General features: G+C 72.6%; 87 protein-coding genes, 2 tRNA genes and 1 pseudogene. 42 read left to right on the top strand and 48 right to left on the bottom strand.

Going from position 1 to position 106191, the window contains the following annotated elements; all coding sequences use genetic code 11:
• Window positions 1-3234, bottom strand: a 3234-nt coding sequence (locus tag C3489_RS15740) for an FtsX-like permease family protein (protein ID WP_103782445.1), incomplete at its 3' end; no start/stop codon positions are given.
• 147 nt (window positions 3235-3381) lie between these two features.
• Window positions 3382-3795, bottom strand: coding sequence for a globin (locus C3489_RS15735; RefSeq protein WP_103782444.1), 414 nt, complete (start codon window positions 3793-3795; stop codon window positions 3382-3384).
• Window positions 3796-3897: 102 nt separating this feature from the next.
• On the opposite strand from C3489_RS15735, the gene C3489_RS15730 reads away from it, so the two are divergent.
• On the top strand, window positions 3898-4887 hold the full coding sequence (locus tag C3489_RS15730) for a methyltransferase domain-containing protein (RefSeq protein ID WP_103782443.1): 990 nt from the start codon (window positions 3898-3900) through the stop codon (window positions 4885-4887).
• Here the strand turns inward: C3489_RS15730 and C3489_RS15725 are convergent.
• The 14 genes from C3489_RS15725 to C3489_RS15660 all read right to left on the bottom strand — a co-directional run bounded on the left by C3489_RS15725 (window position 4884) and on the right by C3489_RS15660 (window position 24234).
• Window positions 4884-6542 (bottom strand): FHA domain-containing protein, encoded by a 1659-nt coding sequence (locus C3489_RS15725; RefSeq protein WP_103782442.1) that lies wholly within the window; start codon window positions 6540-6542, stop codon window positions 4884-4886. The genes C3489_RS15730 and C3489_RS15725 overlap by 4 nt on opposite strands.
• Window positions 6543-6627: 85 nt before the next feature.
• Complete coding sequence (locus C3489_RS15720; RefSeq protein ID WP_103782441.1) at window positions 6628-7974, bottom strand: VWA domain-containing protein; 1347 nt, start codon at window positions 7972-7974, stop codon at window positions 6628-6630.
• A gap of 116 nt (window positions 7975-8090) precedes the next feature.
• On the bottom strand, window positions 8091-9500 hold the full coding sequence (locus C3489_RS15715) for a PP2C family serine/threonine-protein phosphatase (protein WP_103782450.1): 1410 nt from the start codon (window positions 9498-9500) through the stop codon (window positions 8091-8093).
• 3 nt (window positions 9501-9503) lie between these two features.
• On the bottom strand, window positions 9504-11981 hold the full coding sequence (locus C3489_RS15710; RefSeq protein WP_103782440.1) for a tetratricopeptide repeat protein: 2478 nt from the start codon (window positions 11979-11981) through the stop codon (window positions 9504-9506).
• Window positions 11978-13312: a hypothetical protein gene (locus C3489_RS15705; RefSeq protein ID WP_103782439.1), complete on the bottom strand. Its 1335-nt coding sequence runs from the start codon at window positions 13310-13312 to the stop codon at window positions 11978-11980. Before C3489_RS15705 ends, C3489_RS15710 begins: the two co-directional genes overlap by 4 nt.
• 57 nt (window positions 13313-13369) lie before the next feature.
• Entirely contained in the window at window positions 13370-14389 is a 1020-nt protein-coding gene (locus tag C3489_RS15700) for a glutamate ABC transporter substrate-binding protein (protein ID WP_103782449.1), read from the bottom strand.
• A gap of 29 nt (window positions 14390-14418) precedes the next feature.
• Entirely contained in the window at window positions 14419-15807 is a 1389-nt protein-coding gene (locus tag C3489_RS15695) for a hypothetical protein (protein ID WP_103782438.1), read from the bottom strand.
• 297 nt (window positions 15808-16104) lie between these two features.
• A complete protein-coding gene (locus tag C3489_RS15690; protein WP_258054710.1) occupies window positions 16105-17085 on the bottom strand; it encodes an N-acetylglucosamine kinase in 981 nt (326 codons plus the stop codon).
• Complete coding sequence (locus tag C3489_RS15685) at window positions 17076-18341, bottom strand: 6-phospho-beta-glucosidase (protein WP_103782437.1); 1266 nt, start codon at window positions 18339-18341, stop codon at window positions 17076-17078. Before C3489_RS15685 ends, C3489_RS15690 begins: the two co-directional genes overlap by 10 nt.
• A gap of 6 nt (window positions 18342-18347) precedes the next feature.
• Window positions 18348-19238 (bottom strand): carbohydrate ABC transporter permease, encoded by an 891-nt coding sequence (locus tag C3489_RS15680; RefSeq protein WP_103782436.1) that lies wholly within the window; start codon window positions 19236-19238, stop codon window positions 18348-18350.
• A gap of 3 nt (window positions 19239-19241) precedes the next feature.
• Window positions 19242-20183, bottom strand: a complete 942-nt coding sequence (locus C3489_RS15675; protein ID WP_103782435.1) for a carbohydrate ABC transporter permease — start codon at window positions 20181-20183, stop codon at window positions 19242-19244.
• 2 nt (window positions 20184-20185) lie between these two features.
• Window positions 20186-21529 carry an ABC transporter substrate-binding protein gene (locus tag C3489_RS15670; RefSeq protein ID WP_103782434.1) on the bottom strand — a complete coding sequence of 448 codons (1344 nt, stop codon included), beginning with the start codon at window positions 21527-21529 and terminating at the stop codon, window positions 20186-20188.
• Between the two features lie 109 nt (window positions 21530-21638).
• Window positions 21639-22850: an ROK family transcriptional regulator gene (locus C3489_RS15665; protein ID WP_103782433.1), complete on the bottom strand. Its 1212-nt coding sequence runs from the start codon at window positions 22848-22850 to the stop codon at window positions 21639-21641.
• 286 nt (window positions 22851-23136) lie between these two features.
• A complete protein-coding gene (locus C3489_RS15660) occupies window positions 23137-24234 on the bottom strand; it encodes a mechanosensitive ion channel family protein (RefSeq protein ID WP_103782432.1) in 1098 nt (365 codons plus the stop codon).
• Window positions 24235-24552: 318 nt separating this feature from the next.
• Here C3489_RS15660 and C3489_RS15655 point away from each other — a divergent pair, with 318 nt between their 5' ends.
• Entirely contained in the window at window positions 24553-25089 is a 537-nt protein-coding gene (locus C3489_RS15655) for an HNH endonuclease (protein WP_103782431.1), read from the top strand.
• A gap of 95 nt (window positions 25090-25184) precedes the next feature.
• On the opposite strand, the gene C3489_RS15650 is transcribed toward C3489_RS15655, so the two are convergent.
• The 7 genes from C3489_RS15650 to C3489_RS15620 all read right to left on the bottom strand — a co-directional run bounded on the left by C3489_RS15650 (window position 25185) and on the right by C3489_RS15620 (window position 31461).
• Complete coding sequence (locus C3489_RS15650; RefSeq protein ID WP_258054709.1) at window positions 25185-26579, bottom strand: ABC transporter permease; 1395 nt, start codon at window positions 26577-26579, stop codon at window positions 25185-25187.
• The gene (locus tag C3489_RS15645; protein ID WP_103782429.1) at window positions 26576-27274 is read right to left on the bottom strand and encodes an ABC transporter ATP-binding protein; all 699 of its coding nucleotides are present in this window, start codon (window positions 27272-27274) and stop codon (window positions 26576-26578) included. The genes C3489_RS15650 and C3489_RS15645 overlap by 4 nt, the downstream gene beginning before the upstream one ends.
• The gene (locus C3489_RS15640) at window positions 27271-27804 is read right to left on the bottom strand and encodes a PadR family transcriptional regulator (protein WP_103782428.1); all 534 of its coding nucleotides are present in this window, start codon (window positions 27802-27804) and stop codon (window positions 27271-27273) included. The genes C3489_RS15645 and C3489_RS15640 overlap by 4 nt, the downstream gene beginning before the upstream one ends.
• A 133-nt stretch (window positions 27805-27937) precedes the next feature.
• Window positions 27938-28192 (bottom strand): hypothetical protein, encoded by a 255-nt coding sequence (locus tag C3489_RS15635; RefSeq protein WP_103782427.1) that lies wholly within the window; start codon window positions 28190-28192, stop codon window positions 27938-27940.
• A 56-nt stretch (window positions 28193-28248) separates the two neighbouring features.
• A complete protein-coding gene (gene malQ, locus C3489_RS15630; protein WP_103782426.1) occupies window positions 28249-30330 on the bottom strand; it encodes a 4-alpha-glucanotransferase in 2082 nt (693 codons plus the stop codon).
• The gene (locus C3489_RS15625; RefSeq protein WP_103782425.1) at window positions 30331-30603 is read right to left on the bottom strand and encodes a hypothetical protein; all 273 of its coding nucleotides are present in this window, start codon (window positions 30601-30603) and stop codon (window positions 30331-30333) included.
• A 183-nt stretch (window positions 30604-30786) separates the two neighbouring features.
• A complete protein-coding gene (locus tag C3489_RS15620) occupies window positions 30787-31461 on the bottom strand; it encodes a TetR family transcriptional regulator (RefSeq protein WP_103782424.1) in 675 nt (224 codons plus the stop codon).
• Window positions 31462-31617: 156 nt separating this feature from the next.
• Between C3489_RS15620 and C3489_RS15615 the strand changes: the two genes are divergently transcribed.
• A complete protein-coding gene (locus C3489_RS15615; RefSeq protein WP_103782423.1) occupies window positions 31618-33057 on the top strand; it encodes an FAD-dependent monooxygenase in 1440 nt (479 codons plus the stop codon).
• Between the two features lie 13 nt (window positions 33058-33070).
• Here the strand turns inward: C3489_RS15615 and C3489_RS15610 are convergent, their stop codons facing one another.
• Window positions 33071-33598: a MarR family winged helix-turn-helix transcriptional regulator gene (locus tag C3489_RS15610; RefSeq protein WP_103782422.1), complete on the bottom strand. Its 528-nt coding sequence runs from the start codon at window positions 33596-33598 to the stop codon at window positions 33071-33073.
• Between the two features lie 108 nt (window positions 33599-33706).
• On the opposite strand from C3489_RS15610, the gene C3489_RS15605 reads away from it, so the two are divergent.
• Genes C3489_RS15605 through C3489_RS15590 form a run of 4 tightly spaced genes read left to right on the top strand, consistent with a single transcriptional unit; the run spans window position 33707 to window position 37811 of the window.
• Window positions 33707-34972 (top strand): MFS transporter, encoded by a 1266-nt coding sequence (locus tag C3489_RS15605; protein ID WP_258054708.1) that lies wholly within the window; start codon window positions 33707-33709, stop codon window positions 34970-34972.
• Window positions 34973-34989: 17 nt separating this feature from the next.
• On the top strand, window positions 34990-35937 hold the full coding sequence (locus tag C3489_RS15600; protein WP_103782421.1) for an EamA family transporter: 948 nt from the start codon (window positions 34990-34992) through the stop codon (window positions 35935-35937).
• A gap of 27 nt (window positions 35938-35964) precedes the next feature.
• On the top strand, window positions 35965-36888 hold the full coding sequence (locus tag C3489_RS15595) for a DMT family transporter (RefSeq protein WP_103782420.1): 924 nt from the start codon (window positions 35965-35967) through the stop codon (window positions 36886-36888).
• 26 nt (window positions 36889-36914) lie between these two features.
• Window positions 36915-37811: a LysR family transcriptional regulator gene (locus C3489_RS15590; protein WP_103782419.1), complete on the top strand. Its 897-nt coding sequence runs from the start codon at window positions 36915-36917 to the stop codon at window positions 37809-37811.
• Between the two features lie 196 nt (window positions 37812-38007).
• Here the strand turns inward: C3489_RS15590 and pepN (C3489_RS15585) are convergent, their stop codons facing one another.
• Complete coding sequence (gene pepN / locus C3489_RS15585; RefSeq protein ID WP_103782418.1) at window positions 38008-40584, bottom strand: aminopeptidase N; 2577 nt, start codon at window positions 40582-40584, stop codon at window positions 38008-38010.
• 134 nt (window positions 40585-40718) lie between these two features.
• Between pepN (C3489_RS15585) and C3489_RS15580 the strand changes: the two genes are divergently transcribed.
• The gene (locus C3489_RS15580; protein ID WP_103782417.1) at window positions 40719-41192 is read left to right on the top strand and encodes a DUF1203 domain-containing protein; all 474 of its coding nucleotides are present in this window, start codon (window positions 40719-40721) and stop codon (window positions 41190-41192) included.
• A gap of 196 nt (window positions 41193-41388) precedes the next feature.
• On the opposite strand, the gene C3489_RS15575 is transcribed toward C3489_RS15580, so the two are convergent.
• On the bottom strand, window positions 41389-42405 hold the full coding sequence (locus tag C3489_RS15575; RefSeq protein WP_103782416.1) for an aspartate-semialdehyde dehydrogenase: 1017 nt from the start codon (window positions 42403-42405) through the stop codon (window positions 41389-41391).
• Window positions 42406-42736: 331 nt separating this feature from the next.
• Here C3489_RS15575 and C3489_RS15570 point away from each other — a divergent pair, with 331 nt between their 5' ends.
• Window positions 42737-43294 (top strand): sigma-70 family RNA polymerase sigma factor, encoded by a 558-nt coding sequence (locus C3489_RS15570; protein WP_374936748.1) that lies wholly within the window; start codon window positions 42737-42739, stop codon window positions 43292-43294.
• 1 nt (window position 43295) lies between these two features.
• Window positions 43296-44045, top strand: coding sequence for a hypothetical protein (locus C3489_RS15565; protein ID WP_103782415.1), 750 nt, complete (start codon window positions 43296-43298; stop codon window positions 44043-44045).
• Between the two features lie 94 nt (window positions 44046-44139).
• On the opposite strand, the gene C3489_RS15560 is transcribed toward C3489_RS15565, so the two are convergent.
• Window positions 44140-47433 (bottom strand): S8 family serine peptidase, encoded by a 3294-nt coding sequence (locus C3489_RS15560; protein ID WP_103782414.1) that lies wholly within the window; start codon window positions 47431-47433, stop codon window positions 44140-44142.
• A gap of 180 nt (window positions 47434-47613) precedes the next feature.
• Here C3489_RS15560 and C3489_RS15555 point away from each other — a divergent pair, with 180 nt between their 5' ends.
• On the top strand, window positions 47614-48126 hold the full coding sequence (locus C3489_RS15555) for an NUDIX hydrolase (RefSeq protein WP_258054707.1): 513 nt from the start codon (window positions 47614-47616) through the stop codon (window positions 48124-48126).
• Between the two features lie 109 nt (window positions 48127-48235).
• Entirely contained in the window at window positions 48236-49375 is a 1140-nt protein-coding gene (locus tag C3489_RS15550) for a serine hydrolase (protein ID WP_103782412.1), read from the top strand.
• A 98-nt stretch (window positions 49376-49473) separates the two neighbouring features.
• On the opposite strand, the gene C3489_RS15545 is transcribed toward C3489_RS15550, so the two are convergent.
• Window positions 49474-50532 carry a hypothetical protein gene (locus tag C3489_RS15545; RefSeq protein WP_103782411.1) on the bottom strand — a complete coding sequence of 353 codons (1059 nt, stop codon included), beginning with the start codon at window positions 50530-50532 and terminating at the stop codon, window positions 49474-49476.
• A gap of 708 nt (window positions 50533-51240) precedes the next feature.
• Window positions 51241-53814, bottom strand: a complete 2574-nt coding sequence (gene pepN / locus C3489_RS15540; protein WP_103782410.1) for an aminopeptidase N — start codon at window positions 53812-53814, stop codon at window positions 51241-51243.
• Window positions 53815-53952: 138 nt separating this feature from the next.
• Here pepN (C3489_RS15540) and C3489_RS15535 point away from each other — a divergent pair, with 138 nt between their 5' ends.
• Entirely contained in the window at window positions 53953-54597 is a 645-nt protein-coding gene (locus tag C3489_RS15535) for a DsbA family protein (protein WP_103782409.1), read from the top strand.
• On the opposite strand, the gene C3489_RS15530 is transcribed toward C3489_RS15535, so the two are convergent.
• Window positions 54584-54850: a hypothetical protein gene (locus C3489_RS15530; RefSeq protein ID WP_103782408.1), complete on the bottom strand. Its 267-nt coding sequence runs from the start codon at window positions 54848-54850 to the stop codon at window positions 54584-54586. The genes C3489_RS15535 and C3489_RS15530 overlap by 14 nt on opposite strands.
• A gap of 117 nt (window positions 54851-54967) precedes the next feature.
• Here C3489_RS15530 and C3489_RS15525 point away from each other — a divergent pair, with 117 nt between their 5' ends.
• Window positions 54968-55744, top strand: a complete 777-nt coding sequence (locus C3489_RS15525) for an SAM-dependent methyltransferase (protein ID WP_103782407.1) — start codon at window positions 54968-54970, stop codon at window positions 55742-55744.
• Between the two features lie 130 nt (window positions 55745-55874).
• On the opposite strand, the gene C3489_RS15520 is transcribed toward C3489_RS15525, so the two are convergent.
• The 9 genes from C3489_RS15520 to C3489_RS15480 all read right to left on the bottom strand — a co-directional run bounded on the left by C3489_RS15520 (window position 55875) and on the right by C3489_RS15480 (window position 64646).
• Window positions 55875-56522 (bottom strand): superoxide dismutase, encoded by a 648-nt coding sequence (locus tag C3489_RS15520; protein ID WP_103782406.1) that lies wholly within the window; start codon window positions 56520-56522, stop codon window positions 55875-55877.
• A 107-nt stretch (window positions 56523-56629) separates the two neighbouring features.
• A complete protein-coding gene (locus C3489_RS15515; RefSeq protein ID WP_103782405.1) occupies window positions 56630-58018 on the bottom strand; it encodes an amino acid permease in 1389 nt (462 codons plus the stop codon).
• Between the two features lie 120 nt (window positions 58019-58138).
• Window positions 58139-59029 carry a TauD/TfdA family dioxygenase gene (locus C3489_RS15510; protein WP_103782404.1) on the bottom strand — a complete coding sequence of 297 codons (891 nt, stop codon included), beginning with the start codon at window positions 59027-59029 and terminating at the stop codon, window positions 58139-58141.
• 12 nt (window positions 59030-59041) lie between these two features.
• Window positions 59042-60385, bottom strand: a complete 1344-nt coding sequence (locus C3489_RS15505; RefSeq protein WP_103782403.1) for an LLM class flavin-dependent oxidoreductase — start codon at window positions 60383-60385, stop codon at window positions 59042-59044.
• Complete coding sequence (locus C3489_RS15500) at window positions 60382-60639, bottom strand: hypothetical protein (protein ID WP_103782402.1); 258 nt, start codon at window positions 60637-60639, stop codon at window positions 60382-60384. Before C3489_RS15500 ends, C3489_RS15505 begins: the two co-directional genes overlap by 4 nt.
• Entirely contained in the window at window positions 60636-61370 is a 735-nt protein-coding gene (locus tag C3489_RS15495) for an ABC transporter ATP-binding protein (RefSeq protein ID WP_103782401.1), read from the bottom strand. The genes C3489_RS15500 and C3489_RS15495 overlap by 4 nt, the downstream gene beginning before the upstream one ends.
• Window positions 61346-62197 (bottom strand): ABC transporter permease, encoded by an 852-nt coding sequence (locus tag C3489_RS15490; protein ID WP_103782400.1) that lies wholly within the window; start codon window positions 62195-62197, stop codon window positions 61346-61348. The genes C3489_RS15495 and C3489_RS15490 overlap by 25 nt, the downstream gene beginning before the upstream one ends.
• On the bottom strand, window positions 62194-63237 hold the full coding sequence (locus C3489_RS15485; RefSeq protein ID WP_103782399.1) for an ABC transporter substrate-binding protein: 1044 nt from the start codon (window positions 63235-63237) through the stop codon (window positions 62194-62196). Before C3489_RS15485 ends, C3489_RS15490 begins: the two co-directional genes overlap by 4 nt.
• Window positions 63238-63434: 197 nt before the next feature.
• A complete protein-coding gene (locus tag C3489_RS15480; RefSeq protein ID WP_103782398.1) occupies window positions 63435-64646 on the bottom strand; it encodes an ROK family protein in 1212 nt (403 codons plus the stop codon).
• Between the two features lie 438 nt (window positions 64647-65084).
• On the opposite strand from C3489_RS15480, the gene C3489_RS15475 reads away from it, so the two are divergent.
• The gene (locus C3489_RS15475; RefSeq protein ID WP_103782397.1) at window positions 65085-65669 is read left to right on the top strand and encodes a biotin transporter BioY; all 585 of its coding nucleotides are present in this window, start codon (window positions 65085-65087) and stop codon (window positions 65667-65669) included.
• Window positions 65670-65676: 7 nt separating this feature from the next.
• Here the strand turns inward: C3489_RS15475 and C3489_RS15470 are convergent, their stop codons facing one another.
• On the bottom strand, window positions 65677-66981 hold the full coding sequence (locus tag C3489_RS15470) for an FAD-binding oxidoreductase (protein WP_103782396.1): 1305 nt from the start codon (window positions 66979-66981) through the stop codon (window positions 65677-65679).
• A 41-nt stretch (window positions 66982-67022) separates the two neighbouring features.
• Complete coding sequence (locus C3489_RS15465) at window positions 67023-68516, bottom strand: amino acid permease (protein ID WP_103782395.1); 1494 nt, start codon at window positions 68514-68516, stop codon at window positions 67023-67025.
• Window positions 68517-68780: 264 nt separating this feature from the next.
• Here C3489_RS15465 and C3489_RS15460 point away from each other — a divergent pair, with 264 nt between their 5' ends.
• On the top strand, window positions 68781-69269 hold the full coding sequence (locus C3489_RS15460) for a ribose-5-phosphate isomerase (protein ID WP_103782394.1): 489 nt from the start codon (window positions 68781-68783) through the stop codon (window positions 69267-69269).
• A gap of 34 nt (window positions 69270-69303) precedes the next feature.
• Window positions 69304-70113, top strand: a complete 810-nt coding sequence (locus tag C3489_RS15455; protein WP_103782393.1) for an Fpg/Nei family DNA glycosylase — start codon at window positions 69304-69306, stop codon at window positions 70111-70113.
• Window positions 70114-70165: 52 nt separating this feature from the next.
• On the opposite strand, the gene C3489_RS15450 is transcribed toward C3489_RS15455, so the two are convergent.
• Entirely contained in the window at window positions 70166-71428 is a 1263-nt protein-coding gene (locus C3489_RS15450) for a GNAT family N-acetyltransferase (RefSeq protein ID WP_103782392.1), read from the bottom strand.
• A gap of 174 nt (window positions 71429-71602) precedes the next feature.
• On the opposite strand from C3489_RS15450, the gene C3489_RS15445 reads away from it, so the two are divergent.
• Both C3489_RS15445 and C3489_RS15440 read left to right on the top strand, forming a co-directional pair.
• Window positions 71603-72781 carry a PP2C family protein-serine/threonine phosphatase gene (locus tag C3489_RS15445; RefSeq protein WP_103782391.1) on the top strand — a complete coding sequence of 393 codons (1179 nt, stop codon included), beginning with the start codon at window positions 71603-71605 and terminating at the stop codon, window positions 72779-72781.
• A 16-nt stretch (window positions 72782-72797) separates the two neighbouring features.
• The gene (locus C3489_RS15440) at window positions 72798-73244 is read left to right on the top strand and encodes an HD domain-containing protein (protein WP_103782390.1); all 447 of its coding nucleotides are present in this window, start codon (window positions 72798-72800) and stop codon (window positions 73242-73244) included.
• Here the strand turns inward: C3489_RS15440 and C3489_RS15435 are convergent.
• Entirely contained in the window at window positions 73241-74305 is a 1065-nt protein-coding gene (locus tag C3489_RS15435; RefSeq protein WP_103782389.1) for an acyltransferase family protein, read from the bottom strand. The two genes, C3489_RS15440 and C3489_RS15435, sit on opposite strands and share 4 nt — an antisense overlap.
• 242 nt (window positions 74306-74547) lie before the next feature.
• Between C3489_RS15435 and C3489_RS15430 the strand changes: the two genes are divergently transcribed.
• Both C3489_RS15430 and C3489_RS15425 read left to right on the top strand, forming a co-directional pair.
• Window positions 74548-74742: a hypothetical protein gene (locus C3489_RS15430; RefSeq protein WP_026178055.1), complete on the top strand. Its 195-nt coding sequence runs from the start codon at window positions 74548-74550 to the stop codon at window positions 74740-74742.
• Window positions 74743-74845: 103 nt separating this feature from the next.
• Window positions 74846-75478 (top strand): RraA family protein, encoded by a 633-nt coding sequence (locus C3489_RS15425; RefSeq protein ID WP_103782388.1) that lies wholly within the window; start codon window positions 74846-74848, stop codon window positions 75476-75478.
• Window positions 75479-75545: 67 nt separating this feature from the next.
• Here C3489_RS15425 and C3489_RS15420 read toward each other — a convergent pair.
• A tRNA-Gly gene (locus C3489_RS15420) sits at window positions 75546-75616 on the bottom strand.
• A 205-nt stretch (window positions 75617-75821) separates the two neighbouring features.
• Here C3489_RS15420 and C3489_RS15415 point away from each other — a divergent pair.
• From C3489_RS15415 to clpX, 5 genes are all read left to right on the top strand, one after another.
• Window positions 75822-75898: transfer RNA gene (locus C3489_RS15415), tRNA-Pro, on the top strand.
• 238 nt (window positions 75899-76136) lie between these two features.
• Entirely contained in the window at window positions 76137-77522 is a 1386-nt protein-coding gene (gene tig, locus C3489_RS15410; RefSeq protein WP_181139681.1) for a trigger factor, read from the top strand.
• 368 nt (window positions 77523-77890) lie between these two features.
• Complete coding sequence (locus tag C3489_RS15405; protein ID WP_181139682.1) at window positions 77891-78499, top strand: ATP-dependent Clp protease proteolytic subunit; 609 nt, start codon at window positions 77891-77893, stop codon at window positions 78497-78499.
• A gap of 109 nt (window positions 78500-78608) precedes the next feature.
• Window positions 78609-79289, top strand: a complete 681-nt coding sequence (locus C3489_RS15400) for an ATP-dependent Clp protease proteolytic subunit (protein WP_103782385.1) — start codon at window positions 78609-78611, stop codon at window positions 79287-79289.
• A gap of 191 nt (window positions 79290-79480) precedes the next feature.
• Window positions 79481-80764 carry an ATP-dependent Clp protease ATP-binding subunit ClpX gene (gene clpX / locus C3489_RS15395; protein ID WP_103782384.1) on the top strand — a complete coding sequence of 428 codons (1284 nt, stop codon included), beginning with the start codon at window positions 79481-79483 and terminating at the stop codon, window positions 80762-80764.
• A gap of 105 nt (window positions 80765-80869) precedes the next feature.
• Here the strand turns inward: clpX and C3489_RS38360 are convergent, their stop codons facing one another.
• Window positions 80870-81184 carry a hypothetical protein gene (locus tag C3489_RS38360; protein WP_146075321.1) on the bottom strand — a complete coding sequence of 105 codons (315 nt, stop codon included), beginning with the start codon at window positions 81182-81184 and terminating at the stop codon, window positions 80870-80872.
• Window positions 81185-81298: 114 nt separating this feature from the next.
• Window positions 81299-82300 carry a hypothetical protein gene (locus tag C3489_RS15385; RefSeq protein ID WP_103782382.1) on the bottom strand — a complete coding sequence of 334 codons (1002 nt, stop codon included), beginning with the start codon at window positions 82298-82300 and terminating at the stop codon, window positions 81299-81301.
• A 137-nt stretch (window positions 82301-82437) separates the two neighbouring features.
• Here C3489_RS15385 and C3489_RS15380 point away from each other — a divergent pair, with 137 nt between their 5' ends.
• The 12 genes from C3489_RS15380 (at window position 82438) to C3489_RS15320 (ending at window position 99415) form a co-directional block, all read left to right on the top strand.
• A complete protein-coding gene (locus C3489_RS15380) occupies window positions 82438-85062 on the top strand; it encodes a valine--tRNA ligase (RefSeq protein WP_103782381.1) in 2625 nt (874 codons plus the stop codon).
• Window positions 85063-85249: 187 nt separating this feature from the next.
• Complete coding sequence (locus C3489_RS15375) at window positions 85250-86764, top strand: folylpolyglutamate synthase/dihydrofolate synthase family protein (RefSeq protein ID WP_103782380.1); 1515 nt, start codon at window positions 85250-85252, stop codon at window positions 86762-86764.
• Window positions 86765-86767: 3 nt separating this feature from the next.
• Window positions 86768-87133 (top strand): DUF4233 domain-containing protein, encoded by a 366-nt coding sequence (locus C3489_RS15370; RefSeq protein ID WP_103782379.1) that lies wholly within the window; start codon window positions 86768-86770, stop codon window positions 87131-87133.
• A 66-nt stretch (window positions 87134-87199) separates the two neighbouring features.
• Window positions 87200-87613 (top strand): nucleoside-diphosphate kinase, encoded by a 414-nt coding sequence (ndk, locus tag C3489_RS15365; RefSeq protein WP_103782378.1) that lies wholly within the window; start codon window positions 87200-87202, stop codon window positions 87611-87613.
• Between the two features lie 317 nt (window positions 87614-87930).
• Window positions 87931-88950, top strand: coding sequence for a rod shape-determining protein (locus C3489_RS15360; RefSeq protein ID WP_103782377.1), 1020 nt, complete (start codon window positions 87931-87933; stop codon window positions 88948-88950).
• A gap of 163 nt (window positions 88951-89113) precedes the next feature.
• Window positions 89114-90163, top strand: a complete 1050-nt coding sequence (mreC, locus tag C3489_RS15355; RefSeq protein ID WP_103782376.1) for a rod shape-determining protein MreC — start codon at window positions 89114-89116, stop codon at window positions 90161-90163.
• A 13-nt stretch (window positions 90164-90176) separates the two neighbouring features.
• The gene (mreD, locus tag C3489_RS15350; protein WP_103782375.1) at window positions 90177-90848 is read left to right on the top strand and encodes a rod shape-determining protein MreD; all 672 of its coding nucleotides are present in this window, start codon (window positions 90177-90179) and stop codon (window positions 90846-90848) included.
• A 143-nt stretch (window positions 90849-90991) separates the two neighbouring features.
• Window positions 90992-93253 (top strand): penicillin-binding protein 2, encoded by a 2262-nt coding sequence (gene mrdA, locus C3489_RS15345; RefSeq protein ID WP_103782374.1) that lies wholly within the window; start codon window positions 90992-90994, stop codon window positions 93251-93253.
• Window positions 93250-94446: a rod shape-determining protein RodA gene (gene rodA, locus C3489_RS15340; protein ID WP_103782373.1), complete on the top strand. Its 1197-nt coding sequence runs from the start codon at window positions 93250-93252 to the stop codon at window positions 94444-94446. The genes mrdA and rodA overlap by 4 nt, the downstream gene beginning before the upstream one ends.
• Before the next feature lie 99 nt (window positions 94447-94545).
• Window positions 94546-96045 carry a CYTH and CHAD domain-containing protein gene (locus C3489_RS15335; protein WP_103782372.1) on the top strand — a complete coding sequence of 500 codons (1500 nt, stop codon included), beginning with the start codon at window positions 94546-94548 and terminating at the stop codon, window positions 96043-96045.
• Window positions 96046-96116: 71 nt separating this feature from the next.
• Entirely contained in the window at window positions 96117-98078 is a 1962-nt protein-coding gene (locus C3489_RS15325) for a TIGR03960 family B12-binding radical SAM protein (RefSeq protein WP_103782370.1), read from the top strand.
• A gap of 119 nt (window positions 98079-98197) precedes the next feature.
• Window positions 98198-99415, top strand: a complete 1218-nt coding sequence (locus tag C3489_RS15320; RefSeq protein WP_103782369.1) for an MFS transporter — start codon at window positions 98198-98200, stop codon at window positions 99413-99415.
• Here C3489_RS15320 and C3489_RS15315 read toward each other — a convergent pair whose 3' ends face one another.
• Window positions 99416-100576 (bottom strand): glycosyltransferase, encoded by a 1161-nt coding sequence (locus tag C3489_RS15315; protein WP_103782368.1) that lies wholly within the window; start codon window positions 100574-100576, stop codon window positions 99416-99418. It abuts the gene before it with no gap.
• A gap of 161 nt (window positions 100577-100737) precedes the next feature.
• Here C3489_RS15315 and C3489_RS15310 point away from each other — a divergent pair, with 161 nt between their 5' ends.
• Window positions 100738-102234: a glycosyltransferase family 39 protein gene (locus tag C3489_RS15310; RefSeq protein WP_103782367.1), complete on the top strand. Its 1497-nt coding sequence runs from the start codon at window positions 100738-100740 to the stop codon at window positions 102232-102234.
• 70 nt (window positions 102235-102304) lie between these two features.
• On the opposite strand, the gene C3489_RS38685 is transcribed toward C3489_RS15310, so the two are convergent.
• Window positions 102305-103180 (bottom strand): hypothetical protein, encoded by an 876-nt coding sequence (locus C3489_RS38685; protein ID WP_181139680.1) that lies wholly within the window; start codon window positions 103178-103180, stop codon window positions 102305-102307.
• A gap of 189 nt (window positions 103181-103369) precedes the next feature.
• On the opposite strand from C3489_RS38685, the gene C3489_RS15300 reads away from it, so the two are divergent.
• The 3 genes and pseudogenes from C3489_RS15300 to C3489_RS15290 all read left to right on the top strand — a co-directional run.
• Window positions 103370-104515, top strand: a complete 1146-nt coding sequence (locus C3489_RS15300; RefSeq protein WP_103782366.1) for a hypothetical protein — start codon at window positions 103370-103372, stop codon at window positions 104513-104515.
• A gap of 46 nt (window positions 104516-104561) precedes the next feature.
• A complete protein-coding gene (locus C3489_RS15295) occupies window positions 104562-105350 on the top strand; it encodes a TIGR03936 family radical SAM-associated protein (RefSeq protein WP_103782365.1) in 789 nt (262 codons plus the stop codon).
• Window positions 105351-105615: 265 nt separating this feature from the next.
• Window positions 105616-106191 (top strand): annotated as a pseudogene (locus tag C3489_RS15290) (ribonuclease E/G); the annotation flags it as partial.

Below are 106191 nucleotides of genomic sequence, written 5' to 3'. Positions count from 1 at the left end.
TCCCTGTTCCCGCAGCGCGGACGCCGGGTCGGCACGGCGCAGCGACAGGACGGCGGAGACGGCCAGCGGGACGACGGCGACGGCCGCGAGGAGGACGGCGATCCGCCCGGCGGGCAGCTGGACCAGGACCTTTGGCAGCGGCCGGGTGGCCTCGGCGGTCAGCAGGATCAGCGGGATCACCGCCCGGGTCAGCACCGCGCCCAGCGCCGCTCCGACGGCCAGCGCCAGCACCACCAGCACCCCGTGCTCGGCGGCGATCATGCGGGCCAGGCGGCGGCGCGGGGCGCCCAGCGCGCGCAGCACCGCGAACTCCGCGTCCCGCTCGCGCAGCGCCCCGGCCGCGCTGACCGCGAAGCCGACCGCGGCGAGCAGCGCCGCCACGACGGCCGCCGCGGCGAACGCGGCCTGCGGCCCGGCGCCGAACGGGTCGTCGCGCAGCTCCTCGGCGATCTCGGCGCGCACCACCACCTGGGAGGGGTCGATGTCGGGCCAGGCGCGGACGGCGGCGGCCACCTGGGCCGGGTCCCGGGTGCCCAGCCACCACTCGGTGGGTGTGACGCTCGTGCCGTGGCGGGCCTGCAGCACCCGCTCGACCGCGCGCAGGTCCACCAGCAGGGCACCGCCGCCCTCGGCGTCCTGGGTGGTGGGCAGCTCCCGCACCGTGCGCACGATCCGCACCGGCACGCTCGCCCCGCCGAGGACGGCGTCCACCCGCTGCCCGGTGCGCGCGCCGGTGGCGGCCAGGAAGCGGTCGGTGGCCACGCCCGTGACCTCGGCGGCGGGCGGTTGCGCAACCCGCAGCACGACCGTGACCGCGGCCGACAGCCAGCGGTCGCCGGCCGGCAGATGGCCGGTGGAGTAGGCGATCGTGGGGGGCGCGGTGGCCACCAGGCGAGGCCGGCTCGGGATGGCGTCGCCGTCGGGTCCGGTGACGGCGCCGTCTGCGCGGGAGGTGGCCGTCCACGCGGTGGGCAGCGGCAGCCGCCGGGGTGTGCCGTCGTCGGCCGTGGCCGTCAGCGCGTCCAGGGACAGCCGGTGCTGCTCGGCACGCCCGCTGGGCTGTGCGAGGACGAGCTGGACGCCGGTGAGGGTGAGCGGGCCGCGGGCGCCGCCCAGGTCCGGGGTGAGCGGATGCGGGCGGCCGTCGGCGGGCAGCCGGCCCGACGGCAGCTGGTAGGGCACGCCCCAGCGGTCCTCCAGGGTCAGCGTCACGTCGGCAGCGCCTTCCGGGTCGGAGCTGTGCAGCGTCGCGGTGAGCCGCAGCCGGGCGGTGCCGGCGGGGACGCTCGCCCCGGCCGACGGCTTCGCCGGGGCGAGGCCCGCGAGCAGGGGGCGTACCGGGCGGTCGGCCAGGTCGGGGCGCAGGAGCAGGGTGCCGGCGGTGTGCGCGGTGTCCAGGGCGAGCACGGTCGCGGTGCGGTCGTCCGACAGCGGCAGCGCGGTGCGCACGGCGGGGGCGACCGCGCTGACCTGCCCGACGGACGCCAGCCGCTCGGTGCGGGCCGGGCCGGCGTCTCCGGCGGCCGTCACCCGCACCGGCGCCCCGGCCCGGAAGTCGGCCTGGTCCTGCTGCGAGCGGTTCCAGGAGGCGCCCTGGCCGATGGCCAGCATGCCGAGCGCGACGGCGAGCACCAGCAGCAGCATGGGCCCGGCCCCGCGCATCGGGCGGCGGCTGAACTGCCAGCCCGCCAGCGCCGCCGTCAGCCCCCGCCCGCCGGTGGCCCGGCGCTCGGCGAGCCGGGCCACCGGCGGCAGCAGCCGCAGGGTGAGCACGGTCCCGGCGAGCAGGGCCAGCGCGGGCGCGGCGACCAGCAGCGGGTCGATGCCGAGGGCGCCGGAGCGGTCGCCGCTGACCGTGCCGCGCGCGGCCAGCTGCCAGTAGGCGACGCCCGCCACCGCCAGCAGTCCCAGGTCGGCGCCGGCCCGGACCGCGCCGGGCAGCGCGCGGGCCCGGCCCGCCCGCCGTCCGCTCGCGGCCAGTTCGGGCACGGTCACGGCCAGCGCGCACCCGAGGGCGACGCCCGCGGCGACCAGCCACACCTGCGGCCGGCCGGCGGCGGGCACGTCCAGGCGCAGCCCGATCCGGGCCAGCGGGCCCTGGCCGGCGAGCAGCCGGGTCAGCGGCCCGGCGAGCAGCGGCGCGCACAGGGCCGACGGCACGGCCGGCAGCAGCGCCTCCAGCGCGGCCAGGCCCGCGAGCCGGGCGCGGGAGGCGCCACGCGCCAGCAGCAGCCGGGTCTCGGCGGCGCGCTCGGCGCTCAGCAGCCGGGCCACCAGCAGCAGCGCGCACGCCGCGAGCAGGGCGAGCAGCAGGGCGACGATCAGCAGGGTGGAGCGGGAGACCAGCAGCGAGCGCTCGATGCCGTCCAGGAGGCCGGGCAGCGAGGTGGTGGCGGTCGTCGCACCGCCGAGGGCCGGGGCCGCGCGGACGGCGGCGCCGGCGTGCGCGGCGGAGGAGCGCAGGGCGTCGACGCGGGCGGTCGTCAGCGTCGCGAAGTCCGCCGAGACCATCCAGGCGGACGGCCCGGCGCTCAGCCCGCCGCCGGACAGCACGCGGGGATCGGCCAGGAGGGGGCCGTAGGTGGTGAAGTCGCTCTTCTTCACGCCGCGGCCGCCGACGTCGTCCAGCCGCCAGTACGGCGCGCTCGCGTCGGCGGGCCGGTACACGCCGGTGATCGTCACCGTCAGCGGCCGGCCGCCGAACCGGTCGGCGAGGGTGAGCCGGGCGCCCGGTCGCAGGCCCAGCAGCCGGGCGGCCGCCCGGGGCAGCGCCGCCTCGACGTCCGGGGTGCCCGCGCGGGGCGGCCGGCCGTCGGTGAAGCGCACCTGGGAGGCGTCCAGGGCGGCGAAGAAGGTCAGATCGGGGTCGCCGGACCGTTCGGCCGGCGGCTGCACGGAGCGGGGGAGCGCGTACGGCCCCGACCGCACCAGCGTCCGCACGGTCACCGGCAGCCCGTCGAACGCGGTGCGGGCCGCCTGGCGTACGGCGGTGTCGGCGGCCGTACGGCGCTCGGCGGGCACGTCGGCCTTGACGACCAGGGCGGCGTCGGCGGCGTTGCCGGGCTCGGCGAGCGCGTGGCGCAGGGCGGCGTCGCCGATCGCGCCCGCGTAGGCGGTCAGACCGGCCAGTACGGACGTGGTGAGCAGGACGGTGAGCAGCGCGGCGGCGAGCAGCGGACGGTGTGCGCGGGCCCGCAGCAGCACGAAACCCGCAAGCCCCCCGAACCCCGCCACTGCGGCCCCCCGCCGTTGTTGTCCAGACCTGTCGGCGATGCTGTCAGAGCGCGCGGGCCGGGGTAAGCGGTTGTGAACGCAGCTTGACCGGATCGTGACCGGAATCCGGCGATGTACGACCGGAATGCGGGAGGAAGGGCGTTCGGGTCAGCCCGCGGTGTTCACCATCGAGGCCGCCGCGTACGTGAGGTAGTTCCACAGCGTCTGCTCGTGCTCTTCGGACAGGCCGAGCTCCTCGACGGCGACCCGCATGTGCTTCAGCCAGGCGTCGTGGGCCGCCCGGTCGACGGTGAACGGGACGTGCCGCATCCGCAGCCGCGGATGACCGCGCCGCTCGCTGTACGTCGTGGGACCGCCCCAGTACTGCATGAGGAACAGCGCCAGGCGCTCCTCGGCCGGGCCCAGGTCCTCCTCCGGGTACATCGGACGGAGCAGCGGGTCCTCGGCCACCCCCTGGTAGAAACGGTGGACCAGCCGGCGGAAGGTCTCCTCCCCGCCGACCTGCTCGTAGAACGTCTGCTCCTGAAGCGTGCCGCGCCGAATCTCTGTCACGCCTCCCATGGTCTCAGACGTGCCGACCGAGGCCGGAAGTCTTAGGACCACCCCGCACGGAAGGCGGCCGGGACACTCGCCCCGGGGCGCCCGGCGCCGCACAGTGGAGGCATGGGTGTGCACGCCGCCGACCGCCACCTGCGGGACGTCGCCGAGGAGGCGCGGGCCGCGCTGGTGGACGAGATCGTGGCCTCCGGGGCCTTCGCCGCCGACCCCGCCTGGCGGGAGGCGTTCGCGGCCGTCCCGCGCCACCTGTTCGTGCCGTCCTACTACGTCGGCGTGCTCGGCGGCTACGAGCGCCGCTGGGGCGAGCACCCCGACCCGGCCGCCCGCGAACGCTGGCTGCGCGGCGCCTACGCCGACGCCCCGCTCGCCACCCGGCTGCGCGACGGGGAACTGCTGTCCTCCAGCAGCCAGCCGTCCCTGATGGCGCTCATGCTGGCCGCGCTGCGCCCGGCGGACGGCGACCGGGTGCTGGAGATCGGCGCCGGCAGCGGCTACAACGCGGCGCTGCTGTCGTACCGGCTCGGCGAGGAGAACGTCGTCACCATCGACCTCGACCCGGACATCACCGAGTCCGCGCGCCGGCACCTCGACGCCGCCGGGTACCACCCGGCCGTGGTCACCGGTGACGGGGCGCGCGGGGTACCCGAGCACGCCCCCTACGACCGGATCATCGCCACCTGCGCGCTGCCGGTGATCCCGCGCGCCTGGCTCACCCAGTGCCGCCCCGGCGGCCGGATCGTCACCCCGTTCGCCACGGGCGTGGCCGCGCTGGACGTGCGGGACTCCGGGCACGCCGAGGGACGGTTCCTGGACACGCCCGCCTACTTCGTGCCGCTGCGCGGCACACCCCGGCCCACGGCGCAGCCGCCGCAGCTGGCGGGACTGCCGCGCCGGGCCCGGGAGAGCGAACTGTTCCGCTTCCTGCTCGCGCTCACCCGGGGCAGCCTCGACCCCGAGGAGGCCTGCGCCCTGTGGGAGCGCGAGGGCATGCCGACCCGCGAGCGGTACGGCGTCACGGTCGGCGGCGAGCGCGAGTGGGCGTGGCTGGACGACCCGGAGGGGCCGTATGTGTGGCCCCTCCCGGAGGCTTCCTAGCCGCGCCGGACGGTGATCGTCGTCCAGGCGCCCACGTGCACGCGGTCGCCGTCCTGGAGCGGGACCGGCACGAACGGCTGGATCGGCTCCTCCGAGCCGTTCACGGTCGTGCCGTTCGTCGAGTTCTGGTCGACCACCGCCCAGCTGCCGTCGGGCTGCTGCACCAGCACCGCGTGCTGGTGCGAGACGCCCGGGTCCTCCGGCGGCACCGACAGATCGATGTCGGGCGTCTCGCCGGTGGAGTGGCGACGGCGGCCGATGGTCACCTGGTTGCCGGTGAGGGGGCGCTGCTGCTCCGGCGAGTACGCGGGCAGGTTCAGCCCCGCGGCCTCGGGGCCGGAGCGCTGCATCATCGCCATGAAGTACTCGCGGTCCGGGCCGATGGTCGCCGTCCAGGTGGCCGGGCCCTGCGGCTGCTGCGGGAAGCCGGGGGCCGGCGGGGCCTGGGTGGCACCGGGCTGCGGGTAGCCGTAGCCGCCGGGGCGGGCGCCGTTCGGGCCGCCGGGACCTGCGGGGCCGCCCGGACCGCCCGGGCCCGTGGCGGGGCCCGACGGCGGGGAGATCACCCAGTCGTCCTCACCGCCGCCGAACGACGGCCCGGACGGGGCCGGCGGAGCCGACGGGCCGGGGCCCTGCGGGAACGCGGGGGGCTGGAAGCCCTGCGGGGCGCCGAGCGCCCCCGGGCCGCCAGGTCCGCCCGGAGCCGCTCCGGGGCCGGCGGGAGGCGTCGGGCCGGGAGGCGGCGGGACCGGGCGGGAGGGGTCGTTGCCGAAGGGGGAGGGGCCACCGTGGCCGTTCGGGCCACCGGGCATGCCGGGACCGCCGGGACCGCCGGGGCCACCGGGGCCGGAGGGACCACCGGGTCCGCCGGGGTTGCCGAATCCGCCGGGGCTGCCGGGACCGCCGTGCGTGACCGGGCCACCGGGGCCGGCCGGGCCCCCGGGGCCGCCCGCGCCGAAGGGACCGCCGGGAGCACCCGGGCCGCCGGGACCACCCGGACCGCCGGGGCCGCCCCCGCCGAACGGGCCGCCCGGCGCACCCGGACCACCGGGCGTGCCGGGGCCACCCGGGCCACCGGGCCCACCGGCCCCGAACGGCGCACCCGGACCAGCGGGACCACCGGGACCACCCGGGCCCGGCATACCGCCGGGGCCGCCGGAACCACCGGGGCCGCCAGGGCCACCGGGACCGCCCGGCTCGCCGCCGAACGGCGAGGACGGCGGGATCGGCTCGGCGGGCCGGTTCATCTGCGACGGCCGCGAGCTCTGGTAGTCGAAGGAGTCACCGCCGCCGAACGACGGCCCGGGCCCCTGCGGGAAGCGCGGGGCGCCCGGCGCCGGCTGGCGCGGCGGCGCGGCCGGGGTGTACGTGGTGGCCGTGTTGGTCAGGAAGTTCCACCGGCACTCCTCGCAGAACGGCGCCCCGCCCTCGCGCGGCGTACGGCACTGCGGGCACAGCTCCGGCTCCGCGTCCGGCACGGCGGACAGATGGCGTCCGCCCTGCTGGCCGCCCGGCGGGGGCGGCGGGAAGCCGTAGCCGCCGCCGGCCGGGGGCGGCGGCGGGGGAGGCGGAGGTACGGCACCGGCCATGCGGTGACCGCAGACCTCGCACCAGTCGTCGGAACCCGACTGGTGTCCGTTCGGGCAGGTCGGCATGTCGGTGCGTCCCTTCGTTCCTGCTAGGTCACTTCTTCAGTGGACTTCAATGGTCTGCAGTGCGGCTTCAGTGGTCTTCAGCGCTTCACTTCTTTACACGAACAGTCTTTGTCGACCGGGTTTCGAGCGTCATCTCGTCGGCCTCCGCGACCTTCGCCTTCAGTCGCACAGTACCTGTCGCCGCATCGACCACGTCCACCACCTTCGCAAGCAGTTTCGCAGTATCCGCGTTCCCGGAGGCACTCGCGAGCTGAACGGCCCGGCCCAGTTTGGCCGTTGCTCCATCGAAATCGCCCGCTTTGCGAAGGTCCAGCCCCTGCTGGATGGCCTGGGCCAGTTCCGCCTGCCCGGTGTAGTGGGCCACCTGCGGATTGATCGACGTGGAGGCCACCATGTCGTCGGTCCACACCGCCCGCACCAGACCCTGCGCGCCCAGGGTCTGCGCGCTGCCGTCCGGTTGCGGGATCACCAGGGACACCCGGGCGGCCAGCATCTCCTGCCCGATGTGCGCGGCCGGGACCTCGACGCACAGGTGGTAGTCACGGGACTCGTCGCCCCAGCTCCCGGTGGGGTAGTCCCCGGCGCGCGGGCCCGCCTCGGTGCGCCGCCCGGTCAACTCCTCGACCGTCGGCGCGACTTGCTTGACGAACTTGATGGTGGTGCCCACCGGGGTCCACACCCGCAGGGCGACGTCGGCGACCTCCTTGCCCATCGCCGTCTCCATCATCCGCGTGAAGTCGGCGGCCAGCCCCGCCGGATCGGCGACGATGTCGGCCGTGCCGAGCAGGGCGGAGGCGATCCCTGTGACTTCTTTCACTTCCCAGTCGGTGCCCACGCCCCGGGCGTCACAGGTGAACCGGCCGGCGCACGCGTCCAGGGCCTGCCGCAGCTCCTCGGGCGACTCGTGCTCGTTGCGGCCGTCGGTGAGCAGGATGCCGTGGCGGATGGCGACGTCCGCCGAGGACAGCAGCTTCTCGGTGAGCCGCAGCCAGGTGCCGATCGCGGTGCCGCCGCCCGCGCTCAGCCGGCGCAGCGCCTGCTTGGCCTGCTCGCGGGTGGTGGGGTCGGCGACCGCGAGCCGCCCGCCGCCCGGGTAGACCTCCTTGGCGACGTGCGTGCCGCCGACCACCGCGAAGTGCACGCCGTCGCGCAGGGTGTCGACGGCGGCGGCCGTCGCGTCCCGGGCGTTGCGCATCTTGGTGGGCGGGTAGTCCATCGACCCGGAGCAGTCCACCATGATCACCACGGCGGCGGACGGGCCCTGCCCGGCCGTGTACAGGTGCGGGGCGGTCACCGCGGTGCCGACCGTGCCGCCGCCGGTCGCGGTGACCGTGACGATGGCGTTGACCTCGCGGCCGCCCTCCGGCAGGTACTCGTTCTGGTACACGTCCACCGAGAACTGCGGCACGGTGGGTTTCGAGAAAATGGCCATGCCTGTTCGCATCCCCCTTTGACACCCGTCGGGTGTGGACCGGACGCGGACCGGTCCCCTCCGGTCCGCGGGCTTCCCCGTGCGAGGCCGGCCCGGGTGGTCCGGTATGCGGCCTCTCAGGCCGATCCTGCCCCCTGCGGCGGCGCGGGGAACGGCAGGACGGCCACTGTTACGTTGTCGTGGCCCCCGCCGTCCAGCGCGTGGCCGACCAGGACCTGGGCGCTGTGCAGCGGACGCTCGGCGGCGTCCAGGGGGACCACCTCGGCCATCTCCTCGGCCGCCTCGGCGTAGTTCCACAGTCCGTCGGTGCAGACGACGACCACACCCGGGCGGTCCGGCTTGTACCCGGCGGTGTGCGGCTCCAGTTCGTAGGCGTCGGCGCCGAGCCAGCCCGTGATCGCGTGGGCGCGCTCGTCGGCGTACGCCTCCGCCTCGCTCATCAGGCCTGCGGCGACCATCTGAGCGGCCCAGGAGTCGTCCTCGGTGAGCCGGGCCGGGGGCGCGCTGCGGTCGGCCGGCACCCAGTAGACGCGGCTGTCGCCGACCCAGCCGACGACCAGCAGGCCGTCGGTGACCACGGCGCCGACCAGGGTGCAGGCGGGGGCGTTCTGGTGCGGGGCGTGCTCGCGGGCCGTCTGCGGCTCCTCGGCCAGCGCGTTGACGGCGTGCGAGGCCGCGACGATCGCCTCGTGCATCGCCTGCTGCGGGTGCGTGCCGCGCTCCAGGGCGGCCAGCAGCGACTCACCGGCCGCGCGGGACGCGGCGAGCGAGGCGTCGTCGGGGCGGGTCGCGGAGGACACGCCGTCGCAGACGATCGCCAGCGCGGCGGGGGAGCCGTCGGGCAGCGCGGTGTGGCCGACGGTGAAGGCGTCCTCGTTGCGGTGGTGGCGCAGCCCGCGGTCGCTGACGGCGGCGACGGGGCCGCACTCCTGCTCCATGTGGTCGCGTTCGCGGGGCTGGGCGTGGCCGCAGTTCTCGCAGTAGCCGTCGCTGTCCACCCGGCCCGCGCGGCAGGCCACGCACACGGAGGCGTCCGGCGCGGCCGCGGCGGCCTGCGCGGCCACCCTCGGGTCGGGCGCCTGCAGCGCGTACTCGTCGGGCTCGTCGGGCCGGTCGAACCGAACCCCGGCGGCGGGCGCCGGCACGGCGGGTCCGGGCTGCGGGACGGCGGCAGCGGCGCTCGGGGCGTGCGGCGCCGGTGGTGGTACGGCGGGTCCGGGCGGCGGTACGGCGGGCCCGGGTTGCGGTGCGGCGGCAGCGGCGCTCGGGGCGTGCGGCGCCGGTGGTGGTACGGCGGGTCCGGGCGGCGGCACCGCGGGGCCGGGCTGCGGCACCCCGGGTGGCGGTACGGCGGAGCCGGCCGGTGGCGCAGCGCCGTTCATCGCGATCGTCGGGTGGTCCAGCGGTGGCGCCGGCACGGCGGACAGGTCGTATCCGCACGCACCGCAGAACCGGTCACCCGACTCCAGCGGCTCCGCGCAGCTCGGGCAGTTCGACAGGGCTGCCTGCCGGGGCATCTGCGACATCAACTACACCCACGTCCGGGGGCGGTAACGGTTGGCACGTTCCACCAGGTCGATCCTCTCCTCGCCGCCGGTCGCGAGCCGGGCCAGCGTGCGGTACGAGCGCTCCAGACCGAAGCGCAGCCCGCGTTCGTCCAGTTCGCTGCCGAGCAGCCGCCGGGCGGCCGGCGTGCCGCCCTGGCCCCCGGAGAGTATCCAGTCCAGGGCGCAGCCGAGCACTTCGGTGGCCAACTGCTCACGCCGCCCCGGGTCCAGACCGTACGCGTCCAGCGCCTCGACCTGCGCCGCGGCGGCGGTCAGGTCGTCCACGAACGTCCCGTCGCCGGCCACCGCGGTGCGCTGCCGCAGCCTGGCCCGTACGGCGGCCACGCGGGCGGCCGTGTAGTGGATGGACGCCTCCGGCACCGACTCCAGCGTGCGCACGGCACCGCCGCGGTCGCCGGCCGCGAGCTGCACCCGGGCCAGCCCGAACGCGGCGCTGACATGGCTGGGATCGGTCGCCCACACCAGCCGGTAGTACTCGGCGGCGTTGTCCAGCTGGCCCAGCACCTCCGCGCACAGGCCGAGCGCCAGCTTGGGCGCGATCTCGCCGGGGAAGGCGTCGTAGACGGCGTCGAAGGCGAGCGCGGCGTGCGCGAAGTCGCCGGTGACCAGAGCGCCCACGCCCCGGTACCACACCACCCGCCAGTCGTCGGGCCGTTCGTCCTCCAGCTTGGCCAGCGCCATCGCCGCCGCGTCGTGGTCGCCGTTCTCCAGCCAGGCCCGCACCTGCCGCAGCCGGGTCTCCACCGAGGGCGCCGGGGCGGCGGCGAGCGCGTTGAGCAGCTCGGCCGGCGCGGACGTCATCAGACCCGCCAGGAAACCGGCGTTGGGGTCACCGGGGTCGACGTGCGGTACGGGCAGGGCCAGCGCGGCGGCCGGCGTGGGCACCGGCTTGACCAGGGCCGGGGCGGCACTCGCCGCGGGGGCCTGCGGAGCGCGCCGGCCGCGCACCTGCCGCGCCCCCAGCAGCGACACCTCCCCGTCCTGACGCGGGAACAACTCCGTGTCGGTGACCTTCACTTCCGGTCCGAACAGCGTCGACAGCGCGGGCCGGGCCCGGCCCGTCTGGACGGACACCACCTCGCGCAGCACACCGGTGAGCTGCTCGGCCATGTCCTGCGCGGAGGCGAACCGGCGGGCCGGGTCGGGGTCGGTGGCGCGCACCAGCAGGCGGTAGAAGGACTCGTACTGGCGGAAGACCTCGATGGTGTCGGGATCGGGCAGCGAGTCGGCGTAGACGGTGGTGTAGCCCTGGAAGTCGAAGGTGAGCACCGCCAGCGTCCGCCCGACCGTGTACAGGTCGCTGGCCACCGACGGGCCGACCTCGGCGACCTCCGGCGCCTGGTAGCCGACCGTGCCGTAGATCGCCGACTCGTCGTCGTCCATGCGGCGCACCGCGCCCATGTCGATCAGCTTCAGCTGGTCCTCGGTCTGGATGGCGTTGTCGACCTTGAAGTCGCAGTACAGCAGGTTGCGGCTGTGCAGATGGCCGAGCGCCTCCAGCGCCTCGATGCCGTACGCGCAGGCCTGCTCCACGGGCAGCGGGTCGCGGCGGCCGTCGGGCGTGCGGCGGGCGTTGGCGATCTCCTTGAGGGACTTGCCGCCGACGTACTCCATGACGATGTAGCCGTCGAGGGAGCCGGTGCGCTGGTCGAGGTGCTCGACGAAGTTGTAGATCCGTACGATGTTGGCGTGCTCGATCTCCGCGAGGAAGCGCCGCTCGGAGATCGCGGCGGCCATCGCGTCCTGGTCACCGGTGTCCAGCAGGCCCTTGAGCACCACCCACCGGTCGGAGACGGCCCGGTCCACGGCGAGGTAGATCCAGCCCAGACCGCCGTGCGCCAGGCAGCCCACGACCTCGTACTGGCCGTGCACCACGTCCCCGGCCTTCAGCTTCGGCACGAAGGAGTACGGGTGCCCGCACTTGGTGCAGAAGCCCTCGGTGCGGCCCGGCCGCTCCCCGCGCGAGCGGCCCACCGGTGCGCCGCAGTCGGAGCGGGAGCAGAACCGCTTGCGCTCGGGCACCTCCGGGTTGTCCAGCACCATCGCGCGCGGGTCGGGCCGGGGGATCGGCGGGACCTGCACCAGGCCCGCGCCGAGCCGGGAACGGCCCGAGGAGGCCGCGTTCGCACCCGAGCTGCGCACCGACACCGAGCGGCCGGTCGACGTCCCCGACAGCGAGCGCGACAGCCGCCCGGACACCGAGCGCCGCGACTTCGACGACTGCGAGGACGTACGCGAACTGCGGGCGCTGCCGCTGCTCGACGAGCCCTTGGAACCCCGGCCGCCCGCGGTGAGCCCGGTCGGCACCGAGCCGACCATGCCGCTCGTGGAGACCACCGGCGCCAGCCCGCAGGTGTCGCAGTACAGCTCGCCGCCGCCGACGTCCTCGTACGACCCGTCGCAGCCCGGCCGCTGACAGCTCTGCCCCGCACGGCTCATGACGACTCCCCCCTGACATCCTGCGACCCGCTCTGCTGCTCCGGCACGCGCGGCGCGGCGAGCGCCTCGGCGGCCGCCTGCTGGTAGCGCAGCACGGCCTGCTCGGCGACCCGCAGGTCGCAGGGCGCGCTCCACAGCATGCGGCGGGCCTTCTCGTACCGCTCGACCAGCAGCGGGTCCTCGGCCAGCCCGTGCCGGGCCACCTTCGCCTTGTACGCGTCCAGCCGGCCGCGCAGCTCGGCCCGCACCGCGAGCGGCGCGGTGACCGCGGTCAGCGACTCGCGGGCGCGCAGCAGTTCGTCCTCGGCCCGCTGCTCCAGCGACTCCAGCAGCGGCGACAGCCGGTGCCACTGGGCCTGCCTGCGGTACTCGGCGGCCGTGGCCAGCTGCTCCTGCAGCACGGTCGGCGGGCCGCTGACCACCGGCACCTCGGTGGCCGCGATCTTCGCCAGCACCTCGCCGCGCGCGGTGCGGGCCTCGGCCAGGGTGCGGTCCGCGCGGGAGAGCACGTCCCGCAGCCGCACCAGCCGCTTCTCGGCGTCCTGCCGCACGGTGAGCACGGCCTCGATCTCCCGGCGCACCTCCTCCAGGGCGCGCGCCTCACGGTCGTAGACCGTGGTGTCCGGGCGGCCGCCGCCGGGCGCCGAACTGCCCTGCGCCGGCACCCAGTAGGCCAGCGGGTCGCTGACCACCTCCTCGCGCAGCTTCGTCAGGGTGCGGGTGATGCGCTCCAGGTCGTCGCCGGCCGGGTGCTCGCCGGGGCGCACCCCGACGGAGTGGGCCAGCTGCCGGGTGCGCTGGAGTTCGGCGGCCAGTAAATCGATACGGGCGGGCAGCGCCGACCACACCGCGTCGGCGGCGACCACCATGTCCAGGCCGGCCGCGTACAGCTCGTTCATCCGGTCCACCAGCGCGCTCAGCGAGAACCGCTCGCTGAGCTTGCCGGAAACGCCGTTCAGGGTGGGCGCGTTGGCGGTGGCAGCGGCCGAGCCGGCGACCGTCACGGACTCGCCGCGCAGCAGCTCGGTCAGCTCCACCAGGTCCTCGCGGCTGGACCAGCGGCGCCGGGAGCGGATCTCACGGGCGGTGCGCAGCGCGTCCGTGTAGGCGTCGAAGTACGTCCACAGCAGCGTGATCGACGCCTCCGTGGCGATCCAGCGCTCCTTGGTGACGCCGGTCAGTTCGGCGCCCTCCAGGAGCCTGCGGCCCGCGTGGTCCTGCAGGGCCAGCAGCGACGTCTCGATCGCCTCGTGCTCCTGGCCGAGCCGCGCCAGCGCACGGTCCACCTCGTCCCGGTCCATCACCGGCCCGGCGGGGTCCGTGACGCCCATCGATCACCTCTCGCTGCTGTGTGGGTCGTTGCTCTTCGCTCGTGCCTGCCGCGCCTGTCAGCTCGTCCGCAGGTACTGCGGCGCCGGCGGCCTGGACGTCGCCGAGTCCGCCCCCAGTGTCGCCGACAGCCAGTCGCCGTACGACCTCTGCCAGCCGCTCGCGCTGTAGCCGACCAGGATGTGGTTGACCCGGCGTACCAGATCGTCCGCGTCCTTCTTCATCGCCACGCCGTAGTACTCGGTGGTGAAGGCCCTGCCCTTCAGTTCGACCGTCGGGTCCTGCGCGGCCTGGCTCGCGGCGAGCGCGCCGTCGGTGACCACCGCGTCGACCTCGCCGAGCTGCAGCCGGACCAGGCAGTCCAGCTGGTTGGGGACGGTGGTGGAGATGTCCGCGGAGGCCGGCAGCCGCCCGCTCTTCTTGTCGTCCTCCAGCGTGGTGTACGCCGTCGAACCGGCCGCCGTGCAGATCCTCTTGCCGGCCAGGGACGTGTCGTAGCCGGTGACCGGCGAGTCCTTGGGGGCGAGGACCTGCTGGCCGGTGCGGAAGTAGGGCGCGGAGAAGGCGACGTCCTTCAGCCGCTTGCAGGTGATCGTCATCGTGCGCACGACCATGTCGACGACGCCGTTCTGGATCGCCGGGACGCGCTGGTTGGTGGGGATCGCCTTGAACTGGACCGCGTCGGGGTCGCCCAGGACGTCCCGGGCTATGGCGTGCACCAGGTCGATGTCGAAGCCCTCCAGCTGGGCGCCCTTCTTGTTCGGGTCGCGGTAGCCCCAGCGATAGCTGTTCTGGTCGACGCCGACGACGAGCTTCCCCTTGGCCCTGATCCGGGCGATGGTGGGCCCGTCGGCCGCCGAGGGGGCCAGGGTCTGCTTCTCGGGGGCCGTGCAGCTGTCGGCGCGCGCCTGGGTGCCGACGGCGACCCGGGAGGAGCCGCCCGCCGCCGCCCGGCCGTCGGGGCCGCGCTGGGTCAGCGGCAGCAGCAGCGCGCACGCCAGCGCCAGGGCGCACACGGCCGCCATCGCGCCGACCCCGCCCCAGCCCCGCAGAGCCGCCCGCAGGTGCCGCAGTCTCATCGTCACGCCCCCTTCCACCGGTGCGCCCCTCATCGGTACTCCGAAAGCCTGCGGCCGATGCCGATCAGCGCCGTCGCCGCGGCCAGCACGGCGAGGGCCGCGGCGCCCCAGGGCAGGCCGCCCATCGCCGCCAGTCCATCGCCGGCCGCCTGCCGGAACTCCTTCTCCTCGTGCGCCAGCGCCGCGGCGAGGTTGGCGTCGACGCTGTCGAAGCACTCGCCGGTGGCGCCCTTGGCGCCGATCACGCCGTCCAGCGCCTTCTGGTACTCACCGGACTCGTCCTGGCCGCGGGCCGCGTCGTGGCGCCGGTTCCACTCCGTCATGTTGCCGACGGCCGCGACGACCGGCTTCGCGCCGGCCTGGTCGTCGGCGAGCCCGCGGGCCTGCGCGAGGCTGCGGTCCAGGGCGGCCATGTCCGTGCGGAACGAGGAGTCGTAGAGGTCCTTGCCGTCCTTGGTGGTCTCCGCTCCGCGCGCCACCAGGGTGAGGTTCTCGTTGGAGCGCGCCTTGAGGGAGGCGATGCGGGCGTCCTGCAGGACGTTCAGCGAGCGCACCCCGTTCTCGCGCGAGTCGTCGAGGTCCGCGCGGGCGACGCTGTGGCCGACGACCAGCCACAGCAGCACCACCGTGGCCGCCGTGGTGGCCGCGACCAGGCCGTGGTTGAGGACGCGGTGGGTGCGCCGGTAGTGCCGGTGCTGGGCCCAGCCCAGCGCGGCCAGCGCCACAACGCCGAGCGCGATCGCCGCCCACGGGTAGGGCGTGGCGTCCGCGTAGTCGGCGGCCAGCCGTTCGTTCTCCTTCGTGTACAGGTCCTCGGCCGCCGGGAGCATCTGCTGCTGCATCTTCTCGTTGGCGTACCGGAGATAGGCGCCGCCCACCGGGAAGCCCTGCCGGTTGTAGGTGCGGGCCCGCTCCACCAGGCCCTTGTACTCGGGCAGCAGCCGGTTCAGCCGGGTGATGGTGGCGGCGGCCGGGGAGCCGGGGTCGGAGCTGCCGGCCGCCGTGACCAGGCCGGCGGCGGCGGTGCGGATGTCCAGTTCGTAGCGGTCGCGGGAGGCCTTGGTCTCCTGCCCGCCGGCCAGGAAGCCGCTGGAGGCGGCGGTGTTGGCGTCGGCGAGCGCGCGGTAGACGTCGGCCGCGGCGGCGCTGAGCGGGCGGCTCTTGTGCAGCACGTCGTCGGCGGCGGCCGCCCGCTGGGACGTCTGCCAGGCGGTGACCGCGCCGAACGCGACCACGAGCAGGGCCAGCACGGCGCCGATGGTGCGCAGCCGGCCCGGTTCGGTGACGGCGGCGGCGCGCAGCCGCTCCACGCCCTCGGCGAACGCCGTACGGCGCGGGGGGCGGCCCGGCGCGGGGGAGCCGGGTCGTGCGGCGGTCGCGGGCGGGTGCGAGCCCGGCTGCGGCGGGATCGCGGGCATCGTGGGCGTGCCGGAACCCGGTGGTGGCGCCGCGCTGCTTCGCTGCGGTGGTGTCACTGCTGACCTCCCCCATGGTCATCCGTCGCCGCAAGTATCGCTGCCGGGGCCGGTATCCGCACCGGCCGTCACCCGATCTTGATCGGATCGCAGTGCCGTGCCCGGCCCGTTCGGATCCGCCGCCCCTGCCCGTCCTGAAACTGCCCCTGCCCATGAATACGCCGGGGGAACCGGATCGGTTCCCCCGGCGTCACTCTCGGGTGACGGCTCGTCACCGTGCCGTGGGTTCTTCGGCGCCGCTCAGTCCTCGCCGGGCGCGAAGTGCGCCCGCAGCCGCTGCTGCGCCCCCGCGCCCGCCCCGAGCCGGTCCAGGCCCAGCAGCGCGGCCCCCAGCACCGGCCGCTCCCGCACCACCCGCGCCACGGCCTTGGGCGCGCGCTCGGCCAGCAGCTGCCGCACCCCGTCGTCGAGCCGGGCGTGCCCGGCGGTCAGCACCCCGCCGCCGAGCAGCACAGGGGTCTCCTCCGCCAGCAGGTCGAGGCGGGTCAGCGCGACCACCGCCATGGTGGTGATCTCGTCGGCGAGCCGGTCGACGATCGCCCCGGCCACCGGGTCGCCGGCGGCGGCCGTGGCGAACAGCACCGGCGTCAGCTCGTGCCGCCGCGTGCGCTCCACCCGCTCCAGGTGCAGGGCCTCGATCAGCGCGTACATCGACTCCAGCCCGAAGTGCGCGGGCAGGGTGCGGGCCAGCTCGGTGGGGCCGCCGCGGCCGTCCTCCGCGCGGGCCGCGTGCCACAGCGCCTCCTCGGCCAGCCCCCAGCCGCCGCCCCAGTCGCCGGAGATGCGGCCGATCGCCGGGAAGCGGGCGGTGCGGCCGTCGGGGCGCATCCCGACGCAGTTGATGCCGGCCCCGCACACCACGGCCACCCCGCGCGGCTCGCCGACGCCGGCCCGCAGGATCGCGAAGGTGTCGTTGCGCACCTCGACGGTGGCGCCCCACGCGCGCGCGTGCAGGGCCGCCGCCAACTGCTCCTCCTCCACCGGCAGGTCGGCGTTGGCCAGACAGGCGGAGACGTGTCCGACGGCCGTCACGCCGGCCTGCGCGTACGCCTGGCCGACCGCTTCCGCGAGCGTGTCCACCGCCCGCTCGACGCCCACCGCGGGCGGCCGGAACCCGCCGCCGCGCGCCGTGGCGAGGACGGTGCCGTCCACGGCCACGACCGCCACGTCCGTCTTGCTGTTGCCGGCGTCGATGGCGAGGACGCCCCCCATCAGGCCCACGAAAGGTGCTCCCGGTTGTGCGCGATCAGTCGGTCGGTGAGGGTCTCGGCGTACGCGTACTGCCCGATCAGGGGATGGGCGAGCAGGGCGCGGAAGACGCGGTCGCGGCCGCCCTCCAGAGCCGCCCGCAGGGCCAGGCCCTCGTAGGCGGTGACGTTCGCGACCAGACCGGCGTACAGCGGGTCCAGGCGCGGTACGGGCAGCGGGGCGGGGCCCTTGGCCCCGACCGCGGCCTGCACCTCGACCACCGCGTCGTCGGGCAGGAAGGGCAGCGTGCCGTTGTTGAGGGTGTTGACCACCTGGTAGGGGCTGCCGCCCCCGCCGAGCAGTGCCGCCGCGAGGTCGACGGCCGCCTCCGAGTAGAAGGCGCCGCCCCGCTTGGCGAGCAGCTCCGGCTTGGTGTCCAGCGCGGGATCGCCGTACATCTCCAGGAGCTGCCGCTCCATCGCGGCGACCTCGGCCGCCCGGGACGGCTTGGTGCGCAGCTCGTCGACGACCTCGTCGTGGGCGTAGTAGTAGCGCAGGTAGTACGACGGGACGACGCCGAGGCGGTCCAGCAGCGGGCGGGGCAGGCGCAGGTCGGCGGCGACGGCGTCACCGTGCTCGGCGAGCAGCCGGGGCAGCACGTCCTCGCCCTCGGGGCCGCCCAGGCGCACCCCGGTCTCCCAGGTGAGGTGGTTCAGGCCCACATGGTCCAGATGGACCTCGGCGGGTGTGACGCCCAGGTGGGCGGCGAACTTGCGCTGCAGGCCGATCGCCACGTTGCACAGCCCGACCGCCTTGTGGCCGGCCTGCAGCAGGGCGCGCGTGACGATGCCGACCGGGTTGGTGAAGTCGATGATCCAGGCCCGCGGGTTGGTGCGGCGGACCCGCTCGGCGATGTCGAGGACGACGGGCACGGTGCGCAGCGCCTTGGCGAGGCCGCCCGCGCCAGTGGTCTCCTGGCCGACGCAGCCGCACTCCAGCGGCCAGGTCTCGTCCCGCTCGCGGGCCGCCTGACCGCCCACGCGCAGTTGCAGCAGCACCGCGTCCGCGCCGTCCACACCGGCGTCGAGGTCGGCGGTGGTGACGACACGGCCCGGATGGCCCTGCCGGGCGAAGATCCGGCGGGCGAGCCCGCCCACCAGCTCCAGCCGCTCGGCGGCCGGGTCGACGAGGACCAGCTCCTCGATCGGCAGGGTGTCCCGCAGGCGCGCGAAGCCGTCGACGAGTTCGGGCGTGTAGGTCGAGCCGCCCCCGACCACGGTGAGTTTCATGCTTGCTTAACCCTTCACTCCGGTGAGCGTGACGCCCTCGACGAACGCCTTCTGCGCGAAGAAGAACACGAGGATCACGGGGGCCATCACCAGAACGGTGGCGGCCATGGTGAGGTTCCAGTCGGTGTGGTGCGCGCCCTTGAAGGACTCCAGGCCGTAACTCAGCGTCCAGGCACCGGGGTTCTCGGAGGCGTAGATCTGCGGGCCGAAGTAGTCGTTCCAGGCGTAGAAGAACTGGAACAGGGCGACCGCGGCGATGCCCGGCTTCGCCATGGGCAGGACGACCCGCAGCAGGGTCCTGACCTCCCCGCAGCCGTCGACCCTCGCCGCGTCCAGGTACTCGTTCGGGATGGTCGTCAGGAACTGCCGCAGCAGGAAGACGGAGAACGCGTCCCCGAACGCCATCGGGACGATCAGCGGCCACAGCGAGCCGGACAGGTCCAGCTGCCTGGCCCAGAACAGGTACATCGGGATGACGACGACCTGCGGCGGCAGCATCATCATCGAGATCACCAGCATCAGCGCCAGATTGCGCCCGCGGAAGCGGAACTTGGCCAGCGCGTACGCCACGGGGATCGAGGAGACGACGGTGAGGAAGGTTCCCAGTCCGGCGTACAGCAGTGTGTTCTTCCACCAGGTGAGGAAGCCGGGGGTGTCGAAGACCTTCCGGTAGTTGCCCCACTCCCAGGTGTGCGGGATCAGGTCGCGGCTGAGGGCCTGACTGTCGCTCATCAGGGAGGTGAGGAGGACGAACACGAACGGCAGGACGAAGAACAGGGCCGCGGCGACGCCCAGGGAGTGCACCGCGATCCACCGCAGCAGGGCCCGGCGGCGGGCGGTGCGCTCGTCCGCGGGGCGCACGGCGACCTGCACCGGCTTGTCCAGTACTTGGGTCATGGGTCAGTCACCTGCCTGGATCAGACCGCCCCGGCGCCGCATCAGGAACGCGGTGAACACCATGGACAGGGCGAACAGCACCAGGGCGACGACACAGGCGGAGCCGTAGTCGAAGCGCTGGAAGCCGAGGTTGTAGACGAGTTGGGGGAGGGTGAGCGTGGACTTGTCCGGGTAGCCCGGCTCGAACTGGGTGCCCGCGCCCTGGATCACACCCGAGGCGACCTTCCCGGCGATCAGCGGCTGCGTGTAGCACTGCATCGTCTGGATCACGCCGGTGACCACGGCGAACATCACGATGGGGGAGATGTTCGGCAGCGTGACGTACCGGAACCGCTGCCAGGCCGACGCCCCGTCCAGCTCCGCCGCCTCGTACTGCTCGGTGGGCACGTCGAGCAGCGCCGCCATGAAGACGACCATGAGGTCGCCGATGCCCCACAGCGCGAGCAGGGTGAGCGCCGGCTTGGACCAGGCGGGGTCGTTGAACCAGCCGGGCGCCGGCAGTCCGGTCTTCTCCAGGAGGGAGTTCACCGGCCCGGTGCCGGGGTTGAGCAGGAACGCGAACGCCATGGTGGCCGCCACCGGCGGGGCCAGGTAGGGCAGGTAGAACAGGGTGCGGAAGACGCCCGCACCGGTCTTGATCTTCGTGATGAGCAGGCCGACGCCCAGTCCGAAGACCACCCGCAGGCTCACCATGACCAGGACCAGCCACAGCGTGTTGCGCAGCGCGGGCCAGAACAGCGGGTAGTGCGCGAAGACGTAGGACCAGTTCTTCGTCCCGCTCCACGTCGGCGGCCGGAAGCCGTCGTAGTGCATGAACGAGAAGTAGACCGTGGAGAGCAGCGGGTAGGCGAAGAACACCGCGAACCCGATCAGCCAGGGCGACAGGAAGGCCAGATTGCGCAGCGCCGCGCGGCGGCGTTTGGCGGCCAGGGTGATCGTGCTCATCGCTACTTCGCCTGCGCGATGTCCGTGTCGATCTGCGCCGCCGCCTTCTTCAGGCCGGCCTTGAGGTCGGTGACCTTGCCGCTCTCGTAGTCGTAGCCGAGCTGCTGGATGGTCACCAGGTACTGGCCGCCGTTGACGGACGCGGGCGTGGACGTCGAGTCGGGGTTCGCCGCGATGTCCAGGAACGTCCTGAAGCGCGGGTCGTACTTCAGCTTCGGCGACTTCAGCGCGGCCAGGGTGGAGGGGACGTTGTGGATCGCGTTGGAGAAGCCCACCACCGCGTCGGTGTCGGTGGTCATGTACTTCACCAGTTCCCAGGCGGCGTTCTGCTTGGTGCTGGTGGCGGCGATGCCGGTGATGGTGCCGGTGATGTAGCCCTTGCCGTACTGGCTCACATGGTCGTCCGGGACGGGCAGCGGCGCGACGCCGATCTCGAAGCCGGGCTTGGCGTTCAGGGCCATGCCCAGACGCCACTCGCCGTCGAGCTGCATGGCGACCTGACCGGTGTGGAAGGGGTGCTTGGGCCCCCACTCGTCGCCCAGTCCGGCCCGGTAGCGCTCCAGCTTCTCGAAGCCGCCGAGTTCGTCGACCAGCCGCTTCTGCAGCGTGAAGCCCTTCTCGAACGCCGGGTCCTCGGCGAGGTTCGACTTGCCGCCCTGGTCGAAGTAGGTGGGGGAGAACTGGCCGAGGTAGTGCTCGGTGGTCGACTCCCAGCCGTGGTAGTCCGGCATGAAGCCGAGCTGCTTGAACGAGTCGCCGTCGGGGACGGTCAGTTTCTTTGCGTCGGCCTCGAACTCCGACCAGGTCTTCGGCGGGGCGGTGATGCCGGCCTTCGCGAAGGCGGTCTTGTTGTAGTACAGGCCGTAGGCGTCGCCGAGCAGCGGGGCCGTGCAGCGGTCGCCCTCGAACTGCGTGTACTCGTTCATCGCCTTCGGGAAGGTCTGGCGCGGGTCGATCCCCGCCTTCTCGAAGAAGGGGTCGAGGTCGACCAGGGCACCGGAGGAGCAGAACTTGCCCACGTTGTTCGTGGTGAACGAGGAGATCACGTCGGGCGCCTTGGTGCCGCCCGCTCGCAGCGCCTGGTTGATCTTGTCGTCGGTCATGTTGCCGACGACGTCCACGTGGATGTTCGGGTGCGCCTTCTCGAAGCCGGCGACCAGCTCGTTGACGGCCTTGACCTCGTTCGGCGCGCTCCAGGCGTGCCAGAAGGTGATCGTCGTCTCCTTCGACGGATCGTCCGAGGCGCCGGAGCCGGACTGTCCGGTACAGGCGGTCGCGAGCAGAGCCAGCGACGCGGTCAGGGCAAAGGCCGCTTTTCGGGCGAGCGACGGTATGGCTTCGGGCATGGCGAGGTCTCCCAGGGACGGGTGGGGCGGGGAAAGGGGGAGGGGTGGAGCGAGAGGGGTCGTACGAGGGGGGTGGTGCGAGAGGAGTGGTACGAGGGGCGGTGCGGGATCAGCGCGAGGTGTCGAAGACCTCGTCGCGGGTGACCGTCAGCGCGCGCTCCAGCGCGCCGCGCAGAACGGGGTGTTCGACGACCTCGCCGACGACGAGCCGGGGCCGGGCGGCGGCCAGCTCCTCCAGCTCGGCCTGGACCAGGGCGCGCAGCACCTCGCCGCCGCTGGTGAGCGAGGCCCCGGACAGCACGACCAGCTCGGGGTCGAGGACGGAGACGAGCGAGGCGAGACCGGTGGCGAGCCGCGTGGCGTACGTCTGCAGCAGCAGCCGGCCCAGCACGGTGTCCTCGGCGGCGGCCCGGGCGAGCAGCGCCGCCGCGGCCTCGGCGTACGGCCCGGAGGGGATGTCGTTCATGCCGAGCTCGCGGGCGAGCTGCGGGACGGCCTGGGAGCCGGCCAGCTCCTGGTAGCCGCCACTGTTGGCTTTCCTCACCTGGCGCACCAGCGGGGTGCCGGGGACCGGAAGGAAACCCACCTCTCCCGCGCCGCCGGTGAAGCCCCGGTGCAGCCGGCCGCCCAGGACCAGGGCGGCGCCCAGACCCTCCTGGTTCCACAGCAGCACGAAGTCCTCGTGCCCGCGGGCGGCGCCGAGGCGCTGCTCGGCGAGTGCGACGAGGTTGACGTCGTTCTCGTACTCCACGGGCATGGGCAGCGCGGCGGCGAGTTCGTCGAGCAGGGCCGGGGAGTGCCAGCCCGGCAGATGGGAGGCGTAGCGCAGCCGGCCCGTGCCCGGGTCGAAGGCGCCCGGCGTGCCGATGACGAGCCGGTGCACGTCGGAGCGGGCCAGTCCGGCCGCCTTCACCGCGCCGTCGAGGGCGTCGGTGACCTGCTGGGCGACGGGCTGCGCGGGGCGCCGGCCGGGTGTGGGCAGCTCGAACCGCCCGACCGTGCGCCCGGTGATGTCGGCGACGGCGGCCAGGATGCGGCCCGGGGTGACATCCAGGCCGGCGGCGTACGCGGCGGCCGGGTTGACCTCGTACAGCTGGGCGTTGGGGCCCGGCCGGCCCTCGGCCGTGCCGGTGGCCAGCACCAGGCCGGCCGCCTCCAGACGGGCCAGCAGCTGCGAGGCGGTGGGCTTGGACAGGCCGGTGAGCTTGCCGATCCGGGTGCGGGAGAGCGGGCCGTGCTCCAGCAGCAGGTCCAGCGCGGCGCGGTCGTTCATGGCGCGCAGCACGCGTGGGGTGCCCGGCGTACCGGCGGTTCCTGCCATGGGGTCTGCACACCTGCCTTTCCAGCGGGACAGCTTTTCAGCGAGCGGGGAGGGCTGTCCACCCGAGGCTGCCCGCCCTGCTCGGAGATTGTTAGGAAAGTTTCCTGTCGCTGCGAGGAACGTAGGCGGCCACGGCAGGGGCGTCAAGAGCGGACGCCCCCGCGGCAACGGAGTCGTTACCTGCGGGGGCGTCAGGAGGCGTGCGCGCGGGCGCGGGCGCGCGAGGAAGAGGTGCGCGCGGGCGCGAAGGGGCGTACGCGCGGGGCGCGAGAAGGTGCGCGCGGAGCTACTTGCTGGTGCTCTGCGGCGGGACCAGCGGGGTCGTCGCCTGGGCCTGCGGGGACGTGGAGTTGGCGAAGGCGGAGGGGGCCGCCACCGAGGCCGACGGGTCCGCCGCCGCGCCCTCCTCCGCGGGAGCCGTCGCGCCGCCGACGATGCGGATGTCGGCCGCGTCGAAGGCGCGCTTGACGCGCCAGCGCAGCTCACGCTCGACGGCGACGGACTTGCCCGGCATGGTCTTGGCGGACAGGCGCACCACCATCGAGTCGAGCAGCACGCTGTCCAGGCCGAGCACCTGGACCGGGCTCCACAGGAGTTCGTTCCACGGCTCCTCCTTGCCCATCGTCTCGGCGACCTCGTCGAGGGTGGCCTTCACCCGGTCCAGGTCCTCCGACGCCTTCACGGTGACGTCGACGCCGGCCGTCGCCCAGCCCTGCGAGAGGTTGCCGATGCGCTTGACCTCGCCGTTGCGGACGTACCAGATCTCGCCGTTGTCGCCGCGCAGCTTCGTCACGCGCAGGCCGACCTCGATCACCTCGCCGGAGGCGACACCGGCGTCGATCGAGTCGCCGACGCCGTACTGGTCCTCCAGGATCATGAACACGCCGGACAGGAAGTCGGTGACCAGGTTGCGGGCGCCGAAACCGATCGCCACGCCCGCGACACCGGCGGAGGCCAGCAGCGGCGCCAGGTTGATGTCGAAGGTGGCCAGCACCATCAGCGCGGCCGTGCCCAGGATGAGGAACGACGCCACCGACCGGAGCACCGAGCCGATCGCCTGCGAGCGCTGGCGGCGCCGCTCGGCGTTCACCAGCAGGCCGCCGAGCGCGGTGCCGTCCACCGCCTGGACCGTGCGGTTCATCCGGTCTATCAGCTTGGTGATCGCCCGCCGCACCGCCACCCGCAGCACGGCCGCGATCACCAGGATCAGCAGCACGCGCAGACCGATCGCCAGCCACGTCGACCAGTTCTGCTCGATCCAGCTCGCCGCGTTCGTCGCGCTCTCCTGGGCGTCCTGGAGCGTGGGCACGGTCACGGACGGCGTCCCGGCGGGAGACGGCGACGGCGAGGGACCGGCGGCCAGTAGGACGGCGGGCAAGGACACGGCGGATACCTCCAGGTGCAGCGGTCTGCCCCCGGGCGCGGGACGGCGGTCCCGGTCGTCAAGGTCACGGAAAGGTCACCGGAAGGCAGGGGCACCACACTAACGGGGCACAGTGTGTGCCCCTGCCGGATGCGCCGAGGAGAGACCGTGCTCACCTGGGCTTGAACCGGTCGCCGGTCTGGGGATGATTCAGATGTGGTCGAAAACACTCCCAGCCCGTTACCGGGACATGGTGGCGCTGCCACCAGGCATGAGGGGAGACTGACTGCAGATCGTCCCGGCGCGAGCCACGCGCCGCCGACGCCCAAGGAGGCACCCGTGCCGCATGTCCTGGTCCTCAACGCGTCGTACGAGCCACTCGGCGTCGTACCGCTCCGCCGCGCGCTCGTCCTCGTCCTGGAGAACAAGGCTGTCTGCCTGGAGGAGTCCGGCGCCTTTCTGCACAGCGCAACCGTCACCGTCCCCGCACCCAGCGTGGTCCGGCTCAAGCGATTCGTGCGGGTTCCCTACCGGGGGCCCGTTCCTCTGACCCGCCGGGCGCTGTTCGCCCGGGACGGGGGCCGGTGCATGTACTGCGGTGGCGTCGCAACCAGCGTCGACCACGTCATCCCGCGCTCACGCGGGGGCAAGCACGTCTGGGACAACGTGGTGGCCTCCTGCCGCCGCTGCAACCACGTCAAGGCCGACCGCCACCTGTTCGAGCTGGGCTGGCGGCTGCGGCACAAACCCGCTCCGCCCACCGGTCTGGCCTGGCGCATCATCGGCACCGGCCACCGGGACCCGCGCTGGCTGCCCTATCTGCAGCCGTTCGGCGCGGACGACGCACTGGCCCGGATCGACGGCATCTCCGCCTGACCGTCGCTCCGGGCCGCCGGCCCGAGTACGCCCGCCCGGAGGACCCCCGTGCCCCCGGGCGGGCGGTCAGTGGTGGCCGGCGTGCGCGGCCGGGGTCACGTGTACCTCAGCTCCGCCGGGCCCGTGGTGCGGCGCAGCAGGGGCAGTGCCGTGGCCGCCGCCAGCAGGCACACGGCGAACACCGCCACCGGTACCAGCAGGGCCGCGTACGGCACGACCGGTGTGCCCCGGCCGGCGGTGACGGTGCCGTACCAGGTGCCGACCGCCATGCCGCCGACGCCCGCCAAGGTCAGCGCCGGGGCCAGCGGCAGCGCCGTCTCCAGCAGCAGGGCCCGTCCGAGCACCGTGCGCGGCACCCCGGCGGCGGCCTGTGCGGCCAGGCCCCGGCGCCGGGTGGCCACCGACTCGGCCGTCCCGACGGCCAGCCCGGACAGGGTGATCGCGAGGGCGACGGCCAGCGCTGCCGCGGTGAGGTTCAGGCCGCCGGTGTAGTAGCCCATGTCCGAGCCCAGGGTGCCCTCCCGGCTCATCCGGTGCAGATCGTCCAGCATGGCCTGCCGGATGCCGACGAAGCCGGTGCCGGCCACCGTCACCAGCAGGACCGCCGCATGGGTGCGGGCCGCCGCCCACGGGTCGTCCCGCAGTCGCTCCGCCGCGATCAGCGTCGCCGCCGAGCCGGCCCGGGGCGCGAGGAGCCGGCCGGTGAGCCGGGCCGTGACCCCGCTGAGCCACACCGCTCCCGCCCCCACGGCCAGGAGCAGGCCGAACACCAGCAGCGGCCCCTCGGCGTACGCGGGCCGGGGTGACGAGCCGCCGGTACCCGCCACGACGGCGAACGCCATCACCGCCACCAGCGCGAGCCCGGCCAGGAACGCCAGGACCGGCCCGCGCCCGGTGCGCGGCCGCACCCGTCGTACCCAGCCCAGCGGTGAGGCCACCACCCGGCGCAGCGCCAGCGCGCCCGCCGCCGCGCCCAGGACCGGCACCCCGATGCCGACCACGCCGACCGCCACCCACGCCAGGACCGGCGCGTCGGGCCACCGCGCCGCCAGCACCGGCACGGCGACGGCCGTCGTCACCGCCGATCCGGCCAGCGTGGCCAGCCCCGTCTCCAGCGCCGCGATCCGGCGCACCTGCCGGGGCGTGGCACCGGCCAGCCGCAGCCCGGCCAGCCGCCGGTCGCGGTGCACGGCGCCGATCCGGGCGCACTGGCCGAGGAACCCCAGCACCGGCACCAGCAGCAGAAGCAGACCGACGATCACCCCCGAGCGGGTCCCCGGCTCGTCCAGCAGACTGCCGCCGACCGGAACGTCGTGACCGCCCCGCAGCGCCCCCAGGACGGCCGCCGACAGCGCGAAGCCGGTCGCCGCCGCCGCGCCGGCCGCGGTCAGCCCGGCCCGCCACCACTCCCGCCGGTCCGACCCGCGCGTGAGCGCCCAGGCCAGCCGCAGATCGGCACCCACACCGGGCTCGGCCCCGTGTTCCCTCACGCGTTCACCCCCAGCTCCGTGACGGCGCCGTCGCTCAGCCGCACCTCGCGGTCCGCGTACGCCGCGGTCTGCGCGTCGTGGGTGATCAGCAGGACCGCCGCGCCCGTCTCCCGGGCCGTGTGCACCAGCGCCGTCATCGTCTGCTCGCCCGCCAGCGAGTCCAGCGCGCCCGTCGGCTCGTCCGCGAACACGATCCGCGGACCCGTCACCAGCGCCCGCGCCAGCGCCGCCCGCTGCGCCTGGCCGCCGCTCAGCTCACCGGGACGCAGCTCGCCCTGCCCGCGCACCCCGAACCGCTCCAGCCACTCACCCGCCCGCTCCTGTGCCGCCGGCCTGGCGAGGCCGCCCAGCAGCAGCGGCAGCGCCACGTTGTCCAGCACCGTCAGCTCCGGGATCAGCTGCCCGAACTGGAAGACGACCCCGAAGTCCGTGCGGCGCAGCTCGCCGAGCCGGCGCTCCGACTGCCGCTCCAGGTGCTCCCCGGCGTACACCACCGAGCCCTCGTCGGGTCGGACGATCCCCGCCAGGCAGTGCAGCAGCGTGGACTTGCCGCTGCCGCTCGCCCCGGTCACCGCGAGGATCTCCCCGGCCCGCAGGTCCAGTCCGGCGCCGCGCAGGGCCGGTGTCCTGCCGTACGCCTTGACCAGGCCGCGGGCCGCCAGCAGCACCGCCGCGCCCTCCCCCTTGGTGTTCATGCTCTGTCGACCTCCGCGGTCAGATGGGTGAGCCGGTCCGCCGTGGTGGACATCCAGCGGAGGTCGGCGTCGAGGTGGTTGACGGCGTAGTCCGCCGAGAGCACGGTCGCCAGGTCGGCGCCCGTGGCGGTCTTCACGGCCGTCAGCTCCCGCATCCGTGCCATGTGCGCGGCGCGCTGCGCCCGCAGATAGGCCGCCGGGTCGCCGCCGGTGAGGATCGCCACGACCACCTTGGCGAAGATCTCGTTCGCCACGAACGGCGCCGGCGGCGCGACCTCGGCCGCCCAGCGGGCCAGTTCGGCCTCGCCGTCCGCCGTCGCGCGGTACGTCGTGCGCTCCGGACCGCCCTCGGACTCGGTGCCCTCCACGGCCGCCAGACCGTCGCGGACCAGGCGTTGCAGGGTCGTGTAGACCTGCCCGTAGGCGAGCGGACGGGCCTGCGGGAAGCGTTCGTCGTGGCGCCGCTTGAGGTCGTAGCCATGGCTCGGCCCGGAAGCGAGCAGGCCCAGCAGGACGTGGCGGGTGCTCATGGAGATCAGTATGCACTGAGTACATGTACTGAGTGAATAGTGGCCCACAAAAAAGGCGGGCGGGCCCGCAAGCGAAGAACCCGGTCGCACGGGGCGGACCGGGTTCGTTCTGCGGCGAGGGGTGGGAGAGCCGTCAGGCCCGCGCCTTCTTCGGCTTCGTCACCCGGGTCTTGGAGCGGTCGAGGACCATCACCAGGCCCGTGATGACCGCGAAGGCCACCAGCGGGGCGAAGACATACAGACCCAGCGTCTCGCCGACGCTGAGGCCCTTGCCGGGGTCGTCGCCGTCGTCGCGCGTCAGCGCGAGCGCGGGGGACGACATGAGCAGCATCATCAGCGTCGTACCGGCGGCCAGGGCGCCGGCGCGCAGGGCGTTCTTCTTGTCCACGGTGCCAAAGTAGCGAACGCCCTCACGGCCCGCGCGCCCGGGGTGCCGTACGGGGCTCACGGTTCGGCGCGCACCGCCTCCACCAGCGCGTGCAGCCGGGGTGAGGCGGCCAGTTCCTCCAGCGTCACCGGGCGGCCCGCCGCGTCCGCGACAGGCAGCCGCCAGTTCGGGTACTGGTCCCAGGTCCCCGGCAGGTTCTGCGGTCGCCGGTCCCCGACCCCGTCCGGCAGCCACACCCCGACCAGCCGGGCCGGCGTGCGCCGCAGGAACCGGTGCACCGCCTGGATCTCCGCCTCCTCCGAGGAGACGTCCGAGCCGCCCGCGCCGTGCAGCAGCCCCAGCCGGGCCAGCAGCGCCAGCCACTCCCCGGTGTCCGCGGACGCCTCCTCCCGCTCCACCTCCAACGGCCGCGTCAGCAGCCCGAGACGCTCGCGCAGGTCCACGTGCTCGCCGGTCAGCCGGGCCGCGGTCGGCGGCAGGTCGTGCGTGGTGGCCGTCGCCAGGCAGTCCGCGCGCCAGCGCTCCGGCGGCAGCGGACGTCCGTCGCCCGTCCAGTCCCGCTCGAACCACAGCACCGACGTCCCCAGCACCCCGCGCTCGCGCAGCGCTTCCCGCACCCCCGGCTCCACCGTGCCGAGGTCCTCGCCGACCACCACCGCGCCGGCCCGGGACGCCTCCAGCACCAGCACCGCGAGCATCGCTTCCGCGTCGTAGCGCACGTACGCGCCCTCGGTCGGCGCCTCGCCCTGCGGCACCCACCACAGCCGGAACAGCCCCATCACATGGTCGATGCGCAGCGCCCCCGCGTACCGGAACAGCGCCCGCAGCAGATCCCGGTACGGCGCGTACCCGGACGCGGCCAGCCGGTTGGGCCGCCACGGCGGCAGCCCCCAGTCCTGCCCGCGCGCGTTGAACGCGTCCGGCGGCGCCCCCACCGACATCCCGGCCGCGAAGAAGTCCTGCTGCGCCCACGCGTCCGCGCCTTCGGGGTGCACCCCGACCGCGAGATCGTGCACCACCCCGACGTCCATGCCCGCGTCCCGCGCCGCGCGCTGGGCGGCCCGCAGCTGCGCGTCGGTCAGCCAGGCGAGATGGCTGTGGAAGTCCACCCGGTCCATCAGCTCGGCACGGGCGCGTGCCGTCTCGGCCGACCGGGGATCACGCAGTCCCTCCGGCCACCGGCTCCAGTCCGGGCCGTGCACCTCGGCCAGCGCGCACCAGGTCGCGTGGTCCTCCAGGGCCTGCCCCTGCTCGGCGAGGAAGTCCGCGTACGCCGCCCGCCGTCCCGGCCCGAGCGGCACCCGCCGCACGATCTCCAGGGCCGCGCGCTTGAGCTCCCACACCGCGTCCCGGTCGATCAGCGCGCCCTTGTCCAGCACCGCCTCACGCAGCCCCGCCGCGCGCTCCAGCAGAGCCCCGAGGTGCTCGCGGTCGTCGGCGTAGGCGTACTCCGGGACGTCCTCGACGCGTAGATGGACCGGGTCGGGGAAGCGCCGGGAGGACGGGCGGTACGGCGACGGATCGGTCGGCGCCCCGGGCACCGCCGCATGCAACGGGTTGACCTGCACGAACCCCGCGCCCAGCGCGCGTCCGGCCCAGGCGGCCAGCTCGCCGAGGTCACCGAGGTCGCCCATGCCCCACGAGCGCCGCGACAGCAGTGAGTACAGCTGGACCAGCAGGCCGTACGAGCGGGCCGTCGGCGTCGGCAGCCGGGGCGGGGCGACCACCAGGTGCGCCTCGGCGCTGCGGCCGTCGGGCGCGGTGGCGGTGAGCCGGTGCACGCCGTACGGCAGGCCGTCGGTGCCGGTCCGCGTCTCGCCCTGCTCGGTGACGACCTCCACCCGGGTTCCCCCGGGGAGGGCCGTCAGCGCCTCGGGGACGGCGCCGGCCCAGCTCACCAGCGTCGGCGGCAGCAGCCGTTCGCTCAGCTCGCGCTCGCGCGCGGCGAGCGCGGCGGCGACGGCCCCGGGGGTGCTCGCGTCCACACCGAGGGCGCCGAGGACGCGGACCAGCGCGGCCGGCGACGCGGCCACCGTGCGGTCCGGGGAGGGCTGGTAGGAGGGCGCCACGCCGTGCAGCTCGGCGAGGCGCGCGAGGTCGGCGTCCGGGGTGGCGGCGTGCGGCGCGGGTGCGGTCATCTACGGCCTCGTGGTGCCGGCGTCCGGGTAGGCGTCCGACTCGCTGGTGAGCGGGGCCGCGTCGGACAGGGGCGGCTCGCTGGTGAGGGGCTCGGCGTCGGGCAGCGGCGGCTCGCTGGTCAGCGGGGCCTCGGCGCAGGCGCTCTCGGCGCTGAAGACGCAGGTGAGGCCGGTGTCGGACTCGATGTCCGGGGCCGCGGCCGGGCGGGGCAGGGCGGTCTGGAGCCCGGGTTTGGACAGGGCCGAGAGCAGAAGGTGTGCCGATGCGGCCACGAGGGCCTCCTTGTCGCGTGTGCCGAGTGCGGCGTGTGAACGGGTTACCGCAGCCCTACCCAGCGGGCGCGACGCCAGACGTCCCCAAAACGAAGGACGCCGATCTCGACGGGTTCCCTGCCTATGTATACGCCACAGAAAGGGGCATAGCGGGCAGTGTGCTCCTTCTCGGCGCCGGGTGGGTCACGGCTGGTCACCTCCCGGCGTCCCGCCGGGTCCCGGGTGCGCCGCCGTGAGGTACCGCTGCACGGTCGGGGCGAGCCAGGCCACGAGCTCCTCGCGGGCGAGCGCGACGGCCGGCTCCAGCCGCAGGACGTAGCGGGTGAGCGCGAGGCCGAGCAGCTGGGCGGCGACCAGGGCGGCGCGGGCCGGGCCCTGCTCGGGGTCGGGGCAGACCTGCCGTGCGACGGGGAGTATCTGCTCGCGGAAGACGCGCTGCATCCGCTCCGCGCCGGCCTGGTTGGTGGCGCCGACCCGCAGGACGGCGGTCAGCTCCTCGTTCTCCTCCCACAGGCCGAGGAAGTGGCGCACCAGCAGCCGCCCGATCTCGGCGCGGGGCACCCCGGTCAGGTCGGGCAGCCGCAGGTCGAGGCTGACGGCCGCCGCGAACAGCCCCTCCTTGCTGCCGAAGTAGCGCATCACCATCGAGGGGTCGATACGGGCGTCCTTGGCGATGGCCCGGATGGTGGCCCGCTCGTATCCGTCGGCGGCGAAGCGCTCGCGGGCGGCGGTGAGGATGGCGGCGCGGGTGGCGTCGGAGCGGGAGGTGGCGGGGCGGGGGGCGGTGGGCGCGGTGCCGCCGGAAGCGGTGGTGCTGGGCGTGGTGGCGCGGGGGGTGTCGGGGGTGCTTGCTGACATGTCAACGAGCGTAGGCCAACAGCTGTGGGCCAACAAGTGTTGACAGCCGCCGGACCCGCCCCTACGTTGGTCAACAAGCGTTGGTCAACAGTTGTTGGCAAACAAGCGTTGGCGCACCGACGGCGGCACCGGCCGCCGCGCCCCCAGGAGGCCCCCATGAACGGCACCACGGGAAACATCCTCGTCGTCGGCTCCGGCCCCACCGGCCTGCTGCTGGCCGGTGACCTGGCCGCCGCAGGAGTCCCGGTCACGCTCGTCGAGAAGCGGCCCCAGCGGGTCAGCAACCTCTCCCGCGCCTTCGTCCTGCACGCCCGCACCCTGGAGCAGCTCGACGCCCGCGGACTCGCCGACGCGGTGGAGGCCGCCGGCCGCCCGCTGGACCGTCTCCGTCTCTTCGGCCGGCTCACCGTCGACCTCGCCACCCTCCCCTCCCGCTTCAACCACCTCCTCGTCGTCCCGCAGTACGAGGTGGAGAAGGCCCTCCAGAAGCGCGCCGTCGAGGCGGGCGTGGACTTCCGCTACGAGACGGAGTTGACCGGTCTCACCCAGGACGCGGACGGCGTGACCGCACGGGTCCGCACCGCGTCCGGCGTCACCGAGGAGCTGCGGGCGGCGTACGTCGTCGGCACCGACGGCATGCGCAGCGCCGTACGCACCGCCCTGGACCTGCCCTTCCCCGGCCGCAGTGTGATCCGCTCGGTCGTGCTCGCGGACGTGCGGCTGGCCGAGGAGCCGGCGAACCTGCTGACGGTCAACGCCGTCGGGGACGCCTTCGCCTTCCTCGCGCCGTTCGGCGACGGCTGGTACCGCGTCATCGGCTGGCACCGCGGCCGCGACGTCTGCGACGACACACCCCTGGACCTGGCGGAGGTCAAGGAGATCACCCGGCTCGCCCTCGGCCGGGACTACGGGATGCACGACGCCCGCTGGATGTCCCGCTTCCACAGCGACGAACGCCAGGCGCCCGCCTACCGGGTGGGCCGGGTCTTCCTCGCCGGGGACGCCGCCCATGTGCACACCCCGGCCGGCGGCCAGGGCATGAACACCGGCCTGCAGGACGCCGCCAACCTGAGCTGGAAGCTCGCCCAGGTGCTGCACGGCCACGCCCCGGAGGCGCTGCTGGACACCTACCAGGCCGAACGTCACCCCGTCGGCAGGTCCGTGCTGCGCAGCAGCGGCGGGATCGTCCGCATGGCGATGGCCAAGCGCCCCTGGACGCTGGCGCTGCGCGCCGCCGTGACCGCCGTCCTCGACCACACCGCGCCGGTCCGCCGCCGTGCCGTCGGCCAGATCACCGGGATCGGCTACCGCTACCCGGCACCGCGCGGCGCGCACCCGCTGACCGGCACCCGCGTCCCCGACGTCGCCCTGGCCGGCGGCGGCCGCCTCTACGAGGCCCTGCGCGACGGCCGCTTCGTCCTGATCGCCCCCGAGGCGCACGACCCCGGCGCCCGCAAGGACCGCCTGACCGTCGCCCGCTGGGCGAGCGAGCGCCGTACGACGGTCCTGGTCCGCCCCGACGGCTACGTGGCCTGGGCCTCGGACGCGGCGGCCCCGGCGGCGATCGAAGCCGCCCTCGCCGCGCACCTGGGCTGAGCGCCCCGGGCGGTCAGTGCCCCGACCGCTCGGTGCCCGCGAGCAGATCCCGCAGCAGGTCGGCCAGTTGGCCGGCCTGCTTCTCGTCGAGGGCCGCGGTCAGCGCCTCCGTCTGGACGGCGAGGCCCGCGCCGACGGCCTCGTCGATCAGGCGCAGCCCCTCCTCGGTGAGGGTCACCTGCAGTCCGCGGCGGTCGTGCGGGTCGGGGGAGCGGCGCAGCAGACCGGCGCGCTCCAGCTTGTCCAGGCGGCCGGTCATGCCGCCGGTGGTGAGCATCAGCGTGGCCGAGAGCTGGCGCGGTGAGAGGGTGTACGGCTCGCCCGCGCGGCGCAGTGTGGCCAGGACGTCGAACTCGCCGCGGGAGATCCCGAACCGGGTGTACGCCTTCTCCATGCGGTCGCCCATGGTGCGCGCGAGCCGGTAGACGCGGCCGAAGACCTCCATCGCCCGGGTGTCGAGGTCGGGGCGCACGGCGGCCCACTGCTCGATGATCGCGTCGACCGTGTCCCGGGGCGCCGGGGGCTGGGGATTCGGGTTCATGGGGCCGAGTATGCGCATCCGGTCGGTCGACCGCAAGAAAGTGGCTTGACAGAAAGTAGCTTAGAGCTAAGCTACTTCCCATCAAGCAACCACCGAGGGGGCGTCGCCGTGAAGAAGTCGGATCGCATACCGGGCCAGTGGGCCCTGCCGGTCGCAGCCGCCGTCAACGGCGTCGGCACCGGCATGTACGTGCCCTTCACGCTGGTGTTCTTCCACTACGTCACGGGGCTGTCGTTCACCGTCGTCGGCGCCGTCCTCACCGTCACCGGCCTCGCCGGCCTGACCGCCCTGCCGCTCGCCGGGGCGGCCGTCGACCGCTTCGGCGCCCGGCCCGTGCAGTACGTGCTCTACGGCGTGCGGGTCGCCGGGTTCGCGCTCTACCCCTTCGCCCACGCGCTGCCCGCGTTCGCCGCCGTCGCCCTGGTCACCGCCGCCGCCGACCGCGCCTTCCCCGCCGTACAGCAGTCCCTGATCGGCGAGGTGGCCCTAGGCGCGGACCGCGACCGGCTCCAGGCCGCCACCCGCGCGCTGCAGAACGGCGGCAACGGCGCCGGCGCGCTGCTCGCCTCGCTGGTCATCGCCTTCGCCGGGCCCACCGGCTACACCTACACCGCCTGGGGCAACGCCCTGTCCTTCGCGCTGGCCGCGCTGCTGCTGCGCCCCCTGAAGCCGGTACGGTCCACCACCGCCCGCCGCCGCGCCGGGTACCGGATGGTCCTCGCCGACCGGCCCTTCCTCGTGGTCACCGGCGCCAACTTCCTCAACGCGCTGAGCTACTCGGCCCTCTCCGTGCTCTTCCCGCTGTTCCTGCTGGAGTGGCTGCACGCGCCCGCCGCGCTCACCGGCGCCGCGTTCACCGTCAACACCGTGCTGTGCGCCCTGGCCGGGGTCTACGTCGGCAGCCGGGTACGCAGGGCCGGCGCCCGCCGCACCCGGGCCGCGGCGCTCGGCGGCACCCTGTTCTCCGCCGCGTTCGCCGCGCAGATCGTCCTCGGCACCGTGCGGCCCACGTCCGGCCCGGTGCTCGGCACCGCCCTCACGGCCGTCATCGTCGTCTACACGCTCGGCGAGCTGATCCACAGCCCCGCCGCCGAGGTGCTCGCCGTGTCCGCCGCCCCCGAGGCGCTGCGCGGCCGCTACATGGCCGCCTACCAGGTCTCCTGGTCGCTGGCCAAGGCCGTGGCGCCGTCCCTGTTCACCACCCTGTTCGCGGCCGACGGCCGGCTGCCCTGGGCCGTCCTGATCGCCACCTCGGCGCTCGCCGCCGCCCTGCTGATCCGCGTGGAGCGCCGCCTGCCCGCCGAGGCCGTGCGCCCCCAGGCCGTCACCGTCACCCACGCCGCCGCCCCCGCCACCGCGCCGGTCGCGGCGTGACCCCCGAGGAGACACCGATGTCCCGTCCCCGCACCTCCACCGTCCTGCTCACCGCCCTCGCCCCGGTCTCCTGGGGCACCACCTACGCCGTCACCACCGAGTTCCTGCCGCCCGACCGCCCGCTGTTCACCGGCCTGATGCGGGCCCTGCCCGCCGGTCTGCTGCTCCTCGCCCTCACCCGGGTGCTGCCGCGCGGCGCCTGGTGGGGCAAGGCGGCCGCGCTGGGCGCGCTGAACATCGGCGCCTTCTTCCCGCTGCTGTTCCTGTCCGCCTACCGGCTGCCCGGCGGCATGGCCGCGGTCGTCGGCTCGATCGGCCCGCTGTTCGTCGTCGGCCTGTCCGCGCTGCTGCTCGGGCAGCGGCCGACGGTCCGCTCCGTGCTCACCGGGGTCGCCGCCGCGTTCGGCGTCAGCCTGGTCGTGCTGAAGGCGGCCGGCGCGCTCGACACCGTCGGGGTGCTGGCCGCGCTCGCCTCCACCGCCTCGATGTCGGCCGGTACGGTCCTGACCAAGAAGTGGGGCCGCCCCGAGGGGGTCGGTCCGCTGGCGCTGACCGGCTGGCAGCTGACGGCCGGCGGACTGCTGATCGCCCCGCTCGCCCTCCTCGTCGAGGGTGCCCCGCCCGCCCTGGACGGCCGGGCGATCGGCGGCTACCTCTACCTGGCGCTCGCCAACACGGCCGTCGGCTACTGGCTGTGGTTCCGCGGCATCGGCCGCCTCAGCGCCACCCAGGTCACCTTCCTCGGCCCGCTTTCCCCGCTGACGGCGGCGATCGTCGGCTGGGCCGCGCTCGGCCAGAGCCTCACCCCGCTGCAACTGACCGGCATGGCGCTGGCGTTCACCGCAACCGTGGCGGGTCAGCTCGGACAGCGAGGCGGCCGCCCGGCCACCCGATCGTTCAGTTTCCCTAACAGGAAAGATCGGAAAGATTCGATGGACGTGACAGGTGGGGCCTTGCGACGGTGAGGACACCACCTCACCGAAGGGAGCTTCGTGACCGTCACCGTCACCCGCACCACCTCACCTCGCCCCACCGCGATCCCCAGGGCCGCCGCCCTGGGGATCGCGCTCGCCGCCGTGGCCACCGCCGTCTGGTCCGGCAGCTTCGTCGCCTCGCGCGCCCTCGGCGAGAGCGTGCCGCCCGTGCAGCACGCGTTCTGGCGCTGGGTGATCGCGCTGGCCGTCGTCGCCCCCTTCGGCGCCCGCCGGGCCTGGCGGCAGCGCGCCCTGATCCGCCGCCACCTCCGCTACGTGCTGCTCGCCTCCCTGCTCGGCGTCGCCGTCTACAACACCCTGGTCAACCAGGCCGGTGTGACCACCCCGGCTGCCAACATGGGCATGATCATGGCCGCGTCGCCGGTGCTGATGGCGCTCTACGAACGCGCCGGCGGCACCCGGCTCGGCGGCCGCCGCATCGCCGGGCTGCTCACCGCCTGCGCGGGCGTGATGCTGCTCGTCGGCCAGGGCGGCACGGCCTCCTTCTCCACCGGCGACCTGTGGATGATCGCCGCCGCCTGCTGCTTCGCCGGCTACAGCGCCCTGCTGCGCCGCCGCCCGGCCGGCATCGACGGCACCGCCTTCCTGTTCACCACGTTCCTCGCCGGCACGGTGATGCTGCTCCCCGCGCAGGCGGCGAGCCTCACCCTGCAGGGCGGCTTCACCCCCGCGCCCGGCACGGTCCTGCCGCTGCTGTACGTCGGCGTGGCCTCCTCCGCCGTCGCCTTCTTCGCCTGGAACAAGGCCGTCGCCCTGGTCGGCCCGACCCGAGCCGGTGTCGTCTACTACCTGCAGCCGGTGTGCGTGGCCCTGCTGTCCTGGGCGGTGCTCGGCGAGGCCATCGGCGTGTGGCAGGTGCTGTGCATGGCGCTCATCCTCGGCGGGGTGATGCTCGGAGCCTCCTCCCGAGCGTCCGCCTGACGCCGACGGCCGGATAGGTTGCGGCCATGGCCGACTGGGACATCCGGAAACTGCAGATCCTGCGGACCCTGCGGGAGGAGGGCACGGTCACCGCGACCGCCGAGGCCCTGCGGATGACCCCGTCGGCCGTCTCCCAGCAGCTGACCAACCTCGCCAAACAGCTCGGGGTGCCCCTGCTGGAGGCACACGGGCGCCGGGTGCGGCTGACGGGGGCCGCGCGGCTGGTGCTGCGGCACGCGGAGGCCGTCTTCGAACAACTGGAACGCGCCGACGCCGAGCTGACGGCGTACCTGCGCGGGGAGGCGGGCGAGGTGCGGATCGGGGCGTTCTCCACGGCCGTACCGGCGTTGGTCGTCCCCGCCGTGCGGGCCCTGAAGGAGTCGGCGCCGGCCGTCACCGTACGGGTGCGGGAGACCGAGGCCGCCCATGCCTACGACCTGCTGGCCGCCGGGGACGTCGATCTCGCCCTGTCCCTCGCCGCCCACGCGCCCACCGCCCGCGACGCCCGCTTCCACCTCGCGCCGCTGCTCGCCGACCCCCTGGACGTCGCGCTGCCCCGGGACCACCCGCTGGCCTCGGCGAGCCGTCTGCGGCTGGCCGACCTCGCCGCCGAACCGTGGATCTTCGGCGGCAGCGGCCCCTGGTCGGACATCACCCGGGGCGCCTGTGAGGCGGCCGGCTTCCGCCCCGTACAGGGGCACGCGGCGTCCGGCTGGACGGCGATCCTGGCGATGGTCGAGGCGGGCATGGGGGTGGCGCTCGTCCCCCGGATGGCCGCGGTGCCCCGGTCCGGGGTGGCGATGCGCGAACTGACCGAGGACCGGCCGGTACGGCACGTGGTGGCGGCGGTGCGCAGGGGTGCGGAGGAGGCACCGGCGGTGGGCCGGGTCCTGGCGGCCCTGCGCCGGGCGGCCCGCCCCTGAACCGGGGCGCGGGGGTCCGGGTCGTGTTTCCGACGGGCCCTGTGCGAGGCGGCCAGTACCTGAACCGGGGCGCAGGAGGCCGGACCGTGTTACTCCGGACCGTGTCACTGACGGGCCCTGCGTCGGGCGGCCCGCCCCGGGTGAACGGTGCGAGGGGTGCCCGGCGACGGCCGGGCACCCCTCGCACGCACCGGACTCAGTGGTCGCCGGCCGCCGCGTCCGCCGCCTGCGCGCGCAGCGCCCGCTCGACGCCCGAGCGGGACTCCGACACCAGGCGCCGCAGCGCGGCGTTGGGCTCGGCGGACTCCAGCCACGCGTCCGTCAGGCGCAGCGTCTCCTGCGACACCTGCACCGACGGGTACAGCCCGACCGCGATCTGCTGGGCCATCTCGTGCGACCGGGACTCCCACACGCCCTTGACGGCGTCGAAGTACCGCTCGGCGTACGGCGCGAGCAGCTCGCGCTGGTCGGTCTGCACGAACCCGCCGATCACCGCCTCCTGCACGGCGTTCGGCAGCTTGTCGGACTCCACGACGGACGCCCATGCCTCCGCCTTGGCCTCCGGCGTGGGACGCGCCGCCCGCGCGGTCGCCGCGTGGCGCTCACCCGCGGCGGTCTTGTCCCGCTCGTACTCGCCGGCGATCTCCGCCTCGTCGAAGCGCCCCACCGCCGCGAGCCGCTCCACGAACGCCCAGCGCAGCTCGGTGTCCACGACCAGGCCCTCGACCGACTGCGAGCCGTCCAGCAGCCCCTCCAGCAGGTCCAGCTGCTCCGGGGTGCGCGCGGTCGCCGCGAACGCCCGCGCCCAGGCCAGCTGGTGGTCGCTGCCCGCCTCGGCGGAGCGCAGGTGCGCCAGCGTGGCGTCGGTCCAGCGGGTCAGCAGGGTTTCGCGGGCGGCCGGGTCGGCGTACAGGTCGATCGCCAGCTTCACCTGCCGGTGCAGCGACTGCACCACGCCGATGTCGGACTCCTTGCCGATGCCGGACAGCACCAGCTCCAGATAGTCCCGGGTCGCCAGCTCCGCGTCCCGCGTCATGTCCCACGCGGACGCCCAGCACAGCGCGCGCGGCAGCGACTCGGTGAAGTCCCCGAGGTGCTCGGTGACCACGGCCAGCGACTGCTCGTCCAGGCGCACCTTGGCGTACGACAGGTCGTCGTCGTTCAGCAGCACCACGGCCGGACGGGGCTTGCCGGCCAGCTGCGGTACGGCGGTCAGCTCCCCGTCGACGTCCAGCTCGATCCGCTCGGTGCGCACCAGCTTGCCCGCGTCGTCGAGGTCGTACAGGCCGACGGCGATGCGGTGCGGGCGCAGCACCGGCTCGCCCTTGGCGCCGGCGGGCAGCGCCGGGGCCTCCTGGCGGACGGCGAAGGAGGTGACTACCCCCTGCGCGTCCGTGACGATCTCGGGCCGCAGCACATTGATGCCCGCCGTCTCCAGCCACTTCTGCGACCAGGTCTTCAGATCGCGCCCGGAGGTCTCCTCCAGCGCGCCCAGCAGGTCCGACAGCCTGGTGTTGCCGAACGCGTGCCGCTTGAAGTACGCCTGCACGCCCCGGAAGAACTCGTCCTCACCGACGTAGGCGACCAGCTGCTTCAGCACGGACGCGCCCTTGGCGTAGGTGATGCCGTCGAAGTTGACGAGCACGTCGTCCAGGTCGCGGATGTCCGCCATGATCGGGTGCGTGGAGGGCAGCTGGTCCTGCCGGTACGCCCAGGTCTTCATGGAGTTGGCGAACGTCGTCCACGAGTGCGGCCACTTCGAGCCCGGCGCGGCCGCCTGGCAGGCGATCGACGTGTACGTGGCGAACGACTCGTTCAGCCACAGGTCGTTCCACCACTCCATGGTGACCAGGTCGCCGAACCACATGTGGGCCAGCTCGTGCAGGATCGTCTCCGCGCGCACCTCGTACGCCGCGTCGGTCACCTTGGACCGGAAGACGTACTGGTCGCGGATGGTGACCGCGCCCGCGTTCTCCATGGCGCCCGCGTTGAACTCGGGCACGAAGAGCTGGTCGTACTTGGCGAACGGGTAGGCGTAGTCGAACTTCTGCTGGAACCAGTCGAAGCCCTGCCGGGTCACCTCGAAGATCGCGTCCGCGTCGAGGTACTCGGCGAGCGAGGGCCGGCAGTAGATGCCGAGCGGCACGGACTGCCCGTCCTTCTCGTACACGCTGTGCACGGAGTGGTACGGGCCGGCGATCAGCGCGGTGATGTACGTCGAGATCCGCGGGGTCGGCTCGAAGACCCAGACGTTGTCCTTGGGCTCAGGCGTCGGCGAGTTCGAGATGACGGTCCAGCCCTCGGGCGCCTTCACGGTGAACTGGAAGGTGGCCTTCAGGTCCGGCTGCTCGAAGGACGCGAACACCCGCCGCGCGTCGGGCACCTCGAACTGCGTGTACAGATAGGCCTGGTCGTCGACCGGGTCGACGAAGCGGTGCAGGCCCTCACCGGTGTTGGTGTAGGCGCAGTCCGCGACGACCCGCAGGATGTTGCGGCCCTCCAGCAGCCCGGGCAGCGTGATCCGGGAGTCCTGGAAGACCTCCGCCGGATCCAGCGCGTCCCCGTTGAGGGTCACCTCGTGGACGGTGGGCGCCACCAGGTCGATGAACGACTGGGCGCCGCCCTCGGCGACGTCGAAGCGCACCGTGGTCACGGACCGGTAGGTGCCGCCCTCCTGCGCGCCGGAGAGGTCGAGATCGATCTCGTACGAGTCAACGGTGAGCAGCTTCGCCCGCTGCTGCGCCTCTTCGCGAGTCAGGTTTGTGCCAGGCACGCGGTCATCTCCTCGTGATGTGTCGGTTGCGCCATCCTTCCACGTCAGCTCCGGCTTCGGCGATGATCCGGCGGCAGCAGCACGACGTCCGGATCCCGCCGGTGCCGGGCGCTCGCGCGCGCGAGGCTGAGCACATGACCACCTACACCGCACGACCCATCGCACCCGAGGTCCTCAAGGAGCTGCGCACCGCCGACGACGCGGGGCGCACCCCCTCCCCGGTCACCGACGACGAGGGCGGCGCCCCGCTGCGCTGCTGCCTGCGCCACAGCGAGCCGGGGGAGCGGATCGCCCTCGTCTCGTACGCGCCGCTGCGCCGCTGGGCGGCACGGACCGGCGCCGAGCCGGGGCCGTACGACGAGCAGGGCCCCGTCTTCGTCCACGCCGAGGAGTGCGCGGGCCCCCAAGGCGAGGGCCTGGCGTTCACCAACGCCCACCGCGTCCTGCGGCGCTACTCCGCCGACGGGCACATCCTCGGCGGGCGCCTGGTCCAGGAGGGGTTCGGGGACGAGGAGCTGGCGGAAGCATTCGACGACCCGTCCGTGGCGCTCGTCCACGTCCGGGCCGTCGAGTACGGCTGCTTCTACTACGAGGTCCGCAGGGCCTAGCGGGTGTCCGCTAGGCCCTGTCGTTCGGATCATCCCGGCGTCGCGGGGTCTGGCACGCGCATCTGCGGCGTTGTCGTCGGTTGCCAACGCTCCGCGTTGTCGCCCTCCTCCGCCTTGCAGCTGCACGCACCAGACCCCGCTCGGGTCGGCCGAGAGGCACCGTGTCTCTCAGCCGGCCTGATCCAAACGACAGGGCCTAGCCCTTCAGCTCCGCCGCCACCAGCTCCGCGATCTGCACCGCGTTCAGCGCGGCGCCCTTGCGGAGGTTGTCGTTGGAGATGAACAGGGCGAGGCCGTTGTCCACGGTCTCGTCCTTGCGGATCCGGCCCACGTAGGACGGGTCCTTGCCGGCCGCCTGCAGCGGGGTCGGGATGTCGGACAGCTCCACGCCCGGGGCGTCCTTGAGCAGCTCCACGGCGCGCTCCGGGCTGATCGGCCGGGCGAAGCGGGCGTTGACCTGCAGCGAGTGGCCGGAGAAGACCGGCACGCGCACGCAGGTGCCGGAGACCTTCAGCTCGGGGATCTCCAGGATCTTGCGGGACTCGTTGCGCAGCTTCTGCTCCTCGTCGGTCTCGTTCAGACCGTCGTCGACGAGGTTGCCGGCGAAGGGCAGCACATTGAAGGCGATGGGCCGCTTGTAGACGCCCGGCTCGGGGAAGTCCACGGCCTCGCCGTCGTGGGTGAGCTGGTCGGCGTCGGCGATCACCTTCTGCGCCTGGCCGTGCAGCTCCGCCACGCCCGCGAGCCCCGAGCCGGACACCGCCTGGTAGGTGGCGACGACCAGCGCCTCCAGGCCGGCCTCCGCGTGCAGCGGACGCAGCACGGGCATCGCGGCCATCGTGGTGCAGTTCGGGTTGGCGATGATGCCCTTGGGGCGGTTCTTCAGGGCGTGCGGGTTGACCTCGGCGACGACCAGCGGGACCTCGGGGTCCTTGCGCCAGGCGGAGGAGTTGTCGATCACGACGGCGCCCTGGGCGGCGACCTTCTCGGCCAGCGCCTTCGAGGTCGCGCCGCCCGCCGAGAACAGCACGATGTCCAGGCCGGAGTAGTCGGCGGTGGAGGCGTCCTCGACCGTGATGCCGTCGACGACCGAGCCGGCCGAGCGGGCCGAGGCGAACAGCCGCAGCTCGTCCAGGGGGAAGTTCCGCTCCTTGAGGATCCTGCGCATGACCGTGCCGACCTGTCCGGTGGCTCCGACGATTCCGACCCTCACGGCGACTCCCTGTCTCTCACACTTGGCCGAGGCTCACGTTGCCGAGGCCTTTCCATGATGCGGCCGACCCCGGTCCGCCTGTCCAATTCTTTGGGCGGTGTGCCCGCGGAATGGGACACCGGTGACCGGCAAACGGTTCCGGACATTCGGTGTCCACCCCGGCTGAGCTGGAGAAATTCACTCCGCGGGCCTCCCGCACCGCAAGCTCGCCTGCCCATCGCGCCCGTGTCCACACGGAGTGTGACGTACGCCTCGCCGATCCGGTGCACCGCAGGCCGAACGTTCCGGGCCGCCGCGGCGTCGTAGGGGCGACACAGGGAGGGGGTGGCTTGTGCTGCGCAGAAGGGCCCGGCGCGGCCCGGGGCCGCGGGCCGGGGACGACCCGCCGCGCCTGGCGTACGCCGGGGACGACCCGCTGGACGCGGACCAGGAACGCCGGGTGCGGGCGGTGCTCGCGCTCGGGGGTGTGCCGCAGGCGGACCTGCCGGACGGGGTACAGCAGGTCCGCCTGCGGCTGCTGGAGCGCGCCGCCAAGGGCGAGGAGGGTCCGCGCGACGTCTCGGCGTGGGCGGCGGTCGTCGCGTCCAACCTGGCCATGGACTGGCACCGGGCCAGGCGCCGCCAGGAGCGCCTCGGGGAGCGGCTCGCCGCGCTGCGGGAGCCCGCCACCGGCGGCGAGGAGACCCGGCTGCTGTCCCTCGCGGTCGCCCAGGGCCTGGACGAGCTGCCCGATGCGCAGCGGCAGATCCTCGTCCTGCGCTTCTACGCCGACCTGCCGGTCCGCTCCATCGCCGAGCAGCTCGGCGTCCCCGAGGGCACGGTCAAGAGCCGCCTGCACACGGCGGTACGGGCCCTGCGCGCCCGCCTGCACGAGAACGAGGTGGTGTGACATGCCGGCCGGACACGACGGGCGGGACGGACTGGACCCGCTGATGGCCGTCCTCACCGGCGAGCCGCTGCCCGACGAGGCCAGGGCCGACGGCGCCTTCCTGGCCGAGTACCGCGCCGCCGAGGCCGATGTGACGCTGCTGCGCGAGCAGCTCGGCCGCATCGGCGCGGCGCTCGCCGAGCCGCCGCCGGGGGAGCCGGCCCCTGCCCCGGCGCCCCGGAAGACCCGCCCCACCTCTCGCAGGAGTCCCGCCGGCCCCGCCCGGCTGCGGCGGCGCCCCGGTGCGCGGGCCCTGTCCCTCGGCGTGCTCGTCACCGCCGTCGCCGCCGGTGGTGTCGTCGGCATCGGCTGGCTGACCGCCCATCCCCCCGGGGACGCGAGCGGCGGCTCCTCCAAGGCCGACGTGGCCTCCGGATCGGCCCGGCCGGACGCCGCCCGGTACCTGGCCTGTGCGCGGCTGGTCGTGGAGGGCACGGTCACCGCCGTACGGCCCGGCCCCCGGGCGGGGCAGGAGCGGGTCACCCTGCGTGTCACCCGGGCCTACAAGCCGGGCACGGTCCCAGCCGACGTCACCTTCACCTGGGAGGAGTACCTCGACCCGCGGCCCGGCAAGGGCCAGCACGCCCTGGTCGGCATCCCGCGCAACGCCGACGTGCCCGACACCTGGGTCGTCGACCCGCAGGAGCTGGCCCAGGAGCGGGACCGGCTCGACCGGGCCCTGTCCGGCGCCACCGCCGCGACCTGCGAGTGACGGCACGAAGGGCGTGGCGGCACAGGAGGACGCGGCGGCACGAAGAAGGGCGGGCGCCCGTTCCCGGACGCCCGCCCCATCGCCGCAACGACGACTACGGCGTGACCTTCTCGATCTTCACGTTGCCCGCCCCGGCGACCGTGCCGCGGGCGTCGAGCAGCTGGACCTGGCCGAAGAACTCGCGGCCCTCCGGCGCGGCGGCCGCCGCGGTGACCGTGGCGGACACCGACGCGGACTCGCCCGTGCCGAGCTTCACCGGCGCCGAGCCGTCCACCGAGACGGTGCCGAGGGAGGCGGCGAAGAACACGTCGCGGTAGTCGTAGGCGGTGGTGCCGGCCGGCACCGAGTAGCCCGCGACCTCGATGGTGTACGTACCGGCGGCCGGCGAGGCGATGGAGACCGCCTCCTCCGAGTCACCGTCGGCGGACTGGCCGACGACCTTGCCGGAGGCGTCCTTGACCGTGAGGTCCAGGTCGGCCGACGCGTCGGAGACCGAACCGATCGCGACGTTCAGCGACTTGGCGCCCGCGGGCACCTCGACCTTGGTGACCTGGGTCTCGCCCTGCTTGATGGACGGGCGGGCCGACTTGGAGGAGCCGAGCGGGCCGCCGGCGAGCTTGCCCTCCAGCGGGGCGAACTTGTTCGTCACGTTCCAGGAGGCGGCGGCCGGCGTGCCGACCTTGGCCTCGGGCACGGTCACCGTCTCCGGGTCGAAGACGGCGCCGAGGACGGCGACGTCCAGGGTGTAGGGGTTGTCGAGCAGCGGCGAGGTGCGGCGCGACTCGACCTCGATCTCCCACACGCCCGGCTGCGGGTCGGCGTAGGAGCGCACGTCCGGCTTGCAGCCGTTGCCGTCGAGGTAGTTGTTGTAGCAGTACGGCGTGGAGGTGTTGTCCACCGGGACGCCGTAGGGGTGGATGGCGATGAACCGGGTCTGGCTCTTGTCCTTCAGCCCGCCGATCGCCACTTCAAGCGACTTGGCGCCCTCGGGCACGGTCACGAAGTACGACTGGGTGCTGTTGCGCTGCACCGAGGACGACTTGGAGAAGGTGTACGCCACCGGCGTCGAGACGACGACCGTGGTGAGGATCTGCTTGTCGACGCCCTCGGTCCGCGGGTCGTCGACCTCCAGGATCGCGCTCTTGATGCCGGCCGAGCGCGGGTTCGCCTGGACCTTGACGGTCACCGGCTGGTTCAGCGGCAGCCGCACCTCGTCGTCGCCGACGATCCGGAAGGTGTCACCGGCGTTGTTGGCGAAGTGCAGCTCGTGCCACAGCGCCTTGTCCGGGCCGGACGTACGGGTGATGGTGACGTCGTACGTCTTCTTCTGGCCGGCCTTCAGGCCGCCCTCGCGGTCGTAGAGGCCGGTGCCGAAGCCCGGCTCCTTCAGCGCGGAGTCGATCGCGGTGTCGACCGGGGCCTTGACCGTGTAGTCGTGGGCCGTGGCGCCGTCACGGATGGCGTCCCAGGCGTCCACGATGTTGATCAGGCCCGCGCCCTCCTCGTACGCCTGCGTGCCCTTGATGTGGTCGGCGGTCGAGGTGAGCGCCGTGCGCAGGATGGCCGGGGTGAGGTCGATGCCCTTCTGCTTGGCGGCGCTCAGCAGCAGCGCGCTCGCGCCCGCCGCCTGCGGGGAGGCCATCGAGGTGCCCTGCAGCATCGAGTAGCCGGCCGGCAGCGAGTAGCCCGCCTCGGCGACCGGGGAGCCCGGCAGCCAGGTCTGGGTGGTGTTGATGGCCGCGCCGGGTGCGGTCAGGGTCGGCGTGAACCCGCCGTCCTCACGCGGGCCGCGCGAGGAGAACGGCATCATCGCGTACTTCTTCTCCACGACCGAGCCGTAGTTGGCGGCCCAGGTCTCCTTGGAGATGGCCGCGCCGACCGAGATGACCTTGTCGGCCAGACCCGGGTCGCCGATGGTGTTCGCGCCGGGGCCGGAGTTGCCCGCGGAGATCACCAGCTGCACGCCGTAGGTGTCGATCAGGCGCGTGTACAGCTCGGAGCGCGCGTTGTTGCCGTCGTTCAGCGCCGGCAGGCCACCGATGGACATGTTGACGATGTCGACGCCGCGGTTGGCGACGAGGTCGATCATGCCCTCGGTGAGCGCGACGTTGGTGCAGCCGCCGCTCCAGGTGCAGGCCCGCGAGGAGACGATCTTGGCGCCGGGGGCGGCGCCGCTCATCTTCCCGCCGAACAGGCCGTTGGCGGCGGTGATACCGGCCACGTGGGTGCCGTGCTCGGACTCGATCACGCCGATGTTGACGTAGTCGGCCTTGGCGCCGGAGGAGTTGTAGACGACGTCCTTGCGGACCTCGACGACGAACGGCTGGCGCTCGACGACGTCCGTCGCCGGGTCGTCGGTGCCGAAGTACCCGATCTGGAAGCCGTCCTTGTACGGCTTCATCGGGGTGTCGTCGGTGAAGTCGTGGTTGTTGTTCAGGTCGACGCGGACCGTGCCGGCCGCCGCGTCGTACAGCAGACCCCAGGTGTCGGTGGTGTCGCCGTCGCGGTTGGCGTCGCCCTTGGCGTCACCGCCGGTGGTGGCGGCCTCGCTGAACAGGTTGAAGCCGTAGTTGCCCGCGGGGGCGGTCCAGGTCTGGCCGGCCGCCGTGAAGGTGGGGCCGTCGACCTTGGTGCTCATCCGCCGCCAGGTGGCGTCGCCGTCCACGACCGGGTCGGTCGCGGTGACCCAGTCGACGATCTTGCGCTCGCCGGTGGTGGTCTTCTGCAGCGCCGGGTGACCGAGGTCCACGCCCGAGTCGAGGATGCCGATGGTGATGCCGCGGCCGTCCGCCTTCGGGTGCTCCGCGACGAAGTCGACGGCGCCCGTCTCGAAGGAGGGGTTGTACGGGTTCTCGGCCGGGGTGTTCTTGCCCGGGCCCGGGTACGTCACCGAGCCGGTGCCCGATCCGGCGGCCCGGGCGTCGGGCGCCGGGTCGTCAAGCGGGATCTCCTGCTTGAGGTCGATCGCGTGCACCGAGGACAGCTTGGCGGCGGCGGAGATGGCCGCGTCGGCCTTGCCGGTCGGGACGGTCGCGCGGACGTAACCCAGCTTGTCGTAGGTGCGGCCGACGATGCCGCCCTCGACGTCGTCCAGCTTCTCGGTGACCTGCTCGGTCTGGCCCGGCGCGGTCGCGATCATCATGGTGACGGTCTTGTCGCCGTCGGCCTTGGCGTCCGCGAGCCGGTCGGCGTCGTCGGCGCCGAGCTTGTCGTGCGCGGACTTCACGCCCGGGTCGGCGGCGGGGGCGGCGGCGGGCGCGTCGTCCGCGGCGAGGGCCAGAGGTATCGGCCCGGCCGCGCAGAGGGCGGCCACCAGACCCGCGGCCACGGCGATGCGGGCCACGCGTCTGCCACCCGGTATCGGGTCGCGCTCGGGGGTGTGGGTCATCGGCATCCCTTGCAGGTAAAGGAGCGTGAGCGTACCGACCAGGACGGATCGGCCCTGGTCGAGGGTCGTCCGGACTGCGAACCCGGACGATCGCACAGCTTTACGCAAGGGGCGATTGTTTGGGGAGAGTTGACCGAATCGAAATGGATGTATGGGGAAAACCCGCTATGGAGGGTGGGCATGCGAGGGATGTCGAGGGTGCGGCGGAAATCGAGGGTTGCGGCCTACGCCGTGTGCGTACGGGAGGGACATGTGCTGCTCGCCCGGTCGCCGGGGCTCGACGGCAGCCCCGAGTGGGTGCTGCCCGGGGGCGGGGTGGAGCACGGCGAGGACCCCTGCGACACGGTGGTGCGCGAACTCGCCGAGGAGACCGGCTACCGGGTCGAGGTGACCGCGCTGCTCGGCGTGCACTCCTCCCACCGCCTCTTCCGCCGCGACGGCCTGCGCCGCAGGGTCGACCACCACGGGCTGCGCCTGGTCTACGAGTCCCGAGTGACCGGCGGTGAGCTGCGGTTCGAGGAGAACGGCTCCACGGACATGGCCGCCTGGCACGACCTGGACGCGGTGCCCGGTCTGCGCCGGGCCCGGATGGTCGAGGTGGGGCTGCGGCTGTGGCGTGAACGGCCTCCGACAGGGCGGGTGTTCGTGCCCGTGCGGGACGACGGCGACGTACCCGTGCGGGACGACGGCTGAAAAACGATCAACCGTCCCGAGTCGCGTCAACCCCGTGGCGTGAGGCCGGGTCCCTCCCCCCTGACCGGGGTCATCACGGGGGTGACCCGGCCGGATGAAGGGGGAAGAGATGAGAGCACGTTCGGCTCTGGCCGGTGCGGCGGCGGCCCTGCTGTCCCTGGCGCTCGCGGCGCCCGCGATGGCGGCGCCCGGCGGTGGCGGGCACGGGCACGACGCCACCCGGAAGGCGGTCGAGGCCCAGGTGCAGGCCGGCGTCCCGGGCGTCACCGTCACGGCTCAGGACGGGCGGCACACCTGGAAGGCCACCGCGGGCGTCGGCGACCTGCGCACCGGTGCGCCGCGCTCGACGGCCGACCACTACCGCGTCGGCAGCATCACCAAGACGTTCGTCGCCACCGTGCTGCTGCAACTGGAGGCGGAGGGGCGGCTGTCGCTCGACGACAGCGTGGAGAAGTGGCTGCCCGGGGTGCTCGACAAGGGCGGTTACGACGGCTCGAAGATCACCCTGCGGATGCTGCTCAACCACACCAGCGGCGTCTTCAACTACACCGAGGACGAGTCCGTCGCCGCGACGTACTTCACCAAGGACGGCTTCTACACCCACCGCTTCGACCGGGTGTCACCGCGACAGCTCCTGGACATCGCGCTGGCCCACGAGCCGTATTTCGCGCCGGGCGCCTCCTGGCACTACTCCAACACCAACTACCTGCTGGCCGCGCAGGTCGTCGAGAAGGTCACCGGTCGTGGGTACGGCGAGGAGATCCGCCGGCGGATCATCCAGCCGCTGCACCTGACCGGTACCTCGGTGCCCGGCACCCGGCCGACCCTGCCGCGGCCCAGCAGCCGCGCCTACGGCAAGCTCGCCCTGGAGAGCACCGGCCCGACCTACGACGTCACGGAGCTGAACCCGGCGCTGGCCTACGGCTCCGGGGAGATGGTCTCCGACTCCGCCGACCTGAACCGCTTCTACCGGGCCCTGCTCGGCGGGGCTCTGCTTCCGCCGCGGCAGCTGAAGGAGATGAAGACGACGGTGCCGGCCGGGGACATCCCGAACGCCGGGTACGGGCTGGGGCTCATCGACCGTGAGCTGAGCTGCGGTGTCCATGTCTGGGGTCACGACGGCGGCATCCACGGGTCCACTTCGGTCGCGGTCACCAGTGCCGACGGGCGTCACTCGCTGGCGTTCAATCTCAACGGCGACTGGACGGGTGACACCGACGCGGTGGTCGAGGCCGAGTTCTGCGGCTGACCGCGCGTCGTGTCGCGTCGCGGAAGGGGCCGCCGACGTCTTGTCGGTGGCCCCTTCCGTCCCCTCCTGTCGCCCCCGGGTTCCCAACTAGTTCCCAACTAGCGGGGCAGCACCACGACATAGGCCGCCGGGTCGCGGTCCGCGGCCGCCATCAGGGCCGTACGGACCACCGCCGCCTGCTGTTCCAGCGCGTCCCGCAGCTTCTTCGGCGTCACATGGACGACGGTGATGCCGAGCCGCTCCAGGGTCTCCCGCTTGCGGGCGTACTCCGACCACAGGGCGTCGTCGTCCTGCCGGGGCGCCCGGGTGTCCAGTTCGACCGCCACCGCCTGCTCGGGCCAGTAGGCGTCGACCCCGCCGAGGTGCGGGCCGCCCGGCAGCCGCAGGTCGACGTTCCAGACCGGGTCGGGCAGACCGTGGTCGCGGACCATCGTGTACAGGCGGTCCTCGGCGATCGTGCGGCCCTCGGCCAGCAGCAGGTCGACGGCGTCCACCACGTGCGGCCGGGTGAGCAGCCGTGCCTCGTTCAGCTCGCGCACCACCGAGGCCGCCTCGCAGTGCCCGGCGCGCACCGCCTCGGTCAGCAGCCGGCGCACCACGCCCGCGTCCGACAGGCCGGCCACCGCGTCGGCCAGGGCGCGCGGCACGGGGGCGACCGGGACACCGGTGACCTCCTCCGGGTCGGGCAGGACGGCGGTGCGGATGATCCGGGCGCAGCCGGTGGAGCGCAGCCGGCGCAGCCGGGGGACCAGGACGTCGATCTTCTCCAGGGACAGCAGCGGGGGAGCGGCGGTGAAGCCGTGCAGGGTGAGGGCGGCGAGGCCGGTGATCATCGCCTCGCGGTAGGCGGGCGGGCGGTGGGGGTCGTCGGCGCCGGGCTGCACGGGTACGCCGGGGGTGGCCGGGCCCGACTCCCTGGACGCGTACATCAGGACCGCGTGCAGGCGCTCCTCGGTGGTCGGCGGACCGGGGTGCAGCAGGACCACGCCGGGCAGCAGCTGCTGCCAGGCCCCGCCGGGCCGGCACTGCTCGTTCAGCTGGGCGGTGGTCACGCCGTGCGCGCGCAGCCGGGCGACCGTCTGGACCCGGCGGGGGGTGTCGGGCAGGTGGCGCAGGGGGCGGGGGGTGGCCGGGGGGAGCGGGGTGTTGTGGTTCATGCTCCGGGGATTCCCGCGTCCGATCCATCCCTTAACCGCTGTTACACGCTCGTCGACAAATCTGGACAAGGCCGCACTAAAGGACGGGTGTTCGGGTGCCGAGTAGGGGCGGAAAACGCCTGGTCCGATCGGGTGGGGGGTGGGGGTTACGGTTCTGATTGCCTGAATTCCGTAACGGCTACGGGGCGCTGGGCGCTGGCCAAAGGTTGGGGGGTTGTTCGTTGTCTGCGGGTGGGTGGGTGGTTGCTCGCGGGTGCCTGCGGCGGCCCGTTGCGGTTGCGCTGTGGCTCGTCGCGCAGTTCCCCGCGCCCCTTGAATGCCTGCGGCGGCCCGTTACCGTCCGGTGGTCGGCTGGTGTAGCGCCTTCTGTCCGGTGGGTGAGTCGGGGCCGGGGTGGGGGATATCCGTCCTCGGTCCGGCCCACTGTCCCCGACGCGGTGAGGGTTGGCGGTGCCGGCCGCTGCGGGCGGACACCCCCCACCCCGGCCCCTCCCCGCCGTCGGCGGCTCTCCCACTCCGTAGCTGCGGGCAGTCGTGCCTCCCCCAGTGCCTTAAGGGCCTGGGAGGTGCCCCCAGGGCGGCACGGGTGGGCGCTGGGGGTCCCCCCTGCTCGAAGAGCTTGGGGGAGGCACCCCGCCAGCGCCGGTGAGCGCACCCACCCCCGGCCAGCCACAGCACCGGGGGGTGGGAAACGCCGGGTGTCTGCGGTTAGCGGGCTGTCGCGTCGCAGGTTTGGCCGCGCAATGCCCGGGCCAGGTCGTCTCGGGACTCCAGGACCAGGCGGCGCAGGGCCGGCGGAGCCTGTTCGTGGGTGGTCAGCCAGGTGTCCGTCGCGGCCAGGGTCTCCGGGGAGTCCTGGAGCGTCGGGAACAGGCCCGAGACCACGTCCATCCCGATCTGGATCGACCGCTCCTCCCACACCCGCTCGATCGCCGCGAAGTACTTCTCCGCGTACGGCGCGAGCAGCTCACGCTGGGACGGCTGGCCGAAGCCCGCGATGGTCGCCTCCGTCAGCGCGTTGGACAGCGCGTCCGACTCCACGACCTGCGCCCACGCCTGCGCCTTGACCGCGGCCGAGGGACGGGCGGCCAGGCAGCGCACCTGGTGCCGCTTGCCGGAGGCGGTGTCGTCGCGGGCCAGTTCCGCGGTCAGCGTGTCCTCGCCGGCCACCCCGTGCGCGGCCAGCGGCTCCAGGAAGGCCCAGCGCAGCTCCTGGTCCACGTCCAGGCCGTCGATCTTCTCGGTGCCGTCCAGCAGCGCCTTCAGCAACTGGAGGTCGCCGTCCCGCGCGGCCACGGTCGCGAAGAACCGCGCCCAGGCCAGCTGGTGCTCGCTGCCCGGCCCGGCCGCGCGCAGCTCGCGCAGGGCGCCCTCGGCGAGCTGGGCCGCGCCGGTCTCCCGCCAGGCGGGTGCCGCGTAGTGCACGAGCGCCGAGCGGGCCCAGGCGTGCAGCATCTGCAGGACGCCGATGTCGGACTCGCGGCCGGCGAACCGCAGCACCAGGCCGATGAACTCCCGGGCCGGCAGCAGCGCGTCCCGGGTCAGGTTCCACAGCGCCGACCAGCACAGGGCGCGGGCCAGGGGATCGGTGATGCTGCCGAGCCCGCTCTTCAGCGTCTCCAGTGACGTGGTGTCGAAGCGGATCTTGCAGTACGTCAGGTCGTCGTCGTTGACCAGCACCAGCTCCGGCGCCTGGGCACCGGCCAGTTCCGCGACGACCGTGCGCGCGCCGTCGACGTCCGTCTCGGCGCGGGCGTAGCGCACGAGGGCGTCGCCCTCCCGGCGGTACAGGCCCACCGCGATGCGGTGCGGGCGCAGCTCGGGGTGCGACTCGGCGGCCTCCTGCACCACCGCCAGCTCCTCGACGCGTCCCTCGGTGTCCAGCAGCACCTGCGGGGTCAGCGCGTTCACCCCGGCCGTCTGCAGCCAGGACCGTGCCCACGCGCCCATGTCCCGGCCGGAGGTCTCCTCCAGCACCGACAGCAGGTCACCGAGGCGGGTGTTGCCGTACGCGTGCCGCTTGAAGTAGCGCCGGGCGCCTTCAAGGAACGCGTCCTGGCCGACGTACGCCACCAGCTGCTTGAGCACGGAGGCGCCCTTGGCGTAGGTGATGCCGTCGAAGTTGAGCTTGGCGTCCTGCAGGTCGCGGATGTCGGCGGTGATGGGGTGCGTGGAGGGCAGCTGGTCGGCGCGGTAGGCCCAGGCCTTGCGGCGGTTGGCGAAGGTGATCCAGGCGTCCTTGAAGCGGGTCGCGCCCACGTTCGCGAAGGTGCCCATGAAGTCCGCGAAGGACTCCTTCAGCCACAGGTCGTCCCACCACACCATGGTGACCAGGTCGCCGAACCACATGTGCGCCATCTCGTGCAGGATGACGTTGGCCCGCGCCTCGTACGACGCCTGCGTCACCTTGCCGCGGAAGATGTACTCCTCGCGGAAGGTGACGAGCCCGGGGTTCTCCATCGCGCCGAGGTTGTACTCGGGCACGAAGGCCTGGTCGTACTTGCCGAACGGGTACGGGTAGTCGAAGTGCTCGTGGAAGAAGTCCAGGCCCTGCTTGGTCACCAGGAACACGTCGTCGGCGTCGAAGTGCTTGGCCAGCCCCTTGCGGCACAGCGCGCCCAGCGGGATGCGCAGCGTGCTGCCGTCGGCGAGGGTGCGCTCGTAGGTGTCGGTGACGTGGTAGTAGGGGCCGGCGACGACGCAGGTGATGTAGGTGGAGATGGGCCTGGTCTCGGCGAAGCGCCACACTCCGTCGGCCCGCTCGCCGGCGCCGTTGCTCCACACCGTCCACCCCTCGGGCGCCCGCACCTCGAAGCGGAACGGGGCCTTGAGGTCGGGCTGCTCGAAGTTGGCGAAGACGCGGCGGGAGTCGGCCGGTTCGTACTGCGTGTAGAGGTAGACCTCGCCGTCCTCGGGGTCGACGAAGCGGTGCAGGCCCTCACCCGTGCGGGAGTAGGCGCACTGCGCGTCCACGACCAGCTCGTTCTCCTCGGCCAGGTCCTCCAGCAGGATGCGAGAGCCGTCGAAGACCTCGCTCGGGTCCAGGTCCCGGCCGTTGAGGGAGACGGCCGTCACGCGCGGCGCGATCAGGTCCGCGAAGGTGGACGCGCCCGGCTCGTTGCAGCGGAAGCGGATCGTGGTGACCGAGCGGAAGGTGCGCGGACCCCCGCCCTCGTGGTCGCCGACCGCGGAGCGGACGTCGAGGGACACCTCGTACCCGTCGACGGACAGCAGCGCGGCCCGCTCCCGGGCCTCGTCGCGGGACAGATTCTCACCGGGCACGGGCGGCACTCCCTTGTGTGTCGTGTCTACGGCTGGACAGGACCGATCCTGCCATGTGCCCCTGACGCGGGGCTCCCGGGAATGGCCGGGGCGCGCTGCGGCGTTCTTGGGGGGAAAGACGTCCGCTTGAGGAGAGACATGTCGCAGAAGACCCCCGTCGACTTCTGGTTCGACCCGCTGTGCCCCTGGGCGTGGATGACGTCGCGCTGGGTGCTGGAGGTGGAGAAGCTCCGGGACATCGAGGTCCGCTGGCATGTGATGAGCCTCGCCGTCCTCAACGAGGACAAGCTGGACGAGCTGCCCGAGGCGTACCGGGAGATGCTCGCCACCAAGGCCTGGCAGCCGGTGCGCGTGGTCACCGCCGCCTGGCAGAAGCACGGGGAGCAGGTGCTCGGCCCGCTCTACACCGCGCTCGGCACCCGCTTCCACAACAAGGGCGAGGGCCCGACCCTGGAGGCGATCGCCGGCGCCCTGGCCGACGCCGGGCTGCCCGCCGACCTGATCGAGTACGCCGAGCAGGAGGACTTCGAGTTCGACGCCGAGCTGCGCGCCTCCCACAAGGAGGGCATCGACCTGGTGGGCCAGGAGGTCGGCACCCCGGTCATCGCCGTGCCCGGCGCCGACGGCGAGCAGATCGCCTTCTTCGGTCCGGTCGTCACCCCGGCCCCGAAGGGCGAGGACGCCGCCAAGCTGTGGGACGGCACCCTCGCCGTGGCCTCGGTCCCCGGCTTCTACGAGATCAAGCGCACCCGTACCAAGGGCCCGGACTTCAGCAACCTGTAGCCCCGGCCGGGCTGCTGCCGGAGGGGTGCGCGAACTCCTCCGGCAGATAGCCCCCCACCCAGTACCGCGTCTTGCGCTGCACCCGCCGGCAGCCCTCGGCCGTGCACCGGTGGAAGGCGCGGGCCACGAACATCTCCCCGTCCAGCTCCGCGGCGAGCGCCTTCTCGGCCGCCGCGACCTCCTCCCCGCGCAGCTCGCGGAAGGTCTGGATCCGGTCCTTGCAGGTGGGACTGGGACATCGCACGTTCGCCATGAGCGTCTCCTCAGGACAGGCGGAGCCCTCCGCCGTAGTCTCCCAATGTGCCCTGTGCGCCCGTCATTTCGTAGCACCATGTGCGGGAGACCCACTGTTGGAGGCGAGTATCACCCCATGACGTCGATCGACACCTCGGTGCCGCACTCGGCCCGGATCTGGAACTACTGGCTGGGCGGCAAGGACAACTACCCGGTGGACGAGCAGGCCGGCGACGCCTACACCGCCGTCTTCCCGGGCATCGTCACCATCGCCCGCAGCAGCCGCGCCTTCCTCGGCCGCTCCATCCGGTACCTGGTGCGGGAGGCGGGCGTCCGCCAGTTCCTGGACGTCGGCACCGGACTGCCGACGGTGGACAACACCCACGAGGTCGCCCAGCGGCTCGCGCCGGAGTCGAGGATCGTCTACGTCGACAACGACCCGCTCGTCCTCGCCCATGCCCGCGCCCTGCTCACCTCCACGCCCGAGGGCGCCACGGCGTACGAGGACCTCAGCCTGTACGAGCCGGAGAAGATCATCGAGGCCGCCACGCGGACCCTCGACCTGAGCCGGCCCACCGCGCTCATCCTCAGCGGCATCCTCGGCCATGTCGCCGACCACGACGTGGCCCGCGACCTGGTCCGGCGTCTGCTGGCGGGCCTGCCCCCGGGCAGCTTCCTGTGCGTCAACGACGGCTCGCGCGGCACCGACCCCGCCTACGAGGCGGCCCAGGACGGCTACAACGAGACCGGCGCGGTGCCGTACTTCCTGCGCCCCGTCGAGCAGATCGAGGCCTACTTCGAGGGCCTGGAACTGGTCGAGCCCGGCGTGGTGTCGGTGCCGCTGTGGCGGCCCGAGCCGGGCGCCGAGGCCAAGCCGATCGGGCAGCACGGCGGGGTGGGCCGCAAGCCCTGACCCCGGCGCCATGGTGAAGGAGGCCCCCGCGAGTCCCGTCCTCGCGGGGGCCTCCCTCCTTTCCGCCTGCCGCGTGAAAGGTGAGAAGACGATCACGAGGCAGGAGTCTTCCCTCAGAGGAGGGGCCGGCTCACGGCGCGAGCAGCAGCACGTCGGTGCGGGACTTCGCCGCCGCGTGCCGGCGGGCCACGTCCTGCCAGTTCACGACCTGCCACATCGCCTCGATGAAGTCCACCTTCTGGTTGCGGTACTGCAGGTAGAAGGCGTGCTCCCAGGCGTCGAAGACCAGGATCGGGGTGGCGCCCTGGCCGACGTTGCCCTGGTGGTCGTAGACCTGCTCGACGATCAGCCGCCCGCTCAGCGGCTCGTATGCGAGGACGCCCCAGCCGGAGCCCTGGGTGGTCGCGGCGGCCTTGGACAGCTGCGCCCTGAACGCGGCGAAGGAGCCGAAGGACTCCTTGATCGCCTCCGCCAGCTCGCCCACCCCGTCGGCGGCCAGCGGCTCGCCGCCGCCCTCCTTCGGGCTGGTCATGTTCTGCCAGTAGATCGAGTGCAGGATGTGCCCGGACAGGTGGAAGGCCAGGTTCTTCTCCAGGCCGTTGATGGAGGCCCAGGCCTCCTTGTCGCGTGCCTCGGCCAGCTGCTCAAGCGTGTCGTTGGCGCCCTTCACATAGGCCGCGTGGTGCTTGTCGTGGTGCAGCTCGATGATCTCCGGGCTGATCACGGGCGCGAGCGAGGAGTAGTCGTACGGCAGGTCAGGCAGCGTGTAGACGGGCATGCGCGGCTCCCCTCCGAGCTCTTATTGCAAGTAAGTCGCAATAACAAGCTAGCAGCAAAAAGCCCCCGTGTGGATCACACGGGGGCTTGTCGCGGAAGAAGGGGCCGTCAGTCGCGGGAGGCCCGCGCCCGCTGCCAGGCGTAGCCGACGGCCGCCAGGACCAGCGTCATCGCGCCGGTCGAGTACAGCTGCACCCGGTTGGCCGGGTCACGGGCCATCAGCACGAAGATCGCCGCCATGCCGGCCAGCGCGAGCCAGGTCAGCCACGGGAACGCCCACATGCGGACCACCAGCTTCTCGGGGGCCTCGCGCTCCAGCCGGCGGCGCAGCAGCAGCTGGGAGACCGCGATGAAGATCCAGACGACCAGGATGACCGCGCCGATCATGTTCAGCAGCCACTTGAAGATGTCGTCCGGGCGCCAGTAGTTGAGCAGCACGCAGACGAAGCCGAGGACGCAGGAGGTGAGCACCGCGATCCGGGGCACCCCGCCGGACAGCTTCGCCAGCGCCTTCGGGCCCTGGCCGCGCTGGACCAGCGAGTAGGCGATGCGCGAGGAGCCGTAGATGTTGGCGTTCATCGCGGACAGCAGGGCGACGAAGACGACCACGTTCATCAGCTGACCCGCGCCGGGGATGCCCAGGTGGTCGAGCGTGGCGACGTACGGGCCCTTCTCGACGACCTCCTTGGAGTCCCACGGGACCAGGGTGACCGCGATCGCCATGGAGCCGATGTAGAAGATCGCGATGCGCCACATCGCCGTGCGGACGGCCGAGGTGACCCCGCGGACCGGGTCCTGGGACTCGGCCGCCGCGATGGTGACCGTCTCCAGACCGCCGTAGGCGAACACCGAGGCGAGCAGGCCCACCAGCAGGCCGTCCGTGCCGTGCGGCATGAAGTCCGTCAGGTTGGAGGTGCCCGGCGCGTCCACGTCCGGCAGCACGCCCGCGATGGCCAGTACGCCGAGGATCAGGAACAGGCTGATCGCGCCGACCTTCAGCGCGGCGAACCAGAACTCGAACTCGCCGAAGTTCTTCACGGCGGCCAGGTTCGCGCCGCAGAACACCACCATGAACAGGGCGACCCACATCCACTGCGGGGTGCTGGGGAACCAGCTCTGGGCGATGCTCGCGGCGCCCATGCCCTCCAGGCCGACCGCCGTGCACAGCAGCACCCAGAACGACCAGCCGGCGGTGAAGCCCGCCCAGGGTCCGATCGCCCGCTCGGCGTGCGCCGAGAAGGAGCCGGACGACGGGTAGGCGGCGGACATCTCGCCGAGCATCCGCATCACCAGCATCACCAGCAGGCCGGAGATCGTGTAGGCGATCACGATCGACGGGCCGGCGGCGGCGATGCCCGCTCCCGAGCCCACGAACAGGCCCGCACCGATCACGCCGCCGAGGGCGATCATCGACAGATGGCGCTGTTTGAGACCGTGGGACAGGGCGGCGCCGTCCTGTTGCTGCGGCGGCGTGTCCTGGGTCGTGCTGCTCGGCATGGGCGCGGCTCTCCCGGTGCAGGGGCGGGCAAAAACCCCGCCAGTCTGGGCGGCCCGTCCGCTCACGCGAAGGGGCTGCCCAGTATCCGGACACCGCCTGTGCGGAGGGTGATGCTCCGATCACGCCGCCACGGGGGTGTAGTGCGTGGCGTCGCCCTCGATCGACCAGCTCTCCTTGCCCTCGACGCCGACCGGCACGTCACCGGCCACGGTCACCCGGTGCAGCCGGCGCGGCTGCCCGTCGTAGTTGTCGATGGCGTAGTGCTGGGTGATCCGGTTGTCGAACAGGACCAGTTCCCGCTCCGCCCAGCGGTGGCGCAGGACGTTCTCCGGGCGCGTCACATACGCCTGGAGCAGCTCCAGCACCTTGCGGGACTCACCGGCCGACAGGCCCACGATCCGCTGCGCGAACCCGCCGATGAACAGCCCGCGCTCACCGGTGAGCGGGTGCACCCGGACCACCGGGTGCGCGGTGCGGTAGGTGATGGAGGTGAACTGGGCGCGCTGGGCGGCCTTCTCCTCGTCGACGTCCTCCTCCGGTACGGCGTAGTCGTAGTCGTTGGTGTGCTCCGCCCACAGGCCGTCGGCGAAGCGGCGCAGCGGCTCGGGCAGGTCGCGGTAGGCGGCGGCCGCGTTGGCGATCAGCGTCTCGCCGCCGTAGGGCGGGACGGTGAGCGAGCGCAGGCTGCTGGCCTGCGGCGGGTTCAGTACGAAGGTGACGTCGGTGTGCCAGTGGTTGGCCCGGCCCCGCTCGCTGTCCACGGGCAGCACGTTCGGGGCGTCCTCGACGGCGCCGACCGTCGGGTGGGCGGTGGTCAGGTCGCCGAAGTGGCGGACGAAGGCCTGCTGGCCGGCGTCGTCCAGGTCGCCCGCGTCGAACACGAGCGCCTTGTGCACGTTCAGGGCCTCCCGGATCGCGGCGACCTCCTCCGCGGCGAGCGGCTGGGTGATGTCGACGCCGCTGACGCGGGCGCCGATGCGGGCGGTGAGCTTGGTGATCTCCAGGGACATGGCGGGGTCCTTTCAGACGAGGGCGGAGGCGGGGGTCAGGTACTGGTTGGCGGGGCGGGGCAGGCCGTAGCGCTCGCGCAGGGTGCGGCGCGGCCCGTACTCGGTGCGGAACAGGCCCCGCTCGCGCAGGATCGGCACCACGTGGTCGACGAAGGCGTCCAGGCCCGAGGGCAGGACGGGCGGCATGACGTTGAAGCCGTCGGCGGCGCCGTGCGTGAACCACGTCTCGATCACGTCGGCGATCCGCTCGGGCGTCCCGGCGACCGTGAAGTGGCCGCGGCCGCCGCCGAGCCGGCCGATCAGCTGCCGCACGGTGAGCGACTCGCGCCGGGCCAGCTCCACCACGAGCGTGTAGCGGCTCTTGGCGCCCTCGATCGCGTCCTCCGGCGGCAGCTCGGCGGGCAGCTCGGCGTCCAGCTCCAGCGTGCCGGGCTCCAGGTGCAGCAGGCTCTCCAGCCGGGCCACGCCGTGGTCGTGCACGATGTGGTCCTCCAGCAGCCGCTCTGCCGCCCGCGCCTCGGCCTCGGTGGAGCCGAGGACGGGGACGATGCCGGGCAGCACCTTCACGTGCCCGGGGTCCCGTCCCGCCCGCGCGGTGCGGGATTTGAGGTCGGCGTAGAAGGACCGGGCGTCGGCGAGGGTCTGCTGGGCGGTGAACACCGCCTCCGCGTACCGGGCGGCGAAGGCCTTGCCGTCCTCGCTGGAGCCCGCCTGCACCAGCAGCGGGTAGCCCTGCGGGGTGCGCGGCACGTTGAGGGCGCCCTCGACGCTGAAGTAGGTGCCTCGGTGCCGGGGCGGATGGATCTTCTCGTCGTCGCCCCAGACGCCGGCCGCCTTGTCGGCGACGACCGCGTCGTCCTCCCAGCTGTCCCACAGCTTCAGCGCCACGTCCAGGAACTCGGCGGCCCGGGCGTACCGCTCGGCGTGTGCCGGTTCGGCGTCCAGGCCGAAGTTGCGGGCGGCCTCCGCGCCGGCCGTGGTGACGATGTTCCAGCCGGCCCGGCCGCCGCTGACGATGTCCAGCGAGGCCAGCTTGCGGGCCAGGTTGTAGGGCGAGTTGTACGACGTGGACGCGGTGGCGATCAGCCCGATGTGCTCGGTCGCGGTCGACAGCGCGGTCAGCAGGGTGAGCGGTTCCAGGGCGCCGGCCGGGCGCTGGGCGAGACTGCCCCACAGCTGGGGGCCGTCGGCGAGGAAGAGCGAGTCGAAGGTGCCGCGCTCGGCGGCTTGGGCGAGCCGCACGTAGTGCTGGAGGTCGACATGCGCGTACGGATCGCTCTCCGGCAACCGCCAGGAGGCCTCGTGGTGGCCGGTGTTCATCAGGAACGCGTTGAGATGGAGCTGTCTGCCTGTCACTGGTGGTCCTCCGTGACGCCCGGCGCGGCCGGTACCGGCACGCGGGCGGAGTGCGGGTGGGGGCGAAAGTGGCCGGTGGTGAAACCGGGGGCGGTGCGGCCGGCGTCGCGGGCGAAGGCCCGGCCGGCCGGCACGATCGCCCCGGCGAGGTCATGGGCCACCGGCGGCAGCAGGCGCCCGCGGCGTGCCGGTGGGGCGGGCCGGCGGGGGGTGCCGGCGGCCGGGGGCGGGCCCGGGCGGGTCGCGAGCGTCATGCGTGGTCCTCGGTGACGCCCAGGGCCGTGAGCAGGCGTTCGCGGTACTCGCCGAGCAGCGGGTCCCGGTAGGAGCGCGGGTGGGCGCGGTCGATGGTCAGGTCGAGGCCGATGCGACCCTGTTCGAGCACGAGGACCCGGTCGGCGAGCACGATCGCCTCGTCCACGTCGTGCGTGACCAGCAGCACCGACGGCTTGTGGCGCTGCCACAGGTCGCGCAGCAGACCGTGCATCCTGATCCGGGTCAGCGCGTCCAGCGCGCCGAACGGCTCGTCGGCCAGCAGCAGTTCCGGCTCACGGACCAGGGAGCGGGCCAGGGCGGCGCGCTGCGCCTCGCCGCCGGACAGCTCGCCCGGCCAGGCCCGCTCGCGGTGCGTCAGCCCCACCTCGGCCAGCGCTTCCCGGCCGCGCGCCTCGGCGTCCCCGCCGTCCAGGCCGAGCAGGACGTTCTCCAGCACCCGCCGCCAGGGCAGCAGCCGGGAGTCCTGGAAGACCACCGAGACGCGCTCGGGGGCGGTGAGCTCGCCGCTGCCGGTCACCCCGTGGTCCAGGCCGGCGATCGCCCGCAGCAGCGTGGACTTGCCGGAGCCGCTGTGCCCGAGCAGGGCCGTGAACTGTCCGGCGGGCAGGTCCAGGTCGACGCCGTCGAGGACGGTGCGGCCCGCGAAGGACCGGGTCAGGCCGCGCAGCCGGACGGCGGGCCGGGTCAGTTGCTCAGTGTGCGGCGCCACGACAGCACCCTCCGTTCGATCAGACGGACCGCGCTGTCGGTGACCAGGCCGAAGACGCCGTAGATCAGCAGGCCGACCAGGATGACGTCGGACTGGCCGTAGTTCTGCGCCTGGAACATCAGATAGCCGAGGCCGGACGTGGCGTTGATCTGCTCCAGCACCACCAGGCCCAGCCAGGAGCCGGTGACGCCGAGCCGCAGCCCCACGAAGAATCCCGGCAGCGCTCCGGGGATCACGACCTGGCGCACGAAGGTGAGCCGCGACAGGCCCTGCACCTCGGCGAGTTCGACGAAGCGGCTGTCGATGCCGGACAGCGCGGCGTGCGTGTTCAGATAGATCGGGACGTAGACGACGATCGCGATGATGGCGACCTTGAAGGTCTCGCCGATGCCCAGCCAGAGGATGAACAGCGGGATCAGCCCGAGGGTGGGGATCGCCCGGTTGAGCTGCACCGTCCCGTCGATCAGCGCCTCCCCGGTCCGGCTGAGCCCGGAGGCGAGCGCCAGCAGCACCCCGGCCGTGAGGCCGATCGCGAAGCCGGCGCCGGCCCGCTTCAGCGAGGTGAGCACGTCGGTGGGCAGGGTGCCGTCGGTCCACAGATGGCCGAGCGTCCTCAGCACCGTCCAGGGCGCGGGGATCGCGCCGGTGTCGAGGGTTCCGGCGGCCGAGGCCGCCGCCCACAGCACCAGCAGGGCCAGCGGGCCGGTCAGCCGGGCGGCGGGCCACCGGCGGCCGGGTGCCAGGCGGCGGCGCCGGCGGACCTGGGGGAGCTCACCGGCCTCGGCCGCCGCCGCGACGGCGGTCGTCGTCGTGGTCATGGCGGTCATTTCCGGTACTCCTCGGGTACGGCCTTGGCGGCGATCGCCTCGAAGCGGTGGTCGAAGAGGGAGGAGACGTCGAACTTCTTCACGAAGCCGCCCTCCGCGAGCAGATCGGCGGTCTCCTGCTCCCACCGGATCGCCTCGTCCCAGCTCGGCGGGAACAGCGGCTTGTTGGCCAGCGCGGTGATGGACCTCGCCTGCTGAAGGCTCAGGTTCTGCGTCTTGACGTAGAACTCCTCGTCCCAGACGTCCGGGTGCTCGTACGCCCAGACCTGGCCCTTGGCCCAGTGCGGGATGTAGGCGGCGATCGCGGCGGCCTTCGCCGGGTCGTTCAGCACGGACTGCGGCGCCCACAGCAGGTTCAGCAGGTCGACGACGTCGGTGGTGATGGTGTGGGCGCCCTTGGGTCCGTACTGCTTCAGATAGGCCGGCGCCTGGTTGTTGGCGAGCGGGGCGATGTCGACCTGCCCGGACTGCAGCGCGGTCAGGAACTGGTTGCTGGTCAGCGGCACCAGCTTGACGTCGTCGTAGGCCAGGCCCGCCTTCTTCAGCGCGCGCAGCAGGACGACGCCCTGGGCCTGACCCTGCGAGAAGGCGAGCCGCTTGCCTTTGAAGTCCTCGACCGTGCGGATGTCGCTTCCGGGCTTGGTGGCGAAGACGTAGTTGGGCTTGCGGGTGACGTCGATCGCCACGATCTTCGCGGCGAACCCCTGGTAGTGGGCCTGGATCGGCGGGATGCCCGCGTTGTTGGCGAGGTCCAGGGACTTGGCGCGGAAGGCGTTGATGACATCGGGACCCGCGCCGATGTTCAGCCAGTTCGAGACGGTGAACGGCAGCGGCGGCAGCTTCGCCAGTCTGAACTGCAGCTGCTGCTGGCCCAGATAGGAGGCGATCTTCAGGCTGGTGCCGGCCGGGACCTCGGTGGCGAGCGGCTGAGTGGCGGCCTCGGCGGTGTCGGCGGCGGCCTGGCCGTCCGCGCAGCCGGCCAGGCCCGCCACGGCGGCGGACGCGCCCAGCACGGAAGCGAGAAAGGTACGACGGTGCATGGGAGGACTCCCAGGAAGAAAAGGCAGGGGGAATTCCGGGAAAGGAGGCCCGGAGAAGAAGAACTCACACAGCGGGAAACACGCGCTTCATGCGCGGCAATATGTCAGCAACAGAGGGTGCGACAGCTGGTGAGAGAGCTCATGACCAGGATGTTCCTGGCCATGAGCGACCCCTGTCAACATTCGGAGTTTCTGAATTAAATAAGCTCAGGTGAAACGCCCAGAGGGTCCCGGAACAACGCGTCGAGCACCACCGAACCACCCGCCACCGCAAGCACCGAATCGGCGGCGAAACTCGACGGCAGGACATCCGCCGCGCGCGCCGGACCGACCGCCTCCCGCAGCGCGGCCAGGCAGTCCTCGAAGTGGATGACACCCACCTCGGTCACCACCACCGTCTCCGGGTTCAGCACGTCCAGCAGCAGCCCGGCCGCCCGCCCGGTGGCCGCGGCCCGCTCCACCAGCAGCCGCCGGGCCACCGCGTCCCCGCCCGCCGCCGAGGCCACCACGTGCATCGGGTTCGCCACACCGGTCACCCCGGCCGCCCGCGCCCGCCGGCACAGCGTCCGCTCGCCCAACTCGGCCTGCAGGCAGCCCGTACGGCCGCAGGCGCACGGCTCGCTGCCGCCCGGCACCGGCAGATGGGCGATCGCCCCGGCCGCCGAGCGCGGACCGCGGTGCACCTCGTCGTGGGTCGCGAACGCCGCGTCGACCACGTTGCCGACGAACAGGTGCAGCACACTGCCGGCCCCCCGGGCCCGCCCGAACAGCCGCTCCGCCGCCACCAACGCCCGCGCGTGGCCGTCCACATGGACCGGCAGACCCGTGCGGGCCCCGAGCACCTCCCGCACCGGCACCTCCCGCCAGCCCAGCAGCTCGTGCTCGACGACGGTGCCCGACTCCCGGTCCACCCACCCGCCGACCGCCACCCCGATCCCCAGCGGGCACCGGCCCGGCACGGCCGCGCGCAGCGCCGCGAGCCCCTCGGCGGCCCGCGCCAGCACCCGGCCCGCATCGGTCCCCTCGTGCTTCAGCTCCCGCCGGGCCACCACCCGCCCGCGCAGATCCAGCAGCGCGACCGTGGTGTACGGCACGGCGATGTGCACCCCGGCCACCAGGAACCGCTCGGTGTCCACGTCGACCGGCACATGCGGACGCCCCACCCCGCCGGAGCGCCGGGGCACGGCCGCCTCCCGGATCAGGCCCGTCTCGGCGAACCGGGCGCAGTAGTCCGTCACCGACGCCGGGGACAGCCCGGTCAGCCGGGCGATGGTGCTGCGCGCGACCGGCCCGTGCTCCAGCACGGAGCGCAGGACGACGCTGGCGCTCGTACGGCGCCGGTCGCGGTCGGCGACCCGGGGCACCGGGGAGGCCGACAGGGCGGAAGGGGGTGCCGCGGTACGGGGCATGGCGATGCGCTTCCTCGGGGAAGGGGGCCGACACGTGTCCTCGTATCGAGACGCGCCGAAGCCGCCGCTCCCGCCCGCCTCACACCGGGCGGTGACACATGGCCGCGCCCACGCGTCGCAGGTCCACATGGCGACGCGAGGAGAAGTACCGGGCCTGGGCAACCATGGCTGGAAGGGTAGGCCCTGACCCGGCGATCCGGCCAGGGCGCCCGGAGGCGTTTGGCGGGATCCCACAGTCCGCCTGGACGGGACGAGGTGAGTAAGACGTCACTGCCTGCGTGACCGGCGTCACGCCCCACCGGGTGTCAGGGCCGTTCGTTGTGCGAAGCCCACCAAGTCGCCGTCCTGGCCTTTGTCGAGCGCTGATGGTGATCGGCTCCAGGGCGCTGGGATAGCGTCACGGTGTCCCGAACCGTCCCGACCCCCCGCGGAGTCCTCATGAGCACCGCTGCCGTCAGCCCGGCCCGCACCGGACAGGTCCTCGCCGACCTGCTGCCCTCCTCCCGCGTCCGCGACGCGGCCCTCGTGCTCGGCGGCGCCGCGCTCACCGGCCTCGCGGCCCAGCTCTCCGTCCCGGTGCCCGGCTCCCCGGTCCCGGTGACCGGCCAGACCTTCGCCGCGCTGCTCGTGGGCACCGCGCTCGGCGCCGGCCGCGGCTTCCTCGCCCTCGCCCTGTACGCGCTGGCCGGCATGGCGGGCGTGCCGTGGTTCGCCCAGGGCACCTCGGGCGCGAGCATGCCGTCCCTCGGCTACGTCTTCGGCATGCTGCTCGCCTCCACCGTGGTGGGCGCGCTGGCCCGCCGCGGCGCCGACCGCAACGTCTGGCGCACGGCCGGCACGATGATCCTCGGCGAGGCGATCATCTACGCCGTCGGCGTGCCGTACCTGGCTGTGGCCGCCCACATGTCCGCCTCCGCGGCGATCGCGGCGGGCCTCACCCCGTTCCTGCTCGGCGACGCCCTCAAGGCGGCGCTGGCGATGGGCGTCCTGCCCACCGCCTGGAAGTTCGCCAACCGGGGCTGAACACGCCCTAGTTCCGCAGGAGGCTCGCCGGGTCGTACGTCGACCGCAGTCCGGCGAGCCTCTTCGCCGTCTCGGCGTCGTACAGCCCGTCCGTGCGGTCCCCGGCGCCGAAGGCGAAGCCCGGTGCGCGGCCGAGGGTGTGCGGGGCGAGGAGGGCGAAGGCCGGGTCGAGCAGGGCACGGGCGGCCTCCCGCTCACCGACGGTCAACAGCCGCAGCAGGAACCGCCCTTCGCGCCACGGGACGGCGTTCGGCGCGGGCGCGGCGAGTGCGCCGCCCAGATGGTTGATCTGCACGACGCACATGGGTCCGCCGGCGTCCGGACCGGTACGGGTCAGCACCTCGGCGGCCGCCTGGACGTCCAGCTCCCGAAGGACCGCGCTGTCCCCGTAGTAGGCGTGCGGAAAGTCCGGGTCGCTGTGGATGGTGTGGCTGTCGGAGTACGGCATCACCCGCAGCGAGTCGGACAGCACCGGCCCGATCTGCCGCAGCGGCGCGGTGAGCCGCTCCCCGTCGTCCCCGGTGTACGCGACCCGCACCGACACCACGTACCGCCCGCGCAGCGCCGGCGGCAGGGCGGGCAGGTCCGGATACGGTACGGCGGCGAAGGACGAGGTCAGCCCGTCGGGCACGGTCCGCGTCCACGCCTCGTAGGCGCGCAGCACCGCCGCCGGGTCCACCTGCCGCCCGTCGAAGGCGAGCGAGCCGCCGTACAGGGTGCGCACCGGTACCAGACCGATCTCCAGGCCGGTGACGACGCCGAGGCCGCCCCCGCCGCCGAGCAGGGCCCAGTACAGGTCGTCCCCGGGTGTGACGTGGCGCTGTGTGCCGTCGCCGGTGACCACGTCGAGGGAGCGCACATGGTCGGCGGCGTAGCCGAACCGCCGGGCCAGGATGCCGAGTCCGCCGCGCAGCGTGTAGCCGACGACGCCGACGGACGGAGCCGAGCCGTTCAGCGGGGCCAGACCGTGCGGGGCGGCGGCCGCCACCACCTGGCCCCAGCGCACGCCCGCCGCCACCCGCACCGTGCGGGCCTCGGGGTCGACGCTGATCCGGTCCATGCGCGAGGTGGTCACGAGCATCCCGCCCTCGACGGGCCCGGGCAGCCCGTGTCCGGTCGCCTGCGCCCGCACCGGCAGCCCCCGGGCGGCGGCATGCCGAACGGCCGCGACCACGTCGTCGGTGCCGGAGGCGGTGACGACGAGGTCCGGCCGCTGGGCGAACCCGGTCTGGAACCCGGCGACCTCCGCGTCGTAGGCGGGGTCGCCGGGTGTGTGGACGGGCAGTCGTGTCAGGTCGGTCGTGGAGTCCATGGGGACGATCCTGACCGCGGGACCTGACAGCCGCCGTCAGGTTATCCGCGCGTGTCGGAGGAGACCGGCACGGCCGTGTCGGGCGCCGCCTCCACGGCCTCCCGGTGTCCGCCCCCGAGCTTCTGCTTGGCGAAGGCGATGACGAGCACGACCGCCGCCACGCCCAGCGACAGCAGCACGGTCTCCCGGCCGTCGTGCTCGGTGTCGGTGAGCATGTAGCCCAGCACGAAGACGATCAGCGCGGCCGACGCGTACGTCAGGTACGGGTACAGCCACATCTTCACGACGAGCTTCTCCGGCGCCTCCGCCTGGATGATCTTCCGCATGCGCAGCTGCGAGAAGCAGATGACGAGCCACACGAACAGCGCGACCGCACCGGAGGAGTTGAGCAGGAAGAGGAACACGGTGTCCGGGAACTTGTAGTTGAAGAACACCGCGACGAACCCGAACGCCACCGACACCAGGATCGCCGTCTGCGGCACACCACGGGCGGTGGTGCGCGCGAAGCCCTTCGGCGCGTCGCCGCGCCGGCCGAGCGAGAAGGCCATCCGGGAGGCCGTGTACAGGCCGGAGTTGAGACAGGACAGCACCGAGGTTAGCACGATGAAGTTCATGATCTGACCGGCGTGCGGGATTCCGAGCGAGTCCAGCGCGGCGACGTAGGAGCCCTTCTCGGCGATCGCCTTGCTGTCCCAGGGCAGCAGGGTGACGACGACGAGGATGGAGCCGAGGTAGAAGACGCCGATGCGCCAGATGATGCTGTTGGTCGACTTGGTGACGGCCCGCTGCGGGTCCTCCGACTCACCGGCCGCCAGCGTGGCGATCTCGCTGCCCATGAAGGAGAAGACGACGAGCAGCACACCGGTGAGGATCGCGCCGGGCCCGTTGGGCAGGAAGCCGCCGTGCGCGGTGAGGTTGGACAGGCTCGCCTGGTCGCTGTGCACGCCCGGCAGCACACCGAACACGGCGAGACCGCCGATGACGATGAACGCGCCGATGGCGACGACCTTGATGCCGGCGAACCAGAACTCGAACTCGCCGTAGGAGCCGACGGAGACGAGGTTGGTGGCGGTGAGCACCACCATCACGATCAGGGCCCAGCCCCACTGGGGCACGGCCGGGATCCAGCCTTCGAGGATCTTCGCGCCGGCGGTCGCCTCGACGGCGAGCACGACGACCCAGAAGAACCAGTAGAGCCAGCCGATGGAGAAGCCGGCCCAGGGGCCGAGCGCGCGGTCGGCGTGGGCGGAGAAGGAACCGGAGGTCGGGTTGGCGGCCGACATCTCGCCCAGCATGCGCATCACCAGCACCACGAGCGTGCCGACGAGTGCGTAGGAGAGCAGGATGCCCGGCCCGGCGGTGGCGATACCGGAGCTGGACCCGACGAAGAGTCCGGCTCCGATGACACCGCCGATGGCGATCATGGAAAGGTGACGGTTCTTGAGTCCTGCCTGGAGCCCGGATCCGGGGTCGCCGGGGGCACCGGGGCTCTGCGGGCCGTGTCCGGCCTGCTTCAGGGACGGCTGCGAGGTCATTGGGACGGAATTCCTTTGCGCCGCGTGATCTGTTCTGATCCACATCCCGTACGAGTGGTGTACGAGTCGGACCAGTGAATCCGAGGCAACGGAATTCGGGAACCTTTGAATCCGGATCGTTACTTGAGGTTTTCCTGAGCTTCTGTAGTGTTGCATACACGCTTCGTGCAGACCGCCAGGCCCGGCGGTGCGGCCGCAAACCGGTGAGCGGGTGCGCCGGCACCCCGTCCTGCCGCCGGTCGGCGCGCATGTCACACTCGTCCCATGCGCGTGTATCTCGGCTCGGACCATGCCGGCTTCGAACTCAAGAACCACCTCGTCGAATGGCTGAAGGCGGCGGGTCACGACCCCGTCGACTGCGGCCCGCACATCTACGACGCCCAGGACGACTACCCGCCCTTCTGCCTGCGCGCGGCCGAGCGCACCGTGGCGGACCCCGGCTCCCTCGGCATCGTGATCGGCGGCTCCGGCAACGGCGAGCAGATCGCCGCGAACAAGGTCGAGGGCGTGCGGGCGGCCCTCGCCTGGAGCGAGGAGACGGCGGCGCTCGGCCGCCAGCACAACAACGCCAACGTGGTCGCGGTCGGCGCCCGTATGCACACCCAGGAAGAGGCGACCAAGTTCGTCGAGGTCTTCCTGAACACGCCGTTCTCCGGCGACGAGCGCCACATCCGCCGCATCGACATGCTGGCGTCCTACGAGACGACGGGCGACCTCCCGCCGATCCCGGCCCACCACCCGCAGCAGGACTGACGCGCCCCGAGGGGGCTGGAAAGGAACAGGAACCGTGCCGGAGGGGCACACGATCCACCGGCTGGCGCAGGACTACGCCGGCCGCTTCTTCGGCACCGGCCCACGGGTCACCAGCCCCCAGGGCAAGTTCTCCGACGCCGCCGATCTGCTGGACGGCGCCGTCCTCACCGCCACCGAGGCCCACGGCAAGCACCTCTTCCTGGGCTTCCGCGACACCGACTGGGTGCACATCCACCTCGGCCTGTTCGGCAAGGTCGCCATCGGTGACGCGCCGGCACCGCCGCCCACCGACACGGTCCGGCTGCGCCTGGCGAACGACACGTCGTACGCCGACCTGCGCGGCCCCACCACCTGCGCCCTGATCACGGACGCCGAGAAGCAGGCGATCCACGCCCGCCTCGGCCCCGACCCGCTGCGCGACGACGCCGACCCGGACGCGGCGTACGCCCGGATCTCGCGCAGCCGCACCACCGTCGCCGCCCTGCTGATGGACCAGAAGGTCATCGCCGGCGTCGGCAACGTCTACCGCGCCGAGGTCCTCTTCCGGCACGGCATCGATCCCTACCGCGCGGGCCGGGACATCACCCCGGCCGAGTGGCGGGCGATGTGGACCGACCTGGTCGCCCTCATGCGCGAGGGCGTCCGGGTCAACCGGATCGACACGGTCCGCCCCGAGCACACCCCCGAGGCCATGGGCCGCCCACCCCGCGTGGACGACCACGGCGGCGAGGTCTACGTCTACCGCCGGGCGAACCAGCCCTGCCACCTCTGCGGCGACGAGATCCGCACGGCCGACCTCGCCGCCCGCAACCTCTTCTGGTGCCCCACCTGCCAGAACCGCTGACACCGGCCCACGCGGACGGCCGGCGCCGCCCGCCCGGGACAACGCCGGCCGCCTAGAACCCGTGCGGCAGCCACGGCGCGAGTGTCGAGCCGAACGCCACCGACGCCTCCGCCAGTGCCCCGCCGCGCAGCTCGCGCACCCGTCCGGCCGCCGCCAGCGCCGTGAGCGGCACGCCGCCCAGATACGCCGCGCCCAACTCCCGTACCGACAGGGCCAGATCCGCCGCGTCCGAGGTCCGCTCGCAGGAGGCGCCCTTGGCGTCCCCGGTCAGCCGCCAACGCCCCTCGTTCCAGGGGCAGAAGGCGTCGGACACCTCCAGCACCACGTCCACCGGCGTCAGATACGTCCGCGCGGCCAGCGCCGCCCCGACGTCCACCAGCCGTACGTACAGCTGGTCGCGCAGGCGCGGCAGACAGCGCCGGATGTCCGACACCTGGTACTGCCACGCCTCGTCCACCGGCCGCCCCCGCACCACCAGCGTCGACGTCAGGTCCATCTCGAACAGGAACCGCCACAGCGCGGCCTGCGCCGCCGGGTCCAGCCCGTACAGCTCCTCCAGCCGCACCGTGCCGTCGTGCCCGCTCGGCCCCCAGTCCAGCTTCACCCGGTACCGGGCGAACCCCACGACCTCACCGCCGCGTTCGGCGAGCACGCACTGCAGCGCCGACGCCCCGTCCCGCTCGCTCTCCGGGTCCAGCAGCCCGACCCGCTCCCAGCCGGGCCGGTGCCGCGCCAGCATCCCGGGCCGCCCGGGCACCAGCCGGGCGTAGACCGCCTCGCACTCCCGCAGCACCTCGCCCGGCTCGGCGTACCGCAGCCGTACGTCGCCGGTGCCGTCGGGCACGGACAGCGACACCCGGGCGGTGTCGATCCGCGCGCTGAAGTGGACCGTCGCCGCGCCGTACCCGAACCGGCCGTAGATCGCCGGCTCGGACGCGCAGAGCACCGCCAGCGGCTCCCCCCGGCGCCGTACGTCCTCCAGCTGCCGCCGCATCATCGACGTCAGGACACCGCGCCGCCGGTGCGTGGCGGCCACGCTCACCATGGTGACGCCCGCCGCCGGCACCGGCGCCCCGCCGGGCACCGTCATCCGGAAGGAGAACGCCCCCGCCGTCCCCACCACCGCGCCCCCCTCCCAGGCGGCCAGGCAGCGGTCGTACTCGGTGAGCTCCCGCCACAGCGCGCGCTCCTCGTCCGACTCCGTCGCCCCGCCGAAGGCGCGCAGCAAGGTGTCGTACCACCGCTCCCAGTCGCCCGGCCGCAGCACCCGCAGCTCGGTCGAAGGGCCCGTCGCATCGCTCGCCACAGTCGCCATGAACCATGCCTATCAGGGCCACACCGGGACCAGCGAGGGAATTTCTCCCTCTGTGCCGCACCCGCGCCCCCGGTGCCGTTCACTGAGAACCCCCTGAGAAAAGGGGCCTCGGACGGGGGACAAGTGGGACCTCCCGTGCCAAGCAGCCGAGCCGATGGATAGGGTCCCCAACCAATGGCAGTACGACGAGAGCGGCGCACGGCGGCCGAGACGTTCACGGCCCGGTGGAAGATGCAGTGGCACCGGGCCCGCGTCGGCCTGCGCCGATCCGCCGTCGACTACTTCCGCGGGGACGGCTCGGACTGGATCGCGCTGGCCGGTCTCTTCCTCACCATCCCGCTCATCGCCGCGCTGACCCTGGCCAACTCGGTGTGGTTCACGCCGGCCGCGCTGGTCCTGCCCATCGTCGCGGGCGGCCTGCTGCTGCGCCCGGCGAGCCTGCTCGGCCTGTACGCGGCCGCCGCCACCGCGCTGATCGTGGAGTCGGTGTGGCTCGGCCCGTACACCGAGGGCCCGAGCCGGGTCACCCCGGGTGTCGTGCTGGTGGTCGCCGCGTGCGGGTTCGTCGGGCTGCTGATCGCCCAGTTCCGCAGCCGGGTCGGCGTGCCCTGGCGGCGCGGCGGCACCATGCTGTTCGACCTGCGCGAACGCATCCGGGTGCAGAGCAAGCTGCCCCCGCTGCCGCGCGGCTGGCACCAGGAGATGGCGCTGCGCCCGGCCGGCGGGCAGTCCTTCTCCGGCGACTTCGTGGTCGCCGCCCGCACCGGCGGCGGCCGCACCCTGGAGGTCGTCCTCACCGACGTCTCCGGCAAGGGCATGGACGCCGGCTCGCGCGCCCTGCTGCTGTCGGGCGCCTTCGGCGGACTGCTCGGCTCCCTGCCCCCGCACGCCTTCCTGCCGGCCGCCAACGGCTATCTGCTGCGCCAGGACTGGGACGAGGGCTTCGCCACCTCCATCCACCTCGTCCTCGACCTCGACTCCGGCGACTACGAGCTGTACTCCGCGGGCCACCCGCCCGGGCTGCAGCTCAGCGCGGGCACCGGCCGCTGGGAGGAGAAGGCCGCCGAGGGCCCGCTGCTGGGCGTCTACGACGGCGCCCAGTTCGACCCGGTCAAGGGCACCCTGCGCCCCGGTGACGTGCTGATGCTGTTCACCGACGGCCTGGTCGAGACCTCCGACCGGGACATCGTCGAGGGCATCGACCGCCTCACCGGCGAGGCCGACCGCTATGTCGCCGCCGGTTTCGAGGGCGCCGCCTGGCATCTGATCGAGGCGGTCGCCAAGGACGTCAACGACGACCGCGCCCTGCTCCTGATCTGCCGCGAGGGCCCGACCGCGTCCTCCGCCCACTGACAGCCCGGGAGGTCCGGTGCTCACCCTGACGGAAGTCGAGACCCTCGCCCGCGCCGCCCACGCCGGGCAGACCGACAAGGCGGGCCGGCCCTACGCCGAGCACCTCCAGGCCGTCGCCGAGGGGGTCCGCGCGCGGGGCGGCGACGCCGAGCAGATCGCGGCGGCCTGGCTGCACGACGCCGTCGAGGACGACGCGCTGTCCGAGCGGTGGCTGTCCGAGGCCGCGCTGAGCGGCCGTACCAAGGACATCGTGCGGGCTCTGACCAAGCGGTCGGGGGAGTCCCCGCAGGAGTACGCCGGGCGCATCCTCGCCACCGAGGGCGCGCTGCTGGTCAAGGAGGCCGACCTCGCGCACAACGCCGACCCGGCCCGCCTCGCCGTCCTGGACCCGGCGACCCGGGCCCGCCTGACCGCGAAGTACGCCCGCATGCGCGCCCTGCTGGGGCTGCGGGAGCCGGCCTAGGCGGTCACCCGCTCCCGGGCCGCCGGCCGCGCGGTGTGCTCGCGGGCCCGGGCCTCGGCGGCGGGGTCCGGGCGGAACGCCCACGCCATCCTCGGCTCGGTCACCCACTTGAGCGCCCGTCGCACCGGCGGCGTGCACAGCAGCGTGACGGCGGCGGCCGCGAGCACCGTCACGGCGAGCGCGCCGAGCGGGCGGTGCACCCAGCCCTGGTCGAACCAGCCCCGGTAGAGGGCGAACTTCACCAGGAAGCCGTGCAGCAGATAGCCGGTGATGGTGCCCGCGCCGAGTGTCGTGCACCACAGGCGGCGGCCCGGCACCCAGGCGAGGAAGCAGGCCGTCAGCACCAGCGCGCAGGCGATCGAGGCCAGCGTCATCACCGGGCCGCACCACCAGGGCGCCCCCAGGTCCTGCGCCGCCGACTGCCGGTAGAACCAGCCGCCGTTCATGCGCGGCACCGACCACCAGGCGACCGCGAGGGCGGCCAGGGCGACCGGGACCGCCGCGATCCGCACCGCGCGGCGGCGCACCATCCGGAAGTGCTCGGGCCGCAGGCACAGGCCGAGCACGAAGTACGGCAGGAACTGCAGCACACGCTGCAGGTCGAAGTCGGAGCCGATGCTCAGGCTCACGCTCGCCAGCATGGCGATGCCGACGGCGAGCGGGAGCGGCCGGCGCACCTGCTGCCACAGGGGCGTGGTGAGCCGCCACACGAACAGGGCCGCGAGGAACCACATCAGATAGCTGGGGTCCAGCAGGCTGATCTCCGGATCGGGCCGGTCGGCGACGTCCTTGAACAGCTCGTAGGCGGTCTCGAAGACGACGTACGGCACCAGGACGCCGGTCACCAGGCGCCTGAGCCGGTCCGGGCGCATGTCGAAACTCCGGGAGAAATAACCGGAGATGACGACGAACGCCGGCATGTGGAACGTGTACACGACCCGGTACGCGCTCTCCACGACGCGGCTGTCGTCCATCATCTGCGCCCAGGTGTGGCCGATCGCCACGAGCACGATGGCCAGGTATTTGGCGTTGTCGAAGAAGGAGTCGCGCTGCTTGACCATTCGCGGCACCCTAACGCGGTTCCCGCGCCACACCAACAGCCCGAAATGTCCTGGATAATGACGTCCAAACTCCCCCATATGGGCAGGCTGAACGCACCGTTCCGGACACCCGCCGGCCCGCCCGACGAGGCGTCACGTACGGCTTCGGACCACGCGGTTGGTGGCACGATGGTTCCCGGCGGGGGTGTGCGGGGTAGCACCCCCGGGCCGGGAGAGCGGACCGACCTAGGGTGTGATCTGTTGTGGCCATTTCACTGTCAGTGGTGCTGCTGTTGGCGATCATCCTGGTGGTGCTGATCCGGGGAGGGTCGATCAAGGCGGGACCCGCCATCGTCGCCATCCTCTTCGGCTTCTTCCTCGCCTCCACGGGGATGGCGCCCTCGATCAACCGCTTCCTGAACTCGATAGCGGAAACGATCAACTCGATCAGCTTCTGAGGCGCCGGGCGCCGGGGCCTGGCGGCGCAGAGGGTGGCGGCAGCGCCCGTGGTGGCGACCGAACTATCTTGACGTCGAGATATCGTCCGGGCAGGCTGACCGGATGACCGACACCGACGCGATCTCCGGCTTCCCGGACATCCCCCCGACCACCCTCGCCGACCTCCTCGGCCGTGAGCAGGTCATGGACATCGGCATCCGGCCCCTGTGGGCCCCGATGCCACGACTGGCCGGTCCGGCGTTCACCGTGCGGTGCCGCCCCGGCGACAACCTCATGCTGCACGCCGCCATCCACCGCGCTCCGGCGGGATCGGTCGTCGTCGTCGAGTCCGGCGACGTCGACCACGCCCTGGCCGGCGGAAACGTCTGCGCGGTCGCACAGCGCCGGGGCATCGCCGGTTTCGTCCTGGACGGGGTCATCCGGGACGTCGCCGAGGCCCGGCAGCTCGGCTTCCCCGTGTTCGCCCGCGGTGTCATCCCGATCCCCGGCACCAAGGAGGCCGTCGAGCCGCTCGGCGTCCCGGTGCGGTGCGGCGGCGTCGAGGTGCACCCCGGCGACGTCGTGGTCGCCGACGAGGAGGGCGTCGTCGTCGTACCCCGTGACCGGCGCGAAGAGGTGCTGGACGCGGCCCGCGCCCGCCTGGCGAAGGAGGCCGCGCAATCCCTGGACGCCTGGCAGGAGGCCCACCGCGCCCGCATCGACAAGATCCTCGCCGAGCACGGTCACCAGGACTGATCGCACCCGGGACGACTCAGGCCCAGGGAGCGGGGAAACCCGCCTCACCTGGGCCTGAGTCGTACAGAGCGGGCGACGGGAATCGAACCCGCGTAGCCAGTTTGGAAGACTGGGGCTCTACCATTGAGCTACGCCCGCACACAACGCGCCGCAGGCGGTAACGGCCGCGGCACTGCAAGGCATCGTAGCGGGTCGGCGCCCCTCGTCGCACACCCCGTCCGACGTGTGCGGCCCTCCGGGCGCGGCGCCGCGCCCCCCCGCGCCCCCGGGACGCCCCCCGGACGCCCGCGGCAATGCGGCAGCCTTACTGCCTGCGGGCATGTACCCTACGTGTCGCACCAGACGGGGTGTGGCGCAGCTTGGTAGCGCGTCCGCTTTGGGAGCGGAAGGCCGTGGGTTCAAATCCCGCCACCCCGACCACTGCACCACCACTTCGCGCGATCACGCGCCCGGTCACCTGCATGATCGCGGCGCGCACCCGCGTGATCGCGCGGCGGGCGACTCGGGTGATCGCCTTTTGGGCCGTTCACCGCCTGCGGTTACTATGCAAGCTGCGCGCCCGTGTGTCTCACACTGCAGTCCTCCCGGGCGGCGAAATCCGCCGGAGCCGCTCTGGCCCCGGCTGAATCCGAGAAGTCAGCCACAAGGAGACCGAACCGTGAAGAGCGCCGTGGAGACCCTGAACCCGACCCGGGTTCGGCTCACTGTCGAGGTGCCCTTCGAGGAGCTCAAGGACAGCCTCGACGCGGCGTACAAGAAGATCAACCAGCAGGTCACGGTGAAGGGCTTCCGCAAGGGCAAGATCCCGGCCCGGGTCATCGACCAGCGGTTCGGTCGGGGCGCCGTGCTTGAGGAGGCCGTCAACGACGCGCTTCCGAAGTTCTACACGGAGGCGGTCAACGAGGCCGAGCTCTCCGTGCTGGGCCAGCCCGAGGTCGACATCACCGAGCTGAAGGACGGCGAGACGCTGAACTTCACCGCCGAGGTCGACGTCCGTCCCGCCCTGGAGCTCCCCGAGGACTTCTCCTCCATCGAGGTCGAGGTCGACGCCGTCGAGGTGACCGACGAGGACGTCGAGAAGTCCGTGGAGCAGCTGCGTGAGCGGTTCGCCTCCACCACCCCGGTCGAGCGTGCCGCCGAGGACGGCGACGTCGTGACCGTCGACCTTGAGGCCAAGGTCGACGGCGAGGTCCTGGAGGACGGCGTCGCCAACGGCGTCTCCTACACGATCGGCTCGGGCGAGCTGCTCGACGGCATCGACGACGCCGTCAAGGGCCTGTCCGCCGGCGAGGAGGCCACCTTCACCTCCGAGCTCAAGGGCGGCTCCGCGGCCGGCAAGGAGGCCGAGGTCACCGTCAAGGTCACCCAGGTCGCCGCCCGCGAACTGCCCGAGCTGGACGACGACTTCGCGCAGCTCGCCTCCGAGTTCGACACCCTGGAGGAGCTGAAGGCCGACAGCCGCAAGCGCCTGCAGAACATGAAGCAGTTCGACCAGGCCACGCAGGCCCAGGAGCGCGTCCTGGAGAAGCTGCTGGAGCTCGTCGAGGTGCCGGTCCCCGAGAAGCTGCTCGAAGACGAGATCAACACTCGTAAGCACAACCTGGAGCACCACCAGCTCGGCCAGATGGGCCTCACCCTCGACAAGTACCTGGAGCTCCAGGGCAAGACCGCCGAGGAGTTCGAGAACGAGACCCGCGAGGCCGCGGTCAAGGGCATCAAGACCCAGTTCGTGCTCGACGAGCTCACCAAGCGCGAGAAGCTCAACGTCAACCAGGAGGAGCTCACCGAGCACCTCATGCGCCGTGCCGCCTCCTCCGGCATGTCCCCCGACCAGTTCGCCCAGGCCGTCGTCGAGGGCGGCCAGGTTCCGCTGCTGGTCGGCGAGGTCGCCCGCGGCAAGGCCCTGGCCCTGGTCGTCGAGGCCGCCACGGTGAAGGACACCAACGGCGAGATCATCGACCTGGACGACGAGGAGGACGAGGAGGAGGCCACTCAGGCCGCCGCCGAGACCACCGAGGCCACCGAGGAGAAGACCGAGGGCTGAGCAGCCCTGCGGCACCTCTGACGCACGTACGACGGGCCCCTGGGATCTTTCCCGGGGGCCCGTCCGCATACCGGCCGGGGCGGCCCACCAAAGGGGCGCGGGGAACTGCGCGATCAGCCGCACACCACCCGCGGCCCGGCGACAGCCTTCGCCACCCCCCCACGAACCGAAACGGCCCATCCGCCGGAGGCGCCCGCGCTACGCCCCCGGCGAACACCACCATTCCCGGGATTCCCCGAAGGGACCCGCGCGTTAGGGTCCATGAATACGAGGGCAGTGGAGTCCCCGAACGGCTCCAAGCCCCGCAGGGAAACGTGAGACGGCCCGGCGCCGTCGTAAGACGAGCAGGTGGATACGTGACGAATCTGATGCCCTCCGCCGCCGGCGAGCCCTCCATCGGCGGTGGCCTCGGCGACCATGTCTACAACCGGCTGCTCAACGAGCGGATCATCTTCCTCGGCCAGCCGGTCGACGACGACATCGCGAACAAGATCACCGCACAGCTGCTGCTCCTTGCCGCCGACCCGGACAAGGACATCTACCTGTACATCAACAGCCCCGGCGGTTCGATCACGGCCGGCATGGCGATCTACGACACCATGCAGTACATCAAGAACGACGTGGTGACGATCGCCATGGGCCTGGCCGCGTCGATGGGCCAGTTCCTGCTCAGCGCGGGCACCCCCGGCAAGCGCTTCGCGCTGCCGAACGCCGAGATCCTGATCCACCAGCCGTCGGCCGGTCTGGCCGGTTCGGCCTCGGACATCAAGATCCACGCCGAGCGGCTGCTGCACACCAAGAAGCGCATGGCGGAGCTCACGGCCCTGCACACCGGCCAGACGGTGGAGCAGATCACCCGTGACTCGGACCGCGACCGCTGGTTCGACGCCTACGAGGCCAAGACCTACGGCCTGATCGACGACGTGATCGCCACGGCCGCCGGCATGCCGGGCGGCGGCGGTACCGGGGCGGCGTAACGGGCCCCACAGGCCCGTACAACGCCCGTACGGCGCCGGGTGGCCCCTCCAGGCCCACCGGCCCCCTCGCCCGCCCCAGCCACCGCCCCAGCCCTTTTCAGGAGACACCGTGAACGACTTCCCCGGCAGCGGCCTCTACGACCGCACGCGCGCCGAGTACACCGGCCCCACGGCCGAATCCCGCTACGTCATCCCGCGCTTCGTCGAGCGCACCTCCCAGGGCATCCGCGAGTACGACCCGTACGCGAAGCTCTTCGAGGAGCGCGTGATCTTCCTGGGCGTCCAGATCGACGACGCCTCCGCCAACGACGTCATGGCGCAGCTGCTGTGCCTGGAGTCGATGGACCCCGACCGGGACATCTCGGTCTACATCAACAGCCCCGGCGGCTCCTTCACGGCGCTGACGGCGATCTACGACACGATGCAGTTCGTGAAGCCCGACATCCAGACGGTCTGCATGGGCCAGGCGGCCTCCGCCGCGGCCGTCCTGCTCGCCGCCGGTACGCCGGGCAAGCGCATGGCGCTGCCGAACGCCCGCGTGCTGATCCACCAGCCGTACAGCGAGACCGGCCGCGGTCAGGTCTCCGACCTGGAGATCGCCGCGAACGAGATCCTGCGGATGCGCTCGCAGCTGGAGGAGATGCTGGCCAAGCACTCCACCACGCCGATCGAGAAGATCCGCGAGGACATCGAGCGCGACAAGATCCTCACGGCCGAGGACGCGCTCCAGTACGGCCTGATCGACCAGATCATCTCCACCCGGAAGATGAACAACGCGGCGGTCCGCTGACGCTGCAGGGTCTTCGGACCTGTATCGTCTGCCGCCCCTTGGCACGGCGCGCGCACGGTTCCCGTGGAAGTGAACCGTGCCAAGGGGGGCCCGAACGGGGGGCTCGGCAAGGTACCGTCGGACATAAGGCAGCACCAGGAGCCGCTGGACGTTGACGTCCAGGCGTCTCCCAGGCGAAGGGGAAGCACACCGTGGCACGCATCGGTGACGGCGGCGATCTGCTCAAGTGCTCGTTCTGCGGCAAGAGCCAGAAGCAGGTCAAGAAGCTCATCGCAGGCCCCGGTGTGTACATCTGCGACGAGTGCATCGATCTCTGCAACGAGATCATCGAGGAGGAGCTCGCCGAGACCAGCGAGGTGCGCTGGGAGGAGCTCCCCAAGCCCCGCGAGATCTACGAGTTCCTTGAGGGCTACGTGGTGGGCCAGGAGGCGGCCAAGAAGGCCCTCTCCGTCGCGGTGTACAACCACTACAAGCGGGTCCAGGCCGGCGAGAACGGCGGCGGCAGCCGCGAGGACGCGATCGAGCTGGCCAAGTCCAACATCCTGCTGCTGGGCCCCACGGGCTCCGGCAAGACGCTGCTCGCGCAGACCCTGGCCCGCATGCTGAACGTCCCGTTCGCGATCGCCGACGCGACCGCGCTGACGGAGGCGGGCTATGTCGGCGAGGACGTCGAGAACATCCTGCTCAAGCTGATCCAGGCGGCCGACTACGACGTCAAGAAGGCCGAGACCGGGATCATCTACATCGACGAGATCGACAAGGTCGCCCGGAAGAGCGAAAACCCGTCGATCACGCGTGACGTGAGCGGTGAGGGCGTGCAGCAGGCCCTGCTGAAGATCCTCGAAGGCACCACGGCCTCGGTGCCCCCGCAGGGCGGACGCAAGCACCCGCACCAGGAGTTCATCCAGATCGACACGACGAACGTGCTGTTCATCGTGGGCGGCGCGTTCGCCGGCCTGGAGAAGATCATCGAGTCCCGGGCGGGTGCCAAGGGCATCGGCTTCGGCGCGACGATCCGCTCCAAGCGGGAGCTGGAGTCCAAGGACCAGTTCGAGGACGTCATGCCGGAGGACCTGGTCAAGTTCGGCATGATCCCGGAGTTCATCGGCCGTCTGCCGGTGATCACCAGCGTCCACAACCTGGACCGCGAGGCGCTCCTGAAGATCCTGGTCGAGCCGCGCAACGCCCTGGTCAAGCAGTACCAGCGCCTGTTCGAACTCGACGGCGTGGAGCTGGACTTCGAGCGCGAGGCCCTGGAGGCCATCGCCGACCAGGCCATCCTCCGCCAGACCGGCGCGCGCGGCCTGCGCGCCATCATGGAGGAGGTCCTGATGTCGGTGATGTACGAGGTCCCCTCCCGCAAGGACGTGGCCCGAGTCGTCATCACCGCAGACGTCGTCCACTCCAACGTCAACCCGACCCTGATCCCCAGGGAGGCCCGCGGCCGCGGCACGGGCGAACAGAAGTCGGCATAAGGCAAGGCGAGATACGAAAGGGCGCCCGACGGATATCCGCCGGGCGCCCTTCTCGTACGCGCTTGACCCGGACTGTTCAGTCCGGGAACTTACGCCGGGGGTTGTTCATGCCCACTCGCAAGCTGTTTTGGCGTGGCTGTACTTCACCCCGAGACCGACGAGGGGCGTGATGCAGTTCGGGTTGGGCTGACGCTGGCCGTAGAGGGTGACGGCGGGCCAGCTACAGGCGTTGGTGACCTTGGCGCCGACCCGGTAACCGTAGTTGTTCAAAATGTCGGTGCACTGCGCGATGGAAGCGGACGCCGGCGCTGCGGTGACCAGGGGTGTGACTGCTGCCGCGACGACGAGTCCGGCCACGGTGAAAGCTCGCTTTAACACACAGAACCTTTCTCTCGCCCTGCCGACTTCGGTCATGGTCATGGCAGGGATGCGGTTGGATCTTACCAAGCAGTTCGCCAGTGTGTTCGAATGATCGTTGCTATCAGGACATGACAAAGGCGGCTCGGGATGTCGCGAGCAGCCTTCGGTGCTGGGTCAGGCCTTGATGCGTACCTCGTCGCGCAGCTTCGTGGTGATGTCGATCGCGGCGTCCTTGGTGATGCTCTTGGTGTTGTCACCCGGGGAGACCATGGCCACGGTGCTGTAGTCGGACCACACGCAGAACCAGTCCGTGGACTCCTTCTTCGTCAGCGAGTTGGTGCTCTTGGCCGACTGGCACTTCATGAGCGCGCCGTCGATGTCGGCCTCCTCCGGCTGGCCGATCAGCTCCACGTCGGACGAGGTGCCGGAGCTGCCCGAGGAGTTCTTCGCGAACTGCTTCTGAATGACGGCGAAGTACAGGTCCAGCGTCGACTTGGGATCCTTGATCTCGCCGTAGCCGCCCACCATCGTCACGCCCCGCGCGGTCAGCAGCTCGGCCGTGCTGGGCAGCTTGCTGGAGTCGGGGTTCTGCGGGTCGTAGTCGCCGAAGTCGGCCGTCGACCACTGCCCGATGACGGCCTTGCCGTTCGTGACGCCGCTGCTCTGGAGGTACTTCACGGCGTCCGCGTCACCGCGCTCGCCGCCCTTGCCGACCCGCTTGTACTCGGTGAGCGCCGTCGCCGGCGTCGTCAGCTTGTGCGGTCCGTCGTCGTCAAGGCCGCCCCCGCCACCCCCCGCCAGCACGAAGTAGCCGCCCACCGCCAGGGCCGCCACCGCTGCCACCGCGCCGATGATCAGGCCCGTCTTCTTCTTGCCGCCCGCCGGGGCCGGCGGCTGCGGCATGGCCCCGTAGGGCTGCTGGCCGTAGGGCGCCTGCTGGCCGTAGGCGTTGGGCTGGCCGTACGGAGCCGGCTGGGGCGGCACGCCCTGCGGGGCCTGCTGCGGGTAGCCGTACCCCGGCTGCGGGGCGGCCGGCTGCTGGGGGTAGCCGTAGCCGGGCTGCGGGGCCTGCGGCTGCTGGCCGTACGGGCCGGGCTGGCCGTAGGGGCCCGGCTGGCCGTACGGTCCGGGCTGCTGGGGCTGCCCGCCGTACGGGCCCGGCTGGTTGTAGCTCATTACTGGGTTCCCCTCCAGATGCTTATGCGTATCCGACATCCTGGCCGAGACCCGCCCACCGCACCGCACCGGGGTGCTGACCGTTACAGAAGAATCGCGTTTCGGGACACGGCGGTGACGCCTCTAAACTGAGCGCCGTGACCGAGAACGCTCAGCAGCAGCCACCAGCGCCCACCACCGAACTGCCGACCCAGTACGCGCCGGCCGATGTAGAGGGCCCGCTGTACGAGCGCTGGGTAGAGCGCGGTTACTTCGAGGCGGACGCCAAGAGCGACAAGCCCCCGTACACCATCGTCATCCCGCCGCCGAACGTCACCGGCAGCCTGCACCTGGGCCACGCCTTCGAGCACACGCTCATCGACGCCCTCACCCGCCGCAAGCGGATGCAGGGCTACGAGACGCTGTGGCAGCCCGGCATGGACCACGCCGGCATCGCCACCCAGAACGTCGTCGAGCGCGAGCTCGCCAAGGAGGGCAAGTCCCGCCACGACCTGGGCCGCGAGGCGTTCGTCGAGCGCGTCTGGCAGTGGAAGGGCGAGTCCGGCGGCCAGATCAGCGGCCAGATGCGCCGCCTCGGCGACGGCGTCGCCTGGTCCCGCGAGCGCTTCACCATGGACGAGGGCCTCTCGCAGGCCGTCCAGACCATCTTCAAGAAGCTCTACGACGATGAGCTGATCTACCGCGCAGAGCGCATCATCAACTGGTGCCCGCGCTGCCTGACCGCGATCTCCGACATCGAGGTCGAGTACCAGGACGACGACGGCGAGCTGGTCTCCATCAAGTACGGCGACGGTGACGACGCGATCGTCGTCGCCACCACCCGCGCCGAGACGATGCTCGGCGACACCGCCGTCGCCGTCCACCCCGAGGACGAGCGCTACAAGCACCTCGTCGGCCGCGAGATCGAGCTGCCGCTCACCGGCCGCCGTATCCCCGTCGTCGCCGACGAGCACGTCGACCCGGAGTTCGGCACCGGCGCCGTCAAGGTGACCCCGGCGCACGACCCGAACGACTTCGAGATCGGCCAGCGCCACGACCTGCCGGCGATCGCGGTCATGGACGAGCACGCCGTGATCACCGCCCACGGCCCCTTCCAGGGCCTGGACCGCCTGGAGGCCCGCTCCGCCATCGTCGCCGCGCTGCGCGCCGAGGGCCGGATCGTCGCCGAGAAGCGGCCCTACGTCCACTCCGTCGGCCACTGCTCGCGCTGCAAGACCACCATCGAGCCGCGCCTGTCCATGCAGTGGTGGGTCAAGGTCGGCCCGCTCGCCAAGGCCGCCGGTGACGCGGTCCGCGACGGCAAGGTCAAGATCCACCCGCAGGAGATGGAGAAGCGGTACTTCGACTGGGTCGACAACCTCCACGACTGGTGCATCTCGCGCCAGCTGTGGTGGGGCCACCGCATCCCGGTCTGGTACGGCCCCGACGGCGAGGTCGTCTGCGTCGGCCCCGACGAGCAGCCGCCCACCGGCGAGGGCTGGCACCAGGAGACCGACGTCCTGGACACCTGGTTCTCCTCCGGCCTGTGGCCGTTCTCCACGCTCGGCTGGCCCGAGCAGACCGAGTCGCTCGCGAAGTTCTACCCGAACTCCGTCCTGGTCACCGGCTACGACATCCTCTTCTTCTGGGTCGCCCGGATGATGATGTTCGGCCTGTACGCGATGGACGGCACCCCGCCGTTCCACACCATCGCCCTGCACGGCATGGTCCGCGACCAGTTCGGCAAGAAGATGTCGAAGTCCTTCGGCAACGCGGTCAACCCGCTGGACTGGATGGACAAGTACGGCTCCGACGCCCTGCGCTTCACCCTGGCGCGCGGCGCCAACCCGGGCGTCGACGTCCCGATCGGCGAGGACTGGGTCCAGGGCTCGCGCAACTTCGCCAACAAGATCTGGAACGCCACCCGCTTCGCGCTGATGAACGGCGCCACGGTGGACGGCCCGCTGCCGGACCCGTCGAAGATGTCCCCGACGGACCGCTGGATCCTCTCCCGCCTGAACTCGGTCGTCGCCGAGGTGGACGCCTACTACGACGACTACCAGTTCGCGAAGCTCTCCGACGCCCTCTTCCACTTCGCGTGGGACGAGGTCTTCGACTGGTACGTCGAGCTGTCCAAGACGACGTTCCAGGCCGGCGGCGAGGCGGCCGAGGTCTCCCAGCGCGTCCTGGGCGAGGTCCTCGACGTCACCCTGAAGCTGCTGCACCCGGTGGTCCCGTTCGTCACGGAGACCCTGTGGACCACGCTGACCGGCGGCGAGTCCGTCGTCATCGCCGAGTGGCCCAAGGACTCCGGCTTCCGCGACGCCGACGCCGAGCGGGAGATCGAGACCCTCCAGCAGGTCATCACCGAGGTCCGCCGCTTCCGCGCCGACCAGGGCCTGCAGCCCGGCCAGCGCGTCCCGGCCCGCCTGGCCCTGACCGGCTCGCCGCTCGCGGCGCACGAGGCGGCCATCCGCCAGCTGCTGCGCCTGCAGCCGGAGGGCGAGACCTTCACCGCCACGGCGACCCTGCCGGTCGCGGGCGTGGAGGTCGCGCTCGACCTGTCCGGCGCGATCGACGTGGCGGCGGAGCGCAAGCGCCTGGCGAAGGACCTGGCGGCGGCCGAGAAGGAGAAGGCCCAGGCCACGGCCAAGCTCGGCAACGAGGCCTTCCTGGCCAAGGCCCCGGACAACGTGGTGGACAAGATCCGCGGCCGCCTGGCCAAGGCGGAGGAGGACATCACCCGAATCCAGGCCCAGCTGGAGAAGCTCCCGCAGGCGTGACCCGTTCCGCGTGAGAAAGGCCCCCGGTGCGTGTCAGCGCCGGGGGCCTTCGCCCACCTCCAGGGGCGCGGGGAACTGCGCGATCAACCACAACGCACCCGCACCCGCAAGACGACCCAAGTCACCCCCCTCAGTAGCCGCTCAAGCCCCCGCACCCTTTGTCACCCCCGCTCCGTAGACTGGCCCCGTGAGCGAAAACCCCGGCACCGACCAGCCCGACCCCCTCGACGGCTTCGACGAGATCATCGAGGCGGAAACCACCCGCGACCCCGACCTCGCGGTCATCGAGGCCGGCAGCCGCACCCTGCGTACCCAAGGAGGCCGGCCGGAGGCCGACGTCCCGGCCCGCCCCGAGGACCCCGAGGTCGACAAGGCGCTGCGCGAGGTCGAGGCGGAGCTCGCCACCCGCTGGGGCGAGACCAAGCTGGAGCCGTCGGTCACCCGGATCGCCGCGCTGATGGACGTCCTGGGCGAGCCCCAGCGCTCGTACCCCTCGATCCACATCACGGGCACCAACGGCAAGACGTCCACCGCCCGCATGATCGAGGCCCTGCTCGGCGCCTTCGAGCTGCGCACCGGCCGGTACACCAGCCCGCACGTGCAGTCGATCACCGAGCGCATCAGCCTGGACGGCGCCCCGATCTCGGCCGAGCGGTTCATCGAGACGTACCAGGACATCAAGCCGTACGTCGAGATGGTCGACGCCCAGCAGGAGTACCGGCTGTCCTTCTTCGAGGTGCTCACCGGCATGGCGTACGCCGCCTTCGCGGACGCCCCCGTGGACGTCGCGGTGGTCGAGGTCGGCATGGGCGGTTCCTGGGACGCCACGAACGTCATCGACGGTGACGTCGCCGTCGTCACGCCGATCGACCTGGACCACACCGACCGCCTCGGCGAGACGCCCGGGGAGATCGCGGGGGAGAAGTCCGGGATCATCAAGCAGGGCGCGACCGTGATCCTGGCGCAGCAGCCGGTGGACGCGGCGCAGGTGCTGCTGAAGCGGGCCGTCGAGGTGGACGCGACCGTGGCCCGCGAGGGCCTGGAGTTCGGGGTCGTCGCCCGCCAGGTCGCCGTCGGCGGGCAGCTGCTCACGCTGCGCGGCCTGGGCGGCGAGTACACGGACGTCTACATCCCGCTGCACGGCGCGCACCAGGCGCACAACGCCGCCGTGGCGCTGGCCGCCGTGGAGGCGTTCTTCGGCGTGGGCGCGCAGCGCGCCGAGGCGCTGGACGTGGAGACGGTGCGCAAGGCGTTCGCGGCCGTGGCCTCACCGGGCCGCCTGGAGGTCGTACGGCGCTCGCCGACCGTCGTGCTGGACGCGGCGCACAACCCGGCGGGTGCGCGGGTGACGGCCGAGGCGATCGGGGAGGCGTTCCAGTTCAGCCGGCTGATCGGGGTCGTCGGCGCGAGCGGCGACAAGAACGTGCGCGGGCTGCTGGAGGCGTTCGAGCCGGTCTTCGCGGAGATCGTGGTCACGCAGAACTCCAGCCACCGGGCGATGGACGCCGACGAGCTGGCGGCGATCGCGGTGGAGGTGTTCGGCGAGGAGCGCGTGCAGGTCGAGCCGAGGCTGCCGGACGCGCTGGAGGCCGCGATCACCCTCGCGGAGGAGGAGGGCGAGTTCGCCGGCGGCGGTGTGCTCGTGACCGGTTCCGTCATCACGGTCGGCGAGGCCCGGCTGCTTCTGGGGAAGGGTGCGTGAGCCATGCGGACGCTGTGCTCCTCGACGCTGATCGGTGAGTTCTTCGTCATCGGTTTCGCCGGGCTGGTCGCGATGAAGGACCCGGATCTGGCCACGTCCACGGTGTGGGCGGTGTGCGGGGTCGCGATGCTGGTCAGCGTGGCGCTGTGCGGCATGGTGACCCGGCCGGGCGGTGTGGCCCTCGGCTGGGCGCTGCAGATCGCGCTGATCGCCTCCGGTTTCGCGGTGCCGCTGATGTTCTTCCTGGGCGCGGTGTTCGCCGCCCTGTGGTGGGCGTCGGTGCACTTCGGGCGCAAGGTGGACGAGGCGAAGGCGAGATTCGCGGCGCAGAGCGCGCAGGGCGGCCCCTCCGCGCCTGACGCTGCGTAACGGGTGTCCGGACACGCCCTGTAATCTCGTCCCACCGCACATCTGGCAGGAAGAAGGAGTCCTCCCGTGACCCAGCGCACCCTCGTCCTCCTCAAGCCCGACGCAGTCCGTCGTGGCCTGACCGGCGAGATCATCAGCCGTATCGAGCGCAAGGCGGGCTGGCAGATCACCGCGCTGGAGCTGCGCACGCTGGACACCGACACGCTGGAGCAGCACTACGGCGAGCACAAGGGCAAGCCGTTCTACGAGCCGCTGGTCGAGTTCATGTCGTCCGGTCCGGTCGTGGCGATGATCGTCGAGGGCGAGCGGGTGATCGAGGGGCTGCGCCAGCTGGCCGGTCCGACCGACCCGATCGCGGCCGCGCCGGGTTCCATCCGGGGCGACTTCGGCGTGATCGTGCGCGAGAACCTGATCCACGCGTCCGACTCGGAGGAGTCCGCCGAGCGCGAGGTGAAGATCTTCTTCCCGGGCCGCGCCTGAGACGCCCCGCGCGAGGAAGTTCCGGGGATTTTTCTGACGTACCGTCAGCTCACTCCTCGTAGCCGACCTGGGACGGCCGGACGATTTCGGCCGTCCTTTGGCATATGCCGCGCCGATCGGGGGAACGGATGCCCCCGATGGCACGTCTCCACAAGCGGGGCGCCGTCGCTTCTGATGACAATGGCGAAGACCCTCACGCAGTGTTCGTGCAGGCGCGTTTACGATGGAAGCCTTCACGTCACAGCACCCACCTTTGCCGACCTGAAAAGCCCTCAAAAGCTCGTGGGAAGGCCAGACGAATCCTGATGGGGAACTCAATGTCGTTCATCGGCCGTGACATGGCTGTCGACCTCGGGACCGCCAACACGCTGGTGTACGTCAGGGGTCGTGGGATCGTACTGAACGAGCCGTCCGTCGTCGCGATCAACACCAACACCGGTGGCATCCTCGCGGTCGGCGCCGAAGCGAAGAAGATGATCGGGCGCACGCCCGGCAACATCGTTGCCGTCCGTCCGCTCAAGGACGGCGTGATCGCCGACTTCGAGATCACCGAGCGGATGCTCCGCTACTTCATCCTGAAGATCCACAAGCGGCGGTATCTGGCTCGTCCGCGGGTCGTCGTCTGTGTGCCCTCGGGCATCACGGGCGTCGAGCGCCGCGCCGTCATCGAGGCGTCGACCCAGGCCGGCGCCCGCCAGGTGCACATCATCGAGGAGCCCATGGCCGCGGCCATCGGCTCCGGCCTGCCGGTCCACGAGGCCACGGGCAACATGGTGGTGGACATCGGCGGCGGCACCACGGAGGTCGCGGTCATCTCGCTCGGCGGCATCGTCACCGCACAGTCCATCCGCGTCGCGGGCGACGAGCTGGACAACGCGATCATCCAGCACGTGAAGAAGGAGTACAGCCTTCTGCTGGGTGAGCGGACGGCCGAGCAGATCAAGATCACGATCGGTTCGGCGTACGACCTCGACACCGACGAGCACACCGAAATCCGCGGCCGGGACCTCGTCTCCGGGCTGCCCAAGACCGTCGTCATCTCCGCCGCCGAAGTGCGCAAGGCGATCGAGGAGCCCGTCAACGCGATCGTCGACGCGGTCAAGACGACCCTGGACAAGTGCCCGCCGGAGCTGAGCGGCGACATCATGGACCGCGGCATCGTCCTGACGGGCGGCGGCGCGCTGCTGCGCGGCCTGGACGAGCGCCTGCGCCGGGAGACCGGCATGCCGATCCACATCGCCGAGGACCCGCTGGACAGCGTGGCGCTGGGGTCCGGCAAGTGCGTCGAGGAGTTCGAGGCGCTCCAGCAGGTCCTGGACGCCGCGCCGCGCCGATGACGTGACGCATCGATTCCGCCGTACGAGACGATCTCCTCTCGTACGGCGGATCGTTGATATGGAGGCATATGCTCCGCCATACGCCTCCGCACAGCTGAACACTCGCACGACCCGCATCCGACCCCTGCACACATTCCAATGAGGAAGGGCACGGCCGCCGCACGTGAGGGACACACGAGAGAGCCGGTTGCTCCTGGTGCTGCTGATCGCCATCGCGTTCGCGCTGATCACGGTGGACATCCGCGGCGGTGAGGACTCCCCGGTCGACGGTGCCCGGCAGGCCGCGGCCGCGGTCTTCGGTCCGATCGAGGACGGTGTGTCCTCGGCGGTTAACCCGGTCGGCAACGCCGTCGAGGCGGTCCGCGACTCCGGCGAGCGGCACGACCGGCTGGCCCGGCTGGAGAAGGAGAACGCCGCCCTCAAGGCGCGGCTGGGCAGCGACGCCCGCAACCGCAGCCGTCTGAACCAGCTCGACTCGATGCTGAAGATCGCGGGCCGGGGCCAGTACGGCATCAAGGGCGCCCAGGTCATCGCCATAGGGGCGGCCCAGGGCTTCTCCTGGACCATCACCATCGACGTCGGCGCCAACGACGGCATCAAGCGCGACATGACCGTGCTCAACGGCGACGGCCTGGTCGGCCGCGTCACCACGGTCGGCCCGAACACCGCCACGGTGCTGCTCGCCAACGACCCCGACTTCACCGTCGGCACCCGTCTGGAGGGCAGCGACGAACTCGGCTTCGCCTCCGGCCAGGGCGACCGGCCGCTGCGCGTTGAACTGCTCAACGGCAAGGCCGAGGTGAAGAAGGGCGACCGGCTGGTCACCTTCGGCTCGCAGGCCGACAAGCCGTTCGTGCCCGGCGTGCCGGTCGGCGTGGTCTCCCGCGTCGACCCCTCCGGCGGCGGGCTCACCCGCACCCTGTACGTCACGCCGTTCGTCGGCTTCACCAAGCTCGACATCGTCGGCGTCGTCGTCGAGACCCCGAAGAAGGACCCGCGCGACACCGTGCTGCCGGCCAAGCCCAGGCCGGTGCCCACACCGACGGTCACCGTCACGGTCACCCCGGGCGCGACCGCGCCGGACGGGCAGCCCCAGCAGAGCGGGCAGCCGCAGGCGTCGGAGCAGCCCGCGGGCGACCTGCAGACCGGTCAGCCACAGGACCAGCTGCAACCGGACCCGCAACAGCAAGACGGCCAGCAAGAGCTGCAGTAGGAGCTGACATCCCATGCGCGTCAACCGGATCCTGCTCTCCACGGCGCTGGTGGTCGTCGCCCTGGTCGTGCAGGTGAGCGTCCTCGCCCGCCTCCACCTGCCGGGCGCCGTCCCCGACCTGCTGCTGCTGACCGTCCTCGGCCTCGCCCTGGTCTACGGCCATGTCGGCGGCGCCCTCGTCGGCTTCGGCGCGGGACTGCTCGCCGACCTCGCCCCGCCCGCCGACCACGCGGCCGGCCGCTACGCCCTCGTGCTGTGCGTGACCGGCTACGCCGCCGGGCTGATGAAACCCGAGAACGGCCGGCTGAAGTCGGCGACCGGCCCCATGGTCACGGTGGTCGCCGCCGCGATCGGCTCCACCCTGCTGTACGCCGGGGTGGGCGCCCTCGTCGGTGACACCGCCGCCCGGCACGTGGGCCTGACCGGCCTGCTGTTCACGGCGGCCCTGTACGACCTGCTGCTGGCCCCGTTCGTGGTCCCCGGGATCATGGCGCTGGCCCGCCGCGCCGAGAACGATCCGCTCGCCGAGACGGGCTCCGCCGCGAAGGCCACCGACATCTCCTCCGGCTGGGTCGCGGGCGGCACGGGCCTGAAGATCGGCGGGCAGCGCAACGGACTGCGGGTGAAGGCGGCGCGGGCGCGGGTGGCCCGCGCGGGACGCATCAAGGGGGTCAAGCGGCTGTGAGCGGCGGGGAATTCAAGTTCACCGGTACGGGTGAACGCCGGCGGAACCTGCGTGCGAGGACCGTTCGTTCACCCCACGTACGCAGACAGCCACCGCTCGTGCCCACCCGCCCGCACGCGTCCTGAGAGGGGGAGACAGCCGCAGTGACCAACATCCCGGAGACCGGCCGGACGCCCCGCGTCCAGACCCGCCTCGTCGTCATCCAGATCCTCGTCCTCTCCCTCCTCGGCACCCTCGGCGGCCGCCTGTGGTACCTGCAGATCCGCGAGGGCGCCGAGTACCAGAAGGAGGCGTCCGGCAACCACGTCCAGCAGGTCGTCGACCCCGCGGTGCGCGGCTCGATCCTCGACGCGCGCGGCGTGCCCCTCGCCGACAACGAGACCCGGCTGGTGGTCTCCGCCTCCCGCACGGACCTGCTGAAGCAGAAGGACGACGGCAAGGCGGTGCTCACCAAGCTCGCCGGTGTCCTCGGCATGGACCCCAAGGAGGTCATGCTGAAGGTCCGGCTGTGCGACGCCAAGACCCCCCAGCCCTGCTGGAACGGCTCGCCGTACCAGCCGATCCCCATCACCGACGAGGCCACCCCCAAGCAGGCCCTGCAGATCCGCGAGCGCGCCGAGGACTTCCCCGGCATCACCGCCGAACCGGAGGCCGTGCGCCGCTACCCGGCCCCCGGCAAGGCCAACACCGCCCAGGTCCTCGGCTACCTCTCGCCCGTCACCGACGACGAGATCCAGCAGGCCAAGGACACCGACTCGCCCTATCTGCGCTCCGACCAGGTCGGCCGCAGCGGCCTGGAGCGGCAGTACGACAAGGCGCTGCGCGGCAAGGCCGGCGTCACCCGCTACGAGGTGGACAACCTCGGCCGGGTCATCGGCAAGGCCCAGTCCGACCCGGCCGAGCCCGGCGCCAACCTCGTCACCAGCATCGACGCCCGGGTGCAGCGGGTCGCCGAGTACGAGCTGAACGAGGCCATGAAGAAGGCCCGCGAGCAGTTCGACAAGATCACCGGAACCAACTACAAGGCGGACTCCGGCGCGGTCGTGGTGATGGAGGCCAAGACGGGCCGCATCGTCGCCATGGCGTCCAACCCGAACTACGACCCCAACGTCTGGGTCGGCGGCATCTCCTCCAAGGACTACGCCAAGCTCACCGGCAAGGACTCCGACTACCCGCTGCTGAACCGCGCCATACAGGGTCAGTCCGCCCCCGGTTCGACGTTCAAGGTGGTCTCCACGGCCGCCGCGGTCCAGGCCGGCTACGAGTGGGACGGCGGCTACCCCTGCACCAGCTCCTACTCGGTCGGCGGCCAGGTCTTCAAGAACTTCGAGGGCGAGAGCTTCGGCCCCATCTCCCTCGGCCGTGCCCTGGAGGTCTCCTGCGACACGGTCTTCTACGGCCTCGCGGACCGGGAGTGGAAGAAGGACGGCGGCATCAACCCCAAGAAGGGGCAGCCGAAGGACTGGTTCTTCAAGACCGCCCACCAGTTCGGCCTCGGCAAGGAGACCGGCGTCGACCTGCCCAACGAGGTCACCGGCCGCGTCCCGGACCGCCAGTGGAAGCTGGACTACTGGAAGGCCAACAAGGACGCCTGGTGCAAGAGCGGCAAGAAGGACGGCGACTACGTCCAGAAGATCGCCTACGAGAACTGCCTCGAAGGCAACAAGATGCGCGAGGGTGACGAGATCAACTACTCCATCGGCCAGGGCGACACCCTCGTCACGCCGATCCAGGAGGCGGTGATCTACGGCGCCCTCGCCAACGGCGGCACCATGCACGCGCCGACCATCGGCAAGGCGATCATCAGCCCCGACGGCAGGACGGTCACCGAGATCAAGCCGAAGGTCACCGGGAAGCTGCCGATCAGCCAGGCCACCCTCAAGGGCATGGACGACGCCCTCGCCGGCGTGATCACGCGCGGTACGGCCGCCTGGAAGTTCGGCGGCTGGCCCCAGGACAAGATCGAGCTGCACGCCAAGACCGGTACGGCCGAGGTCTACGGCAAGCAGACCACGTCCTGGCTCGCCACGTACTCCAAGGACTACACGGTGATCATGACGATCGCCCAGGCCGGTACGGGTTCCGGCGCCTCCGGTGAGGCCGTGCGCAACATCTACAGCGCCCTGTACGGCGTGGGGCCCGACGGCTCGATCGACAACAAGAAGGCGCTGCTGCCCACGCCGCAGAAGGGCCTTCCGAAGGTCCGCACCGACGGCACGATCGCCGCCCCGAAGATCTCCAAGGACCCCGCCAAGGACCTGCTGGAGATGGAGAAGGCGACCAAGGAGGGCGCACCCACCCCGGACGACACCCAGCAGGGGGCCACCACGCCCCCGCCGACCACAGGCAACCGCGACACCCGCAGACGGCCGCGCCGCCGGGGAAGCCGGAGGACACAGCCATGACCGGCGCGAACAGCTTCTCCGTCTCCGGGTACGGCCCCGAGCGCGCCGGCTGGACCAGGCTCTTCGCCCGTGACTCGCTCACCCGAAGGCTGGACTGGCCGATCCTGCTCGCCGCCCTGGCGCTGTCCCTGCTGGGCTCGCTGCTGGTGTACTCGGCGACCCGCAACCGCACCGAGCTGAACCAGGGCGACCCGTACTTCTTCCTGCTGCGGCACCTGATGAACCTCGGCATCGGGCTCGCCCTGATGATCGGCACGCTCTGGCTCGGTCACCGCGCCCTGCGCAACATCGTGCCGGTCCTGTACGGCGTGTCCGTGCTGCTGGCCCTGGTGGTCCTCACGCCCCTCGGCGCGACGATCAACGGCCAGCGCAACTGGCTCGTCATCGGCGGCTTCTCCATCCAGCCCGCCGAGTTCCTCAAGGTCACGATCATCCTGGGCATGGCCATGATGCTGGCCGCCCGGGTGGACGCGGGCGACAAGCTCTACCCCGACCACCGGACCGTGGCCCAGTCCCTGGGCCTGGCGGCCGTGCCGTGCCTGATCCTGCTGCTGATGCCCGACCTCGGCTCCGTGCTGGCCATGGTCGCCATCGTCCTCGGCGTGCTGCTCGCCTCCGGCGCCTCCAACCGCTGGGTCTTCGGCCTGCTCACCACCGGAGCCATCGGCTGCGTCGCCATCTGGCAGCTGCACATCCTGGACGAGTACCAGATCAACCGCTTCGCCGCCTTCGCCAACCCCGACCTGGACCCCGCGGGCGTCGGCTACAACACCAACCAGGCCCGGATCGCGATCGGCTCCGGCGGACTGACCGGCGCGGGCCTGTTCCACGGCTCGCAGACCACCGGCCAGTTCGTGCCGGAGCAGCAGACGGACTTCGTCTTCACCGTCGCCGGCGAGGAACTGGGCTTCGTCGGCGCCGGACTGATCATCTTCCTGCTCGGCGTGGTGCTGTGGCGTGCCTGCCGCATCGCCCGCGACTCGACGGAGCTGTACGGCACGATCGTCGCCGCCGGGATCGTCGCCTGGTTCGCCTTCCAGGCCTTCGAGAACATCGGCATGACCCTGGGCATCATGCCGGTCACCGGCCTGCCCCTGCCGTTCGTCTCCTACGGCGGCTCGTCGATGTTCGCGGTGTGGATGGCCGTGGGCCTGCTGCAGTCGATCAAGGTCCAGAGACCGATGTCGGCGTGAGCGCGGGACGGGACGGGTTGTCCGGGAGGTGCGGGTCTGCTCCAGATCGACCCGAAGGCGGTCCTGCCCTCACCCCGTGACTGCCACTAGATTCAGGTCATGGCGGAGACGAAACGCGAGATCGAGCGCAAGTACGAATCCGACGGCAGCGAGCTGCCCGACCTGACCGGCGTCGCCGGCATCGCGGCCGTCCTGGACCGGGGCGTCGCCGAGCTGGACGCCACGTACTACGACACCGCCGACGAACGCCTCGCCGCGTCCGCCGTCACCCTGCGCCGCCGCACCGGCGGCTCGGACGCCGGCTGGCACCTGAAGTTCCCCGTCGAGCCCGGCGTGCGCGACGAGATCCGCGTGCCGCTGTCCGACACCGTGCCCGACGAGATCGCCGCACTGGTCCGCTCCCGCACCCGAGGCGCGGCCCTGGTCCCCGTGGTGCGGCTGCGCAGCGCACGGGACGTGCGCCACCTGGTCGACGCCGACGGCGCGCTGCTGGCCGAGGCGAGCGTGGACGAGGTCAGCGCCGAACGGCTCAACCGGGCGGGCGGATCCGCCCGCTGGACCGAGATCGAGGTGGAACTGGCGGACGGCCGCGACCCCGCCGTCCTGGCCAAGGTCGACAAGCACCTGCGCAAGGCGGGCGTGCGGCCGTCGGCGTCCCCCTCCAAGCTGGCCCGCGCCCTGGAGGAGACCGGCGGCGCCCGGCCCCGGACGGCCGCACCCGCGCCGCCGGTGACCGCCGGCGACCACCTCCTGGCCTACCTGCGCGAGCAGCGCGACACCATCGTCGAGTGCGACCCGGCCGTACGCCGGGACGTCCCCGACTCCGTCCACCGCATGCGGGTGGCGACCCGCCGCCTGCGCAGCACCTTTCGCACCTTCGGCGCCGTCCTCGACCGCGCCGTCACCGACCCCGTCGCCGCCGAGCTGAAGTGGCTGGCCGCGGAGCTGGGCGCCGACCGCGACCAGGAGGTCCTGGCCGACCGGCTGAGCGCCGCCCTCGACGAGATCCCGCCCGCCCTGGTCCACGGCCCCGTCCACGAGCGGCTCTCCGCCTGGGCGAAGGCCCGGCACGGCCGCACCCGCGGCCACCTCGTCGCCGTACTGGACTCCGCCCGCACGCTCGCCCTGCTCGACACCCTCGACGCCGTGCTCGCCGACCCTCCACTGCGGAAGAAGGCCACGAAGAAGCCGGACACGGTGCTCGCCGGGGCCGTACGCAAGGACCTCGCCAAGGTGGCCGCCCTCGTCGCCGACGCGCTCGGCCTGCCCCCGGGCCACGACCGCGACACCGCCCTGCACGAGGCCCGCAAGAAGGCCAAGCGCACTCGGTACGCCGCCGAGGCCGCCACCCCCGCGCTCGGCGGCCCCGCCCGCTCACTGGCCAGGTCCATGAAGTCCCTGACCACCCTGCTGGGCGACCACCAGGACAGCGTCATGGCCCGCCACACCCTGCGCGAGCTGGCCGCGGTCGCCCACGCGGCGGGCGAGAGCGCCTTCACCTACGGGCTGCTGTACGGCAGGGAGGAGGCCCGCGCCGCCGCCGCGGAACGGGAGCTGCCCCGCCTGTGGAAGCAGATCGAGGCACAGGCGGACCTGTGAGGCGTACGGGGGAGGGCGCCGACCGGGTTACGCTGAATGGTCACCCCTGTCAGCTCACGAAGGTTCCCCCGATGTCTGTCGAGTCGGTGTTCCCGCAGCTCGAAGCCCTGCTCCCGCATGTGCAGAAGCCGATCCAGTACGTGGGCGGCGAACTGAACTCCACCGTCAAGCCCTGGGACGACTGTGACGTCCGCTGGGCCCTGATGTACCCGGACGCGTACGAGGTCGGCCTGCCCAACCAGGGCGTCATGATCCTCTACGAGGTCCTCAACGAGCAGGAGGGCGTCCTCGCCGAGCGCACCTACAGCGTGTGGCCCGACCTGGAAGCGCTCATGCGCGAGCACGGCGTCCCCCAGTTCACAGTGGACAGCCACCGCCCGGTGAAGGCGTTCGACGTGTTCGGCCTCAGCTTCTCCACGGAGCTGGGCTACACCAACATGCTCACCGCCCTCGACCTGGCCGGCATCCCGCTGGAGGCCAAGGACCGCGGCCTGGACGACCCGATCGTCCTGGCCGGCGGGCACGCCGCGTTCAACCCGGAGCCGATCGCCGACTTCATCGACGCGGCCGTGATCGGCGACGGCGAGCAGGCCGTGCTCGACATCACGAAGATCGTCAAGGAGTGGAAGGCGGAGGGCCGCCCCGGCGGCCGCGAGGAACTGCTGCTGCGCCTGGCGAAGACGGGCGGGGTGTACATCCCGCAGTTCTACGACGTCGAGTACCTGCCCGACGGCCGGATCAGCCGCGTCGTGCCCAACCGCTCCGGCGTGCCGTGGCGGGTCTCCAAGCACACCGTCATGGACCTGGACGAGTGGCCCTACCCCAAGCAGCCGCTGGTCCCGCTGGCCGAGACGGTCCACGAGCGCATGTCGGTGGAGATCTTCCGCGGCTGCACCCGCGGCTGCCGCTTCTGCCAGGCCGGCATGATCACCCGCCCGGTGCGCGAGCGCTCCATCACCGGCATCGGCGACATGGTCGAGAAGGGCCTGAAGGCGACCGGCTTCGAGGAGGTCGGCCTGCTCTCCCTCTCCTCGGCGGACCACTCGGAGATCGGCGACATCGCCAAGGGCCTCGCCGACCGCTACGAGGACGACAAGATCGGCCTCTCCCTGCCCTCCACCCGCGTCGACGCCTTCAACGTCGACCTGGCGAACGAGCTGACCCGCAACGGCCGGCGCTCCGGTCTGACCTTCGCCCCCGAGGGCGGCTCCGAGCGCATGCGCAAGGTCATCAACAAGATGGTCTCGGAGGAGGACCTGATCCGCACGGTCGCCACCGCCTACGGCAACGGCTGGCGCCAGGTGAAGCTGTACTTCATGTGCGGTCTGCCCACGGAGACCGACGAGGACGTCCTGCAGATCGCCGACATGGCGACCAAGGTCATCGCCAAGGGCCGCGAGGTGTCGAAGTCCAACGACATCCGTTGCACGGTCTCCATCGGCGGCTTCGTCCCCAAGCCCCACACCCCCTTCCAGTGGGCCCCGCAGCTCTCCGCCGAGGAGACCGACGCCCGCCTGGAGAAGCTGCGCGACAAGATCCGCGGCGACAAGAAGTACGGCCGCTCCATCGGCTTCCGCTACCACGACGGCAAGCCCGGCATCGTCGAGGGCCTCCTCTCCCGCGGCGACCGCCGCGTCGGCGCGGTCATCCGCGCGGTCTACGAGGACGGCGGCCGCTTCGACGGCTGGCGCGAGCACTTCTCCTACGACCGCTGGATGGACTGCGCCGACAAGGCCCTGGCGGACTTCGGCGTCGACGTCGACTGGTACACCACCCGCGAGCGCTCCTACGAGGAGGTCCTGCCCTGGGACCACCTCGACTCGGGCCTCGACAAGGACTGGCTGTGGGAGGACTGGCAGGACGCCCTCGACGAGACGGAGGTCGAGGACTGCCGCTGGACCCCGTGCTTCGACTGTGGGGTCTGTCCTGCGATGGACACCCACATCCAGATCGGTCCGACGGGCAAGAAGCTGCTGCCGCTGACGGTCAAGAACGCCGCCCCCGCGCCCGCCGCGAGCGGTCACACGCACTGACACCGGCGACCCGCCCGAGCCCCCTTCCCCGCGTGGAAGGGGGCTCGTCGGTTTCCCGGTCCGCGCGCCCCTGCCCGCCCCGGCTCGCCGGCACCCCGCCCAGGATCTAGCGTCGGATCATGCACTCGCCCCCCGGCGAGCCGGTTGTGGACGTGGGGCCCGGGTTGTCGGCCGGGCCGGTCGTGCTGGCCTGGCTGACCCAGTTTCTGGTGGGAACCGATCTCTTCGTGGTGGCGCCGCTGCTGCCGCGTATCGCCGCCTCGTTCGGCATCTCCGCGGCGAGCACCGGCCTGCTGGTCACCGCCTTCTCGGTCGCCTACGTGGTGGCCTCGCCCTTCGCCGGCTGGATCTCCGACCGCCGGGACCGGGCGACCGTCCTGGTGGTGGCCCTGGTGCTGTTCTCCGCGGCCAACGTCGGCACCGCGCTGGCCCCCGGTTTCGGTGTGCTGCTGCTGGCCCGCGTGGTGGCAGGTGTCGCGGCCGCCGCCACCGGGCCCACCGTGTACGCCCTGGTCAGCACCCGTGCGCGGCCCCGGGCGCGGGCGCAGGTGCTGGCCGTCGTGGGGTCGGGTCTGCTGACCGCGCTGTGGGTGGGTGCGCCGGCCGGTTCGCTGCTGGGGCGGTACGTGGGCTGGCAGGCCGCCTTCGTCATCCTGGCCGCGGGCACGTTCCTGCTGGCCTTCCCGCACGCCGTCGTCTGGCGTGTCCGGCCGGTCCCGGCGGCCGCGTCCCCGGCCGGGACGCCCGAGCGGGCCCGGCTGCCCGGGACCGGCGTCGCGGTGTCCGCCGTGGCGGTGACGACGCTGTGGGCCTTCGCCGTCTACAGCCTCTACACCTTCCTGGCCGTCGCGCTGCACGCCGACGGCAGGGCCACCGCCGTGACCTGGCTGCTGGTCGTCTACGGCGTCGGCGCCGTCGTCGGCGGTCAGCTGGGCGGCCGGCTGGCGGACCGGGGCGACGCCGTGCGGATCACCCGGGCGGCGCTGGCGCTGACGGCGGTGCTGGAAGCCGTGGTCGCCGTGCTGTTCGAGGTCACCTGGTCGCTGGCCTGCGCGCTGGGCCTGTTCGCGGTCGCCGCCTACGCCTTCTTCCCCGCCCAGCAGCGCCATCTGGTCGACGTGTTCCCCGGGCGGGCGACCGCCGTGCTGTCGTGGAACAACAGCGCCCTGTTCGTGGGCCTGTCCCTGGCCGGCGCCGCCGGCGGGCCCCTGGTGCACGCCCTGGACTACCCGGCGCTGCTGTACATCGGCGCCGCCGTGGCCGCGGCGGCCTGCCTCGTCGCGCGTGGCCGGCCGGCCCGGGCCCGTGGCACCCAGGGCAGGCCGGGACGGCGGTGATCAGGCCCTGGCCTGGCTGTCCTCGCCCGGGTGCGCCGAGTTGGGGCCGGGCCCGTTCAGGGTGTCGGGGCGGCGGGGGTGCGGCGCGGTGACGGCCAGCTTGGTGCGGGCGAAGTCGCGGTTGGCGGTGACCCGTTCCCGATGGGCTTCGGGCAGGTGGCCGCCGTCCAGGAGGCGCTCGCAGCACTCCAGCGCCTCGCGGTAGGCGCCCGTCCAGTACGCGGCCACCGCGAGCTCGTCCAGGGCACGCCAGTCGTACCAGCTCCGCTCGACGAACAGGATGTCGTCGGGCGGCGGGATCTCCACCGCGCGTCGTGCGAACAGGTAGGCGAGCGGCCAGCGTTCGCCCTGCGTTCGGCACAGGCGGGCGAGTTCGCCGAGCGGTTCGGCGCGGGTGGGCCGGTAGGCGTGGGCGTCCAGGAAGCGGGACATGACCTCGGGTGTCTTGCGCTTGAGCTGGACGGCCAGGCGGGCCGCGTAGAGCCGAGCGCAGAAGGTCTCCTCGGCGAAACCCTCCATGGCCGCGCGCCGGTCGTAGGCGGCGAGCGCCTTCGCCGGTTCGCCGGCGTCGCGCCAGCTCTGGGCGAGGTAGAAGGCGTAGCGGGCGTTGTCGGGTTCCTTGGCGAGGCCGTCCTTCAGGATCGCCGCGTCGCGCAGGTACTTGGTGCGCTGGTCGCCGCCCCGCTGGCGTCCGCCGCCGCCCATGATGACCATGCGGACACCGTCGAGGGTGGCCCGGCTGAACGGTGCCTCGCACTCCAGGTACTCGTGCAGGACACCGACGTACCGCCAGGGCAGGCGGGTGGAGACCAGCGTCGGGCGCCAGTGGACGAGGGGGCCGTGGCGGACCTCCATGTCGTAGCAGTCGTGGGTGAGGTCCGGCAGGGTGAAGCCCGGGTCGGTCTCCAGTACGTCGTCGGCGTCGATGAACAGCAGGTGGCGGGCGCGGTCCCGGGCCCGCTCGATCGCCTCCGTGCGGCTCAGGTCGAAGCCCCTCCAGGGGCTCTCGTACAGCGTTCCGGGCAGATCGGCGAGGGTGTCACGGACGACGTCCTGGGTTCCGTCGGTGGAGCCCGTGTCGAGGATCACCCAGGTGTCGACGAGGGGGCGTACGGATTCCAGGCAGCGCCTGATCACATGCGCCTCATCCTTGACGATCATGTTAAGGCAGACCGTTTTCATGGTTTCATGCCTTTTTCTTTTTTCGCGGCGAAAAGGACCGGCCGGTGAATTTATCGAGCCGTGGTGATCCGTACAAGCAGGTGGGGGTGGGTCGGCGTGTATAAGTGGGGAGTTCCAGCCGCCGGACCGGAGAAATTCCTATGGTAATCACCGCGCAACTCCCTCCGCCCCGCGAAGAAGAATTCCAGGCCGCTGCGGCGGACGAGTCCGTACGGCGCCGGGCGGCGCTGTGGCTGTGGCCGTTCGCCGTCGCCCTCGCCGTGGGCGGCCAGGGGCTGACCGACTCCCTCCTGGGCCGCGACGAACTGGTCACCTGGGACATGGTGGGCCGGAGCACCGGCTCCATCCTGGCCACGCTGCACAACGTCGACGCCGTGCACGGCATGTATTACCTGCTGATGCACGGCTGGGTGGGGCTGTTCGGGGATTCCGTCCTTTCGCTGCGGCTGCCGTCCCTGGTGGCCGCGGCCGCCACCGCGGCCGTCGTCTCTCTGATCGGGGAACGGCTCTTCGGATATCGGGCCGGAATTCTGGCCGGGTTTCTCCTGGCGCTGGCTCCGGCGATGAGCCGTTATGGCCAGGAGGCGCGCAGCTATGCCCTGGTGATGTTCGCCGTCGCCCTCGCCACGCTCCTGCTGCTGCGGGCGCTGGAGCGGCCGGGCTCGCCCTGGCGCTGGGCGGCCTACACGCTCGCGCTGACGGTGACCGGACTGCTCCATCTGATCGCGCTGTCCGTCGTCCTCGCCCATGTCTGCCTGCTCGTGGTCCATGTGCGGCAGGACCGCTCCCTGTGGTGGAAGCCGGTCCTCGCCCTGTCGGCGGTCGCCGGCTGTGTCACCCCGCTGCTGGTGCTCGGCAGCTCCCAGGCCCAGCGCCAGCTGTACTGGGTGCCGAAGCCCGACGGGTGGGCCCTGTTCTCCCTCGCACGGGACGCGTTCGCCTCCACGCTGTGCGCCGGCGCGCTGATCGCGCTGGCCCTGCTGGCGCGCTCGCAGCGCCGGGCTCTGCTGCTGTGCGGCGCCTGGGCCGTGCTGCCGCCGGTCCTGGTCTGGGCCGCCTCCCACGGCGAGGTCTCCTACGTCCGCAGTGTCTACGTCCTCTTCACCGTCCCGGCCTGGGCCGTTCTGGCCGGTGCGGGTCTCGCCTCGGCGGTGCGTTCCGGCAGGGCGGCCGCGGCCGTGGTGGTCGCGCTGGCCCTGGTCGTGCTGCCCGACCAGAGGCAGGTGCGCCAGCCCTTCGAGCACGACGCCCCGGTGCCCGTCGACTACGCGGCGGCGGCCGGCCTGGTGGCACGCCTCCACCGGCCGGGGGACGCCGTCGTCTACGACCGCGCCGACACCTGGAAGCTCGACGGGGGAGTGCAGTACTACCTGCCGCGCGGCCTGCGCATGCGCGACGTCTTCCTCGCGCGGACCCCGGCCGAGATCGACGATCTGTACGCGGTGCAGTGCGCCGTCCCGGTCCGGTGCCTCAAGGGCGAGCCGCGCATCTGGCTGCTGACCCAGGGCACCGACTTCCCCTTCAACGCCATCGATCCGGGGCAGTCGATGGCGCTGCAGAGCGCGTACACGGTGTCGCTGAGCCAGCCGGTGACCGGGATGACGGTGAGCCTTCTGGAGCGCAAGGCAGGGAGGTAGCACCAAGGGGTGCCCGCAGTCGTGACGACCTGCCGGGCACCCCTTGGTGCGGTTCTCTGGGCGCGGGGCCCTACATGACGATGGTGCCGCCGTTCACGGCGCCGGGGGCCGGCTGCCGGTTCACGAGGACCCACGCGTTGTTGTCGCAGTCCAGCGTGCGGTCGCTGGTGATCACGTCACAGGTGGTCTCGTAGACCGCTCCGGTCGTGGTGATCACGTCGACCCGCATGTCCCCTTCCGCCTGGTTGCCCTGGCTGTGCTGGGCGACGGAGATCCCGCACGCGTTCTGCGGGTAGTTGGGGTGATCGGTGAGGTCGGTCCACAGGAACGGCCCCGGGGTGGCCGTCGTGAGGTCGCGGATGCCCGCGTACGCCCTGGTCGGGCCACCGTCGGCGGGCGGGGTCAGCGCGGCCCGCAGCTCGAAGTTGTTGCTGTCCTGGCTCGCGTCGATGTCGACGCACGGGCCGGCCGCGCCCGTGGCGCCGGTGGCACCCGTCGCGCCGGTGGCACCCGTGGCGCCGGTCGCCCCGCCGCCGGGGCCGGTGGCGCCGGTCGCGCCGGTGGCACCCGTGGCGCCCGTGGCGCCCGTCGCCCCGCCGCCGGGACCGGTCGCGCCCGTGGCTCCCGTCGCGCCGGTGGCTCCCGTGGCGCCCGTGGCGCCGGTGGCTCCCGTGGCGCCGGTCGCGCCGTGGCACTCGTCGCCGTAGTCGTCGTCGCCGCCGAACAGGCCGAACATCCTCGGCTTGTACGGGTGGTGGTCGTCGCACTCGTCGTCGCCGTACCCGACGGCGGCCGGCTTGGCGTCGGACACGGCGCGGGTGGCGGCCGCGGCGGGCGTGACCACACCGGCGGCGAGGACCAGGGCGAGGGACGCCAGTGTCCCGGCCTTCTGGAACCGAGCGCGGGCCAGCGGCCCGAAAAGGGATGTCCTGTGTCGAGGACTCATCATCATGCTCCTTGGCACAAAGCGGTCCAGGTGAAGTCCCGGACCCCAGTGCGAGAGTGACGTGAGAGCCCTGCGACAGTCGCCCCACGCGCGGGCAACGCGCCGCTGGTTCACATGAACGGACCAGCCGTGACGGCTTCGCAACCCCCGCCGCGCATCCGTGTCGGCGGCCGCCGCGTCCTTGCGGGTATGGAACCGCACAAGCCCCAGCCCCCGGCCCGGCAGCCGGAAGGCTGCCTCGTCGTCGCCGTCCGCCTGCCCGTGCGGATCGTCGTCCTGGTCCTCGTCGTGCCGGTGCGGATGCTGTGGGACGCGCTGGTGGTCGCCGGCCGGGTGCTGCGGGACACGGTGCTGCGGCCGGTCGGGCGGGCGCTGCTGTGGCTGGGGCGGGCCCTGTTCGTGTGGCCGTTCGTGGCGCTGTGGCGGTACGTCCTGGTGCCCCTGGGCAAGGCGCTCGCCTGGCTCGGCCGCGTCCTGCTCGTCGTGCCGGCGGTGTGGCTGTACCGGTGGGTGCTCACACCCGTCGGGCACGCGCTGGCCTGGGCCGCGCGCGGGATCGGGGCCGGCCTCGCCTGGGCGGCGCGGGGCATCGGCGCGGGCCTGGCGGCGCTGTACGCGCGCGTGCTGACGCCGGTCGGGCACGGCGTGCTGTGGCTGCTGCGCGGGATCGGGTACGTCCTCGCCGCGGTCGGCGCCGGGGTGTTCGCGGTCGTCGCCTGGCTCGTGCGGTACCTGGTCGTCGTACCGGCCGTTTGGCTGTACACCTGGGTGCTCGCTCCGGTGGGCCGGGCCGTCGCCTGGTGCGCACGGGGTGTGGTGTGGGCGCTGGGGATGCTGGTCACCGGCGTCGGTGTCGTCCTGTACTGGATCGCCCGGGTGCTGTTCGTGCTGCCCGCGCTCGCCGTGTGGCGGTGGGTGCTGGTGCCCGTCGGGCGGTTCCTCGCCGTCGTGGGCCGGGAGGTGGGGGCCGCGCTCGGGCACGCCTGGCGGGTCGCCGGGCGGATCTCGCTCGCGGTGGGACGGTTCCTCGGCTCCCTCGTGCGGTGGATCCTGATCGAGCCGGTGCGGTGGGTGTACCGCAGTGTGCTCACCCCGGCCGGCCACCTGGTCCGTGACGCCGTGCTCCGGCCCGCCGCACAGGCCGCGCGCGGGGTCGGCAGGGTCGTACGGCAGGCGCTGGCCGCCGCCCGGGAGTCGGCGCGGCAGGCGCGGGAGGACTTCCGGCGGATGCTGTTCGGGGAGCCCCGTCAGAAGGAGGCGGTGGCCCGGCGGGAACCTGCCGGCCGCGACACACGTACTCTTGATAGGAGTACGACCGCTCTCACAAAGGACTAGGACACTGGGCAAGCGACAGCCCGAAGGCCCGCCGCCCGCACCCGCGGTGCAGCGCATCCGACTGCGCTACACCAAGCGCGGCCGCCTGAGGTTCACCAGCCACCGCGACTTCCAGCGCGCCTTCGAGCGTGCGCTGCGCCGCGCCGACGTACCCATGGCGTACTCGGCGGGGTTCACGCCGCATCCGAAGGTGTCGTACGCCAATGCCGCACCCACCGGCACGGGCAGTGAGGCGGAGTACCTGGAGATCGCGCTCACCGAGGCGCGTGACCCGGAGAAGCTGCGCGTCCTCCTCGACGAGTCGCTGCCCGACGGGCTCGACATCGTCGACGCGGTCGAGGCGCACACGTCCGGGCTCGCCGACCGGCTCACGGCTTCCGTCTGGGAGCTGCGGCTGGACGGCGTCGACCCGGCCGACGCGCGCCGCGCGGTGGACGCCTTCAACGCCGCCGGCAGTGTCGAGGTCCAGCGCCTGACCAAGAACGGCATGCGCACCTTCGACGCCCGCCCGGCGGTCGTGAGCCTGGAAACAACTGAAACGCAGTCCTCGCCGGCTGATAGGCCGAGTGACCAGCCCTGTGCGATACTGCGGCTGGTTGTTCGGCACGTGACGCCTGCCGTACGACCCGACGACGTCCTGTCCGGTCTCCGCGCCGTGGCCGACCTGGCGCCGCCGGTCCCCGCAGCGGTGACCAGGCTGGCGCAGGGGCTGTTCGATGAAGAGACCGGCACGGTGACCGACCCGCTCGCGCCCGACCGCGAGGCAGCGGCGGCCCTCACAACGGCCGCTCCGGCTGCCGCCGCGACGGCGCCGACGCCGGAAGGTCCCGCGTAGGGACGGACGTCGTAAGCGCCGCCCTCGTACTCGGGAGCCACCTGGGTCGGGCAGCGCACCGACCAGAAGACTTTCGCCAGGCCGTACGCGACAAGGCGTACGGAACCGGCGAGACAGGACACAGAAAGCTCCCGTGCGGCGCCCGCGCCCCGGACGGCGGCACCGCGCACCGCGCGAGCCGCGGACGTCAACGGCGGCCGATCCTTTCCCGGATCGGCCCCGGACCAGGCGCGGCGCCCGGGAGCCTGACGGGAGATACGCCCGCATGCTCGAACCGACCGAACCCACCCAGGGTTCCGACCAGAACACTCCCAGCGACACCCTGCCGCCGCGTCGTCGGCGCAGGGCCGCTTCCCGCCCGGCCGGTCCGCCGGCCCACACCAGCTCCGACGCCCCCGTCGAGACGGTCGAGCCGGCCATACCGGCCGCCGCAGACCTCGAAGCCGAGGCGGAGGAGGCGGCGACCGAGGCCGTCGCCGCCGCGGTGAACACCGAGGCCGAGGAGGAGGCCGCCGTCGCCGAGGCGCCGGCCGTCGAGGAAGAGGCCGCACCGGCCCGCCGTCGCCGCCGTGTGACCCGCCGGGTCTCCGCGCCCGCTGGGGCGTCCGCGTCCGCCGAGGCCGCCGAGACGGTCGTGCCCGCCACGGCCGGTGCCGACGAGACCGGTGAGGCCGCGGTGACCGAAGCGGCCGCCGAGGTGCCCGCCGCCGACACCGGGGCCGTCGAGGAAGAGGCCGCCCCCCAGGGCCGTACCCGCCGCCGCGCCACCCGCCGGGCCTCCGCTCCCGCCGGGTCCCCGGCCGCCGCCGAGACCGCCGAGACCGTCGTGACCGCCGCGGCG

This window comes from Streptomyces sp. Ru71 (assembly GCF_002920535.1).
In the GTDB taxonomy this organism is placed as follows: domain Bacteria; phylum Actinomycetota; class Actinomycetes; order Streptomycetales; family Streptomycetaceae; genus Streptomyces.
The sequence above is the reverse complement of the archived record's forward strand: the minus strand, read 5'-3'. Positions and strand labels throughout refer to the sequence as shown.

Bases quoted from the DNA above. Each gene is read 5' to 3' on its own strand.
- C3489_RS15320 (WP_103782369.1), top strand. From the start codon at position 98,198: ATGCACTCGCCCCCCGGCGAGCCGGTTGTGGACGTGGGGCCCGGGTTG.
- C3489_RS15580 (WP_103782417.1), top strand. From the start codon at position 40,719: ATGACCACCTACACCGCACGACCCATCGCACCCGAGGTCCTCAAGGAG.
- C3489_RS15405 (WP_181139682.1), top strand. From the start codon at position 77,891: ATGCCCTCCGCCGCCGGCGAGCCCTCCATCGGCGGTGGCCTCGGCGAC.
- C3489_RS15385 (WP_103782382.1), bottom strand. From the start codon at position 82,300: ATGAGCTACAACCAGCCGGGCCCGTACGGCGGGCAGCCCCAGCAGCCC.
- C3489_RS15535 (WP_103782409.1), top strand. From the start codon at position 53,953: ATGTCGCAGAAGACCCCCGTCGACTTCTGGTTCGACCCGCTGTGCCCC.
- malQ (WP_103782426.1), bottom strand. From the start codon at position 30,330: ATGACCGCACCCGCGCCGCACGCCGCCACCCCGGACGCCGACCTCGCG.
- C3489_RS15550 (WP_103782412.1), top strand. From the start codon at position 48,236: ATGAGAGCACGTTCGGCTCTGGCCGGTGCGGCGGCGGCCCTGCTGTCC.
- C3489_RS38360 (WP_146075321.1), bottom strand. From the start codon at position 81,184: ATGACCATGACCGAAGTCGGCAGGGCGAGAGAAAGGTTCTGTGTGTTA.
- C3489_RS15565 (WP_103782415.1), top strand. From the start codon at position 43,296: ATGCCGGCCGGACACGACGGGCGGGACGGACTGGACCCGCTGATGGCC.
- C3489_RS15665 (WP_103782433.1), bottom strand. From the start codon at position 22,850: ATGGCAGGAACCGCCGGTACGCCGGGCACCCCACGCGTGCTGCGCGCC.
- C3489_RS15325 (WP_103782370.1), top strand. From the start codon at position 96,117: ATGTCTGTCGAGTCGGTGTTCCCGCAGCTCGAAGCCCTGCTCCCGCAT.
- C3489_RS15560 (WP_103782414.1), bottom strand. From the start codon at position 47,433: ATGACCCACACCCCCGAGCGCGACCCGATACCGGGTGGCAGACGCGTG.
- C3489_RS15645 (WP_103782429.1), bottom strand. From the start codon at position 27,274: ATGAACACCAAGGGGGAGGGCGCGGCGGTGCTGCTGGCGGCCCGCGGC.
- C3489_RS15370 (WP_103782379.1), top strand. From the start codon at position 86,768: ATGCGGACGCTGTGCTCCTCGACGCTGATCGGTGAGTTCTTCGTCATC.
- C3489_RS15315 (WP_103782368.1), bottom strand. From the start codon at position 100,576: ATGATCGTCAAGGATGAGGCGCATGTGATCAGGCGCTGCCTGGAATCC.
- C3489_RS15735 (WP_103782444.1), bottom strand. From the start codon at position 3,795: ATGGGAGGCGTGACAGAGATTCGGCGCGGCACGCTTCAGGAGCAGACG.
- C3489_RS15705 (WP_103782439.1), bottom strand. From the start codon at position 13,312: ATGGGCGTCACGGACCCCGCCGGGCCGGTGATGGACCGGGACGAGGTG.
- C3489_RS15700 (WP_103782449.1), bottom strand. From the start codon at position 14,389: ATGAGACTGCGGCACCTGCGGGCGGCTCTGCGGGGCTGGGGCGGGGTC.
- C3489_RS15520 (WP_103782406.1), bottom strand. From the start codon at position 56,522: ATGCCCGTCTACACGCTGCCTGACCTGCCGTACGACTACTCCTCGCTC.
- C3489_RS15530 (WP_103782408.1), bottom strand. From the start codon at position 54,850: ATGGCGAACGTGCGATGTCCCAGTCCCACCTGCAAGGACCGGATCCAG.
- C3489_RS15545 (WP_103782411.1), bottom strand. From the start codon at position 50,532: ATGAACCACAACACCCCGCTCCCCCCGGCCACCCCCCGCCCCCTGCGC.
- C3489_RS15715 (WP_103782450.1), bottom strand. From the start codon at position 9,500: ATGTCGCAGATGCCCCGGCAGGCAGCCCTGTCGAACTGCCCGAGCTGC.
- C3489_RS15615 (WP_103782423.1), top strand. From the start codon at position 31,618: ATGAACGGCACCACGGGAAACATCCTCGTCGTCGGCTCCGGCCCCACC.
- C3489_RS15300 (WP_103782366.1), top strand. From the start codon at position 103,370: ATGGAACCGCACAAGCCCCAGCCCCCGGCCCGGCAGCCGGAAGGCTGC.
- C3489_RS15480 (WP_103782398.1), bottom strand. From the start codon at position 64,646: ATGCCCCGTACCGCGGCACCCCCTTCCGCCCTGTCGGCCTCCCCGGTG.
- C3489_RS15525 (WP_103782407.1), top strand. From the start codon at position 54,968: ATGACGTCGATCGACACCTCGGTGCCGCACTCGGCCCGGATCTGGAAC.
- C3489_RS15485 (WP_103782399.1), bottom strand. From the start codon at position 63,237: ATGCACCGTCGTACCTTTCTCGCTTCCGTGCTGGGCGCGTCCGCCGCC.
- C3489_RS15490 (WP_103782400.1), bottom strand. From the start codon at position 62,197: ATGACCGCCATGACCACGACGACGACCGCCGTCGCGGCGGCGGCCGAG.
- mreD (WP_103782375.1), top strand. From the start codon at position 90,177: ATGCGCGTCAACCGGATCCTGCTCTCCACGGCGCTGGTGGTCGTCGCC.
- C3489_RS15695 (WP_103782438.1), bottom strand. From the start codon at position 15,807: ATGCCCGCGATCCCGCCGCAGCCGGGCTCGCACCCGCCCGCGACCGCC.
- C3489_RS15720 (WP_103782441.1), bottom strand. From the start codon at position 7,974: ATGGCCATTTTCTCGAAACCCACCGTGCCGCAGTTCTCGGTGGACGTG.
- C3489_RS15555 (WP_258054707.1), top strand. From the start codon at position 47,614: ATGCGAGGGATGTCGAGGGTGCGGCGGAAATCGAGGGTTGCGGCCTAC.
- C3489_RS15515 (WP_103782405.1), bottom strand. From the start codon at position 58,018: ATGCCGAGCAGCACGACCCAGGACACGCCGCCGCAGCAACAGGACGGC.
- C3489_RS15670 (WP_103782434.1), bottom strand. From the start codon at position 21,529: ATGCCCGAAGCCATACCGTCGCTCGCCCGAAAAGCGGCCTTTGCCCTG.
- C3489_RS15335 (WP_103782372.1), top strand. From the start codon at position 94,546: ATGGCGGAGACGAAACGCGAGATCGAGCGCAAGTACGAATCCGACGGC.
- C3489_RS15730 (WP_103782443.1), top strand. From the start codon at position 3,898: ATGGGTGTGCACGCCGCCGACCGCCACCTGCGGGACGTCGCCGAGGAG.
- C3489_RS15475 (WP_103782397.1), top strand. From the start codon at position 65,085: ATGAGCACCGCTGCCGTCAGCCCGGCCCGCACCGGACAGGTCCTCGCC.
- C3489_RS15610 (WP_103782422.1), bottom strand. From the start codon at position 33,598: ATGAACCCGAATCCCCAGCCCCCGGCGCCCCGGGACACGGTCGACGCG.
- C3489_RS15640 (WP_103782428.1), bottom strand. From the start codon at position 27,804: ATGAGCACCCGCCACGTCCTGCTGGGCCTGCTCGCTTCCGGGCCGAGC.
- C3489_RS38685 (WP_181139680.1), bottom strand. From the start codon at position 103,180: ATGAGTCCTCGACACAGGACATCCCTTTTCGGGCCGCTGGCCCGCGCT.
- C3489_RS15460 (WP_103782394.1), top strand. From the start codon at position 68,781: ATGCGCGTGTATCTCGGCTCGGACCATGCCGGCTTCGAACTCAAGAAC.
- C3489_RS15310 (WP_103782367.1), top strand. From the start codon at position 100,738: ATGGTAATCACCGCGCAACTCCCTCCGCCCCGCGAAGAAGAATTCCAG.
- rodA (WP_103782373.1), top strand. From the start codon at position 93,250: ATGACCGGCGCGAACAGCTTCTCCGTCTCCGGGTACGGCCCCGAGCGC.
- C3489_RS15510 (WP_103782404.1), bottom strand. From the start codon at position 59,029: ATGTCCCTGGAGATCACCAAGCTCACCGCCCGCATCGGCGCCCGCGTC.
- C3489_RS15710 (WP_103782440.1), bottom strand. From the start codon at position 11,981: ATGAGCCGTGCGGGGCAGAGCTGTCAGCGGCCGGGCTGCGACGGGTCG.
- C3489_RS15360 (WP_103782377.1), top strand. From the start codon at position 87,931: ATGTCGTTCATCGGCCGTGACATGGCTGTCGACCTCGGGACCGCCAAC.
- C3489_RS15465 (WP_103782395.1), bottom strand. From the start codon at position 68,516: ATGACCTCGCAGCCGTCCCTGAAGCAGGCCGGACACGGCCCGCAGAGC.
- C3489_RS15590 (WP_103782419.1), top strand. From the start codon at position 36,915: ATGGCCGACTGGGACATCCGGAAACTGCAGATCCTGCGGACCCTGCGG.
- C3489_RS15425 (WP_103782388.1), top strand. From the start codon at position 74,846: ATGACCGACACCGACGCGATCTCCGGCTTCCCGGACATCCCCCCGACC.
- C3489_RS15435 (WP_103782389.1), bottom strand. From the start codon at position 74,305: ATGGTCAAGCAGCGCGACTCCTTCTTCGACAACGCCAAATACCTGGCC.
- C3489_RS15470 (WP_103782396.1), bottom strand. From the start codon at position 66,981: ATGGACTCCACGACCGACCTGACACGACTGCCCGTCCACACACCCGGC.
- C3489_RS15675 (WP_103782435.1), bottom strand. From the start codon at position 20,183: ATGAGCACGATCACCCTGGCCGCCAAACGCCGCCGCGCGGCGCTGCGC.
- C3489_RS15445 (WP_103782391.1), top strand. From the start codon at position 71,603: ATGGCAGTACGACGAGAGCGGCGCACGGCGGCCGAGACGTTCACGGCC.
- C3489_RS15725 (WP_103782442.1), bottom strand. From the start codon at position 6,542: ATGCCGACCTGCCCGAACGGACACCAGTCGGGTTCCGACGACTGGTGC.
- C3489_RS15500 (WP_103782402.1), bottom strand. From the start codon at position 60,639: ATGACGCTCGCGACCCGCCCGGGCCCGCCCCCGGCCGCCGGCACCCCC.
- C3489_RS15680 (WP_103782436.1), bottom strand. From the start codon at position 19,238: ATGACCCAAGTACTGGACAAGCCGGTGCAGGTCGCCGTGCGCCCCGCG.
- C3489_RS15685 (WP_103782437.1), bottom strand. From the start codon at position 18,341: ATGAAACTCACCGTGGTCGGGGGCGGCTCGACCTACACGCCCGAACTC.
- C3489_RS15620 (WP_103782424.1), bottom strand. From the start codon at position 31,461: ATGTCAGCAAGCACCCCCGACACCCCCCGCGCCACCACGCCCAGCACC.
- C3489_RS15600 (WP_103782421.1), top strand. From the start codon at position 34,990: ATGTCCCGTCCCCGCACCTCCACCGTCCTGCTCACCGCCCTCGCCCCG.
- C3489_RS15450 (WP_103782392.1), bottom strand. From the start codon at position 71,428: ATGGCGACTGTGGCGAGCGATGCGACGGGCCCTTCGACCGAGCTGCGG.